Origin of the sequence: Chryseobacterium sp. Leaf404 (assembly GCF_001424145.1) — a bacterium.
GTDB lineage: Bacteria > Bacteroidota > Bacteroidia > Flavobacteriales > Weeksellaceae > Chryseobacterium.
Genome location: NZ_LMQM01000004.1, coordinates 1 through 87,873 on the forward strand (window position 1 = coordinate 1; position 87,873 = coordinate 87,873).

General features: G+C 36.5%; 85 protein-coding genes and 1 riboswitch. Of the genes, 35 read left to right on the forward strand and 50 right to left on the reverse strand.

Going from position 1 to position 87,873, the window contains the following annotated elements:
* Positions 1-624: IS3 family transposase (locus tag ASG31_RS04725; RefSeq protein ID WP_082504471.1), on the reverse strand; the 624-nt coding region annotated here is incomplete at its 3' end.
* On the reverse strand, positions 621-845 hold the full coding sequence (locus ASG31_RS19160) for a transposase (protein WP_082504474.1): 225 nt from the start codon (positions 843-845) through the stop codon (positions 621-623). The genes ASG31_RS04725 and ASG31_RS19160, both read right to left, overlap by 4 nt.
* 420 nt (positions 846-1,265) lie before the next feature.
* Here ASG31_RS19160 and ASG31_RS04730 point away from each other — a divergent pair, with 420 nt between their 5' ends.
* Positions 1,266-1,538: a DUF1294 domain-containing protein gene (locus ASG31_RS04730; protein WP_056028686.1), complete on the forward strand. Its 273-nt coding sequence runs from the start codon at positions 1,266-1,268 to the stop codon at positions 1,536-1,538.
* Positions 1,539-1,621: 83 nt separating this feature from the next.
* Here the strand turns inward: ASG31_RS04730 and ASG31_RS04735 are convergent, their stop codons facing one another.
* The 3 genes from ASG31_RS04735 to egtD form a co-directional block, all read right to left on the reverse strand.
* Positions 1,622-1,855 carry a hypothetical protein gene (locus ASG31_RS04735; RefSeq protein WP_056028688.1) on the reverse strand — a complete coding sequence of 78 codons (234 nt, stop codon included), beginning with the start codon at positions 1,853-1,855 and terminating at the stop codon, positions 1,622-1,624.
* A 457-nt stretch (positions 1,856-2,312) separates the two neighbouring features.
* Positions 2,313-3,503 carry an ergothioneine biosynthesis protein EgtB gene (gene egtB, locus ASG31_RS04740; protein ID WP_056028691.1) on the reverse strand — a complete coding sequence of 397 codons (1,191 nt, stop codon included), beginning with the start codon at positions 3,501-3,503 and terminating at the stop codon, positions 2,313-2,315.
* Between the two features lie 131 nt (positions 3,504-3,634).
* Positions 3,635-4,612, reverse strand: a complete 978-nt coding sequence (gene egtD / locus ASG31_RS04745) for an L-histidine N(alpha)-methyltransferase (protein ID WP_056028694.1) — start codon at positions 4,610-4,612, stop codon at positions 3,635-3,637.
* Positions 4,613-5,008: 396 nt separating this feature from the next.
* Here egtD and ASG31_RS04750 point away from each other — a divergent pair, with 396 nt between their 5' ends.
* Complete coding sequence (locus ASG31_RS04750; protein ID WP_056028697.1) at positions 5,009-5,335, forward strand: hypothetical protein; 327 nt, start codon at positions 5,009-5,011, stop codon at positions 5,333-5,335.
* A gap of 339 nt (positions 5,336-5,674) precedes the next feature.
* On the opposite strand, the gene ASG31_RS04755 is transcribed toward ASG31_RS04750, so the two are convergent.
* Together ASG31_RS04755 and ASG31_RS04760 are read right to left on the reverse strand one after the other, a co-directional pair.
* Entirely contained in the window at positions 5,675-6,031 is a 357-nt protein-coding gene (locus tag ASG31_RS04755; RefSeq protein ID WP_056028700.1) for a hypothetical protein, read from the reverse strand.
* Between the two features lie 502 nt (positions 6,032-6,533).
* Positions 6,534-7,598 (reverse strand): NADH:flavin oxidoreductase, encoded by a 1,065-nt coding sequence (locus ASG31_RS04760; protein WP_056028703.1) that lies wholly within the window; start codon positions 7,596-7,598, stop codon positions 6,534-6,536.
* 254 nt (positions 7,599-7,852) lie between these two features.
* On the opposite strand from ASG31_RS04760, the gene ASG31_RS04765 reads away from it, so the two are divergent.
* On the forward strand, positions 7,853-8,212 hold the full coding sequence (locus tag ASG31_RS04765) for a winged helix-turn-helix transcriptional regulator (protein ID WP_056028705.1): 360 nt from the start codon (positions 7,853-7,855) through the stop codon (positions 8,210-8,212).
* 62 nt (positions 8,213-8,274) lie between these two features.
* Here the strand turns inward: ASG31_RS04765 and ASG31_RS04770 are convergent, their stop codons facing one another.
* The 4 genes from ASG31_RS04770 to ASG31_RS04785 all read right to left on the reverse strand — a co-directional run bounded on the left by ASG31_RS04770 (position 8,275) and on the right by ASG31_RS04785 (position 10,506).
* Positions 8,275-8,610, reverse strand: coding sequence for a CCC motif membrane protein (locus ASG31_RS04770; RefSeq protein WP_056028708.1), 336 nt, complete (start codon positions 8,608-8,610; stop codon positions 8,275-8,277).
* A 134-nt stretch (positions 8,611-8,744) separates the two neighbouring features.
* Positions 8,745-9,065, reverse strand: coding sequence for a CCC motif membrane protein (locus ASG31_RS04775; RefSeq protein WP_056028711.1), 321 nt, complete (start codon positions 9,063-9,065; stop codon positions 8,745-8,747).
* 23 nt (positions 9,066-9,088) lie between these two features.
* Entirely contained in the window at positions 9,089-9,373 is a 285-nt protein-coding gene (locus ASG31_RS04780; RefSeq protein WP_056028714.1) for a DUF2752 domain-containing protein, read from the reverse strand.
* An 86-nt stretch (positions 9,374-9,459) separates the two neighbouring features.
* A complete protein-coding gene (locus tag ASG31_RS04785; RefSeq protein WP_056028717.1) occupies positions 9,460-10,506 on the reverse strand; it encodes an NADH:flavin oxidoreductase/NADH oxidase in 1,047 nt (348 codons plus the stop codon).
* A gap of 386 nt (positions 10,507-10,892) precedes the next feature.
* On the opposite strand from ASG31_RS04785, the gene cdd reads away from it, so the two are divergent.
* The 3 genes from cdd to ASG31_RS04800 all read left to right on the forward strand — a co-directional run bounded on the left by cdd (position 10,893) and on the right by ASG31_RS04800 (position 14,611).
* Positions 10,893-11,375: a cytidine deaminase gene (cdd, locus tag ASG31_RS04790; protein WP_056028720.1), complete on the forward strand. Its 483-nt coding sequence runs from the start codon at positions 10,893-10,895 to the stop codon at positions 11,373-11,375.
* A 122-nt stretch (positions 11,376-11,497) separates the two neighbouring features.
* Positions 11,498-11,676: riboswitch (cobalamin riboswitch) on the forward strand.
* 28 nt (positions 11,677-11,704) lie between these two features.
* Positions 11,705-13,537 carry a TonB-dependent receptor plug domain-containing protein gene (locus tag ASG31_RS04795; protein WP_082504477.1) on the forward strand — a complete coding sequence of 611 codons (1,833 nt, stop codon included), beginning with the start codon at positions 11,705-11,707 and terminating at the stop codon, positions 13,535-13,537.
* 12 nt (positions 13,538-13,549) lie between these two features.
* Complete coding sequence (locus ASG31_RS04800; protein WP_056028724.1) at positions 13,550-14,611, forward strand: DUF5074 domain-containing protein; 1,062 nt, start codon at positions 13,550-13,552, stop codon at positions 14,609-14,611.
* A 112-nt stretch (positions 14,612-14,723) separates the two neighbouring features.
* Here ASG31_RS04800 and ASG31_RS04805 read toward each other — a convergent pair whose 3' ends face one another.
* The 9 genes from ASG31_RS04805 to ASG31_RS04845 form a co-directional block, all read right to left on the reverse strand.
* Positions 14,724-16,145: a CCA tRNA nucleotidyltransferase gene (locus ASG31_RS04805; RefSeq protein ID WP_056028726.1), complete on the reverse strand. Its 1,422-nt coding sequence runs from the start codon at positions 16,143-16,145 to the stop codon at positions 14,724-14,726.
* A 471-nt stretch (positions 16,146-16,616) separates the two neighbouring features.
* Complete coding sequence (locus tag ASG31_RS04810; RefSeq protein ID WP_056028729.1) at positions 16,617-17,165, reverse strand: L-threonylcarbamoyladenylate synthase; 549 nt, start codon at positions 17,163-17,165, stop codon at positions 16,617-16,619.
* A gap of 65 nt (positions 17,166-17,230) precedes the next feature.
* Positions 17,231-17,659 carry an IS200/IS605 family transposase gene (gene tnpA / locus ASG31_RS04815; RefSeq protein WP_056028732.1) on the reverse strand — a complete coding sequence of 143 codons (429 nt, stop codon included), beginning with the start codon at positions 17,657-17,659 and terminating at the stop codon, positions 17,231-17,233.
* A 152-nt stretch (positions 17,660-17,811) separates the two neighbouring features.
* Positions 17,812-18,315 (reverse strand): DinB family protein, encoded by a 504-nt coding sequence (locus ASG31_RS04820; RefSeq protein ID WP_056028736.1) that lies wholly within the window; start codon positions 18,313-18,315, stop codon positions 17,812-17,814.
* 111 nt (positions 18,316-18,426) lie between these two features.
* On the reverse strand, positions 18,427-18,867 hold the full coding sequence (locus ASG31_RS04825) for a GNAT family N-acetyltransferase (RefSeq protein ID WP_056028739.1): 441 nt from the start codon (positions 18,865-18,867) through the stop codon (positions 18,427-18,429).
* Positions 18,868-18,896: 29 nt separating this feature from the next.
* Positions 18,897-19,376, reverse strand: a complete 480-nt coding sequence (locus ASG31_RS04830; RefSeq protein WP_056028742.1) for a nuclear transport factor 2 family protein — start codon at positions 19,374-19,376, stop codon at positions 18,897-18,899.
* A gap of 16 nt (positions 19,377-19,392) precedes the next feature.
* Positions 19,393-20,607, reverse strand: a complete 1,215-nt coding sequence (locus ASG31_RS04835; RefSeq protein WP_262483837.1) for a cystathionine gamma-synthase — start codon at positions 20,605-20,607, stop codon at positions 19,393-19,395.
* A 10-nt stretch (positions 20,608-20,617) separates the two neighbouring features.
* Complete coding sequence (gldC, locus tag ASG31_RS04840; protein ID WP_056028746.1) at positions 20,618-20,944, reverse strand: gliding motility protein GldC; 327 nt, start codon at positions 20,942-20,944, stop codon at positions 20,618-20,620.
* A 60-nt stretch (positions 20,945-21,004) separates the two neighbouring features.
* A complete protein-coding gene (locus ASG31_RS04845) occupies positions 21,005-21,991 on the reverse strand; it encodes a hypothetical protein (RefSeq protein WP_056028867.1) in 987 nt (328 codons plus the stop codon).
* 43 nt (positions 21,992-22,034) lie between these two features.
* On the opposite strand from ASG31_RS04845, the gene ASG31_RS04850 reads away from it, so the two are divergent.
* The 5 genes from ASG31_RS04850 to ASG31_RS04870 all read left to right on the forward strand — a co-directional run bounded on the left by ASG31_RS04850 (position 22,035) and on the right by ASG31_RS04870 (position 24,922).
* A complete protein-coding gene (locus tag ASG31_RS04850) occupies positions 22,035-22,568 on the forward strand; it encodes a GNAT family N-acetyltransferase (protein ID WP_056028747.1) in 534 nt (177 codons plus the stop codon).
* Between the two features lie 11 nt (positions 22,569-22,579).
* Positions 22,580-23,371 (forward strand): NAD(+) synthase, encoded by a 792-nt coding sequence (nadE, locus tag ASG31_RS04855; protein ID WP_056028749.1) that lies wholly within the window; start codon positions 22,580-22,582, stop codon positions 23,369-23,371.
* Positions 23,372-23,452: 81 nt separating this feature from the next.
* Positions 23,453-23,959, forward strand: coding sequence for a ribonuclease domain-containing protein (locus ASG31_RS04860; RefSeq protein WP_056028752.1), 507 nt, complete (start codon positions 23,453-23,455; stop codon positions 23,957-23,959).
* Between the two features lie 112 nt (positions 23,960-24,071).
* Positions 24,072-24,557, forward strand: a complete 486-nt coding sequence (locus ASG31_RS04865) for a matrixin family metalloprotease (protein ID WP_231433815.1) — start codon at positions 24,072-24,074, stop codon at positions 24,555-24,557.
* Positions 24,558-24,598: 41 nt separating this feature from the next.
* Positions 24,599-24,922 (forward strand): barstar family protein, encoded by a 324-nt coding sequence (locus ASG31_RS04870; protein WP_056028756.1) that lies wholly within the window; start codon positions 24,599-24,601, stop codon positions 24,920-24,922.
* Between the two features lie 119 nt (positions 24,923-25,041).
* Here ASG31_RS04870 and pafA read toward each other — a convergent pair whose 3' ends face one another.
* Positions 25,042-26,685 carry an alkaline phosphatase PafA gene (gene pafA / locus ASG31_RS04875; RefSeq protein WP_056028759.1) on the reverse strand — a complete coding sequence of 548 codons (1,644 nt, stop codon included), beginning with the start codon at positions 26,683-26,685 and terminating at the stop codon, positions 25,042-25,044.
* A 613-nt stretch (positions 26,686-27,298) separates the two neighbouring features.
* Between pafA and ASG31_RS04880 the strand changes: the two genes are divergently transcribed.
* Positions 27,299-28,369 carry a tetratricopeptide repeat protein gene (locus ASG31_RS04880; RefSeq protein ID WP_056028761.1) on the forward strand — a complete coding sequence of 357 codons (1,071 nt, stop codon included), beginning with the start codon at positions 27,299-27,301 and terminating at the stop codon, positions 28,367-28,369.
* Between the two features lie 14 nt (positions 28,370-28,383).
* On the opposite strand, the gene ASG31_RS04885 is transcribed toward ASG31_RS04880, so the two are convergent.
* Complete coding sequence (locus ASG31_RS04885) at positions 28,384-28,758, reverse strand: Fur family transcriptional regulator (protein ID WP_056028763.1); 375 nt, start codon at positions 28,756-28,758, stop codon at positions 28,384-28,386.
* 98 nt (positions 28,759-28,856) lie between these two features.
* On the opposite strand from ASG31_RS04885, the gene ASG31_RS04890 reads away from it, so the two are divergent.
* Positions 28,857-29,762 carry an NAD(P)/FAD-dependent oxidoreductase gene (locus ASG31_RS04890; RefSeq protein ID WP_056028765.1) on the forward strand — a complete coding sequence of 302 codons (906 nt, stop codon included), beginning with the start codon at positions 28,857-28,859 and terminating at the stop codon, positions 29,760-29,762.
* Positions 29,763-29,844: 82 nt separating this feature from the next.
* On the opposite strand, the gene ASG31_RS04895 is transcribed toward ASG31_RS04890, so the two are convergent.
* The 10 genes from ASG31_RS04895 to ASG31_RS04935 form a co-directional block, all read right to left on the reverse strand.
* A complete protein-coding gene (locus tag ASG31_RS04895; protein ID WP_056028767.1) occupies positions 29,845-30,381 on the reverse strand; it encodes a hypothetical protein in 537 nt (178 codons plus the stop codon).
* A 125-nt stretch (positions 30,382-30,506) separates the two neighbouring features.
* Positions 30,507-30,674 (reverse strand): hypothetical protein, encoded by a 168-nt coding sequence (locus tag ASG31_RS18510; RefSeq protein WP_157844440.1) that lies wholly within the window; start codon positions 30,672-30,674, stop codon positions 30,507-30,509.
* A gap of 60 nt (positions 30,675-30,734) precedes the next feature.
* On the reverse strand, positions 30,735-31,772 hold the full coding sequence (locus ASG31_RS04900) for a hypothetical protein (protein ID WP_056028769.1): 1,038 nt from the start codon (positions 31,770-31,772) through the stop codon (positions 30,735-30,737).
* Between the two features lie 100 nt (positions 31,773-31,872).
* Positions 31,873-32,037 carry a hypothetical protein gene (locus tag ASG31_RS18515; protein WP_157844441.1) on the reverse strand — a complete coding sequence of 55 codons (165 nt, stop codon included), beginning with the start codon at positions 32,035-32,037 and terminating at the stop codon, positions 31,873-31,875.
* Positions 32,034-32,465 carry a hypothetical protein gene (locus tag ASG31_RS04905; RefSeq protein WP_056028771.1) on the reverse strand — a complete coding sequence of 144 codons (432 nt, stop codon included), beginning with the start codon at positions 32,463-32,465 and terminating at the stop codon, positions 32,034-32,036. The genes ASG31_RS18515 and ASG31_RS04905 overlap by 4 nt, the downstream gene beginning before the upstream one ends.
* 1,036 nt (positions 32,466-33,501) lie before the next feature.
* Positions 33,502-34,368 carry a helix-turn-helix domain-containing protein gene (locus ASG31_RS04915; protein ID WP_056028775.1) on the reverse strand — a complete coding sequence of 289 codons (867 nt, stop codon included), beginning with the start codon at positions 34,366-34,368 and terminating at the stop codon, positions 33,502-33,504.
* Positions 34,369-34,481: 113 nt separating this feature from the next.
* Positions 34,482-35,408, reverse strand: a complete 927-nt coding sequence (locus ASG31_RS04920) for a malate dehydrogenase (RefSeq protein ID WP_056028777.1) — start codon at positions 35,406-35,408, stop codon at positions 34,482-34,484.
* A 92-nt stretch (positions 35,409-35,500) separates the two neighbouring features.
* Positions 35,501-36,067 carry a biliverdin-producing heme oxygenase gene (locus ASG31_RS04925; RefSeq protein WP_231433816.1) on the reverse strand — a complete coding sequence of 189 codons (567 nt, stop codon included), beginning with the start codon at positions 36,065-36,067 and terminating at the stop codon, positions 35,501-35,503.
* 5 nt (positions 36,068-36,072) lie between these two features.
* A complete protein-coding gene (locus ASG31_RS04930) occupies positions 36,073-38,277 on the reverse strand; it encodes an ATP-binding protein (RefSeq protein WP_056028781.1) in 2,205 nt (734 codons plus the stop codon).
* Between the two features lie 145 nt (positions 38,278-38,422).
* Complete coding sequence (locus ASG31_RS04935) at positions 38,423-39,436, reverse strand: nucleoid-associated protein (RefSeq protein ID WP_056028783.1); 1,014 nt, start codon at positions 39,434-39,436, stop codon at positions 38,423-38,425.
* A 147-nt stretch (positions 39,437-39,583) separates the two neighbouring features.
* On the opposite strand from ASG31_RS04935, the gene ASG31_RS04940 reads away from it, so the two are divergent.
* Positions 39,584-39,976, forward strand: coding sequence for a hypothetical protein (locus ASG31_RS04940; RefSeq protein ID WP_056028785.1), 393 nt, complete (start codon positions 39,584-39,586; stop codon positions 39,974-39,976).
* A 51-nt stretch (positions 39,977-40,027) separates the two neighbouring features.
* Here the strand turns inward: ASG31_RS04940 and ASG31_RS04945 are convergent, their stop codons facing one another.
* The 5 genes from ASG31_RS04945 to ASG31_RS04965 form a co-directional block, all read right to left on the reverse strand.
* Positions 40,028-41,152 carry a lactonase family protein gene (locus ASG31_RS04945; RefSeq protein ID WP_185113193.1) on the reverse strand — a complete coding sequence of 375 codons (1,125 nt, stop codon included), beginning with the start codon at positions 41,150-41,152 and terminating at the stop codon, positions 40,028-40,030.
* A 216-nt stretch (positions 41,153-41,368) separates the two neighbouring features.
* A complete protein-coding gene (locus ASG31_RS04950; RefSeq protein ID WP_056028789.1) occupies positions 41,369-42,427 on the reverse strand; it encodes a serine hydrolase domain-containing protein in 1,059 nt (352 codons plus the stop codon).
* 174 nt (positions 42,428-42,601) lie between these two features.
* Positions 42,602-44,311, reverse strand: a complete 1,710-nt coding sequence (locus ASG31_RS04955) for a helix-turn-helix domain-containing protein (protein ID WP_056028791.1) — start codon at positions 44,309-44,311, stop codon at positions 42,602-42,604.
* A 1,127-nt stretch (positions 44,312-45,438) separates the two neighbouring features.
* Entirely contained in the window at positions 45,439-46,977 is a 1,539-nt protein-coding gene (locus tag ASG31_RS04960) for a RagB/SusD family nutrient uptake outer membrane protein (protein ID WP_056028793.1), read from the reverse strand.
* Between the two features lie 12 nt (positions 46,978-46,989).
* Positions 46,990-49,878 (reverse strand): SusC/RagA family TonB-linked outer membrane protein, encoded by a 2,889-nt coding sequence (locus tag ASG31_RS04965; protein ID WP_056028795.1) that lies wholly within the window; start codon positions 49,876-49,878, stop codon positions 46,990-46,992.
* Between the two features lie 567 nt (positions 49,879-50,445).
* On the opposite strand from ASG31_RS04965, the gene ASG31_RS04970 reads away from it, so the two are divergent.
* The 4 genes from ASG31_RS04970 to ASG31_RS04985 all read left to right on the forward strand — a co-directional run bounded on the left by ASG31_RS04970 (position 50,446) and on the right by ASG31_RS04985 (position 53,884).
* Positions 50,446-51,351: a universal stress protein gene (locus tag ASG31_RS04970; protein ID WP_056028797.1), complete on the forward strand. Its 906-nt coding sequence runs from the start codon at positions 50,446-50,448 to the stop codon at positions 51,349-51,351.
* A 9-nt stretch (positions 51,352-51,360) separates the two neighbouring features.
* On the forward strand, positions 51,361-51,807 hold the full coding sequence (locus tag ASG31_RS04975; protein ID WP_056028799.1) for a GNAT family N-acetyltransferase: 447 nt from the start codon (positions 51,361-51,363) through the stop codon (positions 51,805-51,807).
* Between the two features lies 1 nt (position 51,808).
* The gene (locus tag ASG31_RS04980; protein WP_056028801.1) at positions 51,809-52,924 is read left to right on the forward strand and encodes an alanine racemase; all 1,116 of its coding nucleotides are present in this window, start codon (positions 51,809-51,811) and stop codon (positions 52,922-52,924) included.
* Between the two features lie 87 nt (positions 52,925-53,011).
* Entirely contained in the window at positions 53,012-53,884 is an 873-nt protein-coding gene (locus ASG31_RS04985; protein ID WP_131725497.1) for a helix-turn-helix domain-containing protein, read from the forward strand.
* A 299-nt stretch (positions 53,885-54,183) separates the two neighbouring features.
* Here the strand turns inward: ASG31_RS04985 and dnaK are convergent, their stop codons facing one another.
* Positions 54,184-56,073 (reverse strand): molecular chaperone DnaK, encoded by a 1,890-nt coding sequence (gene dnaK, locus ASG31_RS04990; protein WP_056028805.1) that lies wholly within the window; start codon positions 56,071-56,073, stop codon positions 54,184-54,186.
* Between the two features lie 424 nt (positions 56,074-56,497).
* Here dnaK and ppk1 point away from each other — a divergent pair, with 424 nt between their 5' ends.
* The 6 genes from ppk1 to ASG31_RS05020 all read left to right on the forward strand — a co-directional run bounded on the left by ppk1 (position 56,498) and on the right by ASG31_RS05020 (position 64,643).
* Positions 56,498-58,570 (forward strand): polyphosphate kinase 1, encoded by a 2,073-nt coding sequence (ppk1, locus tag ASG31_RS04995; protein WP_056028807.1) that lies wholly within the window; start codon positions 56,498-56,500, stop codon positions 58,568-58,570.
* A 356-nt stretch (positions 58,571-58,926) separates the two neighbouring features.
* Positions 58,927-59,811, forward strand: coding sequence for an exopolyphosphatase (locus ASG31_RS05000; RefSeq protein ID WP_056028809.1), 885 nt, complete (start codon positions 58,927-58,929; stop codon positions 59,809-59,811).
* A 39-nt stretch (positions 59,812-59,850) separates the two neighbouring features.
* Entirely contained in the window at positions 59,851-60,330 is a 480-nt protein-coding gene (locus ASG31_RS05005) for a hypothetical protein (RefSeq protein ID WP_056028811.1), read from the forward strand.
* A 9-nt stretch (positions 60,331-60,339) separates the two neighbouring features.
* Entirely contained in the window at positions 60,340-60,798 is a 459-nt protein-coding gene (locus ASG31_RS05010; RefSeq protein ID WP_056028813.1) for a hypothetical protein, read from the forward strand.
* A gap of 77 nt (positions 60,799-60,875) precedes the next feature.
* Positions 60,876-61,355, forward strand: a complete 480-nt coding sequence (locus ASG31_RS05015; RefSeq protein ID WP_056028815.1) for a hypothetical protein — start codon at positions 60,876-60,878, stop codon at positions 61,353-61,355.
* A 219-nt stretch (positions 61,356-61,574) separates the two neighbouring features.
* Positions 61,575-64,643: a choice-of-anchor I family protein gene (locus ASG31_RS05020; protein ID WP_056028817.1), complete on the forward strand. Its 3,069-nt coding sequence runs from the start codon at positions 61,575-61,577 to the stop codon at positions 64,641-64,643.
* 110 nt (positions 64,644-64,753) lie between these two features.
* Here the strand turns inward: ASG31_RS05020 and ASG31_RS05025 are convergent, their stop codons facing one another.
* From ASG31_RS05025 to ASG31_RS05035, 3 genes are all read right to left on the reverse strand, one after another.
* The gene (locus ASG31_RS05025; RefSeq protein ID WP_056028819.1) at positions 64,754-66,034 is read right to left on the reverse strand and encodes a hypothetical protein; all 1,281 of its coding nucleotides are present in this window, start codon (positions 66,032-66,034) and stop codon (positions 64,754-64,756) included.
* A gap of 135 nt (positions 66,035-66,169) precedes the next feature.
* Positions 66,170-66,418, reverse strand: a complete 249-nt coding sequence (locus ASG31_RS05030; protein ID WP_056028821.1) for a NifU family protein — start codon at positions 66,416-66,418, stop codon at positions 66,170-66,172.
* Positions 66,419-66,455: 37 nt separating this feature from the next.
* Positions 66,456-67,562 (reverse strand): Mrp/NBP35 family ATP-binding protein, encoded by a 1,107-nt coding sequence (locus ASG31_RS05035; protein ID WP_056028823.1) that lies wholly within the window; start codon positions 67,560-67,562, stop codon positions 66,456-66,458.
* A gap of 125 nt (positions 67,563-67,687) precedes the next feature.
* Here ASG31_RS05035 and ASG31_RS05040 point away from each other — a divergent pair, with 125 nt between their 5' ends.
* Positions 67,688-70,507: a GH92 family glycosyl hydrolase gene (locus ASG31_RS05040; protein ID WP_056028825.1), complete on the forward strand. Its 2,820-nt coding sequence runs from the start codon at positions 67,688-67,690 to the stop codon at positions 70,505-70,507.
* A 176-nt stretch (positions 70,508-70,683) separates the two neighbouring features.
* Here the strand turns inward: ASG31_RS05040 and ASG31_RS05045 are convergent, their stop codons facing one another.
* Together ASG31_RS05045 and ASG31_RS05050 are read right to left on the reverse strand one after the other, a co-directional pair.
* Entirely contained in the window at positions 70,684-71,397 is a 714-nt protein-coding gene (locus ASG31_RS05045) for a phytanoyl-CoA dioxygenase family protein (RefSeq protein ID WP_056028827.1), read from the reverse strand.
* Between the two features lie 9 nt (positions 71,398-71,406).
* Complete coding sequence (locus tag ASG31_RS05050) at positions 71,407-71,964, reverse strand: RNA polymerase sigma factor (protein ID WP_056028829.1); 558 nt, start codon at positions 71,962-71,964, stop codon at positions 71,407-71,409.
* A gap of 113 nt (positions 71,965-72,077) precedes the next feature.
* Here ASG31_RS05050 and tyrS point away from each other — a divergent pair, with 113 nt between their 5' ends.
* Entirely contained in the window at positions 72,078-73,373 is a 1,296-nt protein-coding gene (gene tyrS / locus ASG31_RS05055; RefSeq protein ID WP_056028831.1) for a tyrosine--tRNA ligase, read from the forward strand.
* A gap of 69 nt (positions 73,374-73,442) precedes the next feature.
* Here the strand turns inward: tyrS and ASG31_RS05060 are convergent, their stop codons facing one another.
* On the reverse strand, positions 73,443-73,895 hold the full coding sequence (locus ASG31_RS05060; protein WP_056028833.1) for a hypothetical protein: 453 nt from the start codon (positions 73,893-73,895) through the stop codon (positions 73,443-73,445).
* 181 nt (positions 73,896-74,076) lie between these two features.
* Here ASG31_RS05060 and ASG31_RS05065 point away from each other — a divergent pair, with 181 nt between their 5' ends.
* The 3 genes from ASG31_RS05065 to ASG31_RS05075 all read left to right on the forward strand — a co-directional run bounded on the left by ASG31_RS05065 (position 74,077) and on the right by ASG31_RS05075 (position 76,683).
* The gene (locus ASG31_RS05065; RefSeq protein ID WP_056028835.1) at positions 74,077-74,715 is read left to right on the forward strand and encodes an alpha/beta hydrolase; all 639 of its coding nucleotides are present in this window, start codon (positions 74,077-74,079) and stop codon (positions 74,713-74,715) included.
* A 95-nt stretch (positions 74,716-74,810) separates the two neighbouring features.
* Positions 74,811-76,133, forward strand: a complete 1,323-nt coding sequence (locus ASG31_RS05070) for a PDZ domain-containing protein (RefSeq protein ID WP_056028837.1) — start codon at positions 74,811-74,813, stop codon at positions 76,131-76,133.
* Between the two features lies 1 nt (position 76,134).
* Complete coding sequence (locus ASG31_RS05075; RefSeq protein WP_056028839.1) at positions 76,135-76,683, forward strand: hypothetical protein; 549 nt, start codon at positions 76,135-76,137, stop codon at positions 76,681-76,683.
* Here the strand turns inward: ASG31_RS05075 and ASG31_RS05080 are convergent.
* The 6 genes from ASG31_RS05080 to ASG31_RS05105 form a co-directional block, all read right to left on the reverse strand.
* Positions 76,656-77,690 (reverse strand): L,D-transpeptidase, encoded by a 1,035-nt coding sequence (locus tag ASG31_RS05080; RefSeq protein ID WP_056028841.1) that lies wholly within the window; start codon positions 77,688-77,690, stop codon positions 76,656-76,658. The two genes, ASG31_RS05075 and ASG31_RS05080, sit on opposite strands and share 28 nt — an antisense overlap.
* A gap of 170 nt (positions 77,691-77,860) precedes the next feature.
* A complete protein-coding gene (locus ASG31_RS05085) occupies positions 77,861-78,151 on the reverse strand; it encodes a helix-turn-helix transcriptional regulator (protein ID WP_056028843.1) in 291 nt (96 codons plus the stop codon).
* 723 nt (positions 78,152-78,874) lie between these two features.
* Positions 78,875-79,156: a hypothetical protein gene (locus tag ASG31_RS05090; protein WP_056028845.1), complete on the reverse strand. Its 282-nt coding sequence runs from the start codon at positions 79,154-79,156 to the stop codon at positions 78,875-78,877.
* An 87-nt stretch (positions 79,157-79,243) separates the two neighbouring features.
* A complete protein-coding gene (locus ASG31_RS05095; RefSeq protein WP_131725498.1) occupies positions 79,244-79,846 on the reverse strand; it encodes a T9SS type A sorting domain-containing protein in 603 nt (200 codons plus the stop codon).
* Positions 79,847-79,974: 128 nt separating this feature from the next.
* Positions 79,975-80,694, reverse strand: coding sequence for a cadherin-like beta sandwich domain-containing protein (locus tag ASG31_RS05100; RefSeq protein ID WP_056028849.1), 720 nt, complete (start codon positions 80,692-80,694; stop codon positions 79,975-79,977).
* A gap of 199 nt (positions 80,695-80,893) precedes the next feature.
* Positions 80,894-81,385: a T9SS type A sorting domain-containing protein gene (locus ASG31_RS05105; protein ID WP_056028852.1), complete on the reverse strand. Its 492-nt coding sequence runs from the start codon at positions 81,383-81,385 to the stop codon at positions 80,894-80,896.
* A gap of 672 nt (positions 81,386-82,057) precedes the next feature.
* Here ASG31_RS05105 and ASG31_RS05110 point away from each other — a divergent pair.
* From ASG31_RS05110 to ASG31_RS05130, 6 genes are all read left to right on the forward strand, one after another.
* Entirely contained in the window at positions 82,058-83,515 is a 1,458-nt protein-coding gene (locus ASG31_RS05110) for an SdrD B-like domain-containing protein (RefSeq protein ID WP_056028854.1), read from the forward strand.
* A gap of 14 nt (positions 83,516-83,529) precedes the next feature.
* Positions 83,530-84,063, forward strand: coding sequence for a hypothetical protein (locus ASG31_RS05115; RefSeq protein WP_056028856.1), 534 nt, complete (start codon positions 83,530-83,532; stop codon positions 84,061-84,063).
* 266 nt (positions 84,064-84,329) lie between these two features.
* Entirely contained in the window at positions 84,330-84,686 is a 357-nt protein-coding gene (locus ASG31_RS05120; protein WP_056028858.1) for a hypothetical protein, read from the forward strand.
* 484 nt (positions 84,687-85,170) lie between these two features.
* Positions 85,171-85,614 (forward strand): hypothetical protein, encoded by a 444-nt coding sequence (locus ASG31_RS18450; RefSeq protein ID WP_131725499.1) that lies wholly within the window; start codon positions 85,171-85,173, stop codon positions 85,612-85,614.
* A 957-nt stretch (positions 85,615-86,571) separates the two neighbouring features.
* Positions 86,572-86,823 carry an Lrp/AsnC ligand binding domain-containing protein gene (locus ASG31_RS05125; protein ID WP_157844443.1) on the forward strand — a complete coding sequence of 84 codons (252 nt, stop codon included), beginning with the start codon at positions 86,572-86,574 and terminating at the stop codon, positions 86,821-86,823.
* A gap of 352 nt (positions 86,824-87,175) precedes the next feature.
* Entirely contained in the window at positions 87,176-87,709 is a 534-nt protein-coding gene (locus tag ASG31_RS05130) for a hypothetical protein (RefSeq protein WP_056028861.1), read from the forward strand.
* Positions 87,710-87,873: the final 164 nt, after the last annotated feature.

The following is an 87,873-nucleotide window of genomic DNA, read 5'->3' on the forward strand; positions in this document are numbered from 1 at the left end:
AATAGTATTCACAAATTTCTTACTTGCATATTGAATGCCTCTGTCGCTGTGAAAAATTAATCCGTCAATTATTTTCCGGTTTTTGACAGCCATTTTCCAAGCTGCAAGACTTGTCTCTTCGGTGCTCATTCCATTACTCAAACTCCATCCTATTATTTTTCGGTCGTGTAAATCAATCATAGTTGTCAAGTATAAAAACCCTTCTTTGGTCTGAATATAAGTGATGTCAGAAACCCAAACTTGCGCAGGTTTCTCGGCAATGAAATTCCTCTCCAACACATTTTCTACTACCAAATAATTGTGTTTTGAGTTTGTTGTCACTTTAAATTTTCTGCTTAATTTACTTCTCAAACCCAGCTCTTTCATATATTTAGCAACAGTTATTCTGGAGATTTTATAGCCTAAAGAATGCAATTCAAAAGTAATCCTGGGGCTTCCATAGCGTTGTTTGGATGAGAAATAAATCGAAGTTATCTGTTTTTTTATTTTTTCCTTCAAAAGCAATTTCTGGCTAAAGGGTCTGCTTTTCCATTTATAATAACCGCTGGAACTTAATTTTAAAACAGTACACATCTTTTCAATCGGGAATACAGATTCATTATTTTGTATGAATTTATATTTCATCGACCGCTCTTGGAGAAGATGCCGATTGCTTTTTTTAATATGTCACGTTCTAGCTCTGCATCCTTGAGCTTTTTTTCCAATTCATGGATTTTTTCCTGTTCGGGTGTTAGTTTGAGTTTTCTATTCCCCGGAAAACTTCCTTCTCCAAATTCTTCATACTCTTTACGCCATTTGTAAATCAGCGTGACAGCGATTCCCAGTTCCCTTACGAGTTCCGAGATATTAGTTCGTTCTTTGCTTAGCTAAACTGCTTGGGTTTTAAAAGCAGGATCATAGATTTTTCGCTCTCGTTTTATAAGTTAAAATTAAGGTTTTATGCTTAACTTTAATTGGATACTAAATTAGTACATCCACTTGCTTTTACTTATAATATGTCAGCTTTATTGTTATAGTTTATGCTAAACTTCATAACATTATAATGTACTTTTGTGAAACCTGATTATTTAGAAATTCAGCGCAGAATGCAGAATGGGTGATATCACATTGTAAAATATTAAAATTACTGCAAATTTCCTTTCCGATTTAGCAGATCATCACCTACTGGAAAAAGAGGTGGTAGATGTCAGAACTAATGTTGCATGCTACTCTTAAATTCATCTGCATCATATTATAGAGTAAAATCAGGATAAAAAGTAAAATATATGCCCCTAAAATACTACCTCATCACCCTAACCCTCCTCACCTTCCTTGCTTTCGGATGGGATAAAAGGCTGGCAAAAAACGGGAAGCGCAGACTTTCTGAAAGTGCGCTGCTGATTCTTACATTTTTGGGAGGAACTTTTGGTGCTTTGATTGGGATGACATTCTTCAGACACAAATACGCAAAAAAAACATTTGTGCTTAAACTAATCCTGGTGGTTGCGGTGCAGTTGGCTCTTATTTTTCTTTTAAAAGAACACCTCACGGTACAGTAAATTCCAATCTCTAAGGTCGGGAGTAAAACAAAAACAGGCAACCCCTTGAGGCAGCCTGTTTTCTTATAAAAATTGAGTTGGTGTTATTTATAATATGCCGGACGGGCATTTTGCCGGCTGACGTTGCGGTATGTACGGTAAATCTTCGCCTTTCCGGTTTTCAGGTCATCTACCAGTTCTACATTGAAGTTTTCCAATCCGTAAATGACAGAATGAAAATCTGAACATCTCTGTTCTACTATTATTCTGCCTTGGGTCTGTACCAGTGCCAGCTGAGTTTCGCTGTCGAGTTCAAGAAATTGATCGTAAGTATACATTGTGAGTGGTTTACTCTTTCAGTTACAATAACTATGCCCTGAATAGGATAATTGACATAATATGGTATGTTTTTTTTGTTGCGGGGTAAGGGATGTTGGGTACGAGATGCGAGGTGTTGGGTGCAAGGTGCGAGGTGCGGGGTGTGGGATGCGCGAGGTGGCGGGTGTTAGGTGAGTGAAGAATGATAATTGGTGCGGGGTAATATTGCATTAATGCAGCTCTGCGAATCTGTAACTCAGTCTCAGAAGTCCGAATTAGAAATTTTTAATTGCGAACATCGAATCTCTAATCCCGAACTCCAACCTCGAATCCCGAATCCTGAAACTCGTATCCCGAATCCCGTATCCCGAAACTCGAAACTCGAACCCGAATCTCTAATTTCAAATTTCAAAACCCAGCATCACGTATCCAGCATCCCGAAACTCGAACCCCGCATCCCGAAACTCGTCCCCCGTATCACTTTACCAAACGAATGCCCGTAAACTGCCACTTCAGATTGGTAGGAAAAAAATTTCTGTAGGTTCTGCGGCTGTGGCCTGGGGATGTAGCTTCTGAGGCGCCTCTTAAAACCATTTGGTTAATCATAAATTTCCCGTTGTATTCTCCCACTGCGCCGGCTTCTTTTTTAAATCCTGGATATGGAAGGTAGGCAGAATTGGTCCATTCCCAGCGTCTGCCCCAGTCGAAATGATGGGATGCAACTTCCCATTCCGCTTCTGTGGGAAGTCTCATTCCCTTCCAGGATGCAAATGCGGCTGCTTCAAAAAAACTGATGTGACAAACCGGCTCCGAAGGGTCTATTTCCTGTAATCCACTCAGAGTGTAGTTCATCCATTTCCCGTCCAGGTAATGCCAGTAGAGTGGTGATTTTGCGTTCGTCAGTTTCACCCAATCCCATCCTTCAGCATGCCAGTGCCTGAAATCCTGATATCCTCCCGCATCCATGAATTCAAGATATTCCTGATTGGTAACAGGTTTGGTGGAAATTTCAAAGTCATGGAGATAAACTTTATGTCTGCCCAGTTCGTTATCAAAACAGAACCCCCCGCCATCAAATCCGATTTCGTATACGCCTTCGGGAATGAGAATCATTTCGGCTGCATGTTCAGGTTTTTTGTCTGAAACATGATCTTTTGTATAGGCAGGGAAAAGCGGATTATGTCCTAGAATATATTTGATATCGGTAACCAGTAATTCCTGATGCTGCTCTTCGTGATTTAATCCCAATTCCAGTAAGGCTTTTAAATCATCTGTGAAGTATTCACTTTCAAGAAATTCGCTCATGTGCTGGTCAACGTATTGTCGGTATTTGAAAACATCTGCTACAGACGGACGGCTCAGATTTCCTCTGTCTGTGCGGATCACCCTCGCTCCTATCGTTTCGTAATAACTGTTGAAAACAAAATTATACTGTTCATTAAAAACCGTGTAATCTGGAAAATTGGGTTGAAGAAGAAAAGTTTCAAAAAACCAGGTGGTATGCCCCAGATGCCATTTTGGAGGACTCACATCTACAACAGGCTGCACTACATAATCTTCAGTTTCAAGAGGTCTGCAGATTTCTACTGAACGGTTTCTGATTTGGATAAATCTTTCGGAGGCGCTGAGATTTTGATTTCTTTTTTCAGTTGATATTGCTGTCTGCATAGTTTAAAATATTTGATGTGATGTGTTTATTTGAATACGGATATCACTGAGTTTCTCTCGTCTGATTGATGAATATTTTGAAAGGCCATTCTACCTGTCAAAAACAGGAAGTTTTCTATTTTTAATCTCGTTTATACTGTCCATACTGAATCTACAAACCAGCCTCTGGAATCTTTAATTTCATCCACAATTCTGAACCTTGAAGCTTTGGCCATGTTCTGAATATCTTCAGGTGAAAATTTCTGTGAGATTTCCATATCTATCAACTCATTTTCTTTAAAAGTGACGGGGTGATTTCCAATATGAACTGTCTGTTCCCGGAGGCTGACTAAAAAACTTCTGCATGCTCCGGACACTGGATCATACGTCTGGTAATGTTCAAAATAGGTGAGATTAAAATCTGCATTCAGCTCACGGTTCATTCTTTCTAGAAGATTAAGATTGAATGCAGCTGTGATTCCTGTTCTGTCGTTATATGCAGCCAGAATGGTATGAGGATTTTTCTTTAAGTCGAAACCTGTTAAAAGAAGATCACCGGGACTGAATCTTTTTCTTAATTCTGTACAGAAATCTATTGCTTCATCTTTAGTCATATTGCCGATATTTCCGCCAAGAAAAAGAACGACTTTTCTTCTCTGTGAAAGTTTCGTTGCCTGATCCAGCATTTCAAAATAGTCACCCTCCAAAGGGATTATATTCAGTTCAGGAATTTTTTCACTGAGATTTTCCTGCAAGACAGAAAGTATATTTCCGGAAATATCAATAGGCATATAATTGAAATCGCAATCAAGACTGCAGAGATGCTCAAGCAGGTAGGAAGATTTCATGGCATCCCCTGCACCAAGTTCTATGAGATCAAAAGGTGTAGAGTAATCAATAGTGTTTGCCAGCTCATTGGTTTTATTTTTGAAAATATCCAGCTCGCACTGTGTTAGATAATATTCGGGCATGGCCATAATCTGCTGAAAGAGATGGTCGCCGTTTTTATCGTAAAAATATTTGGAAGACAATTTTTTGGGTTGGACAGACAGTCCTTTGATAACATCTTTCAGGAAAGTCTGCGCCGAAGATTCCTCCACAGGGGTCGCCAGTAAGCAAGGTGAACTCATAATAATTTGATTTGGTTAATTTTTCAAAGCAAGTTTCTTGCCGAGTGTGAAATAAGCTCTTTAGTAAGATACCACAATGATATTACAGATTTACATTTTCCCCATTAAAAGCCTGTTTAAAAATGATTAAAAACAAATTTTCAAGTCATTTTTCTTTCCCAAACCTAAAGGGCGGAAAAAATGCCTGGAAAATCTCATCAAAATTAACTCCCATGTCATCCATGAGCTTCTCGAAGGAAGGGTCGGCGAAATTAATTTTGATGAATTTAAACAGGCTCTAAGTTTAAAATACGAAAAACCTGTATCGCAGCAAAGGAATGGATATGCTTTTACTCACCTGCCTGGTAAGATGAGTGTTGGCAAGCAATTTGTGTAGTTATTTTCAAATCAATTAATATGAAAACACCAGAAAAAATAGCAATAGGTATTGCAGCAGCCATCGTGGTAGGTGGTCTTACTGCCTTAGGATTTCGAAAGAAGAGAGCATCAGCTCCTAAAACCTTTACAGCGCCAGACGGAAACATTTACCCTGAAAATCACGTTTACCGCACATTCGATAATCAGTATTTCAAAAACGGTAAAAAGATAAAATATCAGACTCCTGCACAGAGCATACAGGATACACACGGACATTTTGATCCGGCTAAAAACAAATCAGAATTTAATCATCATGCTCCAAACCCATCGGTAGACTACCATCAGCGCGGAGTAAGGCACAGATAAAATAAAAAAAGATTATTTTTTACTAAAGACTTTGGCTTTCGGAATGTACTGAAAGCCAAAGTTTTTTTAATGTGATATCATCAGCTAAAAATGAGAAAACTTCGACAGGTATTTCCCGCTTCATCTTTAATAAATCCAAAAATATTTTTCATGAAGAGTAAGTTTAAATTTTCTTCAAATATAAAATTCTGGTTCAAAAACTCTTCGACGAGCTCAGAGTGACAACGTTAAATTGAGCGGTTAGTATTAGATTTGTCAGTCTGAACCTTTGGAAGGCTCAATTAATCACACCATTTAAAATCGATATAATCAAACTATTTTAATAATTTTAAACAGGCTCTAATTTAAAAATTCAGAGTTATTGGTTTTTACGCCATATTCCGTGCCCAGAAATCTGGGATCGCCATGTTTCTCAGACCAGAAACCATCCAGAATATTGGTCTTGATACATCTGTACACTGCTACACCTTTAAAAATCATATTGTCCTCCCCTTCATACTGAAAGTTGATTACTAAAATATTGTCTTTAAAAAAGCCTTTTCCCGTCTGAATGTATTCACCAATAATCCACTGCGCATCAATCCGGTTGTCTTCATCGGGGTTTAAAGTTAAAATTCCCTGATAGGTAAAATCATCTTCCAAAACCTGATTGCTTCCCTGTATTCTGTAGCTGCCAACTAAATCCTGAACTGTCATGTAATTGAAATTAATGTCTGCAAATGTAGACAATTGTGATTATTGAATAATTGTATTTAATTATAGCATTCATATCGTATTCAGTTTTTAGTATAAAATTGTGGAATTAATTAAATTGAAAACGAATGTCCGTACTTAGTAATAACTTAGTTTTTAAAAGTTTGTTTGTCGTTCCGTAGGAATCTAAACTACTTTATTAAAGAATGTTGAGATTCCTACGGAATGACAAATTGACTGCTGATTTTGGATTATAATCAAAAACGTACAATCATAATTCAAAATAAGTTTCGGGTGAAGCCTCATTTTGTTTTTCAATATATAAATGGCCTAAAGCCCATTCCTATTGATATCACACTGATATATAATCCCTAACTGTTGTTATTAATAACCTCCAATAAAAGAACAACGCGGCTTTCAAATGATGAAAACCGCGTTGTTTCAGAAAAAAATAAATAGGTAAATTATAGAATTATCTGATCTTAAAAATCAAATCGTTCATGTCTTAAAATAAAACTGCAAGACTTTCTGCTGAAAAATTCTCCAGTTCGTCTGTCTTATTGTTTTTAATTTTCAAAACCCATTGCGGATCCTGAAGTATTGCTCTTCCTACTGCTACCAGATCAAAATCTCCTCTCTCCAGCCTGCGGGTGAGCTCAGAAAAATCAGTTTTCTTTTCAGTGCCTTCTCCTGCGAATGCTTTCATAAAATCGCCGTCAAGACCTACAGAACCTACTGTAATCGTGGGCTGTCCGGTAATTTTCTTTGCCCAACCTGCAAAATTTAAGTCGGAACCTTCAAATTCGGGTTCCCAAAAACGTCTTTGCGAACAGTGGAAAATATCTACACCTGCTTCTTTTAAAGGCAGTAACCACTCCTCCATTTCTGCCGGTGTATTGGCGATTCTTGCGGTGTAATCCTGCTGTTTCCATTGGGAAAGTCTTAAAATAATAGTAAAATCTTCTCCAACAGCGTCTCTGATAGCCTTCACAACATCAACTGCAAAACGGTTTCTTTCTGCTATTGTTTTTCCACCGTATTCATCGGTTCGTGTATTGGTTCCTTCCCAGAAAAACTGGTCTATCAGATATCCGTGTGCTCCGTGAATTTCCAGCACGTCAAAGCCTAATTCTTTTGCAGCTTTTGCAGATTCTGCAAATTTAGAAATGGTGTCTTTAATATCTTCCAGCGTCATTTCGGAAGCTTTTTCCATGTGTATTACAGGGTAATCTTCAGAACTTCTGGTATCTCCCACGTGCCAGATCTGTGGTCCCATTTTACCACCTTCTGCATGTACAGCATCAATCACGTTTTTCCATCCTTCCAATGCTTCTGTTCCATAAAAATCCGGAATGTTCTGAATATTTTTTGATGCAGGTCTGTCTATTACGGTTCCTTCGGATATAATTAATCCCACTTCTCCCTCTGCTCTTCTCGCATAATATTCTGCGATCTGCTGGGTTGGAACCCCGTTGTCTGACTGTGCTCTGGTCATAGGAGCCATTACGATTCTGTTTTTCAGCTCTAAGTTTTTGTATTTAAACTGTGTAAATAAAGATTGTACGCTCATTTTTGTCAGTGTTATCTAATTGTTACACAAAGTAACTAATAATAGTTTATATTTGTATCTTTCATTATTAAAATTGTGGTAACTTTACAGTAACTGATAATAGTAACCTTAAAGTAACTGAAAAAAACAGCACAGAATAAAGTTTTGCAGGTATTAAAATTCAAATAAAATTCAATTTACGAGGATTTAATATGGATATTCCACAGTTTATTGATAACTTAGACAACTACAACTAAAAACTAAACTTATCTGTTATGAAAAAAAATGAACTGATGGCCTACAGCTGTCCGCTCGGGAAAGCAATGGCAGCCTTAGGCAGCAAATGGAAACCCATCATCGTGCTCGTAATTAAAGACCGAAAGCTGCGTTTTGGCGAGCTTGCCGCAAGAATCAATGTAATTTCAAGAAAGGTTCTCACAGACCAGCTGCGGGAAATGGAATCTGATGCTCTTGTTATTCGTGAAGAATTTAAAGAAATACCGCCAAGAGTGGAATATTCTCTCACAGAAAAAGGTCTGGCCCTGTTGCCTATTATGTTTCAGCTTGAAGAATGGGAATCAAAATATCAGAATAAGGATCTGAAGTATGGTAATGATTGTGCTGCAACCGCATAATCTGATATTAAAAACGAAAAGACCGTTCAATAAAACTGAACGGTCTTTTTTATGGATTTATCTTACCTGTCCTGCAGTTCATCCATCCTTTCCTTAAACAGCTCCGGGTCTGCCAAAGCATCGGTTCCTATGTAGAAAAATACATAAACGAAAATAATTATCAGGAAAAGAATACCCAGAATTACGCCTATCAGCGCCAAAATCCTTCCGGTGCTGAGGTTGCTGTAGTTGTTGTAAAGCTGAGGATTCTGCAAATAGAGCTTTTTGTCTTTACTGTACAAAACCAGCGCAATAACGCCACATATAATCCCCGGAATTCCGTAGCAGATACAGGATACAAGTGATAAAATTCCTAAAACCAAAACAGCTGTAGCATTTGGTAAACTTTGTTGATTCATAATATTTTAAGTGTTAAAAAAAATTAATAGATATTGAAAGATAATTCTGTGCGCATTTTAAGACGTCTGTTCAACTGTCTAAAAAGTCAAAAAAAAGACCGCATTTCTGCAGTCTTTTTTTACTAACGCAAATTTTATCGTCCCATCTGTTGCAGTTCCTGCATTTTCTCCATGTAAGCTCCCCATCCTCCTGTTGCAAGTAGAACAATCATTGAAAGTATGTTCAATGCACTTAGTGACAAACCAATAATGCACAGAATTCTACCGGTATTCAGATTGTTGTAATTAAGATACTCAGCAGGATTCTGCATATATAGAGCTTTGTCTTTATTGTAAAGTACCAGCCCCACAATACCGGCAATGATTCCTGGAATTCCGTAGCAGCAACATCCAACGATAGAAAAAATCCCTAAAACCAGTACTGCCGTAGCATTAGGTAAATTTTGTTGATTCATAATTTATTGTTTTAATATTTAGTTTAAATGAAATAATGTTTATAAAAATAAGAAATTACCATGATTAGTGCATTAATAATTCCTAAAATAACCAAAATATTTCCATAATTCCTTTTCCGGTCTACAAATGTGAGAACTACTGTAAAAAAAAATAACAGCAGCGTGTAAACCGCCGGAAACATGTGAAAAGCCTCTACAAAGTTCCCCTGAAAAACCAGTACAATTGCCCTTTGCGTGCCACATCCAAAGCATTCTATGCCTAAAAATTTCTTGCTTGGGCAGGACAGCATGTAATCTTCTATTTTCATTGTTTGAGGGTGAGGGTAAGATTAAGGTTTAGGTTTAGGTTTAGGTTTAGGTTTAGGTTAAGAATCAAGAATTAATTTGGATATGATTATAGTCTTGCACGAAGATACTGATGAGGGAAGAAACAGTCTTTTTTTGCTGGAAACGAACTCTGCACCGCAATGAAAGGGTTTCTGAGTATTTCCCGGGCTATAAAAATCAAATCTGCCTCATTTTGCTGCATGATGTATTCTGCCTGCTCGGCGCTGGTGATCAATCCTACGGTTCCTGTTTTTACACCGGCTTCTTTTTTTACTGTACCTGCAAGATGAACCTGATACATCGGCTTTACCTCAATTTTAGCTCCGTGGATATTTCCCCCACTGGAAACATCAATCAAATCGACCTGATGCTCTTTTAAAATCTTTGAAAGTGCTACACTGTCTGTAATATCCCAACCGTTTTCAGCATATTCTGTTCCGGAAATTCTTACAAAAAGGGCAACATTTTCATTTAGTTCTTCATTTACGGCGTCCACAATCTCCACTAAAAAACGGATTCTGTTTTCAAAACTTCCACCATATTCATCAGTTCTGGTATTGGATAAAGGTGACAAAAACTGATGTACCAAGTATCCGTGTGCTGCATGAATTTCAATCACATCAAAACCTGCATCTGCTGCTCTTTTGGCTGCAATTTTAAAATTCTGAACCTGCTCTCTGATTTCTTCAACAGTCAAAACATGAGGAATTCTTTCAGTTGGATGATAAGGGATTGGGCTTGGTGCTACAGTTTCCCAGCCTTCTTCAAGGGAAATCTGTTTATTTTCCCAAGTAGAACCTTTTCTCCCTGCATGTGCCAGTTGGATACCCATTTTTGATTCTGTAGTTTGATGTACAAAATCTACAATTTTTTTTAACGCAGCAGCCTGTTCGTCATTCCAGATTCCCATGCAGTGATTGGTAATTCTGCCTTTTGGCTCTACTCCGGTAGCTTCCACGATGATTAGTCCGGTACCGCCTTGAGCGCGGCTTACGTAATGTACAAAATGAAAATCATTGGCAAGCCCGTTATCACTGCTGTACATGCACATGGGCGACATTACCCAGCGGTTTTTAATTTCTACATTTCTGAAGTTGATTGGTGTATATAACATGAATTTTATTTTAAAAATTTAAAAATACGAAATATGAATGAAAGATGAGGATTTTGTTGGAAGATGGAAGGGAGGAGATGGAAGATTTAAGATTTAGGATTTAAGATTTAAGATTGTTTATTAGTTCGGGTTCTGCTGTATATTAATACATCATCCAAAGTTCCTTATTACGGTTATTCATATTTAACCCTATGGGATTGCTACGTAAATAATTTAATCAGTACGGATTTTACGTAAAACTATTTATTTTAAACCTTGTTCAGGTTTTCTTTATATTCAATCACTACAATTCATGAACATCGAATTTTGAATTTTGAATTTTAAATATTGAATATTTTGTCACCGTTGGAAATTGTTTTACTTTTAGCTCCCTTTATTAAATTTGAATGAAAAAAGATTTTCTCATTAATTTCGAACATTTTACAGCTGCCAACGAGTTGACAGAACTGGAAATTTCCCTTTTGGAAACTGCAAAAAAAGCAAGGGAAAATGCCTATGCTCCCTACTCAGATTTTCTGGTAGGATGCGCTGTGCTTCTTGAAAACGGCGAAATATTTTCAGGAAACAACCAGGAGAATGCGGCATATCCTTCGGGGCTTTGTGCTGAGCGTACGGCAGTCTACTGGGTTGCTGCCAATTTTCCGGATGAGAAAATCAGCAAAATATTTGTGGTGGGCGGTCCGCGGAATTCTGAAAATCCCACTCCTCCTATTCCACCTTGTGGAAACTGCCGTCAGAGTTTAATGGAATATGAAAGCAAGCAGAATCAAAATATACAAATTTATTTCGCAAGTCTTTCTGATGAAGTTTTTAAGGTAAGCTCAGTGAAAGATCTGCTGCCTTTCTATTTTGATTCCAGTTTCCTCTAGTTTTCAGATGTACAAAATCAGGATTAAGTATTTTTAAATCAATCACTTACAAAGACAAGATTATTTACATATTCATTTTCCGGATTTGTTTGCGAAAAATTACGAATTCATCTTTAAAAAACTATCTTTGCAAAAATTTTGGTTTCCATCGTTTTGGAATGAAAAGGGAATTGGGTGAAAATCCCAAACTGTCCCCGCAACTGTAGATCGCATCAAAATATTTCTGTTAAAAACCACTGTGCAAACGGGAAGGTGCAGAAAAGCGAAAGTCAGGAGACCTGCCAGAGTTTTACAATAAAAATAATTGCTTTCGGAGGAAAAGTAAAACTATGAGCTTTAAAAAAATTTTGGTCTTCTGCTCAGCGGCATGGAGTGTACACTTTTGCTACGGACAGGAAAAAGACATTGAAACAGTATATATATTTGACAACCAGATGAATAAGGTGAAACTTTTTCATAAGGTCAGCTCATTATCACTTCAGGATATCCAGAAAAATTCTACCAATATTTCTGAAGTTCTCAGATTTCAAACTCCCGTCTACATTAAGGAAAATGGCCGAGGTGCTGTTTCTTCGCCTTCTTTCAGAGGGACGACGGCTCAGCAGACAGCGTTTGTTTGGAACGGAATCAACATCAATTCTATGTTTTTAGGCCAGGCGGATATCAATAATATTTCTTTCTGGGGAATGGATCAGGTTGATGTAAAATCCGGCGGCGGCAGTGTGATTTACGGAAGCGGCGCAATCGGCGGAAGCATTCACCTCAATAATGTTCTCGGTTTTAATAAAGGTTTCCAGGGAAATCTTTTTTCTGAAGCAGGCTCTTTCGGAACTTACAACAATTTTCTGCAGGGTTCTTTCAGTGATAACAGGTTCAGTTTTAAAGCTTCAGGAAATTATTCTTTCAGCGAAAACGACTATACCGTTCCGGAATCGCGAAATTACATCAACAGAAATGGACAGTATGAGAACAGCAAGATCAATATTTCTGCTGCATACAGATTAAACAAAGCTCACCAAATTTCCTGGATCAGCGAGTTTTTCAATGCAAACCAGCATTTTCCTGTTTTTTTTGACAGCGCTACACCAACGAAATACGAAACACAGAATATTCGCAGTCTGATTTCCTGGGACTGGACAAAAGCTCGATTTAACAATTCATTAAAAATTGCTTACACGGAAGAAAATTTTCAGTATTTCTCCAATTTAGATCAGCCAAAGACAAGCGGGGGAAGCGGCAGAAATTATATTGCCAAAAACAGTTTTAACTATTTTTTTAATGAAAAATGGAATGCCAACATCCTCACAGAATTTCAGGTAAATGAGGGTGAAGGTTTTCAGTCGGGCATTAAAAATGTAAGCAGAAATGTGGGTTCTGCGGGCGCATTGCTCCGATATTTCCCCAATTCAAAACTCCGTGCTGAGGTCGGTATAAAAAAAGATTTTGTGGAAAATGTAAGTTCACCTGTACTCTACTCCTTTTCAGGGGGCTGGGATATTTCAAAACATTACAGTTTGGGAATCAGCATTTCAAAAAACTTCAGATTTCCTTCATTTAACGATCTTTACTGGCAGCCGGGAGGAAATGAAAATTTAAAATCAGAATCTTCGCATCATTTTGAGCTGAACAATCAGATTAAAATTTCAGATTTCTATGTAAGCATTACGCCTTATTACATGAAAATTAAAGACTTAATCAGCTGGATTCCCAGTCCGATGGGGTATTCTGCACCATCAAACACGGCAAATGTAGAGTCTTACGGAGTGGAATCTCAACTTGATTTTAAGAAAGTTTTCGGCAAAAATACAGTTAGCTCAACTTTGGGTTATACTTATTCTAAATCTGAAGATCTTGAAACCAATAAACAGCTGCGGTACGTTCCGTTGCACAAATTTTTCGGAACCGTTAATTATCAGTACAGTTTTGTGAAATTATTCATTCAGGGCATGTACAACGGACTTACCTACACAGAAAGTACAGAGAAAAGAAGTGATGCTCTGGAACCTTATTTTGTTGCCAACGCGGGTGTTTCTGCAACCCTGAAAAAGAAATTCACTCTTGGGTTTAAAGCCAATAATATTTTTGATGAAATCTATGAAACTACAGCATATTACCCCCTTCCTAAAAGAAATTACAGTATCTATTTGAATATTAACTTTTAAAATAAATTATAAATGAAAATCAGTAAAATTTTATCTCTTGCATTTGCTTCGGCACTTTTATTTAATGTTTCGTGTAGCAATGACGATTTTACCATGGTAGAAAAGCCATTAACCTATGAAAACGGGATTCTTGTAGCGAACGAAGGAGGTTTTTCTACACCTACAGCAGAAGTTTCTTTTGTGAGCAGCGACCTTGGTACACTTTACAACAAAATTTACGATGCCAACAATAAAGAAATTTTGGGAAATGTTTTGCAAAGCATCGGTTTCAGTGGAGACAAAGCGTATCTGGTTTCGAATGTTCCCAACAAAATTGATATTGTAAACCGTTACTCTTTCAAAAAACAGACAACAGTAACTACCAATCTTGATAACCCAAGATACATTGCTTTTTCTGGAAGCAAATATTTTGTAACGAACAACAATTTTTCAACCGTTAAAAAACTGAATATTTACAACAGTGACAATACTTTTGTGAGCAGCATCAACTTTCCAAGATTTTCAGAAAAAATAGTGGAAGCAGGAGGAAACATCGTAGTGCAGACAGATGGTACAACCTACGCTTCTACTCCACCGTACGCAGAAATGGCTACCGGCTACACAGTAACTGTAGTAAACCCTTCAAGCAATGCTGTATCATCAACAATTATGCTTCCGAGCAACGGAATTATCAGAGATCTTATTTCTTACAACGGATCTGCTTACGTTTTAGCTTCAGACAATACAACATCGTATATTTACAAGCTTAATGCAACAGCGGGAACTTTTTCTACCACCACTTTAACAGGCATTTCGGCCGCACAGAAATTGAGAATTGACGGGGATAAATTCTATTTTGCAGACAGCACCAACAAAATTTACACCATGGCACTTACAGCTACTGCAGCGCCTACAGCTTCCATTGTCACCACTCCGGGAACTCTTTACGGGTTTAACGTGATTGACGGTAAAATCTACGCTTCAGAAGCGAGTTTCTCTTCAGACAGCAAAGTTCATGTGTACAATGCTGCCAACGGAACACTTTTGAAAACATTTACAGCAGGCATCGGAACTAACGGTTTTTATAAAAACTAAATTTCAGATAAACTCAATAACAAAAAATCGGCTCGCATGGTGAGTCGATTTTTATTATGCGTGACCGTAAATTCGGAAGATCTTTAAACATTTTTAAGCTGAAGCATTACTTTTAAACTAAACTGAGACCGAGCTTTTCTGCTTCAGAAATCACAAATCTTCTTGCTTCTTCACTGTCATTTCCAATCTCGCCTTCCAGAATTGCTTCCTTCACTTTTTCTTTTAAAATTCCGATTTCACGACCGGGTTTCAGATTAAACATCTCCATAATTTCTTCACCGGAAATAGGCGGCTGGAAATTTCTTACCTGATCTTTTTCTTCCACCTCTTTTATTTTCACAGCCACATACTGGAAATTCTTCTTAAATCTTTCCTGTTTTCTGGAATTTTTGGTGGTAATATCTGCCTTGCAAAGTGTAAATAAGTCTTCCAGATCTTCGCCTGCATCAAACAAAAGCCTCCTCAGTGCAGAATCTGAAGCATCATCGGTAACCAAAGCGATTGGACGTGATGAAAGTTTTACCATTTTCTGAACGTATTTCATATCTGCATTCAACGGTAATTTCAGTTTCTGAAATAAAGTTTTGACCATTTTTGAACCTAAAAACTCGTGCCCGTGGAAAGTCCAGCCTGTTCCTTCCACAAATTTTTTGGTTGGAGCTTTTCCGATATCGTGGAGCAATGCCGCCCAGCGAAGCCAAAGATTGTCGGTATTCTCTGAAATATTGTCGACCACTTCCAAAGTGTGGTAAAAATTGTCTTTGTGCGTTTGCCCTTCCACTTCTTCCACGCCTTTCAGATCAATCAGTTCCGGAATAATGAGTTTCATTAAACCTGTTTCTTCCATTAATTTTAAACCCACCGAAGGTTTCTGAGAAAGCATGATTTTATTAAATTCAACCATAATTCTTTCCATGGAAACAATTTTGATTCTTTCGGCTTCCTGTTTTATGGCTTCAAGAGAATTTTCTTCTATGGTAAAATGTAAAGTTGATGCAAAACGAACTGCTCTCATCATTCTCAACGGATCGTCGGAATAGGTTTGTGCCGGTTCTAAAGGTGTTTTGAGGATTTCTTTCTGCAAATCACCAATCCCATCAAAAGGATCAATCAGTTCACCGAAATTATCTTTATTTAGAGAAATCGCCATCGCATTAATGGTAAAATCCCTTCTTTTCTGATCGTCTTCAATGGTTCCTCCTTCCACTTCCGGTTTGCGGCTGTCTTCGGTATAACTTTCCTTCCTTGCTCCAACAAATTCCAGTTCGAGGTCTTTGTATCTGATCATCGCCGTTCCGTAGGTTTTAAAAACGGAAACTTTCATTTTCGGATCAATTTCCTTTCCTACATTTTGAGCCAGGTCAATTCCGCTCTGTTCGGTTACAAAATCGATGTCTGTTGACGCTTTTCTTTTCATTAAAAGATCACGCACATAGCCACCAACGATGTACACCGATTGGTTATTGGCTGCAGCGACTTCAGAAATGATTTTGAAAAGTTTGAGGTTTTGATTTTGATTGAGGTTGATGAACATTGTTTATGCGGGATGATAATTAATGTACAAAGATAAATATTTACGGTAAGTTTCTTAACCACAAATTGAAAATTAGACGAAGTCAAAAGTCACAAAAGATTATGACACATCAGTCACATAAGTTTAAATTTAATACTTTGAAAATATTTAGATCACATAAGTTTGAAAATCAAAGATTTTCAGTTTGGACGTCCCAAGTCTCTGTTCAAATCTGCGATAAATGTACTTCATACTACAAAGTCACAAAAGATTTTTTGATACAGTAGTCACATGAGTTTTAAAGTTTTATACATTGAAAATATTTAGAGCAAATAAGATTGAAGGCTTCGACAGGCTCAGCCTGACATCGTTTATTTATAATTATCTTATAAACTTCATTCTGGGCGCATCGAAGAAGTTTTAATGATTGAGTTTTAAACAATAACGTATAAAAAAATCCGTGAAAATCTGTGAAATCTGTGCGACACTACATTACTCTCTCAAAACTTTTATCCTGTTATCACTCCAGATTTTTATCACCGAAGAGCCTGAATATTCTGAAACTTTCTCTCTGTTTTCTTCTACTGCATAATCCACAAGGTCAATAATTTCGGGAGAAATATCAGAAAATCTCAAAGGACTTTTATCGCCACTGAAATTAGCTGATGTAGAAACTAATGGCTTATTAAGTTTTGTAATCAGTTTTTTGCAATACAAATCTTTTACAAGGCGTATTCCGATGCTTCCGTCTTCTGCAAGCAATTCCTGAGGCAAACCTCTTGGGTTTTGATACACTAAAGTAACCGGTTTTTCACTTAAATCCATAATTTCCCAAGCCATTTCCGGAACGTCAACCAAATCTTGAAGCCTCTTTTCAGATTCCACCAAAATAATCATCGATTTATTTTTATCGCGCTTTTTGATATCGAAGATTTTGTTGATGGCGTCGACGTTTGTGGCATCACAGCCGATTCCCCAGATGGTGTCGGTGGGATAAAGGATGGTACCGCCGGATTTTAATATTTGTATGATGTTTTCCATAATTCAATAGGGGTGGGCTTTAGCCCGCCTTCAAAATTAAGCATTCATCAGGCTTTAGCCAAAACTTACATTTTAAAATTATATTTTTCAATAAACTCTTGAAACTCGTCTGCAAAACTTTTGTGCTGATGATGTTTTTCCTGATTTTTAATATAATTTCTTACTAATTCTGTTTTCGACTCTGAAACTGAAACCGCAAAATACTCGTCTTGCCAGGAAAATTTCTCTTTTGTTAGATTATTTTTATTAATCCAATGAGAAGATTCTCCCTTTATCAATTGAACAATTTTTTCTATATTTTGATTTGAACCTAAAGAAATCAGGCAGTGACAATGATCGGAATACCCATTGACCATGTCCATAAAAATTCCTTTATCAGATGCATTTTCTTTAATGTGTCTCCAAACTTTCACTCTTAAATACTTAGTATTTAAAAATGGTGTTCGATTAGAAGTAGAAAATACGACATGGATATAAATTTTAATGAAAGGCATTTGTGTAGTTTTGCTAAAAATAGTAATTTTTTATATTTTGGCTAAAGCCAATGAACATTTAAATGAGAAAACGGGCTAAAGCCCGTTCCTATTGATTATGTATTATGAAAAAATTCAGATGTTTTATTTATAAACTCGTGTGATGCAAATGCTCACAATTTCGGCAAATACCTTTCCTCCACCACATTCAAATGATGAATATTATGACCAACAATTAATTTACAAATGGTTTCAACAGAAATCTGGTTTCCATTGGCAATGCCTGTATTTTTTAAAACTTGAGGATTTAAAGTTTCGAGCAGAATCTGAGAAGATTTTCTTACCCATTGATATTCTTCCAGCAAAGATTCCAAACTTCTATCGTTTGCGAATGAATTTGCTGCATATTTTTCTTCATCAAAACCAGGCAAATCAGACTTTTCTCCCCTTGCAAAAGATAAAATCCGGTATTGAAATATCCTTTCAGTATCGGACAAATGGAGAAGTACTTCTTTTAAAGTCCATTTTCCTTCGGCATAAGCAAATTTTGATTGATTTTCTGTTAAATAAGAATACAGAGAAACAGTTTTCCCACCAATAATTTTTAATTCTCCCAACCAGTTTTCTGATGGAATTAAATCTAAATATCTCTGGATGTATTTTTGGAAATCGGTCATCTTTAATATGAGTAATGAGTAATGAGTAATATTTTTAATGTAACAATGTATCAGTTTAGCAATGTAGCAACTAAAAAAATTGGTAAACTCTCACATTGGTAAATTGTTACATTATGAAATTTTCCATTCGTAGAAATTTACGTCATCGTAGAGTTCAAATCCACAGGCTGGATATAATTGGTTTCCGATATCATTTGATTTTCCGGTTTCGAGGAGAATTCCTGCTGAATTTGTAGATTTTGCCCAATATTGGGCTTTTTCGATTAACTGTTTTGAAAAACCTTTTCCCCTATAGTTTTCATTAACAAACAGATCATTCAACAGCCAATACCGCTTCATTCTTGTTGAGGAAAACAATGGATAAAGCTGAACAAAGCCAACCAACCTATCCTCGTTTTCAACTACAAAAATTTCGGAATCCTTATTTTCAATTCTTTCTTTCAAAAAAATTTCAGCAGCAGGAATATCGGAATCTTTATTGTAAAAAACTCTGTATTGGTCGAATAATTCTGATAATTGAATTAAGTCTTTTTGATTTGCTTTTCTTGTCATAATACACTTGAAAACTTTGACAAAGTTGATTATAGATGATGGTCGTAACTCAAAACACGTTTCATTTTCCAGTTTTCACCTTCCAAAATCCATAAAATATTGAATTTTGCGCGGCTTCCTCTGTGCCATTTTCCTTCGTAAAATTCAGCAAAATCATGCTCGCCTTCCTGAATGAATGCATACAGAACATTGTTTTTGTACATCGGGAAAACTTTCATGCTGTCGGGAACCAATTCCCGCTTCACTTTATTCGGTCCGCCGCAGATATTATTTTTTATCGACGCTGTGAAAGCCTCTTTTCCGGATGTAATTCCGCCTTTATCGTGATAAAATTCGAGGTCGTTGCTGATGATGGAATCGTAATGAGAAAGATCACATTTATTAAATCCTAAATCAAAAATCAAACTGTCTAATTTCTTAGCCGTTTTGTACAACTCATCGGTATTTTTCACCTGAGAGAAAACAATCTGGCTTAAAATAAGGAACAGCACAATATGCATCTTTCTCATCAGATATTATTTACAATTAAGAAAATGCTCTTTCCAAATCTGCGATCAAATCTTCTGCATCTTCAATTCCTACGCTTAAACGAACCAAATCATCGGTAATTCCCAATTCTGCACGTTTTTCTGCAGGAATAGAAGCATGAGTCATCAGCGCAGGATGATTTGCCAAAGATTCTACTCCTCCCAAAGATTCAGCAAGAGTGAATACTTTTACTCTCTCTAAAAATCTGATAGCGTCTTCTTTTTTTCCTGATTTGAAAGTGAAAGAAACCATTCCACCAAAATCTTTCATCTGAGTTTTTGCCAGTTCGTATTGCGGATGAGATTCCAATCCCGGATAAACTACCTGCGCAACTGCAGGATGAGATTCAAGGTATTTTGCTACAGCCATTCCGTTTTCAGAATGTCTCTGGACTCTTAATGCCAAGGTTTTAATACCTCTTAAAACCAAATAAGAATCGTGTGGACCTAAAATTCCGCCGCTCGCAAACTGAATGAAGTGAAGTTTTTCTCCCAGTTCAGCGTCTTTAGCGATCAAAGCTCCGGCAATCACATCCGAGTGACCTCCTAAATATTTTGTAGCCGAGTGCATCACAATATCCGCACCTAAATCGATTGGTCTTTGAAGATAAGGCGTTGCAAACGTATTATCAACCGCAACTAAAATATCTTTTCCTTTTGCGATTTCTACAACAGCTTTAATGTCAACCAGCTTCATTAACGGGTTGGTTGGAGTTTCAATCCAGATTAATTTGGTTTTATCTGTAATTACATCCGAAATTTTTGAAACATCATCAAAATTCACAAAGATAAATTTCAGCTGATATTTTTCGAAAAGTCTGGTGAACATTCTGTAAGTTCCACCGTATAAATCGTCTACAGCAACGACCTCATCGCCTGGATTTAATAATTTTAAAACACAGTCAATCGCAGCCAGACCGGACCCGAAAGCCAAACCTCTTGTTCCGTTCTCGATGCTCGCCAAAGAGTCTTCCAAAGCCTGTCTTGTAGGGTTTGCCGCTCTTGAGTATTCATATCCCGAATGCACTCCCGGACTTTTCTGTGCGAAAGTTGACGTTAAAAAAACAGGAACATTCACAGAACCAGTTGCAGATTCATGATGTTGCCCACCGTGTATTACTTTTGTATTGAAATTCATTGTATTATAATTTTGGTTGGAAGCTGGATGATGGAAGCTGGATGTCTTAAACTTACAACATCCTGCATCCGGCACCCAGCATTTATTACATTTTTATTGCCGATTTTATCGCAAACTCTTCAGCCATCTGCTCGATCCACTCTGCAACATCTTCTTCGCCTGTTGCTCTCTGGTAGGTATTTCCCATTGAAACGAAAATCTGGTGCATAAACATTTTCATTTGGTCTACGGGCATTTCTTTTGTCCAAAGGTCGATTCTTAAAGCTTCTTTTGCTTTTTCGTCCCAAACAGAAATCATAAAAGCTTTCGTATCCTGTTTATTGATGCCGCCGTCTTCTGCGTTCCACGTGATGTTTTCGGGAACGTGATTTTCGTCCAGCTCCACGTCTATTGTAATCTGAGTTTTTCTCATTTCTCTATTTTCTAATATTTATTTTTCTGTCTAAATTATACTGCTCATCTCCCCACTTCCCTACTCCTCAAACTTCGGCTTATATCCCGCTTCATTAAAAATCTGAGTAGCGTCTTTCTTTATAAAATCCTGAAGTTTTGTATCCTGATTTTTGCTGAAATAGGATTTGCAGATCTGCCATCCCGTGAAAACGCCAATCATTGGTGAAGATTCATTATCTATTTCCGTATAAAATTTTGAGAACGGTCCGGGATTGATAAATCTTTCCACCAAACGGTGATCATCGCCGAAAATAAGATTACTTTCAACAAAATAATTGTACACGTTGGCTTCATTATTTTTTGCCCAATCGTACTGCTCTTTCGTGTAATCCATTTTCAGATAATCCGGAGTTTCCGGTAAAAAAGCATCCTGAAGCATCATCACTTTTCCGCTGTAAATCATTAAATCAACAAATTTCTGATGATCAGTTGAAAAAGGAACAATCTTCTCCGCAAAAATTCTTGAAATCTTAGGAACGATATTGCTGGGGTTCATTGATTTTTGAAAATACAGCTCCAGTCCTTTGTAATTTGGATTTTTAAAACCCATAAATCCTGTAATGTCTACAAAAAGAAAATTGGTTTTTTCATCATATAAAATCGGCTCCTGAATCATTTGTAATGAAGATGAAAAAAGAAAAACTTTTGGAGTTTTAAATTTTGGAAAATAATATTTGATGTGCGAAAAAAGGTCATTTAAATCTTTCTCAAGCTTTGCCTGGTCGATTTTTGAAGCCGCTTCCTGATACAGTTTAATTTCCTGAGGATCAGTTCGTCTCTTTGCAAAATCTTCATTCGGAACACTTCCCTGAAACCAAGGAAATTTCGTCTGAAACTGCTCCAGAGAAACTTTAGAATCAAAAAACTCCTTTGAAATATCGGTCATGGAAACTTTCTCAGCAGGTTGCGTGATTTCCACCTTCCACTGTGCTTCATTTTCTTTTTTACATGAATTTAAAGCTAAAACTAAAAGGCATGAAACTGCCGCAATTCTAAAAATCTTCATTATTTTTACATGAAATTTAAGTTTACAAAAATAAGTAAAATTAATGGCAAAAATATTCATTGAAACCGAAAGACTTATCCTGAGGGAAATAATTCCTGAAGATGTGGAAGCATTTTTCGCAATGGATAGCAACCCTGAAGTGGTAAAATATGTCGGAATAAAACCATTGACCGACATCAGCCAAAGTGCAGCCATGATTGAAAGCATCCGAAATCAATATACAGAAAACGGAATCGGAAGATGGGCTGTTATTTTAAAGGAAAACGGAAAACTGATTGGCTGGAGCGGTTTAAAACTGATCAAAGAAATCAACAATCATCAGAATATTCACGATCTTGGCTATCGATTCACACCAGAATACTGGGGAAAAGGATATGCTTCAGAAACTTCAGTTGCAGTTTTGAATTATGGTTTTATTGAAATGAAACTTGAAACAATTTTTGCGTATGCTGATGTTGAAAACCACGCTTCCAATCATGTTTTGAGAAAGCTGGGTTTTGAAGAAAAAGGAACGTTCATCGATGAAGGCGATAACTGCTTTTGGTTTGAACTTAAAAAAGAAAATTTTAAATATTAAAAATATAAATAATGCAGACACAAAAAGTAATTGATCATATTGTACACTGGTTGAAAGATTATGCCGAAAAATCAGGTGTAAAAGGTTATGTTTTGGGAGTTTCCGGTGGTGTAGACTCAGGAGTGGTTTCTACCTTGGCAGCGATGACGGGTTTAAAGACCTTACTGATTGAAATGCCCATCCGTCAGAAAGAAGATCAGGTAAACCGTGCGTGGGAACACATGAATGATTTAAAATCCAGATTCCCTAATGTTGAAGCAATGTCTGTGAATCTGACCCCGGCCTTCGAAGAACTGTATAAAACGTTTGATGTTCATGACGATGAATTTCCAAATGAAAAACTGGCTTTTGCGAATACCAGAAGCCGTTTGAGAATGCTTACCCTGTACTATTACGGACAAATCAACGGACTTTTAGTATGTGGAACAGGCAATAAAGTGGAGGATTTTGGAATCGGTTTTTATACAAAATACGGCGACGGCGGGGTTGACATCTCTCCTATTGCAGATCTTTATAAAACAGAAGTTTATGCCTTGGCGAAAGCTTTAAATCTGGTTAAAAACATTCAGGAAGCGATTCCTACAGATGGTCTTTGGGATGCCGAAAGAACCGACGAAATGCAGATTGGAGCCACTTATCCTGAACTTGAAAAAATTCAGAAAGAATGGGGAACAAAAACGGAAGCGGATTACGACGGTAGAGATTTGGAGGTCTTTAAAATTTTCAGCAGAATGAATAAAGCTGCACAACATAAAATCAATCCGATTCCGGTGTGTGATATTCCGGAGGAGTGGAGAAATTAATTAATGTAACAATTTACCATTGTAGCAGTTTACCAATTGATTGTTACATTGATACATTGTTAAATTGTTAAATTGAATATTATGAATTCTAAAACACGATCCCTCTTTTTCGCCTGTCTCGGACTTCTTTTCGGAATGTCTGCGATGTATGTTTATAATAATTTTATTGCAGAGAAGAAAGATCCTGTCAAAACTGAAGAAAATTCCAAAACTTCAAATAATTCTGATTACAAGCAAGAAAATAAAGTTGAAAACAATAGGGAAATTTATTCGATCACTGAAGCGACAACAGTAATTAGTTATGTGAAAAAAAATCATAAGCTTCCTGATTATTATTTAACCAAAAACGAAGCAAAAAAACAGGGCTGGAATCCTTCAAAAGGAAATCTGTGTGAAGTTTTGCCTGGAAAAGCAATTGGCGGAGATTACTTTGGAAACCGTGAAGGAAAACTGCCGAAAGGCGAAAAGTATTTTGAAGCCGATGTTAATTACCGTTGCAGAAACAGAAATTCAGACCGAATTGTTTTCACTAAAAAAGGAGATGTTTATTTGACTAAAAATCATTATAAAAGTTTTGAAAAACAGTAAATTTTTGCTTTTCGCACTTCTCTTTTTACTAAGCAACTCTTGCAGCGATAAAAAGAGCAACCCCGTTAAGGACAAAAAAGGAGTTGTTATTTTGATTCAACCTTTCAAAGACATGAATTCGGAAACCACAAAATGTGTTGCTGATCAAATTAAAAATGTTTATCCACACATAAAAGTTTTGGAATCTATCGATCTGCCGAAAGAAGCTTATTATAAAGACAGAAATCGATACAGAGCAGATTCCATCATTAAATATTTAAGTCAGAACACAGAAACTGGATTTGTAAAAATTGGCTTAACAACCAAAGACATTAGCACAACAAAGGGAGTAGTGAAAGATTTCGGAGTCATGGGGTTAGGCTTTCGACCAGGGAAATCCTGTGTTGCATCAAGTTTCAGATTAAATAAAAAAAATAAGAACGAACAGTTTTTTAAAGTGGCAATCCACGAGATTGGGCATACACAAGGTCTTGACCATTGTCCGGAAAAAACATGCTTTATGAGAGACGCAGAAGGAAAAAACCCAACCGATGAAGAGATTGATTTCTGTAAAAAATGCAAGACTTTTCTTAAAAATAAAAACTGGGAGTTCAATTAAATTCATAAACTCTTACCTTTGCAACTCTTAAAAATTAAACTATGAACACAATATACATCGACTTCGCAGACCTTGGTGATTACGAAGATTTTTATACGCAGCTGAAAGAAAAAGTAAAACTTCCGGAGCATTTTGGGGATAATCTGGATGCACTTTCTGATGTGATTTCCGGCGAACTGGAAATGCCTCTGCATCTTGAATTTGTTAATATGAGCGTTGATCAGCTTGAAATTTTTGAAGATCTTCTGACAACTTTGGAGGATGCCGAAGATGAAGTGGAAGATTTTTCTTTTGCGTACTACATCGAGCAATATGAAGACGATGATGAAAATGATACTGATGATGAAAATGATACTGCTGAATAGTTTTCGTAAAATTTTTCGCTAAAACACAAACCTTCAAGGTTTTTAAAGCCCTGAAGGTTTATAAAAATAAAGAATCCCCGCAAATTAAATTTGCGGGGTTCTGTTTGCATTTCAATAAATTATTTCCCTAAAACTTCCGTCAACGGTTGGCCAACGTTTCCACTTGGGTTTTCAATTCTTAAAAACTGTGCGATGGTTGGTGCAATATCCGTCATAAAATGTGGCGCATTGCTTTCTCCCTGCGGAACTTTCCAGCCCATAAAAATCAGTGGAATGTGGGCATCGTAAGAATTCCATACACTGTGTGTGGTTCCTTTTTTAGCATAAGTAGGCAGCATTCCGTCATGAGAAACGATTTGAATATCGCCGCTTCGCTGCCAGTTGTAACCATTGATCACTCTGGACTTAATCGGTTCCGGAATGGGTGCGCTGCCGGCTTCCTTCAAATCTACAGCGAATAAAACGCGTGAGTCTTTGTTGAGATTCTCGATGATGCTTTTTTTAACCGCAGATTCATCCAGCTTTTTCTCGTTAATCAACTGATGATTTAGGTAAATCTGATAATTATCAATTCCTAAAATTAATTTGCTTGAGGCGTATTTTGTTTCCAATTCGGCACCTAAATTTTTCTCTAAACCGTCATCAAAAAATCCGGACAGCATTTTATTTTCTTTCATGTAACCCTCCGCGTGCGCTCCACCGTGGTCAGCAGAAAGGAAAACCAAATATTCGCCTTTCCCTACTTTTTGGTCAAGCATTTTAAAGAAATTTGCTAATTCTATATCCAGTCTTAAGTACGTGTCTTCCACTTCAATCGCATTGGGTCCGTAAGCGTGACCTACGTAATCTGTGGAAGCAACGTTGATGGCAAGAAAATCAGTAATTTGATCTTTGCCCAATTGATATCCATCAATAGCGGCTTCTGCAAATTTTAATGTATACGTATTTCCAAAAGGTGTTGTTCTCAAAACACCTTTATTTAATGCAAAATCTGCCGCAAGATTGTTATAGGGGAAAGTAGGATTTTTCGCAGTTCCCACAGGTTTTTCCCAAGGCACGTCGTCTCTTGTACTTTCTGTGTATTCGGTGATGGGTAATAAAGTATTCCATCCGTTGGCAACTAATTTTTCTGCTAACTTTCGATCATTGAATTTATTTACCCAATCCGGCAAACTGCTCATGTAATAAGAACTTGTCACAAAATTTCCGTTGGTTTCATCAAACCAGAAAGCACCTGTCGGATTATGTCCGGCCGGTAAAATAGACGCTCTGTCTTTCAGTGAAACGCCGACCACTTTAGATTCATAATTACTTGCAATTCTCAGCTGATCTGTGATAGTAGTGCTCCAGAGATTTTTCGGGGAATGACCACCTATCTTGTCATTAGTACCCACTCCTTTTGCATCTGCGTCTGCAGTACAGTACACGTTTTTCCCGGTTTGTTTATCCGTCCAGTCATTTCCCGCAATCCCGTGAATAGCAGGAACCGAACCAGTATAAATAGTGGTATGACCGATTGCCGTAACCGTCGGAACATAAGGAATCATCACATTATTAAACGAAAAACCTTTGTTGAGCATTCTTTTAAACCCATCTTCACCGTACTTATCATAAAAACGGTAGAGGTAATCCCACCTCATCTGATCGATCACCAAACCGACAACCAATTTTGGTTTTTCTAATTGAGATTTTTTATTTTTCTGCGCATTTACCGTCATTAAAGAGATGAAAGTAACTGCCGCAATAGAAATTTTCCTAAACATTAAATATCTTTTTGTGCTGACAAATTTAAAGATTTTGAAAGTTTTGGTGTGTGAAATTTTATTTAAATTTTTAGAGATATTTCATTACAATGAATCCAAATAATTGCATAATATTTAACTGAATATTTCATTTTTAAGAACCTTCTCAGTAATTTTGGAATAATCCATCCTCTAAATAAATGCTGTAATGAAATTTGTCATACATTCCCTTTTATTTGTTTCAATATTGCTGTTTGGCTGGCTTTTGATGAGCAACGTCAATCTGATTAACGTTGCCTCCACGCTAAATGAATCTGAAATCCATTCATAAACCGCTGCAGTAAACAGTTTTACAGACATTTACAAACTAAGGGAATTTACAATTGAGAAAATCAATAACATCAAGGTCATCCGCAACAGATTTTCAGAAAATGCTTATGTGAGAATTTCAATAATTGCTGTTTTAATTCTTGTACAGATCATTCTATACACTACATAGACAAAGCAGATTGAATTTTAATCCTAAATACGGCTCATAAGATGACAGATGAAGATTCCTGATAAAATTTAGAGAAATATTCAAAGTTCGGAGAAAAATTTCGATATTTACATAAAACTAAATCCTTCTGTTTCCATGAAAAAAGTCTTTGTTTTCGTTATTTTTTTATTTGCAGTTCATCAAATTTGTGCTCAGGACAAAACCTATAAATGCGAAAAAGTATACGATGCGGTAAAACTGATTGATGCAGAAAAATATGATGAAGCCATTGCCATGCTCAGGGAATGCGAAAAAATTGACCCGCAGGAATATACCTATCCTTACGAAATTGCATTAGCTTTCACCTATAATAAAAAGTACAATAAAGCAATAGATCAACTCCTAAAAATAAAAAATTACGAAAACCTCCGCGCCGATTATTATCAGCTGCTGGGAAACAATTATGATTATCTTGAAAAGCCGGAGAAGGCTATTGCTATTTATGATGAAGGTTTAAAAAAATTTCCGAATGCGGGAAGACTCTATCTGGAGCGCGGTGTTGTTTTTGAGTTTGAAAAAAAATACGACGAAGCTATTGCTTCTTACGAAAAAGGAATGCGTGTGGAGCCCAATTATCCGTCAAACTATTACAGAGCAGGAAGACTTTTCATGAATTCTCAAAACACCATGAAAGGACTTATATACGGTGAAATTTTCGTAAATCTCGAGCGAACAACAAAGCGCACAAAAGAAATAAGTAAGATGCTTTTTGACACATACAAAACGGCAATTAAAATTGAAAATCAAAATAAAGTACAAATCGCTTTTTGTAAATCTGTGCAAATAGATGTTTCTGATGTCAACAACGAGAAGCTGCCTTACTGCATGGTTTTTGAGAAAAATATACTTTTTTCTGTGATAGGTCACGATAGTTTCAGTCTTGCATCTTTTGCCAAAATGAGAGAAAGATTCCTGAAGGAATATTATCTTAAAGATATTAAAAACTACCCGAATATTCTCATTGAGTTTCAAAAAAAAATGGAAGACAACAATGTCTTTAATGCATACAATCACTATCTCTTTCAAATTGGTGATGAGCAGGGATTTGATGCATGGCAAACCGCAAACAGTGCAGAATATGACAAATTCGTTGACTGGTACACCAAGACAGAAAACGGTTTAGAAATGAATCAGAAGGGCGTTTTTATTTCAGATCAAATCAAATAGTTTTTGATTAAATTTCAAGCACACTCTTTGCAAACTCCCGTCAACACACAATTTACACTTTCCACAGAATACCCTTTCTCAAGAGAAAACTGCACGGCAATCGGCAAGCATTCTATTGTTTCACATTTTGTGCATCTGAAATGAAAATGATGGTCGGCCAATTTCTTTTCGTCACATTTAATGCAGACAGCAAAATACTGTTTTCCATCTTCGGCAACAATTCTGTGGAGAATTCCGTCTTCACAGAAACGGTTCAGCACGCGGTAGACCGTCGCTCTATCCATATCTACAGCAACTTTTTTCATAACAGCTTCCTGGCTCATCGCTTTTTTTGAATCTGCCAAAACATTTAAGACTGCTTCTTTTGCGGGTGTACTTCTTCTTTTCATATTTATTAATGCGATAATGTTGCAATAATAAAAATTTTATCTAAATTTGACAAACATTTCAAACAAAATTTTGTCTTAATTTTTTTAAATCAAAAATTATGAATCCAACACAATACGACGTCATCATTATCGGCGGAAGCTACGCCGGACTTTCGGCTGCAATGGCTTTGGGAAGATCACTGCGAAAAACTTTGATCATCGACAGCGGAAAACCCTGCAACGAACAGACACCTCATTCTCAAAATTTCCTGACTCAGGATGGAAAATCACCTAAAGAAATTTCAGCTTTAGCGAAAAGTCAGGTTTCCAGATATGAAACTGTTGAATTTCTTGACGGCAAAGCTGTTTCGGCCAAAAAAACTGATTTTGGTTTTGAAATTGAGATTGAAGACGGTGAACAATTTAATTCAAAAAAACTGATTGTGGCAACAGGAATTTTGGATGAAATCCCAGACATCAAAGGTTTTAAAGAATCCTGGGGAATATCGCTGATTCACTGCCCGTACTGCCATGGTTATGAATACAGAGGCAAAAAAACTGGGATAATTGCTAATGGTGATAAGGCGTTTCATATTTCTTCACTCGTAAAAAACCTAACTGATAATGTGACGGTTCTAACAAGAGGTAAAGCTGAGTTTTCCGAAGAACAGTTAGAAAAATTGAAGAACAACAAAATCGAAATCATTGAAACCGAAATTACCGAACTGAAACATGAAAATGGTTACGTAAAAAGTCTGATTTTTGAAGACGGAAAAGAAATTGATTTTAAAGCAGTGTACGGTGCATTTCTATTTGCGCAACATTCTTATATTCCAGAAAACTTAGGTTGTGAGTTGACAGAATTTGGTCATGTTAAAACTGATTTGTTTCAAAAAACAAACGTTGCGGGAATTTTCGTCTGTGGCGACAATTCTTCGGTGATGCGCTCGGTAGCCAATGCAGTATTGACGGGAAATGTAGCGGGAGTAATGGCGAATATGGAACTGGTGAGGGATTGTTTTTAAGCCTGATAATCTGAAAATAGGAAGATAAAAACAGGCTGCCTTAAATTAATTCTGACAGCCTTTTTTATGTTACTTTAAAATCTTAAGCCTTCCAGAAAGACCAGACTGTTCCGTTAAAAAAAGCAAGAACTTTTCTTGTAGTATCGTAAACCATCATCCCAGGTGCCGGATTGACGATGCTGGTTTGCGGATTGGCAACTTTAGGCAAAACCATAGCTTTGTTTTTGTCTTCCAATACCAAAATTCCAGGCGTGGAAGTAGGTGTCCCGATGCTCACTTTCGCATCTGAAGACTCCTCGGATGCATTCTGGATGGTAATCCCATTGATGTTGGTCACAGGATCCGTAGTTTTTCCTGTAGTATCAACAGAAAGATCTTTCCAGCCGCCGGAATATTTAACTTTTACCTTGTGCGTTGCTACATCATAAGCCATAATTCCGTTTGCAGCTGTGATAAGTTTTGAAACATTGGTTACCCAGTGCAAAATCATACCCCTGTTCTGGTTACTTCCAAACTCCAGCGATACTGAATTATTGGAAATACCCGGCTTTCCTATTGCCACCTGTGCGTGGGCAAGCATTGTGCTCTGCAAAATACTGAGCGTTAACAAAATTCTCATTTTTTTTCTTTTTTTCTTTTTTTTAGTGTGACTAAGTCTGTGTGGCTAGAATCCTCTACCTGTAACTCTGTGTACGATTCACTTTTTTATGTTGGTTGAATATCGTTGTGCTTTGAAATTATTACTTAATAAAGATCCGGGCAGGTTTGCTCTTTGAAGCACTTCCAGCCAGCAGCTGTACCATCAGTGTTAATCTGAAGACAGTCCTGAGAAATGTTGTAAACCATCATCCCTTCTATCAGGTCAGCTGTAAGAATATTTGCAATCTGTGCAGCAGTAAGTCTGTTAGGCACAAATCATTTGGTTTTAGATTCAAGGGCAGTCCATGCTCCTTTTCTCACCATTGGCCAGTTTCAGTTTACCGAACCTGCTCTCTGTAAAGAAGTAATACCTGAATTTGTATCTAAAATGGTTCCCGTAAGCTGAGTATTTTTGTAGCAGACGCAGCCGTCTAAATCTGAATCCTGTGAAGAACCAATTCCCTGGCCGGCATCACCTCCAATATCTGCTGGGCCACCAGAGTTTACAAGTACCGGAATACCATCAGCATCTACGTTTCCGGTAATTCTGCCAGTGGTACTTATTTGAGAATACTTTACGTTTTCATCCCCTTCTATGGCATCCAGGCAGGTATCATAATCAGAATTAAGATCTAATCTGTTTGGGACACCATTATTGTTGGTATCTAAATCACCGCAGTAAGACTGCTGCACTACAAATGCCCAGATATTGGCAAAAAGTCTGTCTCCATTTGTAGAAATTGAGCTTCCGTTAGAGACATTGACACCTCCCAGGTTTGTTAGAATATCCACATCTGCTATAATTAAATCATTATAAAGACCGTCGATGTACATTACTGGCCTATCGTTATTATCTGTAGCTAATGGCTGTGGCGAGCATACAGAATTGCTGGTATTAAAATAAGCCTGATAGCTCCCGTTTTGATTAACTTGTGTAATTGTACCGAAAGGACCGTTGAGAATAGGTGACACTGCACCATAAGCAGTTGGCCTGTCTGGGTTTTGATTTCCCTGTGTGATGGTAGCGCCCCAGGCCAGAGACTGAATCTGGGTAACGACTAAAAAGTTCTGCGCCGCATCATCAGACCAGTCTTTTACAGCATCCAGCTCTGCAGCAGACAGATATGAATTTACGGAATTATCTATCCCTCCAAGAAAAACAGCATTAAGATTTGCATTTACAATGGAGGCTTTTGTGATAGTTCCCGTCATTAGGACCAAAACAATATTGGCTTTTACCATTCCATTTGTGCCGAAATTGGCGGTATTCTGCAATTTTAAAGTTCCGGAGCCATTCATGTACTGCCCATCAAAAGTATAACCGTTATCGCCATCTGTATCCCGCGAATTTGGAATATACCCTATTCTCACAGTTTGACCATTTAAAACGCAGGCGTTTTCAAAAATATCAAGAATACCATCGTTATCATCATCAAGATCACAAATATCTGCAAGACCATCGCCATCAGAATCAAGGTGAATAGTTGGTAGGACATGACACGGTTATGATATTGGCAGGTGTGGCGGCTATCTTTTCAAGTCTGATATTATCAATATAAAAATCATTATTGGCATTTTGAGCAAGGCTACTCCTCAAAGAAATTTTCACCTGATTTCCCACACATGCCGTTATCATTGCAGGCATTTTGGAGTACAGTTCTGTGGCATTCCCCAGTTTGCCAGCAGATTCGGAGTGGCTGTGTATCCGGCATTTACAGTGCCGAGGACCGCGTTGTTGGCTACATCTCTTATATCGAGAGTAATCCACACAGGGCTGTTTACTACGTAGGTATTAAAAGAAACTTTATAAGTTGCGCGCAGATCCACAGTTGCTGCTCTCTGGTAAAAGGGCGTGAGTGTAGTACCCGCATTGATCACCATTACCGCTCCGATTGATGTTCCAGACATATCTCTCACAATGGTGGTTTGCGAAGTGGCACCTGCAGCAGCGGCGCCTGTAGCGTTATAAGCTGCCGTCCACAAATAGAAATCATTAGGATCATTCTTCACCTGAGATCTGATGTATCCCGGAGCCACTACCGCATAATGATTGTTGTCTGTCATCTAAGAATCATACACGTTATTTGCAGATGCGCTGTAAGGTGAACCAAAGACAAAACTGCCTGCGGGCATATACGATGAAGTCTACCTTGATGTTGCCGTTCTGAAGCCTTCAAAAAAGACAGCCTTAGCATTAAATCCTGTATTAAACAATACTAAAACAGACAGATAGAAAATTAAATTTATTTTATTCATGAGCAAAGATTTTCTACGACGGTACTTTTGGTACAGTCAGTTTTTTAGTTTTAACAATTCAGTATTTTTTGACAAAAAAGTATACCTGCAAAATCTTCAGGAGAAAAAATTGCATATTACTTTTTTAAAGTAAAATCAGTGAGTTGAAGTATACAATGCGAATGCAAGGCACAGTCGGTTTTCGAAATTAAATAGCTTAGTGTTTGGGAAATTTTTGATCAGGTTTAACCAATCAACAGGAATTACTGGTCACAGCATTGTTTTGAAGGTAGTGTAACATTTTTTCTTTTTTTTAAGTGTTTCATCAATGAAAATATCTATTGCTACCTGTGCACTCCGGTTTTAATACAATGTATAGCATAGAGATACGGTGATGAAGACTAAATGATGAAAATCTCAGAAAAGAACCTTGGGATTTTTACATAGATCTGCTTTACCATTTTTAGATAACAACAGAAATAATTTTTGGAGAACAAGAATAAATGTACTGTGACTGTGATCATAACAGGTTGTAAAAAAAGATAAATTAATTGTACTTATTCTTTTACAGTTAAAATTACGGGAAATTTTTTTTGATAAATTTGCAAAATAGCTATAATTATTTCATTAATTAAACAAATATATCTTTGTTTAATTATAAAAAAAAAGACCTGATAAACTATATCACTAATATTTAAATAATCGCTAAAAAAAAAATAAAGATAAGATACAGAAAGTATAACTTTATATAAAGGAAATTGAAAAAACTGCATAAAAATGAAGCACGAACTGTGGATCAGAAAAAAATATAGTATATGTCACATTTTCACTGCGAATAATTTCCAATAAACAGTGCAAATGAGAATCAAACTGCATTTTTTACCGTTGAAAACTCTGCGTTTTTTATTTCACTCGGATTTTTTCCTGTGTTTTTCTTAATAAAATGGGTAAAGTTGCCTTCATTTGAGAAACCCAGTCTGTAAGAAATTTCTGAGATGGTAAAGCCACTGTACCGCAACATTTTGTAGCATTCAGAAATCACTTTTTCTGTGATGATCTGTTTTGCAGTCTTTCCTGTTACAAACTCTGTCATCTCTGTAAGTTTCCTGGATGTCATGTTCAGAGCTTTTGCGTAATGGGAAACAATTTTATAATCTTTAAAATCTTTCTGTAAAAGCACCCTGAAACGGTTAACACATGAAACATAATCCAGATTATCTGTGATCTCCATGTGATGATCATCCGCAAAAAGCATTGCATCTAAAATCAGAGCCTTCACTGTATGATGAGCAGCAGAGATGTAAAGTGTTTCGCTTTTTCCGTGAAACTGAGACAAGCGGTCTATAATAAACTGCCGCAGAATTTCTTTTGCAGGATTGATGGGAACCACCAGCACATCAGAATCATAATTAAAAAATATGGTAGAGTTTAAAAGGAGAGAATCAAAAGAACTTTGCTCGTAAAATGCAGCTGAAAATGCGATATTATAAATTTCCCTGCCTTCCACATTTTTGAAAGACACCTCTTTGTATGGCCCTGCAAAAAGCATACTCCCTTCTTTTATTTTAAATTCTCTGCCCTGAACGCTTATTTCAAAATCATCCATCGTCACAATAATACAAAAGTATTCCTGCGTATTGATGTGAAGACTTCCATTATTGCGTTCAATAATATGTGATAATTTGTTTATGCTGAAACCCGTTTTCTTCAGTTGATTGGTGACATCGTACATAAGGAATTGCAATTACTTATTCATAAATATAGTTAAATAATTCGTAACAGGTATAAAAAAAATCGGCGCACTCTACGTTGCACCGATTTTTATCTTAGGGAATTAATTAAAGCTTAAAATCCCAAATCGCCATTCACTTCTCTTACTGCTTTTGCGGCTTCAGCAAATTTTGCTTTTTCCTCTTCAGTTAAAGAGATATTTACGATACTTTCAACACCGTTTTTCCCGATAATTGCCGGAACACCAAGACAGATATCAGATTCACCGTACTCTCCGTCAAGCATTAAAGAACAAGGAATCATTTTTTTCTGGTCACATGCGATTGCCTGAACCATCACAGAAACTGCCGCTCCCGGTGCATACCATGCTGAAGTTCCTAAAAGCCTGGTCAGCGTAGCGCCACCCACTTTAGTTTCTTCCAATACATATTTCTGCTGATCTTCACTCAAAAATTCTGAAACAGGAACACCGTTTCTGGTGGCTTTGCTCAAAAGAGGAAGCATCCCCGTATCACTGTGTGCAGCAATTACCATCCCGTCTACATCAGAGATAGGAGCTTCAAGAGCTTCTGCCAATCTGTATTTGAATCTTGCTGAATCTAATGCACCACCCATACCAATGATTTTGTGCTTAGGAAGTCCAGAAGTTTTGTGCACCAGATAAGCCATGGTATCCATCGGGTTAGAAACCACTATAATGATTACTTCCGGTGAATTTTTCACGAGGTTTTCTGTAACTTCTTTCACGATACCTGCATTAATCCCGATGAGCTCTTCTCTCGTCATTCCCGGTTTTCTTGGGATACCTGAAGTGATTACCGCAATATGCGAACCTGCAGTTTTGCTGTAATCTCCTGTAGTACCTGTAATTTTGGTATCAAAACCATTTAATGACGCAGTCTGCATAAGATCCATTGCTTTTCCTTCTGCGAAACCTTCCTTAATGTCTACCAAAACTACTTCTGAACAGAAGTTTTTCATTGCGATATACTCTGCGCAGCTTGCTCCTACAGCACCTGCTCCTACAACGGTTACTTTCATTGTTTGTACTTTTTAAAGTTTTAAATTTGATTAAAATTATGTAGCGAAAAGATAAGTATTTTTTGGCAAACCAAAAACTGATATAAATTAGCTCAGTTTAGATTGAGCAAAAGTGTATAAAGTTTTTTTGCACCGGAAAGAACTTCGCTGTAGTTTTCTTCTTTCACCTCAGAATCCAGCACTTCTTTAAAATTTTTCCACATGGCACCGGTATTTTCTTTATAACATCCAAAGAAATTAAAGTTCACATTTTCAAAACCCTCTGTTTTTGATAGTTGTTTGGCAATCACGTTTCCGCCCAAAGTAGAGCCTTCGATTACGTACATCATTCCCAAAGCCTCATTTTGGTTTGCAATAATTACAGGTTGCGAAGCATGTTCGCTTTCAAGTGACAGATTTTCAAGATCTTTCTGTATTAATGGAAGTTTTTTTCTCTGCTCAAGTTGAAGTTTTTCTGAAAAACCCTCAGATAGAGTTTCAAAAATTTCATTTTCAGCATTTAAAAGCATCCGATAGTTGTTTCTGATTATTTTTTTATAATCATCAAAAGTAAAAGTTTTGTTGAAAATTTTGTCTGAGCTGAAAAGTTTTTCTGCGGCATCGTGAAGATCTGCCGTGTTGTGTTTAAGATATTCTGAAACCATCTTTAAATTTGCCAATAGAATTATATTTCAGCAAATTTAGGTTTTTGAAACGTTAAAATAAAACAGGTTCCTTCATTACTGCTTTCATAATCTACATTTCCGCCCAATCTGTTCATAATTCTGTGAACAATAGACAGACCTACCCCATTCCCTTTGAATTTTTTGGCATTATCCATTCTATTGAAAATTTTAAACATTTTATGTTTTTCAGTTTCAGGAATCCCGATTCCGTTGTCTTTGATACGGTAGATGATGTAGTCTCCATTTTCAGAACCTTCAATTTCTATCAGAGGTTCAGCACTTCCGGAAGAGTATTTTATTGCGTTGTTGATTACATTCAAAAACACCTGATGCAGCATGGTACGGTCTGCCAAAACCTCAGGACACTCTTTAATAATCACAGTGCTGTGTGGTGTATTGTAGGTCATTATAGCATTCTCCGTAATTTTTTCTATGGTGCTTTCGGTCTCAATTTTTTCAAGAAGAATCTCGCTGTGTTTCGCACGGCTGAGCTGGAGCACATTCTGCATCATCTCTGCCATATTATCAATCTCTGAAATGATAGACTGTACCTTCTTTTTATCTTTCTCCTCAGCATTAGGCAGACCTTTCAGAAGCATTTGCGCATTGAGTTTCATCACGGTAAGCGGTGTACCCAAGTCATGCGATATTGTGTAAGAAAAACTGTCCAGCTCTTCGTTCACTTTTTTAAGCTGATCATTCAGCTTTTTGATCATAATGTACTGCTTATGAGAAGTTCCCAAAATCAAATCTCTGATGGCTTTAACGGCACAATCACTTTTAGAACTCCATCTTTTAGAATGACCTTTGATATTTTCTGTAAAGATGTGAAAAGAGTTTCTGGGCGAAACAGTTTTTATATCCACCCCATTTTTAGAGAATATTTCGATTTTCTTTTCAGGATTTCCTGCCCAGTCTATATGCTCGTCAAATTCTTTTCGGAACCAGATTAAGATTTCATTCTTACTCCTCTCTACAAAATAGATTATTACACCGCCAGATTTTTCATCAAGATCCAGTTCTTCACCATGGTCTTTCAAAAAGCTGCTGCTGATGAAAATATTTTCTTCTGTATTGTCATAAGCCCAGTCTACAATCTTCTGAATGGTTTCATACGGAGGAACAATGCCATCTGTAATCTTATCTCCATCCGAAATCACCGCAAAACCATCCGCTTTAGGCAGATTTCTCAGTTCCCTTTTGTTGGAGGCCAGGCTTTCAAAAAGTGTATTGTATTTTAAAAATTCAGCTTTCAGAAAAGACAGTTTTACGTCCAGATCCATCTGGTATTCAAGATCTCTTTTAGACTTGTATGATGAATAGGCATTAGATGCCAATACAGTAAAAATACCTGCCTGCACACGGTCTTCAAGATCAATGTGTTTGGCTGCTTTATTCTGGCATGTTACCAGACCCCACAGTTTATCATCTATGATAATGGATATACTGAAGCTGGAAGACGCCCCAGAATTCTTTACATACTGCCCATGTATAGGAGACATAGCTCTCGCACTGGTGTAGGTAAGATCTATAGGTGTATCTGATTTACTGATTATTTCAACAGGTTCTGAATAAACATTGCTGAAAATTCTTTTCCGTTTTTTGAGATAAAGTTCTCTCGCCTGTCTCGGGATATCTTGCTCGGGATAGTGTAAACCGAAATAACTTTCTAAAACATCGTTATTAATTTCTGAAATTACTTTACCGGAGCCATCATTCATAAATTTATACACCATGATGCGGTCATAATTTATGATGTTTGAAAGGGTGCTGAGCAACTGATCCCAAATTCCCTGATCATTTTCTATGATATAGAAATTATCATATTTATTGGTAATTCTTTTGTAAGGGTTTTCAATTACTTTTTCAAATTCCAGGAAAATATTAGTTCCATTTCTGAAAAGTGAGAAGTGGTATTTTTCCTGATTGATAAAAATTTTATCAAAATAAGTTTCGTTTTCTCTTTTGGTATAATCACTCACTGTACTGTAAATATCCGAAGAAGACAGTATCTGATTGATATGAGAAATATCTGAAATTTTCTTACCTAAAAGCGCTTCTGCACTGATATTAAAGATTTCTGAGATATTTTTACTGCAAAAATTTATGGTCTCAGAATCTGAACAAATACCAATGAGATATCCAAAATCTTGCACATGCCCAGGGATATGAATGGGCTCTTCATGGCATTCTACGAAATTCATATTACTATATAAGGCATCAAATATACATATAAAAGATGTCTGTAGATTATGATTGAGATTCTATTTTGTAAATTTACTGTAGAATTTAATTTTCGTTAAAATAAAAATTTATTGTTGAAAAGTCTGCAAAGGGTACGGGTCAATTTTACACCTCTTTATCGAAATAAAGCATGTAATATTTACCCTTCTCATCCTGACCCTGCTCCAGCATTTTCCGGTCGCCGTGAATGTAAATATGGAAATTTTTATCCAGTTTGATGATGCTCTTGAAGTGTCTCTGCGTTTTTTTTACTGCGGCTTCACTGATGGGAAATTCTTCAGCAATATTGATCTGCATTTCCTGCTCGTAGTCTGTTTTAAAATTATTAAAACTCTCTATCACATGCTCATCTTTCAGCACTTCAGCAGCAAAATCGTCTAATTTGAATTCTTCTTTTTCTTTAAAGAAATTAATAGACTGATTCAAAAAATCTGCCTGATCTGCTTTAGAAACCTCAAACTCCTGTGGAAGCTGCTTCGTGATGTAGTCTTTATAAACCATCAGAGCTTCCTGAGTGTGAAAATATTCGTCATCGCGCTGCTTTACTTTCAGGAAATCTTCAAACCAGTAATACATATCACCGTTTTTGTTGTTGTCTACCACAGAAAGTACGTATCCGCTTTCTTTACCATTGTTGTAGATCAAGGCTGCTTTATCTATCTTAGAAAGGCTGATTCCCTGGTCTTTTTCCAGCTCGAAAGTTTCATTTTTAGGAAAAATTTTCAGGAAAGAATCTCTTTTTTCAGTTTTGAAAATTCCTATCTTATCTACCCTCTCGTCGCTTTCCCTTTCGTCTTCGAAAAAAACAATAAACAGTTCTCCCCCCTGAACTCTTGGGTTTTCTGCGGCTTCAAAAAGATGTTTCGCAATATTTTCTGCTTCCCAGAGAAATTTTTCTTTATCTTCAAAAATTTCTGAAACTGCGCTGTACACAGGATTGTTTACCAAATAAGTATCGCTGTAAAACTGGTAAGTCTCTTCAGATTTGAATGAGCCCAGAAAATAATTCTCCAGCATTTCCATTGTACCTTCGTCCAGCTCAAGTTCTTCCTGTGAAAGGGTAAGTGACTCTCCGTTGATTTTATTTCCGACTCTGTGGACAACAATTTTTGTAAACATCAATGATTTTTTATGGTTTGCAAAGATAGATTTTTATCAAGATTTTCTGCTGATATTTTTTTAATTAAAATTTTCTTAAAAAAGCTGATATTAACATTTGCTGGTACACATTTCGCTGCACTCTGAGAGCTGAAATTTTAAAAAATAATGAAAGACATAAAACCATCTGTAAACCAGAAAACCGCTGCTGAGTATTTAAAATTTTTCTACCCAAAACTTCGCGGTGAAATCTCTGAACTGTCTCTGAAAGACAACTTTGCAGGAATTATTCAGACCACAGTCAATTATCTGAGAAACCTTCTGATGGAATCTAAAATCAATATCATCGCCTACCACATGAAACTGATGGATATGATTTACAAAAAATCTGATGATTACGTGAAAGATGTGATTGAAAACATTTTTGTGAGATCATTTTCAAGCTTCAGAAAACACGGTACAATCCAGCAGTGGAAAATTTTATATCAAAATATGCCTGTGAGTTTTCAGCTGATATATAACGAACAGAGAAAGCAGGATAAAATATTTTTCGGAAAATAAAAAAAACATAAATCTCCCTCACCGCCCAGCGTAGAGGGAGATTTTTTTTATCTAAAAGTCATATCTTCTGATTTGTACTGCAGATACATTTTCAATCTTAATCTTTTTACCTGCTTTCCTCAGCATTCCGGTTTTGGAATTTCTTTTAAATACCACTGCTTTTCCTGTTCCTGTGTTAGCTGCAATTAAAAATTTTCCGGATTCATCTATGCCAAAAACTCTCGGATGTTTACCTTTTGTAGACTGATAACCAAGTTTTCGTAAAATACCGTCGTTTTGAATTGAAAATATGGCAAAATTGTTTTCAGAACCTCTGTTTGAGGCATATAGAAACTTCCCGTCCGGCGAAATATGAATGTCTGAACTTTCAAAATTCTGCTTCAAATCATCAGAATGTGCTGCAATTCTCTGAATATTTTTCAATTTTCCGCTGTCATACTGATAAGCACTTAGTGCTCCTCCCATTTCTTCTATCAGATAAGCAAATTTTGCGTTGGGATGAAAGGTGAGATGTCTTGGACCACTTCCCGGAACTGTTTTTACAAATGGTTCGTCACAGGGAAGTAATGGCATTTTTTTGCTATCATCAAACTGATAGCACCGTATTTTGTCAGCTCCCAAATCAGGCAGAAAAACATATTTAAAATCGGGCGAGAAAACAGTAGAATGAATATGAGCACGCTCCTGTCTGTCTTTATTAACACTACCTTCAGAGAACTGAAAATTCTGAACAAAAGGCTGAATAATTCCATTTTCAGAAACTGGATAAACAGAAGCGCTTCCTTCAGTATAATTTCCGTTGACAAGCCATTTGTCGCTCTGATGAGCCATCAGATAAACAGGATTTTCACCACCGCTATTCTGGCTGTTGATGAACGTGAGCGATGCATCTTTGGGATTAAACTCAAAACTGCTTACACTTCCGCTGTTTTCAGTTTTGCTGTCTGTACAGGCGAAAAGGTATTTCCCACTTTTTGAAAGCGCCAAAAATGATGGATTGCGAATGTTTTTTACGGAGGTCATTTTTGATAAATTTCCGCTTACGGTATCCAGTTCGTACACAAAAATTCCTTCTTTTTCTTTGTCCCAATTGAATGAGCCTAAAAAGACAAATGTTTTCTGCCCATACAAATTTGAACAGATAAGAACAGCAATCAGTAACTGAAAGATTTTCAAATTAAAGATTTTTTATTTTTTTGTTAATAGCCATAAAAAATAATATGGTTCAAAAACTCTTCGGCAAGCTCAGAGTGACACCTTTAAATTGAGAGGTTAGTATTACATTTGACGGTCTCATCCTGACCAAGAATCAAAGAATCAAACTATTAAAAATCAATATTCAAACTATTTTAATATTCTTAAAAGGCTTTTAGATTTAAAATAAATTTCATCCTACTTTAAAAGCTCGCTTTCCACCAAGATTTTCCTCACACCCTGCTCAAAATAATAAGCAATATCAAAATTTTCATTCGCCACATTTTCCATGATGACAACGCTGGTTTTGGTTTTTGGATAGTATAAATTCACTGCCGTAAAACCCTCGCTTGGGTGAAATCCTGTGTGACCGATTTCGTTAATTTCAGCTTTATCATTTATTCTTAATCCATAGCCGTAACCAATAGGATTTTCGCTGAAAACCTGATGAGCATTGGTTACCGTGTAATTGGTCATTATTCTGTAAGTTTCCGGTTTCAGCAATTTTCCGTTGTGAAGGGCTTCGTTCCATTTGGCCAAATCGGGAGCGGAGACAACTAAATAAGATCCAAAATAATAGTCAGGTTTAAAGCTTATTTTTTCGTTTAATCTGAATGTCCCGTCTTTTTTGATGGTATGCCCTTTGGTCAATAATTTACTGTTTTTTTCATTGGAATAAAAACTGTTCGCCATCTTCACTTTTTTGAATAAAGCTGTCACCAAATCTTCAAATTTTTTTCCGGTTTGCTTTTCCAGAATCATTCCGGCGACTGAATAACCAACGTTTGAGTAGCTGAATGCAGTTCCAGGCTGAATCTTAAGTTCAGGTTTTAAAACATCACTGTACAGACCACCCGTGTGATTGAGCAACTGATGAACGGTGACACTGTCTGCCCATGAATATTGAAAATCAAGTAAATACGTGTGGACTGGTACATTCAGATCAATTTTCTGTTTTTCAACTTCCTGCAGAATAAGAGTTGCCGTGATCTGTTTTGCAATTGACATGGTGGAAAATTTATCAGAGATTTTCAACAGAGATTTTCTTTTAAAATCTGAATATCCACAAGCTTTGGAGTAGATCTCTTTTCCGTTCTGCTGAATAAAAACTACCCCATTGAAAGACCTTGGGTTTTTAATTTTTACAAGACTGTCTATTTTTGATGGAAAATTCTCTATTTGCTGTGCAGAAGACGACTGGCAGGATGAAAGTGCAAAAGCTGCAATGAACGCAGCCCATCTGAAAATGTTTCTCATTTGTGAGTAGAAATAGTTTTTGAGTGAAAATTCTGAATCTAAAATAGTGGGATAAATTTAATTTTTTATTCTATAAACTGAGGAAAAAAGTTATCAACAAAGAATGAATTTCTTTCAATTTTTTCATTTCAAAAAATGAAAGAGTTAAACACTTAGTAAAAAAAAATAGTCAATTTATGGCTTTAGACTCTCCTCCTTCCGTATTTTTTCTGCCTGAACTTCTTCATTTCTCTTTTTTAGAAATTCTGCGGGTCTCATTCCGTTCTGTTCGTAAAAAAAATTGGAGAAACTCTGCCTGTTGCTGAATCCGCAGGCTAATGCAATATCTTCAACAGAATATTTCCGCCATTCTTTATGGTTGTAAATTTGGTCTACAGCATATTTTATCCTGAGATTATTGAGATAAGTATTGAAATTACTGTCTTTAAACTCACTTACAAACTGCGAAAAATAGGTTGCATTAGTCTCAAATTCTGCTGCAAGCCTTCCCGCAGTAATACCTTTTTCAAGAAATCTTTTTCCTTTTTCAAATTCCCTGAATTTTTCCTGTAAAGTTTTGATAACTGCAGGATCAAGTTTTGAAATTTTTTCACTGTTTTTTTCTTCAGGTTTGGTAACTTCAGGTCTTACTGTTTCAAGTTCTTCCAATATTTGATTATACTTTTTCTGCAGATCTTTTTTCCTTTTAAACCAATAAAAAACCAGCGCCCCCAAAACCAAAAGAGCAACTGAAAGGATAATTACCAGTTTCTCGGCGAAGCTGTTTTTATCTTCCAGATTTTCCTGCGCCTTAAGCAGCGTTTTGGTGTCATACTCCCTGTGGATACGGTCTGCGAGATATTTAAAATCATTGGTGAGAACGCTGTCTACCTTCAGAAGTTGTTTGGTGTAATATAATTCCTGTTTGGGATCGTTATTTTTTCTGTAATAATCTATAAGTTCTTCGTAATTTTTTCTCGTTTGGGGAAAGATAAAATTATGCCTGTTAAATATAGAATCCACAGCTTTGTAATGGATAATTGCGTCTTTTACATCACCACTGTTTCTGTAGCTTAATCCTATATAATAGTGTATCGCTGAAATCCATGAAAAATCGTTCACTTTTTTGAGAGCCGGAATGGATTTTTTGAGATCGCTGATTGCTTCAGAATAATTTTTCTGATGGATTTCGTTGATGCCTTTGGTTTTATAGAAATAACTGAGTTCCTGCTCAAACTCACTGTTTCGCGGAGTATCTGTTATGCCCTGGCTGGTATGAATTACTGCATTTTTATAATCGCCCATCGCCTGCTCACAGACAATCAGCTGGTGAAGCGAATTGAGATATCCCTTTGTATTATTAAAAATAAGATTGGGATGTAGATTTCCTTTAGTTTTAGACTGAAAAAATGTAGTACTTTTTTTAAAAATTTCAGCAGATTCGCTGTAATAGCCAAGATAGCTTTTTACAACTCCGATGTAATATAAATTGCGCTTCCTGAGGTACTCGTCATCAGAATTTTCAAGGTATCTGTAGGCTGTCAAATACTCATGCAGTGCCGGTTTAAATTTTCGGTGGGTAAAATAATATACGCTTCCCTTTGCCAGATAAGCGTTCCCTATGATATCAGAATTTTTAGAAAGTTTAGCTGCCGTGACTGCGCTATCTGCATACTGCAGTTTTTTATCTGGAGTATATCTTATAGCATCATGGTAAGCCTGAAAAAGCTCTTTGTAATTTCTATCTTTTTTAGCAGATTTAATGTAGATATTAACGTAAGGAAATGCTTTAGTATCATTTTCATCAAATTCCCAGTATTTATCTCTGAGCTCTGAATAATATGCCTGCGACTGAAAAAAGGTAAAGCAAAAAAAGATGAAGAGAGCTGAGGCTTTATATCGCATCGTTATTTAAATAAATGTTTAACAAATTTACTGTTTTTTAAAGATAAAATTCAATGTTTTGGGTAAAAATGCTGTCAGCCCCAACAACTAATAAAACTCTTGAAATCAATTAATTACATACAATATTGGTAAAAAATTTAAAAATTCATCCGTGAAAATTTAATAATCAGACCTACTGCTGATTGTCTTGTGAATTTTCTATTCATATCTTAGCATAACAATAAAATCACACTGTGTTCAGCTGTATATCATTTAAAAATAAAACATCCACTGATATCAATGCTGAAACGATTTTACCTCTTAAAAATTGTGTACAAATCATTTTTTGAGGTATCTAAAACTATAACCGTATAACCAATAAGATGAGTGAATTTATTTTATTTCTGGTCTTGTATTTCCTGTCATATTTGGCATGAATCTGTCCAGGCCGTTGACTTTACTTTGTAATTTTTTAACAAATCAAATTACCTGATGTGATCTATGTTTTTGAATCAGCAAAAAACACAAAAACATTGTAATAGAAAACAGATCGATCAGCTTACTGTCTTGCAGAAACGGAATTTTCCGTTGATCATGAAACAGAGTCAGGATTAAAAGTAACGGCAAGTTTTTGTTAGATTTCAACATAACGAAAACTGTAAAAACAGATAGGGATCATTAAAAGATTTTTGTAGAGGAGAGCGGTTTCCAGTTATCTTGGCAGGCCTCTGGGATGTTCGTAATCCTCAAAAGAATCTTTATGGTGATTCCTGTCTTTTTTTCTTCCTAATTCTGTGGGATTAAAGAATTACTTTTCTCTTCTGAAACGCTTTACACTTAGAGCCTGTTTAAAAATGATAAAAATAAATTTTCAAATCATTTTTCTTTTCCCCAACCCTAAAGGGTGGAAAAACGCCTTGAAAATTTCATCAAAATTAACTCCCATGTCGTCCTGAGCTTGTCGAAGGAAGGGTCGGGGAAATTAATTTTTATGAAATTTAAAAAGGCTCGTATTTTTTCGTAAAATGATTTACTTTTCTGCAAAAAAAATTTCCTTTTCATAAAAATTTTGTTTCAACGAAATAAAAAAAATCCCCAGACCTAAGGCCCGGGGAACTCTTATCATTCAATGTAAATAAGAGGATTTTTTATGGATTCTGGTCATATCCGGCAATCTGAACCTGATTAAGCGGAATCTGATACAGATAATCATTGGTTGTAATGGTAAAATTATAGTTGTTTGCGGCAGCTGCAGCGTTGATGACCGCTACTCCAATATTCCATCTTACCAGATCGTGCCAGTACACACCTTCACCTGCAAATTCTGATCTTCTTTCTCTTCGCAGTGCCGTAGTGAAATCGGCAGCTGTGATAGATGTTGGAAGCGCAGTGAGCCCCGCTCTCTGACGGATTCTGTTCAGGTAAGGAACTGCGGCAGCTGTACTTCCCTGATAATTTAATACCTCAGCATACATCAAAAGCACATCTGCATATCTGATGATTGGGAAATTTATAGGCCAGTCATATCGTCCACTGATTACAATCCCTGGCTCACGGAATTTGATAAAATAATTGGCATTGTCTGGCTGCCCGTTCTGTGCAATAAATGAAGTTTTTGTAGTTAGGTTTTTTCTGATATCTCCTGTCTCATAAGAGTTAAGAAGTGAAGTGGAAACACCCAGTTCTGCAGAACTGTAAAGACTATTCTGTGCATTGTAAAGTGGATCTGTAGTTCCGAAATTAGGAGACACATAGCTCGGCAGGTAGGAACCCTGAGAAAGACCGCCACTGATGTGCTGAATTTCAAAAAGATGATACTTATTATCATTTGCACTTTTAAAAAGATCTGCATAATTCGGCGCAAAAGTTACAAACTGACCTTCCACCTGGATTACAGCAAACAAATGATCTTTAGCTTTGGTGAGGTAAGAACTGTTGTTTAGAGGATAACCGTATCCTGTAAGATAAATTCTTCCCAACATCGCATGAGCTGCAGATTTGGTAATTCTTCCTTTATTTTTGGTATCGTAGGTATTTTTCAGCCCGGCAACAGACGCTTCTATTTCAGAGGTAACAAAGCTGTACAGTGTTGCAAGATCGGTTCTCGGTATTGCGGCAGCTTCATTTGGAGTGACAGGACGGTCTACCAATGGCACTTTTCCGAATGCTCTCATCAGCTCAAAGTAAGCATACGCTCTCAAAAATTTTGTTTCGGCACGGTACTGTTCTTTAACGGCATTGTCTGCAAATGGAACAGCATCAATTCTGTCTAGAATATTATTGGCATACGATATCAGCTGATAGGCATCATCCCAAAGAATATTCATCTCTTCTGTGGAAGAAGTGTCCTGAAAACGGTTGATGGCAAAATAATCTCTGTTTCCGTTTTGAGAAATCGCATTAAAGTTATTAGAACGCACTTCGGATGCCAAAAGATAATAATTGACATCAAAACCACCTCTTGAAGAAGAATTGATCATAGCAGAATACACTCCCGATACAGCCTGCTGGATCTGTAGTTCTGTAGTATAAAAAGAAGTCTGCGTAATATTGTTTTCAGGCTCAAGCATCAGGTCTTTTTCACAGCTTACTGTTCCTAATACTAAAGCTCCAAAGAGCAAGGCTTTACCTAATGTTTTAAAATTTAAAGGTAAAAAAGATTTATTTTTAATGTTGATAGTTTTCATTTTAAAAAAAATTTAGAAGTTAAAGTTTATACCCATCATGTAGACTTTTGCATTGGGATATGCACCGTAATCTGTTCCGTCTGACTGCACAGATTCCGGGTTATAGCCACCGTAATAATGATCTTTTCTCCACACATTTTCTAAACTCACATAAAGACGCAGATTGGAAATTTTAAGTTTACTTACCAGATCCTGATCAAAATTATACCCTAATGTAATATTCTTAAGCTGAATGTAGGTAGCATCATATAACCATCTTGTATCCAGAAGGCCTCCTGTAGTACCGTCTAATCTTGGTGTTTTTCCGTCTCCCGGGTTTTCGTCTGAACGCCAGCGGTTTGCCCAGTTGCCCATTACGTTGTTGGTAGTTCCCATACTTGTACGGTCAATTGCACGACCAAGCAAAGCATAGCTGTATCCACCTTTCTGCCCTTGGAAAAATACGGAAAGATCGAAATTCTTATAAGAGAAAGTATTGGTTAAACCCCAGTAATAATCAGGCGTCGGGCCACCAATAATGTGACGGTCTTTCTCATCAATTTTACCGTCGCCGTTTGCGTCCTGATATTTTACGTCTCCCGCAATAGCTCCTACTGTTTTTGCAACACCTGGATTGTTGATATCTGCGGTGGAAAGTACTCCGATGGCTTCATATAAATAGAAAGAATTGAGCTCTTCACCCACCTGAATAATATTGCTGAGATTGTCATAACCGGTTGGGATAGGCTTGTTGTTATTTCCTAACCTCGTTACTTTATTATCATTAAAAGCAATGTTTGCCGAGGTATTCCATCTAAAAGCACCTACTAAGTTTTTTGTGTTTAAATCTAATTCAAGACCGGTATTTCTTACAGAACCTACGTTTCGCCACATAATGTTGTATCCCGTAATAGAAGGGATTGGCTCCTGCAAAAGAAGATCGTTGGTATTTTTGATGTAATAATCTGCGGTGAAATCAATTCTTTTAAACAACCCCAATTCAAAACCAAAATCTGATGATCTTGTTTTTTCCCAAGTAAGATCAGGATTTGCGATGGTGTTTGGAATCAAACCATTAGACAAAGCACCTCCGAAAGAATAATTTCCTCCGGCAAGTGTTCCGAAAGCTCTGTATTCCCCGATGGAGTTGTTTCCGTTTTCACCCCAGCTGTATCTTAATTTAAGGTTGCTAAGCCAGTTTTGATTCTGCAGAAATTCTTCTTTGTCGATTTTCCACCCTCCACCAAATGCGGCAAATGTTCCCCAGAGATTATTCCATCCGAATCTTGAAGATCCGTCTCTACGGATACTTGCAGAAAGCATGTATTTACCTTTATAATTATAGTTTAAACGCCCAAACATAGAGACCAGCATCCATTCTGATGCTGTATATTCAGAGTTTAAAACAGCTCCGGACTGAGTGAAGTTGAAAGTTCTCAAATCATCATTGGCAAAACCTCTGTTCCTGTTATACTGTGACGTTGTTCTGTAATTTTCTGCACTGTACCCTGCGATGGCATCAAAATCATGACTTCCGAAAGATTTTTTATAGCTTAGTAAAGCTTCACCCAAGTATCTGTTGTAGTTAATTGTTCTTCTGCTTCCGATACTCACCTGCCCCGGTATATTTGTAATTAAATCAAAAGTAGGTGTATAGCCGGTGTTGATATTAAAATTATTGGTTGCACCTCCGGAAAGTTTGAAATTCAGACCTTTGGCAATGTCATAAGAAACATACAAGCTTGAAAGCAATCTGAATTCATTGGTATCATTGGTGGTATTTTCCATCAATCCGATGGGGCTCTGAGTTGAACCGGCCCATCTGTACCTCAAGTTTTTCCAGAAATTGGTGTAAAGACCGGCGCTAAGCTCTGCAACCGGAACCATGGAGAGCATTTTATGGGCATTGTTATCTTTCCCGTCAACAGTTGCTCCGTAGCTTTGAGAATAACTTGGGCGTAAAGTGATTCCCGCTTTTATTTTATCTGTAAGATTAACGTCTATGGCCGCACTTAGATTAAATCTGTTAAAACCCGTATTAATCGCCAGACCTTCCTGATCAAAATACGCTCCGGAGATGGCATATTTCACGCCTTTCCCACCGCCACGCACTGCCAACTGATAATTCTGAATGGCTGCCGGACGGTAAAAAGCATCCTGCCAGTCTATGTTTGCAACCTGATTAGTTCCCCAGCGAGGATCAATCATGTAATTGATATTTGCAAGATTATAATCTGTAGCATTCGCAAGATTAAAATACTGCGCTCTTTTCGCATAACTGTCTGAAGCCAAATTTCCGGGAGCCAAAGCTACCCATCTTTTGTTAATTGCTTCAGAGGCAAAATCAATCCATTCTGAGCTCGTCATGATATCAAGTTTTTTCTCGATCGTCTGAATGCCATAATATTGAGAGAAGCTAAAAGAAGGTTTTCCTGATGTTCCTTTTTTGGTTGTGACAATCACCACACCATTAGAACCACGGGAGCCGTACATTGCTGTAGAAGCTGCATCCTTAAGTACGTCAATCGATTGCACATCATCCGGCGAAATGTTTGCGATATCATCCACTACAATTCCGTCTACTACATACACTGGTGAATTATTTGCTGAAATTGAAGCCGTTCCACGAACTCTCACCTCTAAAGCTTCACCCGGCTTTCCTGAAGTTGCACGGGTTTTTACCCCTGCAATTTGCCCTGTTAAGGCCTGATCTACTCTTGCGATGGGCCTGTCTTTAAAACTTGCCGCATTTACTTTTCCTACTGCACCGGTCACTTCGCCTTTCTTTTGGGAGCCGTAAGCGATTACTACAACTTCCTCAATATCTTTTGTCTTGTTGTTGGTAATGCTGTCTTTTTCCTGTGCGAAGATAAAACCTGTGGTACCGAATAAAATACCTAAAGCTACGATTGATTTCCTCATTCTCTGTCTGGTGATTATTAATTATTTATTTAAAATTTTTCTTCTTTTTGAAACCTGAGAAAGCATCATCAGCCTGATATGATTTTTCTCATGTTACGATTTCCTAAATGTATACTTATGACTCATTTCTCCTATCCTGCTGTTACCTGCACACTTTTATTCTTCACGAAACATTTATAAATCATTCATTGTTAATAATTTAACACTATGTTAATTTTCAGTTTAAATAAAAACATTTTATTAAATGCTTCATTTTTAAACAAAAAAAAATCCCGATATTCATTCAGGGAGATATTTTTTCTGTTAAGGATCATATTATATAAAGATGTAGGTTTAAAATTAATATTATATTGGTATTGATCTCAAATGATAAATCTCCTTATAAAAATCATCGGTCTGTATAACTGCAAACTATTAGAAATTTATTTGTTGATAAAATTTAGAAACTAATTTCAAATAAATCATAGAAAGATAAAATATACCATAACCGTACTCATTTCTGACATGATTTAAAATACTTACTCTTTAACTTTGCTTCCTCACTTTTGAATTATTATTCATACCAAAATGCAGGATTTAATCAGTACGATATTAGTAGCGGTTGATTTCACCGCAAAATCACACAATGCAGTCGAAATAGCTGTACACATCGCCGCCCGACATAAAGCTAAAATAATATTATTTCATAATATCACCGCTCATGCAATCATTGACCGCACCGGAATACAGGTCACAAGTGCTGAAACCATCAGCGATAATTATCAAAAAACGCAGATGATATTAAAGGAACTTCTATTTTCTTTAAAAGCTCAATATCCCAAAATGGAGATAAAATCAATCATCACAAATGACCGTTTACTGAATGGGATGAACGAAGTGATTTACTCTGAAAAAGCAGATCTCGTTATCTGCGGGAGCTCCGGAAAGCAGAATTTCGTGCAGCTGGTTTTAGGATCATTATCCTATCAAATCTTAACCGATGCCAACTGTTCTGTTTTACTGGTGCCGGAAAACTGTAAAAAATACTCATTCGACAAAATCCTCGTTCCGGTTCGGGTACTGGAAGATTTAGCGGCTAAAATTGAGCTTTCCATAGCCATTGCCAAAAGAAACAAAGGCATAATAAGTCTTTTGGGAATCAGTACCGATGAGGATGTAGTACAAATCAAGGAAGCATATCAACGCGCCAAAACTAATATTGCCATAAAATCGCAGGACTATGATTCTCAGTTTTTACTGACGAGAAACAAGGCTACGCAGATTTCAAAATTTTCGGAGGACGACAGTGCAGACATTATCATTCTTAATTACAAAGATGAAGACAGCTGGAAGTCGTTTTTCTCGGAAAATTTTTTCAAACAAATTATTAATTACACGGATGTGCCTTTGCTGTTCCTTAAAAACAGGGAGCTGAGCAAAAACTTTTCACAGGACCAGATTGGTTTTGATCTTACATTGCCGCATCCGGGATAACAGAATTTTATGATAACAATACAAAAATATTCAGATGAAAACAGAACCAACGCCAACGAAAAAGAGGAGATCGTTCACTTTCTTTTTGAGCATCTTGAACAATATGGTGATCCGGAGAATGATATTTCGGACGCTGTCAGCTATTCGCTAGGACTTGACAACAAACCCGGCGGCCTTATCATCACAGCACGAGATGAAAAAACAGATCAGCTGGCAGGTGCCGTCGTCGTCAACAAAACAGGCATGGGCCGCTACATTCCCGAAAACATCCTCGTTTACATTGCTACCGACAAAAATGTACGGGGTCAAGGCATAGGAAAACAAATGATGCAACAGGCTATTGAATCTTCACAGGGAGATATCGCACTCCACTGTGAACCGGAAAATCCGGCAATACATTTATACAGAAAACTGGGATTCTCCAGTAAATATCTTGAAATGCGGTTAAAAAAATAAAATGTCATATATCACTTTAAATACCAGTAAATTACATCATAACTATAATTATCTTAATCAGCTTTTCGAAGAACACCACATAGAATGGGCTGTAGTGGCAAAACTGCTCTGCGGAAATGAAAAGTTTCTGAAATGTCTTTTAAAAATCTGCGACAAGGAATTCTGTGATTCACGTTTAACCAATTTGTGTCACATCAAAGAACTTTCACCCAAAACACAGACGGTTTATATAAAACCACCCGCAAAAAGATTAGCCGAAAGCATTGTAAAATATGCAGATGTGAGTTTCAATACTGAACTGGATACCATCAAAGCACTTTCTGAAGAAGCCATCAATCAAAAAAAGATTCACAAAATTGTGATCATGGTGGAAATGGGAGAATTAAGAGAAGGAATAATGGCCAAAAATCTTCCACAGTTCTATGGCGAGGCCAAAAAAATCCCAAACATAGAAATTGTGGGAATTGGTACCAACCTCAACTGTCTTAACGGAATACTTCCGGATGAAAAAAAACTCATCAAACTCAACCGTTTCAAAGAAATTACCGAAGAAATCCATCAGACGAAAATTCCATTTATATCGGCAGGCTCATCGGTGACCATTCCGCTTATTTTTAAAGATAAAATTCCCGAAGGAATCAATCATTTCAGAGTGGGCGAAACTTTGTTCTTCGGAACAGATGTTTACAACGATTCTGTCATCAGCGAAATGTATCAGGATGTATTTAAACTGACTGCAGAAATTATTGAAATTGTTGAAAAACCAATGATTCCAGCAGGTGATGCAGGAACCAACCTGACTGGAGAAATGCCTCAGCATGATCGCACGAAAAAAGGCAGGACTTCTTTTCGCGCCATTGTTGATGTCGGAATCCTTGATGTTGATATCAGACATATCGAGCCACTTTCTTCAGGAATTGAAATTATCGGGGCGAGTTCAGATATGATGATTCTGGATCTTGCGACCAACGAACGCGATTATCACGTGGGAGACAATATTGATTTCAGCATGAATTATATGGCCGTTCTGCGGGCGATGAATTCAGAATACATTGATAAGGTTGTTGAACATAAAATCAATGCACGTCAATTTAAAATACTTGAAAACAGCAACTAAATTTTATCTAAATTAACAGAGAAAAATACCGCAATTACAATTGTGGTATTTTTTATGTATCTGTTTTTAAAACAAAAATTTTAAATTTTGAATCATAATATCCAGTCCCTGACTTTAATCAAACTCAAAGCCCATTCTGCCCTGCGCAATGAGTTTTTGATCATACGATTTGATGAGTTTGCTGATATAATGCATTCGGATTCGCATCTCAAAAATAAGTTTTTCAGCTTTTTACTTTTCGAAAATGCCGAAGGTTCAATCATGATCGATCGCCAGGAGTTTGATGTGAAACCCCAAAAGTTCTTTTTTATCAATTACAATCAGGTTTACCATTTTAAAAACATTCGATGCAGTGTAGGATTTGTTCTGATGTTTACACGGTCGTTTTACAATTATGTCTACACCGGAAATAAAGTGATTAAAAGTGATAACGCACTCAGCTACGTTTCACCTTATATTATCTTGTCTGAAGAACATTTTGCAGATCTCAGCAGAACATTTGAAGAGCTTCAGAAAGAGTATTTAAAAAGTAAACTTTTAAGAAAAGAAATTATCTGTCTCCTGCTCAAAGTATTTGTTTTAAAATATATCCGCAGTTCAGACAAAAAAAACAAAATTGAACGGTCTGTTGATCACAAAAAACAGATAGTGGAGGATTTCAGCAATTTGGTTAACCGACATTTCAAAGAATTAAAAACCACTTCCCAATATGCTGCAAAACTGAATATCACAGCCAATTATCTCAATGTGTTGATTAAAGAAAATCTAGATATTCCGGCAGGTCAGTTCATTAAAAACAGAGTCATTCTGGAGGCTGAGAGACTGCTGCTTCACACTACTTTATCCGTTACAGAAATATCTTATGAATTGGGCTTCGGGGATAATTCTCATTTTGGAAAATACTTTAAATCTGCTACGAACTATGCTCCCGCGAAATACCGCTTAATGAAAACAGAATAGTTCTAATTTTAATAATACTCTTTAAAAATAAAAAAAAAATTTATCTGATGACAAATCCTTTTGATTTCTATTCGACATAAAAACTGTCAGCTGAATCTTACTTCAGGTCTAGTCCATACCTTCATGAATTTCATTCACATAAGTTTCATACTGAAATATGGTTCGGTTTTTCAGATTTTTTCTCCAGATTTTCACAGGTGAATATTTTAATTTTAAAAATTTCAGCCTAAAGAAAAACCGCTACAGACATTCGTCCATAGCGGTTTTATATGTTTTTACTAATTAATACTAATCAATAATTACTTCACTTCTTCAAAATCTGCATCCTGAACATCTTCTGCTCCGTTTGCATTACCTTGAGTCTGTTGAGCTCCTGCATCAGCTCCCTGACCCTGAGCGTACATCTCTTCAGATGCTGCCATCCATGCCGCGTCTAAAGCTTCAGTTTTGGCTTTTACTTCGTCTCCGTTTTTAGCTTCGAAAGCAGTTTTCAATTCTGCGTGAGCAGTTTCGATGGCTGCTTTTTTGTCTGCAGATAATTTATCACCAAATTCTTTAAGCTGTTTTTCAGTCTGGAAGATCAATCCGTCAGCTTTGTTGAAGATTTCTACTTCCTCTTTTCTTTTCGCATCAGAAGCAGAGTTTTCCTGAGCTTCTTTTTTCATTCTTTCGATTTCTTCTTCAGAAAGACCTGAAGATGCCTGAATTTTGATAGACTGCTCTTTACCAGTTCCTTTATCTTTAGCAGAAACGCTCAGGATTCCGTTGGCATCGATATCGAAAGTTACTTCAATCTGAGGAACTCCTCTCTGTGCTGGTGGAATATCTGTTAAATCAAATTTACCAATTTCTTTATTGTCGTTAAACATTGGTCTTTCACCCTGTCCTACTCTGATGCTTACAGCAGGCTGATTGTCAGACGCTGTAGAGAAAATTTCAGATTTTTTAGTTGGGATTGTTGTGTTTGCATCAATTAATTTTGTGAAAACAGACCCCATCGTTTCAATACCTAAAGAAAGTGGCGTAACATCTAATAAAAGAACGTCTGTAACGTCTCCTGTTAAAACTCCACCCTGGATGGCTGCTCCAATAGCAACAACCTCGTCTGGGTTTACTCCTTTAGAAGCTTTTTTACCAAAGAATTTTTCAACCTCTTCCTGAATGATTGGAATTCTTGTAGAACCACCTACCAAAATTACCTCATCGATATCAGAAACTGTTAAACCTGCATCTTTCAACGCTTTAGCAACCGGCTCCATAGAACGTCTTACCAAAGAATCAGATAACTGCTCAAATTTAGCTTTAGTTAAAGTCTTCACCAGGTGCTTAGGACCTGTAGCTGTAGCTGTAATATAAGGAAGGTTGATTTCAGTTTGAGGAGAAGAAGACAACTCGATTTTTGCCTTTTCAGCCGCTTCTTTCAGTCTCTGAAGAGCAATTGCATCACCTTTAAGATCTACGCCTTCTTCAGATTTGAATTCGTCTGCCATCCAGTTGATAATTACATCATCAAAATCATCACCTCCTAAGTGCGTATCTCCGTTTGTAGACAATACTTCGAAAACACCATCTCCCAAATCAAGGATAGAGATATCGAAAGTACCACCACCTAAATCGTAAACAGCAATCTTCTGATCCTTGTGAGACTTGTCCATACCATAAGCTAAAGCAGCTGCTGTAGGCTCATTGATGATTCTTTCTACTTTAAGACCTGCGATTTCACCAGCTTCTTTTGTAGCCTGTCTCTGCGCATCGTTAAAGTAAGCAGGAACAGTGATTACCGCTCTTGTTACTTCCTGACCAAGGTAATCTTCAGCAGTTTTCTTCATTTTCTGAAGCGTCATTGCAGAAATTTCCTGAGGTGTATATTCTCTGTCGTCAATTTTTACCTTTACAGTATCATTGGGTCCGCTTACCACTTTGTAAGGTACTCTTGAAATCTCAGAAGCATCATCTTTAAAGTGAGTTCCGATAAATCTTTTGATAGAATATACCGTTTTTGTAGGGTTAGTTACGGCCTGTCTTTTAGCAGGATCTCCTACTTTTCTTTCTCCGTCTTCTGTGAAAGCCACGATAGACGGCGTTGTTCTTTTTCCTTCTGCGTTAGGGATTACAACAGCGTCTTTACCTTCCATTACTGCAACGCAAGAGTTTGTTGTACCTAAATCGATTCCGATTATTTTACTCATAATATTTATTTTTTTCTAATTTTGAATTCTAATAACACTCTCACTTTCTCAATATTTATACCATTGGATTTTTTATGACAAATTGACAGTTTTGGTTTCTTTAAATTGAAATTGAGACAAATTTTAAGTGGACTAGTTTTAAAATGACAGTGATAACGCTGTTTTTAAACCCCAAAAGAGACAAAGAATTAGATTTAATTTTTAGTTGCTTAAAAGTTTTCAAAATATTTTACTTGAATTTTTATTGTTTGGAGTTAATGAATTATTTGTTTACTTAAAAACGCTTCGACGGGCTCAGCGTGACATCGCTAAAATCCCAGTTACACAACATTTTTCTTCAACTAAAAATTTAATTAAGAATTAACTTAAGAATCAAAAAAAAGACTGGTTTTATTAGTATTTTTGAGAAATTTTATACACAAATATGTCATTACATTTTAATCCCAGAGATGTTACCTGGTTAGCATTTAACGAAAGAGTTTTACAGGAAGCAATGGACGAAAACGTGCCTCTACACCTCAGAATACGTTTTTTAGGGATCTTTTCAAATAATCTGGATGAATTTTTCCGTGTACGAGTTGCAGGTCTGAAACGTGCGATGGATTTTAAAGAAAAAGTAATCGCCGAATCTTTTTATCAGCCACCTTCAAAAATTCTTCAGAGAATTAATGAAATCGTGATCACCCAACAGGCTGATTTTGATAAAACCTGGAAGAAAATTCAGGTGGAAATGGCAGAACAGAAAGTTTTTATAAAGACCTCTAAAAATCTATCGGCCAGACAGAAAGAGTTTGTGAGACAATATTTCGACGAAGTAGTAGAATCCAATGTAATCCCGATTCTTCTTCAAGAAAATACGCCAATGCCTTACATGAGAGACAAAAGTCTGTATCTGGGCGTTGCCATGAGAAAAAAAGACTGGCATTACCACAGCAACTACGCTATTATTGAGATTCCGTCGCGTTTTGTGGGAAGATTTGTGCTGCTGCCAACGGAAGATTCAGAAGAAAAAAATGTGATGCTGCTGGAAGACGTAATCACATTCAATTTACCACATATTTTCTCTTATTTTGGCTACGACGAGTTTTCTGCCAACTCATTTAAAGTGACAAAAGATGCTGAGATGGATATTGATAACGACATCCGAACCAACTTTGCAGAAAAAATAGAAAAAGGCCTTAAAAACAGGCGGAAAGGGAAGCCGACCCGTTTTGTTTTCGATAAAGATATGGACAAAGCGATGCTTGAACTGCTTATCCGGAAATTGAATTTAAGCAAGAAAGACAGCATTATTCCCGGTGGAAAAATCCATAATTTCAAACATTTTATGGACTTCCCTGATGTTTTTGAATACTATAAAAAACCGGTGGAGCGCACTTCTTTCACCCATCAGGCTTTTGAACACGGCGAAAGAGTGACCGATGTTATTTTGAAAAAAGACGTCCTTCTGAGTTTCCCATACCACACTTACACACCCGTGATTGATCTTCTGCGTGAAGCGGCAATGGATCCGGACGTAAAATCTATTCAGATTACGGCATACCGTTTGGCGAGCAATTCAAAAATCAGTAATGCCTTGATTTATGCTGCCAGAAATGGAAAAGATGTAACGGTAATGCTGGAACTGCAGGCGAGATTTGATGAAGAATCAAACCTGAAATGGAAAGAAATGTTTGAGCCCGAAGGAATAACTGTTTTGATAGGAATTCCTAATAAAAAAGTTCACGCAAAACTGTGTATCATTAAGAAACGTGTAAGCAATAAAACCTTACAGTACGGCTTTGTGAGCACCGGAAACTTTAACGAGAAAACTGCAAGAATTTACGGTGATCATTTAATTATGACCTCAGACCGCGGAATTATGGCTGACATCAACAAAGTTTTCACCGTTCTTAAAAAACCAAAAGAAGATTATCTTCCTGTATTGAAAACCTGTAAAAATCTGATGGTTTGTCCGCAGTTTATGCGTGAAAAAATCGTACATCACATCGATAAAGAAATTGAGGAAGCCAAAGCTGGAAGAAAAGCTGAAATGATTATTAAAGCCAATTCTGTAAGTGACCGCGCTTTAATTTTGAAAATGTATGAAGCGGCAGAAGCCGGTGTGGTCATCAGAGTAATTGTACGTGGAATTTACTGTGCCATTAATCAGAAAGAGTTTAAACAGAAAATAAAGGCCATCAGCATTGTAGATGAGTATCTTGAGCATGCCAGAGTGATGTATTTTTACAACAAAGGTGCTGAAGATATGTACATTTCGTCTGCCGACTGGATGAACCGAAATCTGGATTACAGAATTGAAGCCGCAGCAAAAATTACGGATAAAGGTCTGAAAAAGGAGCTGAAAGATATTTTGGATATTCAGTTAAGAGACAATGTAAAAGCAAGAATTTTAGATAAAAAACTGAGCAACGAATACATCAGCAATGATGAAAAAGAATGCCGCTCTCAGATTGAAACGTATAAATATCTGAAGGCGAAAACGGGTGGAAAATAAAATTTAGTATTCTCCGCTTAAAAAGCTTTATTTAAATCAATTTTAGGCAAAATTTTCAAGGCATTTTTCTTTTCCCCAACCCTAGAGGGTGGAAAAATGACTTGAAAATTTCATCGAAACGAGTATCATAATCACAACGCTTCGGGAAGCTCAGCTTGACGACGCTAAGTTAAACGGTGTCAGGCTGAGCCTGTCGAAGCCTCCATTTTCAATTCAACTTAATTTTTGAGACCATGGTTGAAATTGCTTTTAAATGCGTCAAATCAACCATTAAAAATTAATTTTTGTAAATTCGGACTTTAAAATTACTTTATTTTAAATTAAACAACTGAAAATCAATAAAATACAATCTAAAAATGATCATTGCAGCGATAGACATAGGAAGTAATGCAGCCCGACTTTTAATCAACGAGGTGAAAATTCAAAACGGGAAACCGGAATTTATTAAATTAAATCTCCTGCGAATTCCTCTGCGATTGGGAATGGACGTATTCACCCTTGGAAAAATTGGTGAGGAGCGTGAAAAAATGGTCTTGGATTCAATGAAAATTTTCAGTGACCTGATGAAAGTCTATAAAGTTGAACATTACAGAGCCTGCGCCACCAGTGCAATGCGTGATGCTGAAAACGGCAAGGAGATTATTGAAAAAGTAAAAAATTACGCTGATCTTTCCATCGAAATTATTTCCGGTGATGAAGAAGCTACTTTGGTTTACGAAAACCACGTTGCAGAAGGTCTTGACAAAGATTTTGCCTACCTTTATGTAGACGTTGGCGGTGGTTCTACCGAATTAACGTTCTACGAAAATGACAAAATGGTCTACGAAAAATCGTTCAACATCGGAACCATCCGACTTCTTAACAATCTCGTGACAGACGACAACTGGAAGGAAATGAAAGAGGAAATTAAGGCCAACATCAGCAGCAAAAAACAGATTGTCGCCATCGGTTCCGGCGGAAACATCAACAAAGTGTTCTCCATGAGCAAAACCAAAGATGGAAAACCCATGTCCATCGCTTATCTGAAGAAGGCTTATAAAGAATTCAACGACCTAACGGTTGAGGAAAGAATGACCAAATACGGATTCAGACAGGACAGAGCGGATGTTTTGGTGCACGCCCTGAAAATCTACAATTTTGTAATGCATTGGGCAGATATCAACAAGATTTTTGTTCCGAAAATTTCTGTAGCGGATGGGTTGATTCATAATATTTATGAGAGGGTTTTGGGGGAAAACTAACCTATTTTTTTTCTTAGCAATTGATGTTAAAATTTAGTTATGCAATCGACAATTTATTTTAAAATTTCCGACGAGGATCTTCCTAATCAATCCTTAGCAGTTGTGCATAACAAACATATCAGGAAAAATAGAATCAAGCTCACTAAAAATGAATATGAGGAAACCCGTGTAAGATGGAGTTTATCTAAATTACTGAGAAAAACAGTATATAATCCAAATGACTGTGAATTTATTCCGATGTCATCATCTGATATGCTAAGCAACGGATTAAGTAATAACGAAGTCTTGAAGCATTTAAACTCAGACATATCATTTGATAATTACATCCCTCAAGATAACGACTATCTTAAAATCTGGCAGGAATTTAAACATCCGCAAATGTATAAAAAATCAAGACCTTTCATAGAAAATTACATCTCTTTTATTTTCAAAGGTGAATGGCATTGCAATACAGGCTTTGAACATATTGATAATGTGTATGAAGATGTATTTGAAGGTGAAGTTTATTTTAGCAAATAATCTCATTTTATGAAAATCGAAATTACCACTTTTGTATTGGCATTCCTATTTGTTGCACTTTCTTGCGAAATGAAAAAGAATGATTCGATATCATCACCAGGTAAAATAGAAAGTAAAAAATCCACAATGATGCAAAAAGAAGAAGATAATATTTCTATTCTCAAAAATTCAATGCTGGAATATATGGAAATCGCAAATCCTTCTTACACCAAAATTGATGTTGAAGAATGTGCAAAGATTCTAAATAATTATGTTTCAGAAATATCAAATTCCGGATCGAAAGATGAAGGAATGGAAATCGTAAAAATTACCGTTGAAAAACTCAATAAACTTAATGAAAAATGCGATTTTGAGCTTATCGAAACATCCGAACGTGAACAAATTGCTGAAATCATTATTTTAGAAAGCAGCAAAAAAGGTTATAATAAACCTGAAGAAGATATAACTGAAGCTTGGAGGGAATGGTAATTGAATCAATATTTAAAAGTCTACTATATTTAAGTCTGAATTTTCTCTGAGAATAGATTAATTCGTGATATCTACGAATGGATAACAAAGAAAAAAATTCTGAGGATATGCTTAAAAATAATAAAATTCCTAAAACACAAAAAGAGCTTCGATTGTGGATGGAAGAAAATTGTTACAACTTTCGTGGTTACTCAATATCTCAAAATGCAATTTCTGAAGGTTTCGGAATTGAAAAATCAGGTGAAAAATTCATTTGGTATTATACCGACTATAACAAAAAAGAGTATTTAAAATATTTCAAGTCGGAGAGTGATATTGTAGAATATGCTTTCAATCAAATAAAATTAGACAAATGGGCAAAGGCTAATTGTATTGGTTTTGGAAACAGCGAAATTGACAGTAATCAACTCGCAGAAATTTTAGATAATTTAAAAATTGAGTATTTTCAAGATACAATTCCATTCTCTGACAAACCTGTTTTCAGAACATTTGTTTTTGGTTGTGATATAAAAAAGGTAGAATTTTTAAAATCAAAATTTTACGATCATACATTGTAGATAATCTTGACCTAATATATTTCATAATTTTAAATAAATTTCCGAGAAAATCGCAAATTAGAAAAGCTAAAGTTTAGTTGAAATTTTTAACCTGCAATAGTTAACAAATATTTAAATTCACAGCTGATTTCTAACAAAACATTTAACCATTTCATAACCTTCCCGTAAAACCCTCACAACCTGTAACGTTCATTTTTGCACAAATAATAAATTGTAAAAATGAAGAACAAATACCTTTTGAGAGGTTTACTGCCTATTGCCGCATTATTTTACGGTTCAGTTTCGGGACAGAGCACTTTGGTTCATTACTGGAATTTTAATAACAGTACATCCGTGGCAGCAATCACCACTCCCACTACATCACTTCTGAATGGCTCCATCACAGCAGTTTCTACAGGAACAGGAAGCACAGATACTTTTATTGATTTTGCAAATGGTGTCAACCAAAATTTCAATATTGAAAATTTAAACGCCAGAAACGGAGACGCTTCCGGAACACATTTAAGATACAATTATCCAATCAATGGAAATGTACAATTTCTTTTGCCTACGACAGGTTACAATAATGTTGTTGTAAAATTTACAACGAGACGTTCGGGATCGGGAGCAGGAAATCAGAACTGGTTTTATTCTTTAGACGGAACTACTTTTGTTCCTTATCAGACGGTAACTTCACAGGATGCCAATCCGCAATTGATTACATTTGATTTTTCTGCAGTTGCGGGAGTTTCAAATAATCCTAATTTCAAACTAAAAGTAGAATTCGCACAAGGTGCAGGCGGTGCTGTTGGAAACAACAGATTTGATAATTTTACGGTAGATGCCACTCCGGCCGGAAGTGTTGACACTACTCCACCAACTGTTGTCTATCTGCCTGCAAACAATATAAACAACGCTTCTACAACGGTAAATCCTACAATCACGTTCAACGAAAACGTAAGATTAATCGACAATTCTGCAATTACTGCTGCCAACGCTCAGAGTTTGGTTGAATTAAGATTAAACAACGCAAGCGGAGCTGTGGTTCCTTTTACTACAACTTTTTCTAATAACGCAATTACGGTAATTCCGACCGCTGGTTTGGTTCCGAATCAGGCTTATTATTTGGCTTTAAAACCAAACTTAGTTGAAGATACAAGCGACAACGCTGTAACAGCGACTACTTCAAGTACTTTCACTACTGCAGGAACAAGCATTGCTTTGGAGAAAAACTTAATTAAGGTCAATGAAAATGCAGGAACTTTAGCATTTAAAATCAATGTTACAAATCCTTCAAACGCAACTGTAAATTTAGTTGTAAAACCAGCTTCTTTCAACACCGCGAACAGCAGTGATTTTACTTTGGCGAATCAAACGATTAACATTACACCTTCTACGACGAGCGTTACGGTAAACATTCCGATCATCGATGATACTTTGGAAGAACAGCAGGCAGAATATTTTGTTGTCGGACTTGAAAATCCTGTAGGTGCAACGATTACTGGAGATGCCAATTCTACTGTTTATATTATTGACAATGATAAAGTGGCGCCAGTGGCATCCAATCAGATTCAATTAAATTATATCGGAAGTTTTGATCCATCAGGAAACAGTACAAGTTCGACTGAAATCGTAGTTCACGACGCGGCTACTCAAAGACTGTTTACCATAAGTTCTTTAACGGATGTTTTTGACATTATTAATTTTTCAAATCCGACCACACCAACGGTTATCCAGACTGTTAACATGGCTCCTTACGGTGGAATTACAAGCATCGCTGTAAAGAACGGAATTATCGCAGTTGCCTCTCCGAACGGAACAAATCCACAAGGAAATGGTTCGGTTGTGTTTTTCGACATTAATGGAGTGTTTTTGAAACAGCTTAACGTTGGCGTTTTACCGGATATGATTACGTTCACGCCAGACGGAACAAAAGTAATGACCGCAAACGAGGGCGAACCGAACGATGCGTACACGGTTGATCCTGAAGGTTCAATCAGTATTATTGATGTTCCGACTTTAACGGTTGCAGGAATTCAGGCTTTAACGCAAACCAATGTAACGACGCTTGGATTCACTCAGTTTAACGGAATGGAAGCTACTTTAGCGACAACCGGAGGAAGAAAAGTAAAGTCGACCAGTACTTTGGCGCAGGATTTAGAACCTGAATACATTGCGATTAGCCCGGACAGCCAGAAAGCTTGGGTATCCTGTCAGGAAAACAATTCGATCATTGAGGTTAATTTAGCGACAAAAGCATTAACCGGCATTTGGGGATTAGGTAAAAAAGACATGAGCCTTCCAGGAAACGGCTTCGACGCTTCAGACAACAATGGCGAAGTTTTGATTGCCAACTGGCCTGTGAAAGCGTATTATAATCCTGATGCGATGGCATCTTATAAAATCGGCAATACCAATTATCTGGTTACTGCAAACGAAGGAGACGAAAAAGATTTAGGCGGATTCAGTGAAAGAACAACGGTTGGAGCCAATGGATATGGTTTAGATTCAACGATTTTCCCGAATGCTTCGATTTTAAAAGCTTCTCATAACTTAGGAAGATTCAGAGTGACCAATGTAAACGGAAATACCGATGGAGACGCAGATTTTGAAGAAATCCATGCTTTGGGAGCAAGATCATTCTCAATTTTCAATACAGATACTAAACAGTTGGTTTATGACAGTGGAGATCAGTTTGAAAGACACACTGCAGCTTACCATCCTTTGATTTTCAATGCAGACAACGAAGCCAACGGTGCAAAAAGCCGAAGTCGTGCAAAAGGTCCTGAACCGGAAGGCGTAACTTTAGGAATCATCGGAACGCAAACTTTCGCATTCATCACTTTGGAAAGAACCGGAGGTGTGATGGTCTATAATGTAACAGACCCGAACAACGTAACTTTTGTGGATTACAAACATTCAAGATCAACTTCTGCATTTGGTGGAGACAACGGTCCGGAAGGGATTACTTACATTCCGTCTGCAAATATGAATAACGGCAAAGGTTACGTCATCGTTGCCAACGAGATCAGCGGAACTTTGTCGATGTACGAAGTTGCCCTTTCGCCAACGCTAGCAACGGGAGAAGTAAAACCTGAAAAAACAACGTTCAACATCTTCCCGAATCCTGTAAAACAAGGCGCAACTTTATACTTCAACAGAGCTCAGGGTTACGAATTGTTCGACATGAGCGGAAAACTTCTTGGAAAAGAAAAATCTGCCTTAACCATCGACACTTCAAGACTCAACACCGGAGTTTATTTACTGAAAACTTCAGAAGGCGAAGTGAAGAGATTCATCGTGAAATAATTTTTTTTACTTAATAATTTACACTTTCAAGCCTCGGAATTTTTCGGGGCTTTTTTAACCTTGTCAAGGTTATCATTAGTCTGCAAATTAATTTTGAACAGGTTGAAGTTTTATAAATTTTTAAGTAAAATAAGTAGCTTTGAAAAACTTTCATTGAAATCTTGATTGTAATTGATATTAAATATTTTCACTCCATTTTCTAAAGATTTTTCTCGTTTTTGATTATCTAAAAATTGTGTTCTTGCTAAACCTTCAGTTCCACCAAAAAAATCTATTGGTTCAAAATGTTGAATACCATTATATTCAATTGCAATATTTAATTCTTCAATAAAAATATCAAACCGTTGTCCACTTAGCCATTTTGGAGAATGTTGGCTAATAATTGTGTACAGAGGAAATTCAACTGTAAGAAGATTCAGCAAATGTTTCTCCATAACATAACTTCCAACTTCGTCAAAACCTTTTTCTTGACGAATATGATTCTCCAAACTTCTATAATTGTTCTTCAAACGAGAATAAAAAACATTTTTAATCTCGTCAGGGCTGTAAATTTTCTTGTCCCAATCGGCATATTTTCTTGTATGTTCAGAATTAATGACTAACATATCACCCAACAAAGTATAGGAAATCTTGTCAATTTTAGTATGAATACGTAAGTAATCTAAGCAAAAAAATTCTTCTATTTCTTCAAAGTTTAATTGACCTAAAAAAGATATAAATTCTTCATTACTAATTACTGCTTTTGTACCATATGACAAACTACGCAAAAGTGAATGAATAATTTTTTCGGTTTTTAAATTCTCTTTCTTAAAAAGAACATACGTCAAATATTTTCTAGGTGAGACTAAGCCTTCACCAAAAATCTTATCAATCTTTTCTCTTTTGTTCCAAAATTTTACATTTCGGTAGTGATTTAGAACAAAGTTATTTTTATTAAACCAACCATTTTCAGAAAATGAGAACTCAACAGCTTGCAGGAAGTGTTTAAATTCATCCTCTCTTTTAAATTTTGTTATAATTTCGGAAAAATAATGAAGAATTATCCCAGATTTTCTAATATCGGTCTCTCCAATAATTTTGTTGTTATTTGGTAAAGCAAAGCACATAACCCAATTCAGCCCATTTCCAATCCTGATAATATCTGAGCATGGATAAGCTGTATGGTCACCTACTAAATAATTCAGACCATTATAATTTATTAATTCGAACTCTTTGCTAATTCCATCTTGAAATACAATCCTTCTGTTTTCGTTTATCTCTTTAATGAGCTTCTTCTCATTTCCATATTGAGGCTTTTTTGAACGGTGAATTTTCTTTAAATCTATTCCGAAATTATTACTATAAGAATTCTCAATAAGATCATTCAAATTATTTTGCTTTGGTAGATGCATTATTGTTTGAGATTAGTTAGAATATAACTTCTATAAAAATAAAGATTCTGATTGATATACAATTTAAAATTTTGCATTTAATCAAAAAAGACAGATCTCAAAAGTCTGTCTTCAAAAAATATATCGTCGTATTTTTTACTCTACATTTACTACCTTTTCAATTTCGGGAGCATGCTGTCTGATGGTATTTTCTACCCCTAACTTCAATGTTGAGAAATTAAGAGAGCAACCTGAACAGTTTCCTAAAAGTTTTACAAAAACAGTATTGTCTTTCACATCCAAAAGCTCGATATCGCCGCCATCTTTGTTCAAAAACGGACGAATGCTTTCAAGAGCTTCCATTACCTTGGTTACAGTTTGTTCGTGTGCTATATTTGTCTCCATATCTGTATTTGGTTTTTCAAAATCTAATTTGAAATCATTATTTATTTTTTGGTGAGCAACCTGCCATTGTCGTGATTTTCACGGCTTCTGTTGGCGGTAAAAATTTGTTTCTTTCTACCAGACTCTCTACCATTTTTCTTGCCGTTTCTGTATAAATCTCAGCAATCTTTGAGTTTTCCTGAAGTGCTGCAGGTCTTCCTACATCTCCCGCCTCTCTGATGCTCTGAATTAAAGGAATTTCTCCCAACACAGGAATGTTTAAATCATCCGCCAGATATTGTGCTCCCTGATTTCCAAAGATATAATATTTATTGTCAGGTAGTTCTTCCGGCGTAAAATAAGCCATATTTTCTATCAGTCCAAGAACCGGAATGTTGATACTTTCCATATTGAACATTGCAATTCCTTTTCTAACGTCCGCCAAAGCAACGTGTTGAGGTGTACTTACAATCACCGCTCCCGTTACCGGAACTTCCTGAATAATTGACAAATGAATATCACCAGTTCCAGGAGGAAGGTCGATTAATAAGAAATCCAATTCTCCCCAGGCTGCATCTCTGATCATCTGGTTCAACGCTTTTGAAGCCATCGGGCCTCTCCAAACTACCGCTTGATTGGCTCCTGAAAAATATCCGATGGAAAGCATTTTCACACCGTAGTTTTCGATAGGTTTCATCAAATTTTTCCCGTCAATTTCTACAGAAATCGGCTTTTGACCTTCTGTATCAAACATCGTAGGAACAGACGGTCCGTAAATATCGGCATCTAAAATCCCAACTTTAAAACCCATTTTTGCTAAAGTTACGGCAAGATTCGCAGCAACCGTAGACTTACCAACCCCACCCTTTCCGGACGCGATGGCGATAATATTTTGAATTCCAGGGATTTGTTTTCCTTTGATCTGGCTCAGCTGAACTTCGCTTGGTTCCGGAGAAACGATTTTAAGTTTTAAATTAATTTCTTCTCCAAATTCGCTTGCGAATGCCTGTTTCATTGCTGCTTCAAGCTTCTTCTTTTCGTGCATTGCCGGTGAATGCGCTGTCATATCTATATAAACATCATTCCCCATCAATTGAAAATTCGACACTAAGTCATCCACTTCAATTTCTTTAAGGAAATCCTGAATCTTTTCTTTCGTCAACATAAAAATAAAAATTGACCACAAATTTAGGGAAATTTTAGCTATTTGGAATCAATAAACAGACTCATAGATAAATTCTTTTGTAAAGGCAAAATTTGTGTATTTTAGGGCGATTTTAATTTTACACCATGAAAAAGATAATCTTGATCCTTATCGGATTGATTAGTCATAATTTATTTTCACAAAACTATTCGCAATACGTGAATCCTTTCATTGGAACAGGCGGTCACGGTCATACTTTTCCTGGAGCGATCGTACCTTTTGGGATGGTTCAGCTTTCTCCCGACACCAGAATTGACGGCAGCTGGGACGGCTGCAGCGGTTATCATTATTCCGATTCGGTGATTTACGGATTTTCTCATACCCACTTAAACGGAACCGGAGTTTCGGATTACGGAGACATTATGCTAATGCCGACAATGGGAAATCCGGGTTTGACACCAAAAGAATATTCTTCAAAATTTTCTCATAAAAACGAAAAAGCAGCGGCTGGATTTTATTCGGTTAAATTAGACAAACACGACATTGATGTCCGTCTAACAACGACAAAAAGAGTTGGATATCATGAGTATACTTTTAACAAAGCCGGAACAGCGAATATTATTTTAGATTTAAATCACAGAGATAAATTGCTGGAAGGTGAAGTAAAAATCATTGATGATAAAACGATTGAAGTTTTCAGGAGAAGTGAAGCTTGGGCAAAGAATCAATACATCTATGCTAGAATCGAGTTATCAAAACCGATGTTAAGATCTAAAGAACACTTCGTAAAACCTAGCGAAAGAGGAACTTCTACACCTGAAAGCATTATAAAAGGAGATGAAATCCAAATTGCATTTTCTAATAAAGTAAAAAAAGGAGAAAAAATTCTTGTAAAAGTTTCAATTTCTCCGACAGACTACGAAGGTGCCGGAAAAAATATGCTTGCTGAAGGAAAATCGAATGATTTTAACGAAATTCAAAATCAAGCAGTTGCAGATTGGAACAAAGAACTATCTAAAATTGAAGTAAAATCTGCCGACAAAGACAAACTGACGGTTTTCTACACCGCTTTATACCACGTTTTCACGCAACCCAACATTAATATGGATGCTGACGGGAAATACCGTGGAAGAGACAACAAGTTTTACATGGCGAAAGATTTTGGATATTATTCTGTTTTCTCGCTTTGGGATACTTTTAGAGGAGCACATCCTCTTATGACTTTAATCGACAGAAAGAGAACGGCAGATTTCGTTAATACTTTCATCAAACAACGTGAACAAGGTGGCAGAATTCCGGTTTGGGAAATGGCATCCAATGAAACCGAATGTATGATCGGTTACCACGGCGTTTCTGTAATTGCTGATGCGATGGCAAAAGGAATTAAAGGTTTTGATTATGAAAAAGCTTTCGAAGCATCCAAAAATTCGGCGATGCAGGATATTTTTGGTTTAAATGCTTACAAACAGAAAAACTACATCAGCATTGATGATGAGCATGAAAGTGTTTCAAAAACTCTTGAATACGCTTATGACGACTGGTGCATCGCTCAAATGGCGAAAATTTTAAATAAAAAAGACGAATACGAATATTTCATGAAACGTTCTCAAAACTGGAAAAATCTATACAATCCAAACAACGGTTTTATGCAGGCTCGAAAGAACGGAAACTGGTACGAACCTTTTGACCCCAATGAAGTCAACAACAACTATACAGAAGGAAATTCATGGCATTACTCCTACTCTGTTCAGCAGGATATTCCGGGATTGATTCAGGCGCATGGCGGAAAAGAAAAATTTGAACAGTTTATTGATGCTATTTTCGCAGCTTCAGACAAAACTACTGGCAGAGAACAGGTGGATATTACAGGTTTGATGGGACAATATGCACAGGGAAATGAGCCAAGTCACCATATCGCTTATCTTTATAATTTTGTTGATAAACCGCAGAAAACGGAAGAAAAAATCAAATATATTCTTGATAATTTCTATAAAAATGCGCCTGATGGTTTAATTGGAAACGAAGATTGCGGACAGATGAGCGCCTGGTATATTTTAAGCGCAATGGGAATTTACTCCGTTACTCCGGGAAAACCTGAATGGGAAACTGTTACTCCTTTTTTTGATGAAATTAAATTACATTTGGAAGACGGTACAACGAGAATTATTACCAAAAACACTCCGAAAAATGAGCTTAAAAAGTTAGGTTTTGAAAATGTCAAAGCTGCAAAAGATCTAAAATACCCTGTACAGACTGCTTCACCGGTCATCGCTGCAGATAGGTTGTTTGACTTCTCTACTCAGGTTAAAATCACGCCTTTGAATGGAAAAGATAAAATTTATTACATGACTTTGGATGACGATGATAAAAATGTGAGAAAAACTTTCAAAGTCTATAAAGAACCTTTCACCATCAGCAAAACCACCACCGTTTCTGCATACGCAGAAAGAAATGGCGAGAAAAGCGGAATTACAACATCCAATTTCAACAGACGCCCGAATCACTGGGATGTAACGATTAATGCAACGGCAAATCCGCAGTATACAGCGGGTGGAAAACTCGCCATCATCGACGGAATAAACGGCGATGTGAACTGGAGAAAAGGCGAATGGCAGGGTTATCAGGGGCAAACTGTAGAAGCGATTATCGATTTTAAATCTCCGCAGCAGATGAGACAGATCTCTTCAACCTACCTGCAGGACAGCCGTGCTTGGATTTTAATGCCTAAAAAAGTAGAATATTACGCTTCAATGGATGGGAAAACTTTCATTTTATTGAAAACACTGGAAAATAACATCGATGCCAAAGATGAAACCGTTCAGGTAAAAAATTTCTCAACTGAAATTCTCCCTACCGAAGCACGTTACCTGAAAGTAAAAGCTTATCATTTCGGAAAACTTCCCGAGTGGCATCAGGGTGCAGGTGGTGAAGCTTATATTTTTGTGGATGAGATTTCCGTGAAATAGCAAATTTGCATTTAAAATGATGAAACCTCTTTCGATTTGGAAGAGGTTTTTTTGTTAATATATCTATTAAAAACAAGAAAAAAACACAAACTTTGTCATTCCGTAGGAATCTAAGCGGTATTACGATTATTCGGTGGAGATTCCTACGGAATGACAAACAAACTGTAAATGTGACATTAATTCATCCTCTCCGACCAATTTAATTCATCCGGCAATTCTCTATCAGAAAACTCAATATGAATCACTCTTCTCTTTTTTCCGTTCGTTGTACGGTTTGAACCGTGAAGAAGCAATGGTTTCATAATCATAACTCCGCCTTTTTCTACGTTGCAGATATTTTCGGCTTCCAAATTCCAGTCAATCGTTTCTGGTCTGTAAATTCCTTTTGAATGGGATTTCGGGACAACTTTTATAGCTCCGTTATTTTCATCAGTATCATCTAAGTGAATTCTGATCGTAAAAATATTTTCAAGAATCTCTAAAGGTGGCTGAACAGCAAACTGATTCTGTTTTGTTGTCCACGGTCCGAAATTTTCCAATTCGACTTTTTTATCTACAGAAATGGTCAAATCTTGATGATAAGCAACGTACCAGTTTGATTTTTCAGGTTTATCGAAGTAAATACTTTTGACTACAAAATAATTTCCGCCAAAAATTTCTTTGATGATTGTTTTTAAATTTTCATTAAAAATCAAATTTTCAATCTCCGGAATTTCTTTTAAAAACTGCCTGATTGCAAAAAGGTCTTCCGATTTTCTGAACGTTTCTTTCGAAGTGTCAATATTTCGAATGATTTCACTTATTTTTTCAATTTCATCCTCAGAAAATACATTGTTGATTACTGCGAACCCTTCAGCGGAAATTTCAGATTTTTTAATTTCTAAATTCATTACAAAATATTATTCTTCAAAATCATTATTTTTCAGCAGTTCTGCCAAAACCTTTTTAGCCCGCATCACTCTCACTTTGGTATTGGCAACAGAGATTCCCAGTTCATCTGCAATTTCTTTGATGCTTTTTTCTTCAAAAAATCTAAGCCTTAAAATATCCTGATAATTTTTGTCGAGAGATTCTATGGTTTTAATGATTTTCATCTGCTCTTCATCAGAGATCATCAACTCTTCCGGCGATTTGGCGAACTGATTTTTTACTTCATCCAAATTTTCAGTGGTATCATGGTTTTCACGGGCTTTCTTTCTCCAAAAATCGATGATGGTGTTTTGGGCAATCGTTAAAACCCATGTTTTAAACTGAAAATGAGGATCATACATATCCAGTTTCGACAGAACTTTAGAGAAAACATTAACTGTGATCTCATCGGCATCGTTTTCATCCCTCACTTTTTTCATCACAAAAGAAAAAACATCAACCCAAAAAATGTTGATGAGCCTCGTCTGAGCCTTCTGATCTTTATCGTTGGCTTTGGAAATGAGCTGAAATAGTTGTTCGTCGTTCATTACTAACAAATATAAATGATTTTAATTTTAAACTCAAAACTTTAAACATCAAACTCTAAACCTTAAACTCTAAATTTTCTATCTTTGCCAATTAAATTTTAAACCCGAAAATAATGAACTCTTTTATTGAAGAATTGAAATGGCGCGGTCTTTTTTCAGACATGATGCCCGGAACGGATGAGCAACTTGATAAGGAAATGACGACTGCTTATATCGGGTTTGATCCTACCGCAGATTCTTTGCATATTGGGAGTCTTATTCAGATCAAAATTCTGGCTCACTTCCAGCAGCACGGTCACAAGCCAATTGCTTTGGTAGGTGGAGCTACAGGGATGATTGGTGACCCATCTGGGAAATCTGCGGAAAGAAATTTACTGGATGAAGAAACTCTTCTTCACTATGTAGACTGCCTAAAAAATCAGCTTGGAAGATTCCTGAATTTTGACGGAAGCGAAGCCAATAAAGCCGAACTGGTGAACAATTACGACTGGATGAAAAATATTTCATTCCTTGATTTTGCAAAAAATGTGGGGAAAAACATCACAGTAAATTACATGATGGCAAAAGATTCCGTAAAGAAAAGACTTTCTGGAGATGCTGGCGTTGACGGAATGAGCTTTACAGAATTTACATACCAGTTAATTCAGGGTTACGACTTTCTGCATTTGTACCAAAACAACGGAGTGAAGCTTCAGATGGGCGGTTCAGACCAGTGGGGAAATATTACCACAGGAACTGAATTGATCAGAAGAAAAGCGCAGGGAACAGCCTTTGCACTTACAGTCCCGTTGATTACAAAAGCTGACGGTTCTAAATTTGGGAAATCTGAAAGTGGCGAAAACTATTGGCTTGATAAAAAGAAAACTTCACCATACAAATTCTACCAGTTTTGGCTGAATGCAACTGATACCGATGCGGAAAGATTTATCAAATTCTATACTTTTTTACCAAAAGAAGAAATTGAAGAATTAATCGAAGATCATAAAACTGCACCACACGAAAGAAAGCTTCAGAAAAAATTAGCTGAAGAAGTTACGGTTTGGGTTCACGGAAAAGAAGAATATGAAAAAGCTGTAAAAGCATCAGAAATTCTTTTCGGAAGATCTACTGCAGAAGATTTGGTAAGTCTTGACGAAGAAACTTTTCTGGAAATATTTGACGGCGTTCCCCAAAAAGAAATTGCTAAATCTGAAGTGATCGGCGTAAACATTATTGATTTATTATCTGAGAAATCAGGATTTTTAAAATCTAAAAGTGAAGCGACGAGAGAAATTAAAGGAAATTCTATTTCTGTAAATAAAAATAAAATTGATGATCTGTACACTGCTTCAGAAAACGATTTAATTGACGGAAAGTTTTTATTGCTTCAAAAAGGAAAGAAAAATTATTTTATTGTAAAAGCATTATGATATCAAAACGAAAAAACCGCCAGCAGGCGGTTTTTTTATGTCTTCAGGTTTAAAATGAAAATCTGAAACTTATAATTCTAAGAAACTGAAATCTACAGAAACGTTTTTGTTTCCGGATCCCACTACTTTTTTGGTAACAGCTACTTCACCATCCACTAAAATAGTAACGCTTAATTCTGAATCACTGTTTGGTAAAATGGCATTGGCATCAAGATTAAGCTGCGCCTGACTTGAATTTACGAAAAACTCTTCGCTCTGCCAGCTTAAAACTCCCGGCTGCACAGGATCAAACTTTGTATCCTGACTTGTACCCACCTGAGTAACAATAGTTTTGATAACCACTTTTTCGGTTCCTGCCGGTGCACCGCCTTTTAATCCTTTTACCTGAAACTGTACCAGGTGATCTGTAAACTCTTCTTCGTCATCTTCCTTACAAGATGTAGACAAAGAAAATACAGATAAAACAAACAGGAATAAAAAAGAAAATTTAAGTAAACTTTTTGATGTGTAAAAATGCTTCATTTCTCCAGATAAATTTTTAATGATTCAAATATAGGATTTTTATCAATATAAAAATAACTTTTATGAAAATTTTCCACGAATACCATACAAACTCTGTCAATTCGTCAAAAATTTTTTTTATGTTCGCTTTGGTTATCTTCTTTAATAAACGTAAAAATATATAATTGATTATATTTGCCTTATGAATTTAGATTACATCGTCAGAGAGCCTGAGCAAATATCGCCTTCCACTCCTATTCTCTTTATGCTGCATGGTTACGGAAGTAATGAGCAGGATCTCTTCAGTTTCAGAGAAGATCTTCCCAAAGACTGGATTTTGATAAGCTTCAGAGCTCCGGGAAGTACAGAATTTGAAGGTTTTTCGTGGTTTGACATCAATTTTAACAATCCTGAAAACTTTATAGATACCGATAAAGCGAACGAAATGGTTCAGGTTCTGATTCAAAATATAATGACCATCATCAATCACTATGGTTTAACGGAGAGCAAAACCCATCTCTGCGGTTTCAGCCAGGGAGGAATTCTTGCCTACGCTTTAGCACTGAAACATCCTGAATTATTTAACAAAATTGCCCTGTTGAGCACGTATCCGGAAGAAAAACTACTCACTGATATTGTAAAAGAAAAGAAGAAATTAGAAAATCTCAGGTTTTTTATTTCACATGGAACAGATGATGCAATAATCCCTTTAGAATGGGGCAGAAAAGCGGCAGATATGCTCTATGATCTGAGCTGTTATTTTTCTTTCCGAGAATATATGAACGGGCATGGAGTCAATCAGAAAAATTATATAGACCTGATGGATTTTTTCGCTAAATAACTCAATTACAGAATAATACAATTAAATTAAAACATTTTCAGCTCCTGAAGATGTTTTTTTCTGGCACCAAACGATATATTTATTAAATTCATTACATGAAACCAGTCGGCATATTATTCTTTTTGTTGGTGAGCATTTTCTTTAATGCTCAAAACAGTTTTGAGATGATACAGCCTAAGAAAGTAACAATTCCGTTTAAGCTGATTAACAATTTAATTTTCATTCAGATTGAAGTAAATGGGGTGGAGCTCACCTTTTTTGTAGATTCTGGCGTAAACGAAACCACAATTTTCAGCCTTGAAAACAAAGAAATTAAATTCAGTAATCTTGAAAAAACCACATTCACAGGTTTAGGTACCAGCGGAAGTATTGACGGTTTTAAGTCTGAAGGAAACACTGCCAAAATCGGTAAAAACCTGCTTAACAAAGATTTTTATTTTTACATCATTTCAGATCCTGAATTTAATATCTCATCCCACATCGGTATTCCCGTGAATGGTATTATTGGATATCAGTTTTTTAAAAACCACCAGATCATCATTGATTATGAAGGAAAAAAAATGACGCTTTTCTCTGATGATCAAAGTTTCAAATCTAAAGTAAAAAAATTTGAAGAACTGCCAATTACCATAGAAAAATCCAAACCTTACATTCTGGCTGATGTGGAAATGACGAACACTCCCAAAAGCTCAAAACTTCTTTTAGACCTTGGAAATACCGATGCTATCTGGCTTTTCCCAAAATTAATTAAAGATTTTGTCTACAACCGTCCCAATATTGAAGATTATCTGGGCAGAGGTTTCAATGGAGATATTTTTGGAAAACGCAGCCGTATTCATCAGCTGTCTTTGGGTAAATTCAAATTTGAAAAACCTCTGATTGCGATGCCTGACGAGTACTCTATTCAAAATTTAAATCTTGTAAAAGACCGGAAAGGTTCCATTGGAAGCGAAATTCTGCGTAGATTTACATTGGCATTTGATTACAAAAACGAAAAACTTTACCTGAAAAAAAACCGGAACTTTAATGACCCCTTCCATTTTAACATGAGTGGAATTGATTTTAAACAGGACGGTATGCAATGGGAACAGGATTTGATGCGTGTGGAAGCCAAAAAAAGTATGGATCTTCAAAGTACAGAAGTAATTGCCAATACACTGCAGTACAAATTTGTGCTGAAGCCCATTTTTTCAGTTGCCGGCGTCAGAAAAGATTCACCGGGGGCACTTGCAGGACTGCAAAAAGATGATCTTCTCATAAAAATCAACGGTAAGAAAACTACTGACATGACTTTACAGAAAATCGTAGATCTTATGAAATCTGATGAAGGACGGGCCATAGAAATGGAAATTGAAAGGAAGTTCAAACCCATGAAAATCAGGTTTATTTTAGAAGACCCAATACCCTATCAGGAATAATATGAATACAGAAGAAACCACCTTAGATAAGATCAGAAACAGGCCGAGATTTAAAATGTTCAGCGTTCTTTCTAAAGAAGAATATGCAGAAAATCTTAAACAATTCATGGCTTCCCATTCTCAGGAATTTGAGGGGAATATCAACAAAGAAGTAGCCACCATCTGCGTAAAAACCGAAGATGACAATTACTGGAAACCTCAGCTCGCCTTAAGGGTAGAAACTGAAGATGAAAGAACACTGGTGAGAGGTGTTTTCGGGCCCAGCTCTGCTGTATGGACATTTTTTATGTTTATGTATTTCCTTTTCTCAATTTCCTGGATGACTTTTTTCACGATGTTTTATGTGGAAAGACAGATTAAAACAAATGAGTACCCGTGGGCACTCACTTTATCTTTTGTGATGTTGTTTTTTATTGCATTAACATATGCTGCAGCAAGATTCGGACAATTTAAAGGTAAGGATGAAATGCTGAAGCTGAGACGTTTTGCCGAAGAATCTACCCTGCCTTTTGAGAATAAAGATCAGTTACCAATCTCTCCAGAATCCTGAATAGTCTGAGCTTCCATAGATTTTGCCTGTGAAATTGAATCTGAAACTTTGTCTCTGTTGGTCTGCTCTTTCACCATTTTATCTACAAGTGGGCCTAAAAGTTTTTCCATTTCCTCAACAGAGATATTGTTGGCATTAGGATCTGTGAGGAGTTTTCTCCAGGGTTTTTGTCCGCCCCATTTGTAATCGCCGTAAACCATTACGGGAGTTCCCTTCGCCTTTGTAGTTGCACCACCGGGATTCAAAATCCACGTGTCTGCATAGGAATACAGCCATTGAGCATCCTTCATCAGCAATCTCAAACATGAATGCGAAGCTGGATATCCTGGAAGCTCATACTGGTGCCATCCTATTCCACCCGAATTATGGATATTAAAGTTGTAAGGAAGTTTCCACTCGCTGTCGACAGTTGATATCGCCAGCTTTTTCTTCCAATTGGCAAATGTAAGCCCCCTTGTAGTCTGTGCTGCTTTTTTACCCATACTCGTTGGTCCCCATTTCACTAAATTTCCGTTAGAATAAACTCCGTAAGCCTGAATTGGGTACGAGAAAATTACAAATTTTTTCACCTTGCTTAGAACATCGAGCTGAATGGGAAATGGTGAATAGGCCATCAGAGTACTGTCTATGGTTGCAGGAATAACCAGAGTATCTGCGCTTCTCTTAAACTTAGAATCCAGTCTGTTGAGTGCCAAAATTGTGTAACGGTCTTTTGCAGAGTATTTTTTTTCAAAATCTGCGTACATAGAATCTCTGAGTTTTTTGTCTTTTGGAAAAATAATTCCGCTGTAAAAACCATTCTCCTGAATCATTGGTGAAACAGATTCTTTTACAGGCTCCACCTCCACAGAATCGGGATTTTTGGCAGCCTCAGCGATTTCTTTGGAAATCTCCTGTTGGTCTTTTGGATTAGAAACATCTTGTTTTTCATCTTTTTTACAGGAATACAAAATGATACTGAAAATAGAAAAATAAATTAAAAATTTTAGACTGAATATTTTTTTCATACATACTGATTTCTGCCCTAAAAATACAAAATTCAGACCTTATTTGTAAAATCGAAAGAAATAATTTTTAAAGTTCAGAACTATTTAAGGCAGAATACTTTAAGATAAACATCAGTTCAACATTCATCACAGGTTTTTGAAAATTGCAAGACTTTCGTTATGAAAGCATGCTATTTCAGATTGATTAAAAACTCGTACAAATCGTCTTCCGGCAGGAGGTTAAGTCTTTTTCTCAAACGGGATCTGCTTACATTGATGTTTGACGGTAAAACGTGAAGAATATCTGCCATTTCTTTTGAGGTAAGCCCAATTCTGAGATAAGCGCAGAGTCTCAAATCGTAGATGGAGAGAGTAGGAAATTTCTTTTTCATCATCCTGAAAAACTCCTGAAGCAGCTCATCCATCTGGATTTCGAACGTGTTGTCTTCGCTCTCAAGATAGGTTTTCAGAAGCCTTCTCATCTCTCCCAGACGAATCTGAAGAATGTTGGGATTCTGCTCCAGCTCTACAATTTTTTCACTGAGCGTGTAAAGAAGTCTGTTTTTGTCGTCATCATCTTTCGCTTTAGTTGCTAGCTCGATGGTCTTGTGCTTAACCTCTTCCCGCAGTTTGTTCTGCTCCTGCTCCAGCTACAGCTGGCGTTGAAAAATCATTTCATTTTTATGTTTTTCAGATTGTCTTTCAAGAGATTCTTTTTCTTTCTCTAAAAGTATTTTTTCCTGCTTTTTAAGCTTTGATCTGTTATATTTTTTTATCAGGTACACTGTTGCCAGAATGAGTAAAACGAAAAACACCCTGATCTTTGGTCACAACCCTCAGCAGATTCTGATGAAAAAAAACACCTGAAATTTCAAAGGGCACTTGATTAGGATAAGCAAAAATAGGATTTAGCTAATTATCTCTGTACTCAAAAAGTCCTTTTTTTTCATCTGCCAGAAAAATTCTTCCGTTGGCTTAAAAACTCTCAGAAACCAATAGGGAGCCGATATTTTTTTCAGAACTTTACGATGATAGGCGTACAGGTTTTGATGTGAAATAAAAACTATTTTACCATGAGCTTCATATGTACCCCAAAACTCTTCGTTTACACCACCAATCTTTGTCTTGAAGGGATAGATAGACTGATATTTGAATTGTCTGAACTAATTTTTACGACAAATTCCGAAATCCATATCAGATACTGTTTAAATTACGGAATCGCTGGCGAGGTGAAGTGATCTCGTATACCCTTTCGATCCCCGGAATCTGTTCCATTTTTCACCGTCATACTCTATCAGTCCGTTTTCTGAAGCCATATAAATCAAGCCGTTCTCAGCAGATTTAATTTCCCAGATTTTACCGTGATTACCGTAATCATCCGGCAGGTAAGTCTGTAGAAAAGGCATATCTTTTTGAGGAATATTCTGAGAAGAAATCCAGACAGCAGGGATAAGGAATGCGAAAATGAGTAGAGAAAGTTTCAACATAAGGTTTGATCAAATATACTGATATTAAGACCAAAAATCGCCCGCCGAAAAATTTTCAGCGGACGATTGATAATATTTAGAAATAGACTATTTAACGATTAGCTTCGAAGACTGTGTTTCGCCTTTATCAGTAACTGTTTTGATCATATAAACGCCTTTAGATAAACCTTCGGTTATAACCGTATTTTCTTCTGAAGATTTTACTTTCTGACCAGACATATTAAAAATTTCTAACGATTTCACTTTTGCATCTAATGTTACCATTTCACCAGCTTTTACAGGGTTTGGATATATCTTCACACCGGTTTTTACTGAAGCCTCGGCAGTTGCAAGAACTGTGTTTTTGTGGAAGTAAAAATTATCGATGTAAATCTTATCCAGCGTAGCAGAACTTCCCAGAATAATCTGATAAATTTTGTCTCTTGCAGCTGAACCTCCTCCTGCAATTGAGAAATTTGCCAACGGAACATCCAGAGATACCCAGGTTTGAGAAGCAGAAACAGGATTACCCAATTCGATTGCACTTGTTTCCCCAGCAGTGGCCGGAAGATTACCATGGTTTGAAAGTTTCGGGCTGAAAACTGCACCTACGTTTACAGGAGCATCTTCTATCCAGTAATCAATATGAAAAATGAGTAAACCCAGACAGATTAATTGAGTTGGCCAGCTGTATGCCCAAAAAGTTTCCAAAATCAATCTTTTTCACAGCCTTACCTCCCGCTGTTTCATCTGTAATATCAGCAGAATCCCAGCTTGTAGACCACTCACTTACGGGTACTGCAGAACCTGGATAAGCGTCACTAAACAAAGAAAGAACATCAGTTGCCAATCTTGCAGGCGGAGTTGGCGCAGCTACGCTTGGTCCTGTAACCGTAATAGTTTACCGTGTATGTTTTTGTGGTAGTTCCATTTTGTGCAGTGACTAAAACTGTGGCTGTGCCTGGAATAGCAGACGCCTGTGTAATCACTCTGGAAGCACTGGCATTGGTAGCTGTAGCCAAAGTAATCTGCGGAACTGCACTACCCTGAGCAAAATTCACATTATATACAGCAGTTGCCGGACTGAAACCGGAAACCGTAGTCCCATTTACTTTAAGATCACTTAATGTAGCGTCTGCAAGAGGATTCACAGGGGCTTTCCAGAAATAAATATTATCCAGATAAACCGTAGACGGTGTGGTACCAGACTGTCCGTCAAATTTCAATTGAAAAACAAAGTTCCAGGTCATCCCAGTGAATGCAGATTTTGGCAAATTGATGCTGCTCCATCCGGCATTTACCAAAGGAATATTCACCAAAAACTCGCTTGCTCCAGTTCCGTTATTGATAGGGGAAACTTTCAGGACTGCACCTGCTGTACTTGTCCACAAATCTACATGAAGATACTCCATTGCAGCAGCGTTCTGAGTAGTAAGTTCAGTTCCCTGATAATTGAAATTTGCATAAGTCATTACATTATTTCCAGAACCGGAAACTGGTACAAAAGTAGGATTTACTGTGCCAGACTGCCACCAGTTCGGATTGTAGTTGGTAGCCACATTGGTGTATGCATCACTGAAAACCGAAATTACATTCGCCTGGAGATGCGTTGGCGTTGGTGCGTTCGCTGTTGGCTATGCGAAGCCAAAACTAAATGCTAAAAGCATTACAAAAAGAGATAATTTTTTCATTTTATTAAAAATTTAAAGGGTTAATATTGATTGTTAATTGTAATGTATCATTCCTGATCTTATTTTCTTAGTTTTTTATGATTTTGTGCGAGCGTGTTCCCTTTGCATTTTCAATTTTTATCATATAATTTCCTGATGGATAATTGCTCATTTCCAGTTCCGAAATTTTCCCGACTGATTTTTCCACCAGTTTTTTACCCGAAAAATCGTAAAGAGTAATGGTGTGTTTCTCTTCTGATAATTTTAAACTTAAAACAGCTTCTACAGGATTGGGATAGAGCGCTTCTTTTGTTTTGGAAAACTCTTCCACTCCCAATATTCCACACGAGTCTCCTACTACATAAGAAAAATAGTTGGTTACGGATAAACCTCCTGCATACGCAAATTTCACGGCATAATTAATCGTAGAACCAATGGCTTGTCCCGTAATCGTATGCGTAAATTTCTTCCCGGAAACGTTGGTCATTGATGTTTCGGTGAACTGAGTTTGTTTTTTCAAATAGGCCACAACGCCAGTAATAATCTCATTTTTTAGAAACCGCTGCAATTTGTTTCCCATAAAAAATCATCATCTTTAAAAACCGATTGAAATCAGGAAGAATATAGTTTCATTTTTTACAGCACAAGTATTGTGATTGTAGAATTATAAAATTGAAAATTCCGTTTATTCAGACCGAAAATCAAGAGAAATAGGGATGAAAAAGGTTGTTTTAACAAGTATTTATTTACAGAATACCACATAAAGTGAAATAATTATGTTAAATAGAGGAATTCCGGGCAAATTGTAATCAGTATGCATTACATTTGTGTAATTCTTTCGGGAAATACACACTTTACAAAAAAAAAAAAAAAAAATGGTTACTGAATTAGTCACCCCAGAAATCTGTATTTTTTTATACAGGGTTTCACCACACACTGATTTTTCAAAATCAGTCTTCGGAAAATCAACAGATATTCCGCCAAACTTACATCTTCAGGATTATTCTTCCTGGTAAAACCACAATCTGTTCACATTTTTACAGCTACAATAGATAGAGCGTTTAATTCTGTGTAGAACTACCGGCATAAAGCTGATCCGTCTGTATTGAAAACATACAGGGATGCCGCTGCACTTCCATCTCCCGCCAAATTATGGTGAAGGGACAGTTACGTTCTTATCGCATCAACTAATAACTTACTTTCAATAACTTAGGTCTGCAGATTCTGCCGATCAAACCTTTTACATACCTATATGAAAGCCACTTACATTCGTATTTTATTCTCACTGCTACCGGTAGCCTGTTTCTCACAATCTGTTCCTGAAAAAATTTATACAGATTTTAACGGATTCTGGGAGAGCAATGTCAATAATTCTTTAATACCCAATAACAGCCATAATCTTATCGCTTTTAAACTGGGAAACACCGTTTTTTCGACCGGCGTTAATGACAATTTACTCACATCGAAAGGTATCGTTTTTTCGGCAAGAAATTTTGCTGCTTTACCTATCACGTCAAATCCTGTTCCCATCAACGGAACCTATATTGGGGTGGGACGTGTTTTTGAGGGTGACGGCGATGTGAGCCCAATTCCCGTATCTGCACCGTTGTCACAATATTTAACTGACGGTAACCACGGTCTTGACCTTGGAACAGCGATTTTCAATTTTCCTTCAGGTGCAGAAATTAAATACCAGATTCAGGACATCAGTATTCCATCCATCGGCGATGGCGTTCCTGATTTAATTATTACCCAAATGGGTCAGATCAGCAATGTGCAGGACCGTTATTCTTTCCGAAACAGTGCGGGAACTGTTGTAGGAACCGAATTTAATGTTGATCTCTCAACTGTTCAGAGTCTCGGTTTGCTCAGATGGAAATTTTACAATGCACATACAACGCCTATTACTTACAATACTACGGTGGGCCCTAATGATACTAACAATACCAGAGATGTACGAGTACTTGCACTGGATTGGGCAGATCTGGGAATCACAAGCGCCAACGCTGCACAGGTTTCAAGCTTTAACCAAGTATTTTCCGGGCAGAGCGATCTTTCTTTTACAGCTTACAATAAAAACTCCATCAGTCTGAGAATGCCTGTGAGTGGATCTGTTTTTAAAGATAATAATGGCGGAATTCCCAATGGGCTACCCTTTCAGAACGTATCTCTCAGTCTTAAAAACAGCAGCGGAGTTACTGTTGCCACTACCGTGACGGATTTCAGCGGATTTTATTCTTTTCAGAATATTCTGGCAGGAAATTATACTGTTACCATAAGCACACCCGCCGGATATGAAATTGTAGGAAACAGTGCGGGAAACCTTTCAAGCACTTTAAATGTTCAGATATCTGATGCACCTGTCCAGAACAGAAACTTTGGTCTTTACAGGCTTCCCTGCGTTAAACCCGGTCTTGCAGGTGCCCCCGCAGGATATGGAAAACTGGGAATTTTAACTAAAAAAGCAATTACTCTTTCAAAATGGCCTACCACTGTACCGAATGGTACCCTGGTGATTGACTCAGACAGCAAGGGTTTGGTAATCACGCACATGACCACCAGCCAGAGGAATGCACTTTCAGCCGTGGAAGGTATGATGATTTATAACACAGATCTGCAATGTGTACAGATTTTCAGAGGAAATAATCCCGGAGTAGATAAATCACGTACCGGATGGAACTGTGTTGTAAGAGGCTGTAATGAAGAATAAAATTAAAGAGAATTATGAAAAAATTAATATACACAGTAAAATTCATTCTGATAATGCTGGCTTATGATCAACTGAATGCACAGATAGGCATTGGAACTACAGTACTCACCAACAGCAGCGTTCTGCTTGAATTTGGAGCTGATTCTACCGGAATTATTCTTCCACAGGTAACGTCAGCAACCAATGCAGCAGCAGGTACATTTTTATTTGACGCAGCAGATAAATCTGTAAAGATGAAGGAAGACAAAAACAACAGTTTAAATGGAAACTGGACCAATTTAACCCAAAACAGCATCCAGGGTAAACTGCACAGTTTTTCGAATGCGGGCGTTGATCAGATTGGTAACAACGGTGTAGTGATGGGAAGTTTTACAAGTTCGAAATCCGGAGCTCTGGTTTTAGAATCCACTACCAGAGCCCTTGTGCTCCCAAAAGTAAACAATCCACAGAATGCCCTCAAAGGTTCCATCGCAGGCACGATGGTATATGATACTGCATCAGGAATGCTGGCGGTATTTGACGGAAGCACCTGGAGCTACTGGAAATAAAAAAAATTCTGCATAAAACAGAAACTAAAATTCCAAAGCCTGACAAAAGGCTGAAGCTGCGCTTTTCAGTGCAGCTTTTTTTGCGGGAAAACTTTAAGCAGAAAGTCCCTATTCCAAAAGACTGAATTCTGCGGTTTCCAGATAAGTGCACTTCAATAAAAATTAATTAAAAAATAGGTAAATATTTATTACCAATCTGAAAATTTTAGCATACCCATTTTAGAGTTAATACTGCAAAACGCCTTTATCTTTACCAAAACAATATAATGCACTACCGTCTTGAAAAGCGATTGGAATCTCGCGACCCCAATGTGAGATTTAACACCGTATATTTTAACACCTTTAAAATAAATGTAATCGAAAGATATACAAACAAAAAAGCTGAAACAAAAAGTCTTTGTGAGGCTAAATTTAAGGTCCGTACACTGGAAGACAAACTTATTTTTAAAAAAAACGGAGAAGTCACCTCGTATCTGAGAAATGAAAATTTTATAATCTATAAAAGTCTTTTAAAGGCCATACAGCCACAAAATCTTAATGACCGTCTACAGCAAAACCAGGATCGCGAGCAGGATTATGTTTACTTCCTGTTAAAAATCGCATTAGAAAATTATCAGTTTTGATCTTCTAAAACAGGGCAAAAGATTACTGTGAGCCAGACTATGCTCAAATTCCCGAGCCATAATTTTGTTCTTTTTAATTGCTGAATGTATTATAAAGTGAAAAAGTAAATTTTCTGTAGGAATACTATCAATTCATAATTTTGTATTATGAATTACTTTTAAAAATCAATTCTTTTGCAAGGACGGCTTCGAAACAGTATCCCAACTAATCATTCTAAAATATCACGAGTACAAAAGCGTTTCTGCTTTTGCTCAGCTGTTTTCAGTGATTATAGACAGGTAAATTTCTTTATTAAATTCACTTGAATATCAGGAAAATTGCTTTAAAAGGAATTATTTGATATTGGTTTGATTATAAACCATTGACATTAAAAGAATTAAAAAACATTTAAAATTTGATAACATAAAATTATTGATATATTAACAAATTAGTATATTTTTACACAACCAAACACCCATAATAAGAAATTTAAGTTTTTTATGTATGGATAATATATTATGTATGAAAATATCGAATGCTACTCAGATAAGATTTCTGGCGTATTTAGTTTTGACTTCAGCAATTCTCACCTTGACTTCACTGCTCTTTCAGGAAAATTTAATTATACAGGGCATACACCTCCTTTTCTTCACTGTATTATCTTACGTTTTTATTAATTTAAGATCTACTTTTATAGAATTTTCAGGATCGTGCCTGGCCATAAAAAAAATCCACCCACTATCAACAAAAAAATTTATAAAACCTGTTTTAGAACTTCCGGTTTCATCACTCTCCGAATTTTCGATTTTGGAAAACATGCTGAGCGACTGCATCAAGATAAAAATGCGTTCATCAGGCAACGCAAAAACTTTCAGATTTCATCTGTTCTTCTTCAGCAAAAAGCAAATCGTCAGCTTTAAAAACAGCATCCATTTGATTCGCCAGTAATTACCAACTGCAAAAAAATATTTAACTAAAAACAAATCAGATCCGTAATTTTCGTTGCAGATCTGATTGGTTTTGGGTAGTAGTCTGCAGTTAATTTAAGTTGTTTCAAGACCCGAATTTCCTTTTTGAACTGTCAAAACTTTTTGCATATTCCCAGGTTTTGGAATTGATCCGATTGATCATTTTTAATGATATAGCTAAAAATAAAACCCCCATAAAACATTCGTTTTAAGGGGGTTTTGCTGAAATTTGAATAAACTTCTGCGATCCGGACGGGACTGTGAGCATTTCAAACAAACACCTATTAGTAAGGTTTTCAGTTACTTGAATGATATTTAATCCCTAATTCGTCCCTTAAAATTTATGTAATTTTATTACGTTTTGTAGATAAAACAAATCTATAAAATTTTTAGAAATTATGTTAAGAAAATTTTAATAAAGACAATGTTTTAAAGTAAAAAGAAATTAATGCACCGATTTTTAGACTAGAAAAAATATTCTTACGATATTCATATCAATTTTTAAATGGTAGGTTTATGATATGTTCCATAATCTTATTTATAAGCCTTCTTCTGACTTTGAGAATGTTGCTTTATTTTTAACGCCGTTATATGAACTTCGTAACTGTGCCAATATAAATGAGTCTAACTAAATAGCAGAGATTTTGAAGACGAGACTATTGATTGGAGAAAAACCATTATTAATTATTAACGGTTTAAGCAATTTAATAGAATCATGATTTGAAATTGTGATTCGAACCAGAGATTATCCTGTCAAATATCTCCTTACTACAAGACAAGAAGATTGGTACCGTTTCGGTGCTGATCTTTCAGAGATAAAATTAATGATAGTAGATATATCTTTAACAATAAATGAAGCCCGCAAAATTTTTGAAGAGTTTTAAAAAAAACAAAAAATTCATGATGAGAGTTGTTTCTGGAAAATGAAAGAATTGAATTGATAGATGAAATTGGAGAAAGTTTTAAACAGATTCCTGAAATCCAACAATGCTATTGTTTAACTGGCGAGTTTGATTTTTTTCTGGTTATAGTTGTGCCATCGATGAGTTATAATGAAAAATTTACCTGTAGAATATTTTTTAGTAATAAAAACATTAAAAAGTTCCACACAATTGTGGTTATGGAAATAAATAAAAACACTTTAGAAATTCCAATGCCTCTTTTGTTCTTAACGACTGATCAACGGTAATCTCAAAAAACGATATTATATCAGAAAAACTTATATACTCTGCACATGAAGTTCAAAATATATTAAAGAAAGTTATTGAAGCTGCTTCTAACCGTATTTTTGAATTCATAGATAATGAGAATATAATTGTAGAAATTTATTATCAAAATATGTTCAGCCGGCGAAACGGAAAACTTAGCATGTTAAGGATAAATTATAGTTTTCCTCGACTGACTTTTGTAAAAATTTACATAATTTAATATTTTTAATAATATTAATAATTAAATATGAATAATTTATTTTATATTACCAATACCTAACAATTAAATATTTTATTATAAAAAAAACTAATATTTTACTTTATTTTATCTTTATGATAGCTTTGGTTATTTCTTGTGAAACGGAAAAAACTGTAATTGATAAAGCTGAAACTAAAGAAAAAATATCTAACCCTTCTTTATCTGGAAAATTAACTGCAATTACTATAGACAATAACATCGTAATCGCAGGGCCGAATGGTGATTTGTATCCTAGTAAGGAAGAGATAAGAACAGTTCTAACAGACGAATTAGCTAAGGCTGGTGTTACTACAAATTATGGAGAGATGACAATACTAAGAGAAATGACTGACGCTGGTGAAGTAATAGCACTCAGAGCTAATGATTTTGATAATGGAGTGAAAACTACTATATTTCTACAAGCTACAGAAGATGGAAAATTTAGACTAGCTCCTTCAACTGGAACATGTTCATGTAAATCTAAAGCTTGTGCTACATCTATTGGTTGTACTGCGGAAATGTTTGGCACAAATTGTACGTGTACATCTTGTAGCGGAGATTGTGAAAAAACAAGTACAGCATCTTTTGGTGAAGCATTAGTAGCTCATCTCTCAAGTGATCTTGACTAAATAATTTTTAAGTAATGTCGCGTCCTAAAAATCCGATACAGATTATAGGTCAAATACAATTAATTTAAGAATCCGTCTCACAACAAAATTTGAGGCGGATTTTTTATTTCAGTAAAATGTATATTATTTTGGAAAATAGAAAAAGTTGTCCTCTTTAGGCAACT

What these genes read in the sequence shown, in the direction of transcription:
- ASG31_RS04730 (WP_056028686.1), top strand. Translation starts at nt 1,266, where the DNA reads ATGCCCCTAAAATACTACCTCATCACCCTAACCCTCCTCACCTTCCTT.
- ASG31_RS04735 (WP_056028688.1), bottom strand. Translation starts at nt 1,855, where the DNA reads ATGTATACTTACGATCAATTTCTTGAACTCGACAGCGAAACTCAGCTG.
- egtB (WP_056028691.1), bottom strand. Translation starts at nt 3,503, where the DNA reads ATGCAGACAGCAATATCAACTGAAAAAAGAAATCAAAATCTCAGCGCC.
- egtD (WP_056028694.1), bottom strand. Translation starts at nt 4,612, where the DNA reads ATGAGTTCACCTTGCTTACTGGCGACCCCTGTGGAGGAATCTTCGGCG.
- ASG31_RS04750 (WP_056028697.1), top strand. Translation starts at nt 5,009, where the DNA reads ATGAAAACACCAGAAAAAATAGCAATAGGTATTGCAGCAGCCATCGTG.
- ASG31_RS04755 (WP_056028700.1), bottom strand. Translation starts at nt 6,031, where the DNA reads ATGACAGTTCAGGATTTAGTTGGCAGCTACAGAATACAGGGAAGCAAT.
- ASG31_RS04760 (WP_056028703.1), bottom strand. Translation starts at nt 7,598, where the DNA reads ATGAGCGTACAATCTTTATTTACACAGTTTAAATACAAAAACTTAGAG.
- ASG31_RS04765 (WP_056028705.1), top strand. Translation starts at nt 7,853, where the DNA reads ATGAAAAAAAATGAACTGATGGCCTACAGCTGTCCGCTCGGGAAAGCA.
- ASG31_RS04770 (WP_056028708.1), bottom strand. Translation starts at nt 8,610, where the DNA reads ATGAATCAACAAAGTTTACCAAATGCTACAGCTGTTTTGGTTTTAGGA.
- ASG31_RS04775 (WP_056028711.1), bottom strand. Translation starts at nt 9,065, where the DNA reads ATGAATCAACAAAATTTACCTAATGCTACGGCAGTACTGGTTTTAGGG.
- ASG31_RS04780 (WP_056028714.1), bottom strand. Translation starts at nt 9,373, where the DNA reads ATGAAAATAGAAGATTACATGCTGTCCTGCCCAAGCAAGAAATTTTTA.
- ASG31_RS04785 (WP_056028717.1), bottom strand. Translation starts at nt 10,506, where the DNA reads ATGTTATATACACCAATCAACTTCAGAAATGTAGAAATTAAAAACCGC.
- cdd (WP_056028720.1), top strand. Translation starts at nt 10,893, where the DNA reads ATGAAAAAAGATTTTCTCATTAATTTCGAACATTTTACAGCTGCCAAC.
- ASG31_RS04795 (WP_082504477.1), top strand. Translation starts at nt 11,705, where the DNA reads ATGAGCTTTAAAAAAATTTTGGTCTTCTGCTCAGCGGCATGGAGTGTA.
- ASG31_RS04800 (WP_056028724.1), top strand. Translation starts at nt 13,550, where the DNA reads ATGAAAATCAGTAAAATTTTATCTCTTGCATTTGCTTCGGCACTTTTA.
- ASG31_RS04805 (WP_056028726.1), bottom strand. Translation starts at nt 16,145, where the DNA reads ATGTTCATCAACCTCAATCAAAATCAAAACCTCAAACTTTTCAAAATC.
- ASG31_RS04810 (WP_056028729.1), bottom strand. Translation starts at nt 17,165, where the DNA reads ATGGAAAACATCATACAAATATTAAAATCCGGCGGTACCATCCTTTAT.
- tnpA (WP_056028732.1), bottom strand. Translation starts at nt 17,659, where the DNA reads ATGCCTTTCATTAAAATTTATATCCATGTCGTATTTTCTACTTCTAAT.
- ASG31_RS04820 (WP_056028736.1), bottom strand. Translation starts at nt 18,315, where the DNA reads ATGACCGATTTCCAAAAATACATCCAGAGATATTTAGATTTAATTCCA.
- ASG31_RS04825 (WP_056028739.1), bottom strand. Translation starts at nt 18,867, where the DNA reads ATGACAAGAAAAGCAAATCAAAAAGACTTAATTCAATTATCAGAATTA.
- ASG31_RS04830 (WP_056028742.1), bottom strand. Translation starts at nt 19,376, where the DNA reads ATGAGAAAGATGCATATTGTGCTGTTCCTTATTTTAAGCCAGATTGTT.
- gldC (WP_056028746.1), bottom strand. Translation starts at nt 20,944, where the DNA reads ATGAGAAAAACTCAGATTACAATAGACGTGGAGCTGGACGAAAATCAC.
- ASG31_RS04845 (WP_056028867.1), bottom strand. Translation starts at nt 21,991, where the DNA reads ATGAAGATTTTTAGAATTGCGGCAGTTTCATGCCTTTTAGTTTTAGCT.
- ASG31_RS04850 (WP_056028747.1), top strand. Translation starts at nt 22,035, where the DNA reads ATGGCAAAAATATTCATTGAAACCGAAAGACTTATCCTGAGGGAAATA.
- nadE (WP_056028749.1), top strand. Translation starts at nt 22,580, where the DNA reads ATGCAGACACAAAAAGTAATTGATCATATTGTACACTGGTTGAAAGAT.
- ASG31_RS04860 (WP_056028752.1), top strand. Translation starts at nt 23,453, where the DNA reads ATGAATTCTAAAACACGATCCCTCTTTTTCGCCTGTCTCGGACTTCTT.
- ASG31_RS04865 (WP_231433815.1), top strand. Translation starts at nt 24,072, where the DNA reads ATGAATTCGGAAACCACAAAATGTGTTGCTGATCAAATTAAAAATGTT.
- ASG31_RS04870 (WP_056028756.1), top strand. Translation starts at nt 24,599, where the DNA reads ATGAACACAATATACATCGACTTCGCAGACCTTGGTGATTACGAAGAT.
- pafA (WP_056028759.1), bottom strand. Translation starts at nt 26,685, where the DNA reads ATGTTTAGGAAAATTTCTATTGCGGCAGTTACTTTCATCTCTTTAATG.
- ASG31_RS04880 (WP_056028761.1), top strand. Translation starts at nt 27,299, where the DNA reads ATGAAAAAAGTCTTTGTTTTCGTTATTTTTTTATTTGCAGTTCATCAA.
- ASG31_RS04885 (WP_056028763.1), bottom strand. Translation starts at nt 28,758, where the DNA reads ATGAAAAGAAGAAGTACACCCGCAAAAGAAGCAGTCTTAAATGTTTTG.
- ASG31_RS04890 (WP_056028765.1), top strand. Translation starts at nt 28,857, where the DNA reads ATGAATCCAACACAATACGACGTCATCATTATCGGCGGAAGCTACGCC.
- ASG31_RS04895 (WP_056028767.1), bottom strand. Translation starts at nt 30,381, where the DNA reads ATGAGAATTTTGTTAACGCTCAGTATTTTGCAGAGCACAATGCTTGCC.
- ASG31_RS18515 (WP_157844441.1), bottom strand. Translation starts at nt 32,037, where the DNA reads ATGATAACGGCATGTGTGGGAAATCAGGTGAAAATTTCTTTGAGGAGT.
- ASG31_RS04905 (WP_056028771.1), bottom strand. Translation starts at nt 32,465, where the DNA reads ATGACAGACAACAATCATTATGCGGTAGTGGCTCCGGGATACATCAGA.
- ASG31_RS04915 (WP_056028775.1), bottom strand. Translation starts at nt 34,368, where the DNA reads ATGTACGATGTCACCAATCAACTGAAGAAAACGGGTTTCAGCATAAAC.
- ASG31_RS04920 (WP_056028777.1), bottom strand. Translation starts at nt 35,408, where the DNA reads ATGAAAGTAACCGTTGTAGGAGCAGGTGCTGTAGGAGCAAGCTGCGCA.
- ASG31_RS04930 (WP_056028781.1), bottom strand. Translation starts at nt 38,277, where the DNA reads ATGAATTTCGTAGAATGCCATGAAGAGCCCATTCATATCCCTGGGCAT.
- ASG31_RS04935 (WP_056028783.1), bottom strand. Translation starts at nt 39,436, where the DNA reads ATGTTTACAAAAATTGTTGTCCACAGAGTCGGAAATAAAATCAACGGA.
- ASG31_RS04940 (WP_056028785.1), top strand. Translation starts at nt 39,584, where the DNA reads ATGAAAGACATAAAACCATCTGTAAACCAGAAAACCGCTGCTGAGTAT.
- ASG31_RS04950 (WP_056028789.1), bottom strand. Translation starts at nt 42,427, where the DNA reads ATGAGAAACATTTTCAGATGGGCTGCGTTCATTGCAGCTTTTGCACTT.
- ASG31_RS04955 (WP_056028791.1), bottom strand. Translation starts at nt 44,311, where the DNA reads ATGCGATATAAAGCCTCAGCTCTCTTCATCTTTTTTTGCTTTACCTTT.
- ASG31_RS04960 (WP_056028793.1), bottom strand. Translation starts at nt 46,977, where the DNA reads ATGAAAACTATCAACATTAAAAATAAATCTTTTTTACCTTTAAATTTT.
- ASG31_RS04965 (WP_056028795.1), bottom strand. Translation starts at nt 49,878, where the DNA reads ATGAGGAAATCAATCGTAGCTTTAGGTATTTTATTCGGTACCACAGGT.
- ASG31_RS04970 (WP_056028797.1), top strand. Translation starts at nt 50,446, where the DNA reads ATGCAGGATTTAATCAGTACGATATTAGTAGCGGTTGATTTCACCGCA.
- ASG31_RS04975 (WP_056028799.1), top strand. Translation starts at nt 51,361, where the DNA reads ATGATAACAATACAAAAATATTCAGATGAAAACAGAACCAACGCCAAC.
- ASG31_RS04980 (WP_056028801.1), top strand. Translation starts at nt 51,809, where the DNA reads ATGTCATATATCACTTTAAATACCAGTAAATTACATCATAACTATAAT.
- dnaK (WP_056028805.1), bottom strand. Translation starts at nt 56,073, where the DNA reads ATGAGTAAAATAATCGGAATCGATTTAGGTACAACAAACTCTTGCGTT.
- ppk1 (WP_056028807.1), top strand. Translation starts at nt 56,498, where the DNA reads ATGTCATTACATTTTAATCCCAGAGATGTTACCTGGTTAGCATTTAAC.
- ASG31_RS05000 (WP_056028809.1), top strand. Translation starts at nt 58,927, where the DNA reads ATGATCATTGCAGCGATAGACATAGGAAGTAATGCAGCCCGACTTTTA.
- ASG31_RS05005 (WP_056028811.1), top strand. Translation starts at nt 59,851, where the DNA reads ATGCAATCGACAATTTATTTTAAAATTTCCGACGAGGATCTTCCTAAT.
- ASG31_RS05010 (WP_056028813.1), top strand. Translation starts at nt 60,340, where the DNA reads ATGAAAATCGAAATTACCACTTTTGTATTGGCATTCCTATTTGTTGCA.
- ASG31_RS05015 (WP_056028815.1), top strand. Translation starts at nt 60,876, where the DNA reads ATGGATAACAAAGAAAAAAATTCTGAGGATATGCTTAAAAATAATAAA.
- ASG31_RS05020 (WP_056028817.1), top strand. Translation starts at nt 61,575, where the DNA reads ATGAAGAACAAATACCTTTTGAGAGGTTTACTGCCTATTGCCGCATTA.
- ASG31_RS05025 (WP_056028819.1), bottom strand. Translation starts at nt 66,034, where the DNA reads ATGCATCTACCAAAGCAAAATAATTTGAATGATCTTATTGAGAATTCT.
- ASG31_RS05030 (WP_056028821.1), bottom strand. Translation starts at nt 66,418, where the DNA reads ATGGAGACAAATATAGCACACGAACAAACTGTAACCAAGGTAATGGAA.
- ASG31_RS05035 (WP_056028823.1), bottom strand. Translation starts at nt 67,562, where the DNA reads ATGTTGACGAAAGAAAAGATTCAGGATTTCCTTAAAGAAATTGAAGTG.
- ASG31_RS05040 (WP_056028825.1), top strand. Translation starts at nt 67,688, where the DNA reads ATGAAAAAGATAATCTTGATCCTTATCGGATTGATTAGTCATAATTTA.
- ASG31_RS05045 (WP_056028827.1), bottom strand. Translation starts at nt 71,397, where the DNA reads ATGAATTTAGAAATTAAAAAATCTGAAATTTCCGCTGAAGGGTTCGCA.
- ASG31_RS05050 (WP_056028829.1), bottom strand. Translation starts at nt 71,964, where the DNA reads ATGAACGACGAACAACTATTTCAGCTCATTTCCAAAGCCAACGATAAA.
- tyrS (WP_056028831.1), top strand. Translation starts at nt 72,078, where the DNA reads ATGAACTCTTTTATTGAAGAATTGAAATGGCGCGGTCTTTTTTCAGAC.
- ASG31_RS05060 (WP_056028833.1), bottom strand. Translation starts at nt 73,895, where the DNA reads ATGAAGCATTTTTACACATCAAAAAGTTTACTTAAATTTTCTTTTTTA.
- ASG31_RS05065 (WP_056028835.1), top strand. Translation starts at nt 74,077, where the DNA reads ATGAATTTAGATTACATCGTCAGAGAGCCTGAGCAAATATCGCCTTCC.
- ASG31_RS05070 (WP_056028837.1), top strand. Translation starts at nt 74,811, where the DNA reads ATGAAACCAGTCGGCATATTATTCTTTTTGTTGGTGAGCATTTTCTTT.
- ASG31_RS05075 (WP_056028839.1), top strand. Translation starts at nt 76,135, where the DNA reads ATGAATACAGAAGAAACCACCTTAGATAAGATCAGAAACAGGCCGAGA.
- ASG31_RS05080 (WP_056028841.1), bottom strand. Translation starts at nt 77,690, where the DNA reads ATGAAAAAAATATTCAGTCTAAAATTTTTAATTTATTTTTCTATTTTC.
- ASG31_RS05085 (WP_056028843.1), bottom strand. Translation starts at nt 78,151, where the DNA reads ATGAGAAGGCTTCTGAAAACCTATCTTGAGAGCGAAGACAACACGTTC.
- ASG31_RS05090 (WP_056028845.1), bottom strand. Translation starts at nt 79,156, where the DNA reads ATGTTGAAACTTTCTCTACTCATTTTCGCATTCCTTATCCCTGCTGTC.
- ASG31_RS05105 (WP_056028852.1), bottom strand. Translation starts at nt 81,385, where the DNA reads ATGGGAAACAAATTGCAGCGGTTTCTAAAAAATGAGATTATTACTGGC.
- ASG31_RS05110 (WP_056028854.1), top strand. Translation starts at nt 82,058, where the DNA reads ATGAAAGCCACTTACATTCGTATTTTATTCTCACTGCTACCGGTAGCC.
- ASG31_RS05115 (WP_056028856.1), top strand. Translation starts at nt 83,530, where the DNA reads ATGAAAAAATTAATATACACAGTAAAATTCATTCTGATAATGCTGGCT.
- ASG31_RS05120 (WP_056028858.1), top strand. Translation starts at nt 84,330, where the DNA reads ATGCACTACCGTCTTGAAAAGCGATTGGAATCTCGCGACCCCAATGTG.
- ASG31_RS18450 (WP_131725499.1), top strand. Translation starts at nt 85,171, where the DNA reads ATGGATAATATATTATGTATGAAAATATCGAATGCTACTCAGATAAGA.
- ASG31_RS05130 (WP_056028861.1), top strand. Translation starts at nt 87,176, where the DNA reads ATGATAGCTTTGGTTATTTCTTGTGAAACGGAAAAAACTGTAATTGAT.